We start from the raw sequence: 115,343 nt of genomic DNA, 5'->3' as shown, positions 1-115,343 counted from the left end.
GAGCTCAAATTTCTTTTTGCGCTCCAATTCTTCCATCACGTCTTCCTCGCTATTTTCGGGCTCTTCGCCCTTTGAAGTCAATTGAAGCCATTCGGTAAAGGAGTGTTTTTCCTTTTTGGTGAAGGGCAGAGGCTTGCCCAGCTGCAGGTCGGTTTCTTTACCTTCTTTTTCTGGAACAGCCACTGGCTTTCTAGACTCAAACAGCTCGGGATTCAGGATTTGTTCGGCATCACCCAAGTTTTGTGGCAAAGCTGCTTCTTCGGCTTCGGTAAGCATACTCGCGGCATTGGGATTGGGCTGAATCTCCTCCGAAACGGCCTCTTGGTCTTCCAGTTTGGCGCCTCTACCAGCAATGGTATCGGCAATATTGTTCTGTATGAATTCCTTGGAGGTGATGTAATCAAAAAGTACATCCCTGTCCGCAGTGTGTGCGGCAGTGACCTTTAAGGCGTTGTTATATTTGTAACTGTCCAGATTTTTGAGTCCCTTTAAATGCAGTGCACGCGCGGCCTGAAAATAAGGGTATTCCTCAATAATATCCTCCAGTTCCCTCGTCTGACTTGGAGAGAGTATGGTGTTCGCATTCTGAAGGATATGTATAAAATCTGCAACGTTCATAACTAATTACCAATTGCCCAAGGATGCATTGAAAATATCCTGGGTAAGTCGTTCAAAAATTTCTTCGTGTGCGGCTGCCTGCACGGAAGGTAGTGGGGCGGCGGCATCAAAATCATAAAAGAAAGAAAACCGCTTTTCAAAATCCGCATCTTCCTTGGTCGTATTAAAAAACCGAACATTCACGCTCATGGTGAGGCGGTTCTGTGCAGTCCGCTGGTCGGCTGTGGCCGTCATGGGAACCACTTTGTATTCCACAATTTCGCCTTCATACAACAGGTCGCCATTGCTTCCGGTAAGTGACAAACTGGTAAGGTCGTTGATCAAATCCTGAAGCGCCAGGGTAAAATCGCGGTCCAGTCCGGGTACAATAATGGATCCTGGGGTCTGATCGGCGTAATTTTGAAAAAAGTTCACCTGAAAGCTTTGTGCAGTCCCGATATCAGCCCCGGAAAAATTGTAAGCCCCACAGCTCTGCAGGAAGAAAGCCAATCCGAACAGTACCGATTTTAGTATATTTTTTTTGATTGTATTCATTTGTAATCTTGACTTCAAATTAAAGGTCGTACTGTTTTATTTTTCGATAGAGCGTTCTTTCCGAGATGCCCAGTTCGGCGGCAGCAGCCTTTCGTTTTCCTTTGTTGCGCTCCAACGATTTTTTGATCAATTCGATTTCCTTTTCCTGTAAAGATAGGGTTTCTTCTTCTTCAATTTCTTCGGCAAAATGGTATCTGTCCTCCGGTGGCTGCTGCGTGGAGTGGGTGGGTGCCGCCTCCACAACAGGCTCGGGAAGGTGTAGCAGTTCGGCAGCCGTACTTTCTTCATGATCAATGTCTTCCTCTTCTTGGTTGCCGTAAATTTTTCTGATCAAACCTTCGTTTTCCCGTTGCACCTTGTTGGAATCGTTGTCCTTCAAAAGTTCCAGGGTCAGCTTTTTAAGGTCGTTAAGGTCACTTTTCATATCAAAAAGCACCTTGTACAAAATCTCGCGCTCGTTGCTGAAATCACTTTCTTTTTTGGCATGGCCAATGACTGCCGGTAAATTGGAACCGCTGGAATTGGGCAGATAACTGTTCAGTGTGGCTGCTGTAATGTTACGGTTTTCTTCTAGTACAGAGATTTGCTCGGCAATGTTCCTCAGCTGACGAATGTTACCGGGCCAGCGATATTTAAGTAATAGTTCCACGGCATCATCTTCCAATCGGATGGTGGGCATTTTATACTTTTGACCAAAATCGGAGGCGAATTTTCGGAACAGCAAATGGATATCATCACGACGATCACGTAGCGGCGGTAGATTGATTTCCACTGTGCTCAATCGATAATACAAATCTTCCCGGAACTTTTCTTTTTCAATTGCCTCGAACATATTGATGTTGGTGGCGGCCACAATGCGCACATTGGTTTTTTGAACCTGGGAGGAACCCACTTTCAAAAATTCGCCATTTTCCAATACCCGTAACAATCGCACTTGGGTGGTCAGTGGCAATTCTCCCACCTCGTCCAAAAAGATGGTTCCCCCATCGGCCACTTCAAAATAACCGCTGCGGGTCTGCGTGGCCCCGGTAAACGCACCTTTTTCGTGCCCAAAGAGTTCACTGTCAATGGTTCCCTCGGGAATGGCGCCACAGTTTACCGCAATATACTTGGCATGTTTGCGGTGGCTTAAGGAGTGGATGATCTTGGGAATGGATTCCTTTCCCACACCACTTTCACCCGTTACCAATACCGAGATGTCGGTAGGGGCAACCTGTATGGCCTTTTCAATGGCGCGATTGAGCTTCACATCGTTACCGATGAGCTCGAACCGTTGTTTTATGGATTGTACACTTTCCATATATTTTTGTTCCTACCTGGCAGGAATCTTTTTTAGTTCAGCATTATGATTCGGCCACATACCCGCCCGTATGGCAAGAGTTGGGCATCCGGGCACAATGCAAATGGTTATCAATTGTTTTTTGAATATCCCACCGCTTCACCGATAAGGGTGGCAGAGGTGCAATCGTTGATTTTGACGTTCACAAAGTCCCCAACCTTATAATGTTCCTTTGGAAAAACTGCAACCGTATTTTGGGAGTTACGTCCCATCCAGTGGGCATCCGATTTTTTGGAGGTTCCCTCGATCAGGATTTCCTCTATTTTTCCAACATGCTGCTGGGTGCGATAATGGCTGTGCTTTTGCTGCAGTTCGATGATTTCCGTCAACCTTCTTTTCTTTGTGACTTCAGGTACATCATCCTCCATTTTCCGTTCGGCAAGGGTTCCCGGACGCTCGGAATAGGCAAACATAAATCCAAAATCATATTTCACGTACTCCATCAAACTCAACGTGTCTTGATGGTCCTCCTCTGTTTCGGTGGGGAAGCCGGTAATCATATCCTGACTGATGGCACAATCCGGAATGATTCTTTTGATGTTATCGATTAATTCAAAATACTCTTCACGGGTGTGCAAACGGTTCATCGCCTTTAGGATGCGATTGCTTCCACTTTGCACGGGAAGATGGATGTACTTACAGATATTTTCGTATTTCGCCATGGCCTCGATGACGTCCAAGGTCATGTCTTGAGGATTGGAGGTGGAAAAGCGAATACGCATTTTGGGTTGTGCCTGGGCTACAAGCTCCAAAAGCCCTGCAAAGTTCACCGAAGTGGCCTTTTGTATTTCGGAAGCTTTGTCAAAATCCTTTTTCAACCCGCCCCCATACCAAAGGTAACTGTCCACATTTTGCCCCAAAAGGGTAATTTCCTTGAATCCTTTTTCCCAAAGATCGTTCACCTCCTCCAAAATGGATTGTGGATCTCGGCTACGCTCCCTACCTCGCGTAAAGGGAACAACGCAAAAGGTACACATATTGTCGCATCCACGGGTGATGGACACAAAGGCGGATACCCCATTGGTGTTCAGTCGAACCGGAGCCACATCGCCATAGGTTTCGTCTTTGGAAAGGATGACGTTTACCGCATTTCTACCTTCGTCGATTTCTTGGATCAGGTTGGGTAAGTCTTTATAGGCATCGGGCCCCACGACCATGTCCACAATTTTTTCCTCTTCCAAAAACTTGCTCTTCAAACGCTCGGCCATACAACCCAAGACCCCGACTTTCATATGGGGTTTGGTGCGTTTTACTGCGTTGAACTTCTCCAGACGTTTGCGTACGGTTTGTTCTGCTTTTTCTCGAATGGAACAGGTATTTACCAAAACCAAATCGGCATCGTCCAAGTTTTGGGTGGTATTGAAACCTTCCTTGGCCAAAATGGACGCCACGATTTCGCTATCGGAAAAGTTCATTTGGCAGCCGTAGCTTTCTATGTAGAGCTTTCGGCCGTTACTTTGATTGCTATCCAGCGATAGGGCAGTTCCTTGTTGGCTTTCGTCTATTATTTTTTCCACGTTATTTTCCTCAATCATAAATAGTGCAATGGGGTGCAAAGATAATGGTTATTACAGTTTAGTGACAATTTGGCAGTAATTTTTAAGATTATATTGTAGAATCCGCTGTTAGTCTTACCTTCAGGCGTAAATCATAACCAATACTACAATGAATTTCACCAATCTTTCCGAAAGAATCAAGCAAAGTCCACCGGTGGATTTTGGTGCTGTTTTTAATAATTCCGTTACACTGTTCCAGAAAGTTTGGTTGCAAGGGTTCGTTACCTTAGTGTTGACCTTTGTGAGCATTCTTCCTTTTTATTTGGTCATTTATGCCCCAATGATTGCCTTTGGAATTACCGATCCCGAAACCCTTCGACATAACCAAATGCCTCCAGTATTTTCCCTTTTTATGATTGTTTTTATGCCCGTTTTCATGTTGGCCGTAATGACCATTTCACTGTGTTTGAATGCGGCTTTTTTGCGTATGTGTCGCAAGTACGACCTCAGGGAAATTGGTAAGGACGATTATTTTTTCTATTTCAAAAAGGAGAATTTGAAAAAGGCATTTATGGTATCCTTGGTCATGCTCGGTTTATCCTTTCTAGGTGTCCTTGCCTGTGGTTTGGGCATTATTTATTTAGTGGTTCCCATGTCCCTTTTCCCTGCCTTTTTTGCTTTCGACAAGGAGCTTACTGCCATGGAGGTCGTGAAGGCTTCATTTGCTCTTGGCAATAAAAATTGGCTCATGATATTCTTGTTGGTAATAGTGGCAGGACTAGTTTCCCAGCTCGGAGTCATTTTATGTTTCGTTGGGGTGCTCTTTACAGCTATGTTCAGCAAAATCCCCATTTATTTTATCTATAAGGATGCAGTGGGCATTTCCATGGATGTGTAGTGATATTTAATAAAAGAAAGCGCCCTTGTATTGAGGGCGCTTTCTTTAGGCTATCCAGCATTTCTATTGAGTGGAAATCATCTTAATTTGATTTTCATCTACTTTTTGATTGATCAGAGTAGCTTGTTTTTGCACCAGGGCATTCAGGTCATTGATTTCCTTGTCCAACTCTTTGGTCACCTCCACAAAGAATTCTTGGGCCTGTTTGGTGGGCCGTTGGTCCCCTCTCTGGGAATCGACCATTAAAAAGGCCAATCTGTTGTTGATTCGGATACCATAGTTCAATGGATCTTGCCTACTTTGGTTCTTGGTCATGTGGATGTTGTTTTCGATAACCGAAAGGGCCGTTTCAAAATCCTTGGCCATATTCTGAATCTCAGGATTGTCCTTGGTCTTTTCTTTGAGATACTCCAAATCCTTTTTGATGTTCCTAATATTGATGATGGCCTTGTTGGCTCTACTTACCTGGTCTCGAACCTGCATGACAAAATCAAACTGTTCTTGGAAATCGTTTTGGCTCAAGGCTATTCTTGGGTCTTTGACAATATTGAAGGTCTGCTCCATGGAATTCCCATTTACGGTGAGCCTGGCCTTGTAGTTGCCGGGAACGGCCTTCGGCCCTATATTGGGCGAGGAATAAAACACCATCCCCTTGAACTCTTGGTAGCCGGGATATCTCATGTTCCAAATAAATCTGTTGCCACCCTCGGATACCTCCAGTTTTTGCGTTGAGGTGGGGTCCAATCTATCAGGTTTCGCATGGTTGGAAAAACGTTGGATCACACTGCCATCCATTTCCAAGATTTCTATGGTCACCGTATCGGTTTCTTTTAGGCTCTTTAGGTAATAATTGATGATGGCCCCATCCGGATGGTTTTCGCCCACCAATTTGGTGTCGGGTTCGCCCCAAGCTCTGTCTTGGTGCATTCGGTAGGCCATATCGGGTTTGTACAGATAAAAATCGCTGTTGGCCACCGCATCAGACAGTTGATGGAGTGGTGTGAGGTCATCAATCATCCAAAAACTCCTTCCGTGGGTGGCGGCAATCAAATCATTGTCCCTTACATGGAGATCTCGAATGGAGGTGATGGGCAAATTCAGTTGGAAAGGTGTCCAATTTTTTCCATCATCAAACGAAATATACATGCCCCATTCGGTCCCTGCGTACAACAAGCCTTCGCGAACCTTGTCGGAACGGATGGCCCGGGAGTAATAGTTGTCCTTGATGCCATTGGTGATCAAGGTCCAAGTTTTTCCGTAATCATCCGTTTTGTAGAGGTAAGGGGTGTAATCGCCAAATTTATAAGAAGTGGCTGCCACATAAACGGTACCCGGGTCAAACGGGCTTGCGTCGATGCAGTTGATCATATTCAATTTGGGCGACATGGACTCCGGAGGGGTCACATTTTCCCAAGTTGTACCATTATCGCGGGTCACGTGGATCAAGCCATCGTCACTTCCGGTCCAAATCACTCCTTTCTCCAATACGGATTCTGTAATTACAAAAACGTTGGAATAAAACTCAGCCCCCGTATTGTCTTGGGTGATGGGTCCTCCCGAGGACATGATGGTTTCCGGAATGCCCCTTGCCAATTCTGGGGAAATGGTTTTCCATGATTGTCCGCCGTCCGTAGTGGCGTGCAAATAATTGGAACCTGCGTATAGGACGTTTGGGTCATGACGGCTAAATGTTAGGGGATAGTTCCAATTAAAGCGGTATTTCATGACTTCCGCGCCAGAACCTGCGGGATTGTCGGGCCAAATATTGGTAGATATGGTCTGTCCGGTGGTATGGTCCAAACGGTTCATATACCCTTTGTAGGTGCCGCCGTACACCAATTGATTGTTTTTTGGGTCCGGTGCCAAATGGGCACTCTCACCACCTGCGGTGGGTTCCCAGTCGGCCTCGGTAATTGCCGAACCCGAAGAACGGTGGAAGATACGCAAAGCGGTATTGTCTTGCTGCGCCCCATAAATGCGATAAGGAAAAATGCTGTCCGTGGTCACCCGATAAAACTGCATGGTGGGCTGGTTGAAATAGGTGGTCCAGTTATTTCCGCCGTCGTTGGAGATTTGGGCACCGCCATCATCGGCAATGATCATCCTTTGGTTGTTGTTGGGATCGATCCAAAGATCATGGTGGTCCCCATGGGGAGCATTTTTAAGGGTGAAGGTATTACCGCCATCGGTGGATACGCCATAGCTCACGTTCATTACCCAAACCTTATCCACGTTTTGGGTGTCGGCATAAATACGACTGTAGTACCAAGCGCGCTGCCTGAGGCCTCGGTTTTCGTTTACTTTTTTCCAAGTGACCCCAGCATCATCGGAACGAAAAACCCCGCCGTCCTCAGCTTCAATAATGGCAAAAACCCTATCCGAATCCAAAGGCGAAACGGCAATCCCAACAATTCCCCAAGGAAAACCGGGCAATCCCGAATGTTCGGAAATATCAGTCCAAGTATCACCTCCGTCGGTGCTTTTAAACATCCTGCTATCCGGACCGCCACTGTCCATTCGGTATCCGTTACGTTTCATCTCCCAAGTTGCCGCATACAGGATTCTGCTGTTGTTGGGGTCCATAATGAGGTCGCCTGCACCTGCTTTATCACTGATGTAGAGTATTTTTTCCCAATTCTTGCCTCCATCGGTAGAACGGAAAACACCTCGGGTCTCGTTGGGTTTCCAAAGGTTTCCTATGGCCGCCACGTAAACTAGGTCAGGATTTGTGGGATGGATACGGATTCGGGCGATGTGTTCGGAGTCTTTCAAACCGATAAATTCCCAGGTCTCACCAGCATCCATACTTTTCCAAAGGCCCTTTCCGGATGAAACGTTTCCACGAAGGGTCTGCTCGCCCTCGCCTACATATATAATGTTAGGGTCCGATTCGGAAACGGCTATGGCTCCAATGGAACCGCCAAAATACCCGTCGGAAATACATTCCCACGAATTACCAGCATCGGTGGTTTTCCAAACACCGCCTCCAGCGGTACCCATGTAATACAGATTGGGGTCGTTGATAACCCCGGTTACGGTACCTGCACGTCCACCTCGGTGCGGTCCCACCATCCTCCATTCCATTCCGTCGTAGAGGGTTTCTTTAAACTGTGGGGCGTTGGTTTTGTTCTTTTTTCGTTGTGCGTTTGAGAGGTTAAAACATAGTAATGCAAGTACTATGGTCAAATAACGGTTGGTCATTGTTATGTGGTTATTGAGTTAGTCTTCCTAAAAATAACAATTATTTTAACCGCCCTCATCAAAGCCAGTAGAATTAATATAGTTATGGTAAAAAGTCTCCTTGTTTTTTATCGATTTTAAGGTCAAAAGAAATATGGGAAATGCGGATGTATAAATTTTAATATACTTTTGTTGAGACAAAAACCAGTGCATGCCAAAGAATTTAGTTATTGTAGAGTCCCCCGCCAAAGCAAAGACCATCGAAAGATTTCTAGGAAAGGAATTTCAAGTGGAGTCGAGTTTTGGACATATTGCCGATCTTCCTTCCAAGGAGCTGGGCGTTGATGTAGAGAATGATTTTAAGCCAAAATATACCGTTGATAAGGAGAAAAAGGCACTTGTAAAAAAACTCAAGGACTTGGCCCAAAAAGCGGAAACGATTTGGTTGGCGAGTGATGAGGACCGTGAGGGGGAGGCCATTTCTTGGCATTTGGCCGAAGAACTGGGACTGGACAAGAAGAAGACCAAGCGAATTGTTTTTAATTCCATTACCAAATCGGCGATCCAAAAGGCCATTGAAAATCCGAGGGACATCAATTACAATTTGGTCAATGCCCAGCAGGCCAGAAGGGTGTTGGACCGTTTGGTGGGGTACGAGCTTTCGCCTGTGCTTTGGAAAAAAATAAAACCGGGACTTTCTGCCGGCCGTGTACAATCGGTAGCGGTTAGGTTGATCGTGGAGCGTGAGCGTGAAATCGAAGCATTTACGCCAGAAGCCTCGTTCCGCATCAAGGCCGAGTTCAAAACCGATGGTGGCAGCACCTTTGGGGCTAAGCTGAACACCACGTTCCCAACCAAAGAAGCCGCAGAGCAGTTTTTGAAAGAAAATATCGGAGCGGACTTTTCAGTTTCCGATTTGGCCAAAAAGCCAGCAAAAAAATCTCCGGCAGCGCCATTTACCACTTCCACTTTGCAACAGGAAGCGTCGAGAAAACTTTATTTTTCGGTAAGCCGCACTATGCAGGTAGCGCAGCGTTTGTACGAAGCAGGTTTGATTACTTACATGAGAACGGATAGCGTCAATTTGTCCAATGAGGCTTTGGCAGCGGCAAAAGAGGCCATCTTGGAAAATTATGGCCAAAAATACAGTCAAACCAGAAACTTTACGGGTAAGACCAAGGGGGCACAGGAGGCACACGAAGCCATCCGGCCCACTGATATGAAATTACAGTCCCCTCAATTGGAACGAGATCAGGCCAAATTATATGAATTGATTTGGAAACGGACGCTTGCTTCGCAAATGAGCGATGCCCAATTGGAACGCACCAACGTTAAAATAAAGGCAAGTACCCATAGCGAAGAATTCTCTGCAAATGGTGAGGTAGTCAAATTTGATGGTTTCCTCAAGGTGTATTTGGAAGGGACCGATGATGAAGATAGCGAAGAACAGGATGGAATGCTGCCCGCTATGAAAGTGGGAGAGCCGCTTCAAAATGTATTTATTTCCGCGACCGAGCGATTCACCCGCCCACCCTACCGCTATTCCGAGGCCTCCTTGGTGAAAAAGTTGGAGGAACTGGGTATCGGTCGACCATCCACATACGCGCCTACCATATCCACCATTCAAAATAGGGGATATGTGGAAAAAGGCACCGTAGAAGGTACCGAGCGAAAATATGCGGAACTGGTATTGGAAAGCGAAAAGATAAAAACCAGTACACTTACCGAAATGGTAGGTTCCGAAAAAGGGAAAATTGTACCTACAGATATAGGTATGATCGTGAACGATTTCTTGGTGACCCACTTCACCCAGATTCTCGACTATAATTTCACGGCTCAGGTGGAGGAGGATTTCGATGAAATTGCATCGGGCGAAGAGGATTGGCAGGAGATGATGAAGAATTTCTATAACGATTTTCATCCCAATGTGCTAGAAGTCGAAGAAAATGCAGAACGCGCAAGTGGTGAACGTGTCTTGGGAACCGACCCTAAATCGGGCCGACAGGTATCGGTGAGATTGGGCCGTTTTGGTCCCATGGTTCAAATCGGAACTGTTGATGACGAGGAAAAACCGGAATTTGCCAGTTTGTTGCCCGATCAATCGATAGGCACCATTACGTTTGAAGAGGCCATGACCCTTTTTGATTTGCCACGTAAACTGGGCGTCTACGAAGGTGAGGAAGTGGAGGCCAATGTGGGGCGCTACGGACCCTATGTGCGTTTTGGAAAAAAGTTCATCTCACTGGCGCAGGGAGAAAGTGCTTTTGATGTGGACATGGAACGCGCCATAGAACTGATCAAGGAAAAACAAAAGGCAGATGCGCCCATTGCCAGCTATGAAGGCAAAGAGGTTACCAAAGGTAAAGGTAGGTTCGGACCGTTCATTAAATGGGACGGTATGTTCATTAATGTGAACAAGAAGTATGATTTCGACAATTTGTCCAATGATGACATTGTTGAACTCATTGAAGCCAAAAAAAAGAAAGAAGCTGAAAAGGTCGTTCAGGAATGGCCCGAAGAAAAGATCAGGATTGAAAAAGCCCGCTGGGGGCGTCATAATATTATAAAAGGTAGGGTAAAGGTGGAACTTTCCAAGGATGTGGATGCCACAAAAATAACCTTGGAAGAAGCACAGGCCCTATTGGATAAAAAAGCACCAAAGAAAAAAGCCAAGACAAAAGCGAAGAAATAAGTATGGCGTTCGATTTTCTGGTTCCGGTCAAGGACAAGGTATTGGCACATTGTGAATTGCTGCCAGAACAAGCAGTGGGCAAGAACGTTCACATGCACACCGAAAAGGATGGGCTCCCGGTATTTGCCCATGCCGATGTAGCCATTTTTGGCGTATTGGAGTCCAGAAATGCCTTTGAGAAAAAACCGGAAAAACTGGATCTGGACGAAGTGCGTATCCAATTGTACCGACTAATGATGGGCAATTGGAACTCCACTATCATCGATATTGGCGATGTGGAGGAGGGCGACACCGTAGAGGACACCTATTTTGTGGTCAAGGAAATCGTGGCCGGGTTGTTGGAAGAGAATATCATACCTATAGTATTAGGACTCACCCAGGACATTACTTTCCCAACTTACAGGGCCTTTGACAATATAAAAAAGATGGTCAACCTGGTTTCCATTGATAGCCGTTTTGACTTTGGTGAGGATGATGAGCTCATTTCTTCACATTCCTATATGAGCAAGATCATCACCGATAAGCCCAACAATCTTTTTAATTTTTCCAATATTGGCTATCAGAGCTATTTTAATGCCCAAGAAGAAAAGGATTTGATGGAGCGTCTGTTTTTTGATGCCTATCGTTTGGGTGAAATAGCGGCCAATATCGAATTGGCAGAACCCGTATTGCGCAGTAGTGATATCGTAAGCTTGGACCTACGGGCCATTCGGGCCAGCGAAATGGGTATGACGCGTAACTTTTCCCCCAACGGATTCACGGGGCGGGAGATTTGCGCCATTGCACGTTATGCAGGAATTAGCGATAAGGTTTCCCTATTTGGTATATACGAAGGGGAAAATTCGCATCAGGCATTCCAGATGATCGCCCAAATCATTTGGTATTTTATAGAGGGGCTCAGTTTCCGGATAAAGGAATACCCCAGCTCAAAGAGCGAAGACTTCACAAAGTTTACCGTACCCACGGACACGGAGGAATTGATCTTCTTCAAAAGCCATGTCACAGAAAGATGGTGGGTAGAGGTACCAACAATTTTAGCAGAGCATACTAAAACAAATTCGGTGGCGTTATTACCATGCACCGAAGAGGACTATTTGGATGCTTGCAACCAGAACATCCCCGAAAGGTGGTTCAAAGCCTACAGAAAAGGCTTGAACTAAATAAATTAATTTTTTGATCATTAATTGTTTTTACACAATAATTCATTCAAAAATCAGTTTTGAGAATAATGAATCTGTGTAGCACAGTTATTAAAATCTTGAATCGAACAATTTAACCTAAAGTATGAGAAAGCTATTCTTTTCATCTATAGCACTTGTTTTTTTGCTTACCAGTTGCGGCTCTAAATCAAGGTCCAAAGGTGAACTAGTTGGGGTCAGTGGTAAAAAATGGCACCCGGAAAAACCTTATGGAATGGAATTGATTCCCAGGGGCGCCTTTGTGATGGGTAAAGCCGAGGAGGATCAGGCCAAAGTATTGAATGCTCCTACAAGAACGGTAACCGTTCGTTCCTTTTATATGGACGATACGGAAATCACCAACAGTGAGTACCGTCAGTTTGTGGAGTGGGTCAAGGATTCCATCGTAAGAACAAGATTGGCCATTTTGGCCGATGAGTTGGGCATAGGACCTGAGGACGAAGGCATCGGAGAGTATGCTTTTAAGGATACCGATACCACCGAACTTTCGGTTTACGACAAGTACATGTTGGACAACTACGCCGGTCTTGGGGCAACTGGATACGAAGGCAGGGCGTTGAACAAGGATGTGGACCTAGTTTGGGATACTTCGGAATATCCCGATGAGTACTACGCTGAGGTTATGGATTCCATGTATCTTCCGGAAGAGGAAAGCTACAACGGATTGCGAAGCATCGACGTTACCAAAATCAAATACAAGTATAGCTGGATGGACATCGAGGCTGCGGCCAGGGCACGGTCTGGAAGCCGAAAGGACTTCATCAAGCAAGAAGAGTTGGAAATCTACCCAGATACCACCGTGTGGATCCGTGATTTCGAATACAGTTACAATGAGCCCATGCACAACGATTACTTCTGGCATGATGCTTATAGCGATTATCCTGTAGTAGGGGTAAACTGGATGCAGGCCAAAGCGTTCTGTAACTGGAGGACCAAATTCAAGAACGACGATCAAAAAAGTCGCGGTAAGCAATTTGTCAACCAATTTAGGTTGCCTACCGAAGCTGAGTGGGAGTACGCCGCCAGAGGTGGTATTGAAGGAGGAACTTACCCTTGGGGTGGTCCTTATGTGATCAGCGATACTGGTTGTTTTATGGCCAACTTTAAACCACAACGTGGTGACTATGCCGCCGATGCCGCACTGTATACCGTAGAGGCCAAATCATTTGAACCAAACGATTACAACTTGTACAATATGGCCGGTAACGTTTCCGAATGGACAAACTCCAGCTTTGACCCCGGAGCGTACGAATACCTTTCCACCATGAACCCAAATATAGGTTCACAGGACAACAAACGTAAGGTGATCCGTGGAGGTTCTTGGAAAGATGTTGCTTACTTCCTACAGGTGAGCACAAGGGATTACGAATACCAAGACTCTGCAAGAAGCTACATTGGTTTCCGAACCGTTCAGGATTATATGGGCGAGGAAGATTCCACCAACGGAAGCAGAAGCGGACTTTAATACAATAACAACGAGGAGAACATTATATAAATAACAAGTAACAGTAGTAACCAAATACTTATTTATATAACACTTAATTAAAACTAGAATTATGGCACAGTCAAAATCAACAAAAAAGCTGTTTAACATGGCCTACGGGCTTGGAGCGTCAGTGGTAATCATTGGTGCATTGTTCAAGATCCTTCACTGGGAGTTTGGACCACTTACTGGTGGACTTCTTCTTGCTGTCGGACTTATTACGGAAGCATTGATCTTCGCTATCTCTGCATTTGAACCGGTAGACGACGAATACGATTGGTCTTTGGTATATCCAGAATTGTCCGGAGGTCAAGCGGATGCCAAAAGAAAGCAAGAGGCAAAAGATGCCCAAGAAGCAGAAGGATTGCTTTCCAAGAAATTGGACAACTTGCTTAAAGAAGCTAAAATCGATTCCGAGCTATTTGCCAATTTGGGAGAAAGTATCAAGAGTTTTGAAGGTGCCGCCAAGAATATCACTCCTACTACAGATGCAATTCAGCACACTAAGAAATACTCTGAGGAATTGTCCCACGCTGCAGCCCAAATGGAATCTTTGAACAGCTTGTACAAAGTACAATTGGAAAGTGCCAGCAGACAAGCTTCCATTAACGAGGAAGTAGTACAGAACGCAGGAGCGTTGAAAGAGCAAATGCAATCTTTGGCCACCAACCTTTCTTCATTGAACGGTGTGTACGGTGGTATGCTAACCGCCATGGGAGGCAGAAACTAATTAGAGGTTTTTGATCAACAAAAAACAAACCAAATCAAATTAATTATTAAATCTAATTAGAAAAACATGGCAGGAGGAAAACAAACACCACGTCAGAAGATGATCAACCTTATGTACTTGATCTTCATCGCGATGTTGGCATTGAATATGAGCAAGGAAGTACTTGCGGCTTTCGGACTTATGAACGAAAAGCTGGAAACTTCCAACACCAACATGGACGCCAATAACTCCACTTTCTTTGCAAGCTTGGAAACCAAAGCTTCTGAAAACGCAGAGGAGTATGGCGAACTGTACGAAGATGCTCAGCAGATCAAGCAACTTTCCGATAACTACTACAGTTATTTGGAAGGATTGAAGAAAGAAATGACCGCAGATTTGGAAGATGACAAAGATTATGTGGTTATGGACAAGTCTGACTACTTGGACCAAAAGTTCTTTCAGGGCGACAACTTGGGCCCAGAAGGGAAAAAGTTCATGGAGCAGATTGAAACCTATCGTGAAGGTGTGATCAACGCTTTGCCCGCAGAAGGTTTTGAATCTTTGAAATCAGCTGTAAAAACCCGTTTTGCCACAGGAGGTGAAGACGGTAAGGTTGAGAAAAGAGATGGTACACGCCAAGATTGGATCAACTATCACTTCGAAGGCTTTCCATTGGTAGCTTCTTTGACCAAGATGACCCAATTGCAGGCCGATATCAAAACTACCGAGCAAGAGGTGTTGAAGACCCTTTTGGAAGGTGAGTTGACCGAAGCGGTTTCCTTGACCAATTTTGCCAGTACATTGGCTGCCCCTAAAACGGCATACTACGCTGGTGAAAAATACGATGGTAAAATCATTGTGAGCAAAACGGACAAGACTTCCACTCCCGTAAAAGCAGAATTGACTTTGGACGGAAGACCATTGACCCAAGGTAAGGACTACGAATTGGAAGCTGGTGGTATCAAAATGTTGATCAGCGCCGGTACTCCAGGTGACCACACCATTAAAGGAACGATGTATTACATGCAGGATGGCGAAGAGGTGCCAGTGGAAGTGAACAATACTTTCGCTACAATCTCCATGCCTAATGCAGCGGTAATCTCCGCAGATAAAATGAACGTGGTGTATCGTGGTGTTGCTAACCCAATGACCATTTCCATTCCTGGTATTCCAGATAACAAAGTGAACGCATCAGCCCCTGGTTTGACCAGAAGAAGCGGTAGCCAGTATATCATGAACCCAGGTACAGGAAGGTCTGTGACCATCACTGCCTCTGGTACATTGCCTGATGGTAAGGGAATCAGCACCAAGTCTGAATTCCGTATCAAGGATATTCCAAGGCCAAGTGGTACTGTTCGAGGAGAGTCCGGAAGCATCAAAATGCCAAGGAACAACCTGGAAATCGCCACTGTTAGCGCTATGTTGGAAGACTTCGATTTTGACTTGAACCTTGCCGTAAGCGAGTTTAAGTTCAAAGTGCCAGGTCAACCTACCGTAGTGGTACAAGGCAACAAATTGGACAGCAGAGCCAAATCTGTACTTAGAAGAGCCGATAGAGGCGAGTCTGTCCAGATATTCGATATCCAAGCTTACATCACAAACAACAAGAGCTACAAGTTGAAAAAAGTATCTCCTGTAGTGGTTGAGCTTACAAACTAAGAAGTATAAAAAGTATACAAGTGATCATGAATTGGAAAAACGCATTGTTAATTGGATTGTTGGGCATATTGCCAGTATCAATCATGGCGCAGGCAAACATTTTGAATGCCAAGCTGCCCGAAGATATCGGTAAAAAAACCCAAGCTCAAATAGAGCAAGATGCCGATGAGCCATTGGAATACGGATATGTGGATGATAGGGATATCCTTTGGTCCAAGACCGTATGGGAAATCATCGATCTTGACGAACGAGTCAACTTTCCACTCTATTACCCAACCGATACCATAGGTATTGGGGCGGATAGAAGGTCGCTGTACCATGTGCTGATGAAGAACATCAGAAATGGAAACCTTACAGAGGTTTATGCAGACTCCTACTTTACGGAAAAACGTAAACTGGCAGACCTTGCCGCTACCTTGAGCAAAGTGGATACCACCGACCTTGGTTACGAGCAGGTAAACGCCGGCGAGCAGGTTTCCCCAGAGTTTATCAACAAAAGGGACTTGACCGCTGCCGATATCGAGGAGTACCGTATAAAAGGTATCTGGTATTTCGACAAACGCCAGGGAGAGCTTAAGTATCGCTTATTGGGAATTGCACCCGTTGCTCCGGACGTGAACTTCATCGACGATGAATCCATCGATCCAGGAGAAAACAAAGTGGAATTGTTCTGGGTATGGTATCCAGCGGCACGTAAAATTTTGCACGATGCCAAAGTATACAACCAGCGCAATTCGGCAAGACCCATTTCCTTTGATATGCTGTTGAACGCACGTCGATTCAATGGAGTGATCTACAAAGAGGAAAACGTTCACGAAGACCGTGAAATAAGTGATTACATTTTTGATAATGCATTGTTCCAACTCTTGGAGGCCCAACGAATCAAGGAGGGCATACGAGACAGGGAACAAGATATGTGGGCATATTAATGAAGCTCGGTTTTTTCGACCTTCGGTCGCAGGAAACCAATAGCTGAATTAATCCCGAAGAATTTCGGGATACCACAAACAACATATTTCCAATTCAATACAGCAAAACGCCGCACTCAGTGCGGCGTTTTTTTTGCATTAAACTCAAGACAACGGGCAGAATAAATCAAACAGATGCCTAATTTTGCGGTATGTTGGATTATATCGTAGTAGGTCTGGGTTTGGCAGGAATTTCGTTCTGCGAAGTATTGGAAAGTGAAGGCAAAAGCTTTACCGTAATTGCCGACGATTCCCAAAGGGCCTCCTTGGTCGCTGGAGGCTTGTACAATCCCGTTATTTTAAAAAGATTTACCCTAGCTTGGAAGGCCAAACAACAATTGGAACTGGTCAAACCGTTTTATCAAAATTTAGAGGAGAAACTTGGGGTGAAAGTAGATTATGACCTTCCGGTGTGGCGCAAGTTTGCCTCGGTCGAAGAACAAAACCTTTGGTTTGAGGCCGCCGACCGTCCCGGTCTGGATTACTTTTTGTCCACCAACATACATCCGAACACCAATCCCGCCATTGATGCTTTGCACGGTTTTGGCGAAGTAAAACATACAGGCAGAGTAGATACCCATGCCATGGTAAGTGCCTACAAAAACTACTTGGAGCAAGCAGGGAAATTTATAAAGGAGTCTTTTGATTATGATGCCTTTTCTATTGAAGAAGATAGTGTCACCTATAAAGGAACCGTCGCCAAAAAAATAGTTTTTGCCTGTGGATATGGCCTGAAACAAGACCCTTATTTTGGATACTTGCCCTTGAACGGAACCAAAGGGGAGTTGCTGGTCATCCATGCTACGGATTACCAAGAGCAGCATGTGATCAAATCCTCAGTGTTTACCATTCCCATGGAGAACGACCGCTATTTGGTGGGTGCCACTTACAAATGGAAGGATAAGACCAACGAACCCACCGAAGCCTCCAAGAACGAACTCTTGGAAAAGCTACGAACGTTTTTGCAATGCGATTTTGAGGTTGTAGACCATGTTGCAGGAATTCGTCCTACGGTGGTGGACCGTCGGCCCTTGGTGGGTAGGCATCCAGAGCATCAAAATCTATATGTCCTAAATGGATTTGGTTCCCGAGGAGTGCTTATTGGGCCCTATGCTTCGCGCCAACTTTTCGATTATATTGAAAATGACAGGGAATTAGATCCCGAAATGGACATCCAACGATTCACCAAAAAATACTATGCGGTTTAGCCTTTGGCGACGGCTTCGTGCTTTTTGACGGAAGAAGGGTCGTACTTTACAAAAAAGTTGATCCAAATATTTCGGGAAAGTCGGATAATGACGGGCATAAAAACCACCAACGTACCTACAATGGCAATAAAGGCGGTCGGTAGTGATGCGCCCAAGAACAAAAAGGAAATCACAAAAGCGGCCACTGCAAAGGCAATCCCCACCCCATAGCTCACGTACATGGCGCCGTAGAAAAAAGAAGGCTCTATTTTGTACTTCAAACCGCAATGGGAGCATCTCTCGTTCATCTTAAAAATCTTGGACAACGCATACGGGTTGGAATTTTCATACATGCTCTCCTCATGGCATCTTGGACAGTTTCCTGTTAAAATACTGTACATTTTGGTTCCTTTTTTTAACATTTGCACGGCTTTTGTACAAAAGTATACATTCGCCAATTAAAGTTTTGTAATCAAGGTCACATAAAAATGCTAAATGTTCACAATCTTTCCGTAGCCTTTGGGGGCGAATACCTGTTCGAGGAAATATCCTTCCGTCTCAACGGGGGCGACCGCGTAGGCCTTATCGGGAAGAACGGTGCGGGTAAATCTACCATGCTCAAATTGCTGGCCAAGGAAATGCCCTTGGATGAAGGAGCTATTGCCACCGAAAAGAACATCAGGATTGGCTTTCTGAAGCAGGATATCGATTTTGAAGAGGGCCGGACCGTACTTGAAGAATCCTATCAAGCGTTCTCTGAGATCAAGGAGATGGAACTGAAATTGGACGAGATCAATACCGCCTTGGCAGAGCGCACCGATTATGAAAGTGACGGGTACCATCAACTCATGGTAGACCTGAACGATGTGACCCATCGTTATGAAATTTTAGGTGGCTACAACTATCAAGGTGATACCGAAAAAGTGCTTCTGGGTCTAGGATTCAAAAGGGAGGACTTCAATAAGCTCACCGATACATTTTCGGGAGGATGGCGTATGCGGATAGAGCTGGCCAAACTGCTATTGCAAAACAATGATGTGTTGCTGCTGGATGAGCCTACCAACCACTTGGATATTGAGTCCATCATTTGGTTGGAGCAATTCCTTCGCAATTTTACGGGAGCGGTGGTAATCGTTTCCCACGATAAAATGTTCTTGGACAATGTCACCAACCGTACCATCGAAATTTCATTGGGAAGGATTTACGATTACAATAAACCCTACTCCCAATTTTTGGTGCACCGCCAAGAAATCAAGGAGCAACAATTGAGCGCACAGAAAAACCAAGAGAAACAGATACAGCAGACCGAACGGCTGATTGAAAAGTTCCGGGCCAAATCCAGTAAGGCTTCCATGGCGCAGTCCTTGATCAAAAAACTGGACAAAATGGACCGCATCGAAGTGGATGAGGAGGACAATAGCGTGATGAATGTGCGCTTCCCCGTATCGGTCACTCCAGGTAAGGTGGTTGCGGAACTTAATGGCATCTCCAAAAGTTATGGCCCCAAAAAAGTGCTGGAAGATATCGACCTTATGGTGGATAGAGGCAGCAAAACGGCCTTTGTGGGTCAGAACGGGCAGGGAAAGACCACCTTGGCCAAAATTATGGTGGGCGAACTGGATTATCAGGGCAATCTAAAAATGGGCCATAATGTGCAATTGGGCTATTTTGCCCAGAACCAAGCCGAGTATTTGGATGGCAATAAGACCATTTTGGATACCATGATTGATGCGGCCAACGAGACCAATCGAAGTAGGGTAAGGGATATTCTCGGTTCTTTTCTTTTTAGGGGCGATGAGGTGGATAAGTACGTAAAGGTTCTGTCAGGTGGGGAACGAAACCGCTTGGCACTGGCCAAAATGTTGTTGCAGCCCTTTAATGTGCTCGTAATGGACGAACCTACCAACCATTTGGACATCAAATCCAAAAATGTATTGAAGCAAGCACTCCAAAATTTCGAGGGAACCTTGATTTTGGTCTCCCACGACCGTGATTTTCTCCAAGGATTAACCGATAGGGTATATGAATTTAAGGATGGAGGCATCAAGGAATATTTGGGCGATATTGACTTTTATCTGGAGCAACGGAAAATGGAAGACTTCCGAAGTGTGGAAAAGGGCGATGCAAAAAAAGAGGCAACCAAGTCCGAAGAAAAACCGAAGGAGAACGAGTATCATGTCCAAAAGAAGCAAAAATCCCTTAAGAATAAGTTGAGCGGGGTAGAAAAGAGGATATCCCAGCTCGAAAAACAAATTGCTGATATTGACCATGATTTGCTGATGGATTACGATGCCACCATTGCAAAGCCCAACTTTTTTGATAACTACGAAGGAAAAAAGAAGGAATTGGAATCCCTAATGGAAGATTGGGAGAGCCTATCCCATGAGCTGGAAGCATTGAATTAATCAATGCTCCAACCTTTTCACCACATATTTTATAGGATTCACAACATTAGGGTGTAAGTTCATCGATTAAAGTTGTAGGATGTTTCTCATTTTTATTACTTTGTAAGTAAATTCCTTACAACTAAACAGGAAAGATGAAAAAAGTAACCCCATTTTTCTTTTGCTTGCTGTTTTCCATCGGTATATCTTTTGCCAGTGGACAGGTTTCCCCCGAAGAAAAAGCTGCTTTGGTGGACCTATACAATAGCACCAATGGCCCTGAATGGAATACTTCTTGGGATTTGGAAGCCCCTGCCAATACTTGGAAGGGGATAGAGGTCCAAGATGGCCATGTGACCGGGATAACATTGTTTATGAATAATTTAAGCGGTGTGCTTCCGGAAAGCATCGGAAATTTAAGGCATTTGACCACGCTTAATCTTGCATTCAACCAAATTACGGGCGTACTTCCAAAGGATATTGTCAAATTGGAAAAACTAAAAGTGCTCCGTTTGGAAATGAACAGAATTAAAGGCGCCATTCCTACGGAAGTTGGCAATTGCAAGGAATTGGAAATCTTTTCCATGTTCAATAATTTTTTGAGCGGTCCTATACCAGAAAGCTTTGGAGAGCTCAAAAATCTAAAAGAACTCAACCTTTCCAGCAACAATCTAAAGGGAATTATCCCAAGTTCAATCGGGAACCTATCCAAATTGGAAGCGCTTGGACTTTTTGAAAATATGTTGGAGGGCCAGATACCATCGGAAATTGGAAACTTGGTTCAACTCAAGGAATTGGTATTGTCCAACAATCGTTTGGGTGGTGAGATTCCGGCAGAATTTGGTCAATTGGCAAGCTTGCAAATTTTACAACTTCAAAATAACCGTTTTGATTCGTTCAATGCTCTGCAAGGGATGGATTCGAAGCAATTCCTTGTTTTTGACACCGATGATAAGTCATTGAGCCCTAAATTCAAGGAAATCAATATAGATCGGACTCGAATGGCAGATACCAAATTTGAGGACGAGAACGAAAACGAGTAGTTAGTTATTACTTTAGTTTGTTTGGTTGGGGATGCCGTTTGGGGTCCCCTTTTTGTATTTGACCGGGTTTACAACGTATTTTAGGAAATATTTAACCATTGTAAAAATCGAAGGGAATAGATTTGCACAGATTAAACCAACTTACGCATGCGAAAGCTCATCATATCGGCAGTTGTTGGAGGCATTATCATCTTCGCCTCCCTGTATTTCGCTGGACTTATTGCAGACAGCAAGGATAACAGAAGACCGCCATCACAAAAAATCGTAAAGACCGTTTTTGTAGATACCGTTAAAAATACCACCGTACCCATTCGGGTTCCGGCCAATGGTAATCTGCAGGCCAAAAAAAGGTTGGAACTTTTCTCTGAGGTACAGGGTGTGTTTAGGCCTGGCAGCAAATTGTTCCGTACTGGACAAGCATACAGCGCAGGACAAACGCTTATCCGAATCGATGCCAGCGAATACTACGCAACCGTACAATCCGCCAAAAGCAATCTGTACAATTTGTTGACCTCCATTATGCCCGACTTGAGGTTGGACTACCCGGAAATCTACCCCAAATGGCAACAATACCTCAATAGTTTTGATTTGGACAAGACCACTCCGGAATTACCTTCCATGGATTCGGAAAAGGAGAAATTCTTTATTACGGGGAGGGAAATCATTACGACCTATTACAATGTGAAAAATTTGGAGCAGCGTCTCACCAAATATACCATTACAGCGCCTTTTAGCGGTGTGTTGACCGAAGCATTGGTTACCGAGGGAACATTGATTCGTTCGGGGCAGAAGCTTGGCGAGTTCATCGATACAGGCCTGTACGAACTGGAAGTATCCGTAAGTAAAACCTATGGGGATTTTTTACGCGTAGGGAAAAAGGTAGAGCTGACAAATTTGGAAAAGACCCAAACCTACATGGGAGAGGTTACCCGGGTGAACAGTAGGGTGGACCAGAACTCCCAGACTATTATGGTCTACATCGAAGTTAGTGGTGACGACTTGAAAGAAGGTCAATATTTGGAAGCCAATCTTGAGGCCAAGGAAGAGACCGATGCCATTGAGGTCAACCGATCGCTATTATTGGAAAACAACCAGATTTTTGTGGTTCGGGATTCTATTCTGGACCTTATGGATGTTCAACCAGTTTTCTTCACCGATAAGACTGTAGTGCTCAAGAACGTTCCCGATGGCGAAGTCATCGTGGCAAAACCCATGACAGGTGCATACGCCGGTATGTTGGTGCGCACCTTTGACGAAAGTAAATCCTAATATCGTAAGCTATGAGAAAGCTCATCTCGTATTTTATTAAATACCACATGGCAGTAAATGTCTTTATCTTGGCATTTTTTGTCTTTGGTATTGTTGGGATTCTTTCCTTAAAATCGTCCTTCTTTCCGCTGAACGAGGCCCGTAACATTACCATTTCCATTACCTATCCCGGGGCATCCCCCCAAGAAATCGAAGAAGGTATTGTTCTCAAGATAGAGGACAACCTTAAAGGTTTGGAAGGTGTAGAACGTGTAACCTCTACCTCTAGGGAAAATAGCGGTACCATCAACGTGGAAATCGAAAAGGAGCGAAATGTTGATTTTATGCTGTTGGAGGTCAAAAATGCGGTGGATCGGGTGCCCACCTTCCCAACAGGGATGGAACCTTTGATTGTGGCCAAACAGGAACCGGTAAGGCCAACAATTAGTTTTGCCGTCAGCGGTAAGGACATTCCGTTGGTCACTTTAAAGCAAATAGCCCGTCAAATCGAAAACGACCTTAGGGCTATCGATGGGATTTCCCAGATTCAAATTGATGGGTATCCCGACGAAGAAATTGAAATCGCTGTTGATGAAAACAGTCTTTTGGCTTACAACCTATCCTTTGCCGATGTGGCGCAGGCCGTTTCCAATGCCAATATCTTGGTCACTGGAGGTAATATCAAGACCGTAACCGAGGAATATCTGATCAGGGCCAACAACCGCTCCTATTATGGGGACGAACTTTCCAACATCATCGTTAGGGGAGATGCTGCCGGCCGTGCCGTGCGATTAAAGGATGTTGCCGTCATCAGGGACCGTTTTTCGGAAACTCCCAACGCTTCCTATTTTAATGGGGAGCTTGCGGTGAACATCACCATCACCAGTACCAACACCGAAGACTTAATGGGCTCCGCCGAAAATGTGAGGCAATATATCGAGGAGTTCAACGAAAAATATACCAATGTACGATTGGATGTCATCGACGACCGCTCCACGACATTGACCCAGCGAACCCAATTATTGACGGAGAACGCCATTGTAGGGATGATCTTGGTTTTGGTGTTCCTATCCCTTTTCTTGAATACGAGGTTGGCATTTTGGGTGGCCTTTGGACTTCCGATTGCCTTTTTGGGAATGTTTGTTTTCGCACCCATGTTCAACGTTACCATCAATGTGCTTTCCCTCTTCGGGATGATCATTGTTATCGGTATTTTGGTGGATGATGGTATTGTGATCGCAGAAAATATCTATCAACATTATGAAGATGGGAAATCACCCGTGCAAGCTGCTTTGGATGGCACCATGGAAGTGATACCGCCCATTATTTCCGCTATCATCACCACTATATTGGCCTTTTCCATATTCTTGTTCTTGGATAGCCGTATCGGGGAATTCTTCGGGGAGGTCTCGGTAATCGTGATTCTGACGCTGGTGGTATCGTTGGTAGAAGCATTGATCATACTCCCGGCACACTTGGCGCATTCCAAAGCGCTCCGCCCCCAAACGACTAAACCAAAGACAACCATAGGAAAAGTATTTGCCCAGCTGCGCGTCATCAATAAAATTGGGGACAGGATCATGAACTACATGCGGGACAATTTATACAGTCCTGCCCTGCGGTTTATGTTAAACTACAAATTCCTCACTTTTGCCCTGTTCTTCATGGCATTGGCCCTCACCTTGGGTTCCATAAGCGGAGGGATTATCAGAACGGCCTTTTTCCCACGGATTGCCAGTGATCAGGTATCCATCAACTTAACGATGCCCAACGGTACCAATGAAAAAGTGACCGATTCCATTATCAGTCTCATTCAAGATAAGGCACATATTGTAAATCAAGAACTTACGGACGAATATCTGCAGGGCATGGACAAAATGCTATTTGTCAACATGATCAAAAATTTAGGTCCGGGTGCATCCAATGCCACTCTGGAAATCAATCTATTGCCAGGTGAGGAACGCCCCGATGGCATCCGTGCCGATATGGTGACCACACGACTGCGCGAGCTGGTAGGCCCGGTCATCGGAGTGGAAAGCTTGATCTACGGTTCCGGAGGGAACTTTGGGGGAAGTCCGGTTTCGGTCTCCCTTTTGGGCAACAATATTGCCGAATTGAAGGCGGCCAAAACCGAGCTGAAACAAGCCATGGAAGCCAACGCCAATCTAAAGGATGTTACCGATAACGACCCTGCGGGAATCAAGGAAATACGATTACAGCTCAAAGAGAACGCTTACTTGCTGGGGCTCGACCTCAGAACGGTCATGAACCAAGTTCGGGGTGGATTCTTTGGTGCTCAGGCGCAACGTTTCCAAAGGGGACAGGATGAAATACGGGTTTGGGTGCGCTATAATCGTGAAAATAGATCATCCATTTCCGACTTGGACGAAATGCGGATTTTGGCTCCCAGCGGTGACCGAATTCCTTTAAAGGAAATTGCAACCTACACTATAGAAAGGGGAGATGTAGCCATTAACCACTTGGAAGGAAGAAGGGAAATACAAGTTTCTTCTGATTTGACCGACCCAGAAACCACCAGTGGAACCGATGCCATGTTATGGATACGAAATGAAGTGTTGCCTGATATTTTGGCCAAATACCCATCCATCACCCCTTCGTACGAGGGACAGAACCGGGAAGCCAATAAATTGATAGGATCCCTAGGGTTTGTGGGTCCAATCGTTTTATTCCTGATTTTTATTGTCATATCCTTCACTTTTAGAAGTATCAGTCAACCTTTATTGTTGATTTTTATGGTGCCCTTTAGTTTAACGGCAGTGGCATGGGGACACTATATACACGGATTCCCGATCAATGTACTTTCTATGTTGGGAATCATTGCCTTGATCGGTATTATGGTGAATGATGGATTGGTACTGATCGGTAAATTCAATATCAATCTGCGTAATGGAATGAAGTTTGACGAAGCCATATACGAAGCAGGAAAGTCCCGTTTTAGGGCTATCTTTTTGACATCGGTAACCACTATTGCCGGTTTGGCACCCTTACTATTGGAAAAAAGTCGTCAGGCCCAGTTCCTTAAACCTATGGCCATTTCCATTGCCTATGGGATCGGTTTTGCCACAGTGCTGACCCTGCTCATGCTCCCATTGCTACTTTCCTTTGGAAACAACGTAAAAGTATTGGCAAAACGACTTTGGACCGGAGAAGAGGTTACGCCAGAGGAAGTGGAACGCGCCATTCGGGAACAGCACGAAGAAGAAGAGATGCAATCTGGCATGGTTCACTTAAACGGAACTGAGAGCTCAAATGTGTCAAAAAACAGAGAAGAAACCTCAAAAGTTGTAGAAGAGACCACATAATGAGAAGCTTTTTTTATAGACTACCCTTGATTTTATTGTTTTTTGGTTCATTGGCCTACGCCCAAGAAGAGGTGTTGACCAAGGAGGAGGCCATTGATTTGGTATTGGAAAACAACTTGGACATTCAGGTGGCCCGAAATACCAAAACCATCGATGAGAACAATGCGGGTATCCTAAATTCAGGTTATCTGCCCACAGTTTCCGGCAATGCCAGCGGAAGTATCGACAAGCAGAACTCCGAAGGTATCTTGGCCAACGGTGATGTAAGGAGTGCAGAAGGAGCCGAGACGCGCAGGTACAGCGCAGCGGTGAACGTGAACTACACCTTATTTGATGGCCTTGGAAGGTACTATAACTACAAAAGTTTTCAAGAACGCTCGGAGCAATCCGAGTTGGAGGTTAGGCAAACAATCGAGACCACCATTCTCCAATTGTTTACCGTGTACTACGAGGCGGCACGCCTCACCGAAAACACGAATACCTTGGAACAGGCCTTGGAGATTTCAAAGGATAGGCTCAAAAGGGCCCAATATCAATTTGAGTTTGGACAAAATACCGGGTTGGACGTACTGAATGCCGAAGTGGACATCAATACGGATAGCATCAATCTATTGAATTCCAGACAGCAGCTCCGAAATACGATGCGGGACCTGAATTTGATTCTGAACCGTGACCTTTCCGCCCAATTTGAAGCTGATACTACGGTTACCTTTGTTCCGGGACTTCAAATGGAAAATATGTACAACGAGGCCCAGATGAACAATGTGAGGCTCCAGATTGCCGAAAAGAACATCAATATGGGGCGATATGATATCAGGGTAGCGCGTAGTGGATTTTTACCTACCATCGGCCTGACCGGAACCTATGGTTGGAACGAATCCAACAACAATAGTCCATTGGCATTCGTACTACAGAATACATCAACTGGGGTCACTGGAGCCATAAACCTTACTTGGAACCTGTTTGACGGTGGTACGACCATTACGGGGATAAAAAACGCCAAGATAGCCTACCAAAATCAGGAGATTGCCAAAAAGCAAATCCAATTGGAGGTGGAACGCGATATACGAAACGCATGGGACAGTTATACCAATGCCCTATATGTGTTGGAAGTTCAAGAAAAAAACCTGCAGACCAACCAGAACAACTTTAAACGTACTGACGAGCGTTATAAATTGGGGCAGGTGACCTCCATTGAATTTAGGCAGGCCCAGTTGAACCTTTTGAACGCTGAATTGGCCAAGAGTCAGGCCAAATACAATGCGAAATTGGCCGAGCTTCAAATGCTTCAAGTGAGTGGTCAATTGCTGAATGTAGAATTTTAGATATGTTCGAGCATTTTTTCCAATGTCCGTACTGTTGGGAAGAAATATCTTTTTTGCTCGATACTTCCATTCCCGAACAGACCTACGTAGAAGATTGCGAAGTATGCTGCAATCCCATAGAGGCTACAGCACAATGTAGGCAACAGGAACTGGTTTTCTTCGAGGCGAGGGAATTGGGCCAGTAAAGGACACCACTTTTTACTTAGTCTACCCGAGAGATGATGAATCTATGCCGATTAGTTACTGATAGATTCTCACATAATCGATTTCGAGGGTCCCTTCGGTAAAATCTGCTGGGACTTCCCCACCAAGGTTACCGCCCATGGCAATGTTCAGAATCAAATAGTGCGGATGGTTGAACGGTTTGTCATTGGAATTGGGCAATTCGTATACCAACGTATCGTCCACATAAGTTTTGATGCTCTCACTGCTCCACTCCATGGCATACACATGGAATTCGGAAGAAGCATTCGCTACTTTTGTTTCTCCTCCAATTTCTTTGTAGACCTTTGTGTTCAAGTCGCCCCAATGGAAATGGGAAATAGTACTGTCTTTGTCCCAACCGGTTTGCTCCATAATATCGATTTCTCCAGAAAGTGGCCATCCCACACTGCCATACTGGTCATCGAAGTAATTTCCGGTTTCGTCCACATTGGCGCCCAGCGTCCAAATGGCTGGCCAAGTCCCGGCCGATCTGGGTAATTTGGCCCGTACCTCCACACGTCCATACGTAAAGGCAAATTTTGCGTTCATCCGGGCCGAAGTATATTTCTTTTGACTTCCTTGATATGCATAAGGTTCCTTAAGCGCCCTTATTTTGAGGGTGCCTTTGTTGACAATGGAGTTTTCTTCCCTGTTGGTATAATGTTGTAGTTCATCATTGTGCCAACTTCCATTATTCGGGGGTATCACTTGATGGTGCCATTTGCTAGGGTCGGGCCTTCCATCCCCCTCGAATTCATCAACAAACACCAAGTTATCAAAAGTGTTTTGATGCGTGCTTTTTTTAATGGTTGGAACATCTTGACCAAGAAGGCCAAGGCTTAGTAAAAGAAAAATGAAACTTCTCAAAATAATACAAGTTTGATAGTCGTAAAACTACTAAACAAAAGCGGGATAGCGGTGGTGCATGCTGTCTAAGCTTTTCTTTTTTGTGTGTAGAGTATCGAGATTCCGATACAGGCCCCTATAAACGCCAAACAACCTCCTACCACACTGGAGTAATTCACCCCTAAGCCAAAAACCATGGGCAACCCTCCAAAATAGGCTCCGGAAGCATTGCCCATATTAAAGGCACTTTGGTTCATCGAGGAACCCAGTTTTTCGGCACCTTTGGCCGCCCGGATAATAGCAATTTGAATGGGTGCGGTTATCGAAAAGGTAATCACGCCAACAATAAAGCTCAGCACAAATACAGCAATGGTATATTCCGCGAGAATGGAATTCAGTATCAGTACGGTCGTCATGGAAAGCATACTGATGACCACCGACCTGACCGGATTAAAGATTTCTACCATGCGTGCGCCCAAAAAATTGCCCAAGAACATACCACAGCCCGCTACAATCATGACATACCCTACGTAGGATTCGGGCAATATGGTCACCGAAATAACCAGCGGGGCAATGTAACTGTACCAGGCAAAGAAACCTCCCGACCCTATGGTGGTCAATGCGATAAGTGCCCATAATTTTTTGTTTTTCAACCCGGGAGAGGGATTTGCGCCTTCAGTATCATCAATACTTTCCAGATTCTCTTTGGGCATCCAAAAATAAAGACTGGATAAGGTGGCGATTCCAGCAAATCCTACCAATATAAAGGAGTAGCTCCAATGGATTTCTTGGCCGATATAGGTGCCCAATGGCACACCTAAAATATTGGCAACCGTCAAGCCCGAGAACATTACGGCCATTGCTTGGGCCGCCTTTCCGGGCCTTGCCAAATAGCCCGACACCACGGCACCAATACCAAAAAACGCCCCATGGGGCATGCCCGATAAAAATCGGAACAGCATCATTACCCAATAGTTGCCCGAGAAGGCCGATAAGGTATTGAACACGGTGAACCATAGCATCAAGAACAACAATGTCTTTTTCGGATTTAAATGGGTGGTGATCCGTGCCATGAACGGTCCCCCAATCACCACTCCAAGGGCATAGATAGCGATAAAATGACCTGCTTTGGGGATGGATATGTCCAAGGAATCGGCAATATTGGGTAGAATCCCCATAATAACGAACTCGGTAAGGCCTATGCCAAAGCCACCGATAGCAAGTGATAACAGGGCTTTTTTGTTGGTGGGTTGCGTAGTGTTCTTCAAGCGTGTTTTATTAAGGGGCAAAGGTAATGGCTAGGAATGAAACTGGTTAGGGAAAGTCATTCGAAATCGAAGTGGGAATCGGTTGTGTGCAAAACAAAAAAAGCTCCTTGAAATTTCAAGGAGCTTTGTAGTAGCGGGGACTGGACTCGAACCAGCGACCTTCGGGTTATGAGCTTCATAATTTATACATCAATAAATATTTAAATAATTGAAAATTAATTAATTATATTTTTTTAAATGTTAAATAATACCGAATAATTCCATTTAAAATCAATTTATTCTGTACCTATTCTGTACCCCTTTTTTTGTTTAAAGTTGTACATTTATTAAGGATTAAAGAGGATAGTTATGGCCAGTATTAAGATTGTTCGGCGGAAAAATAAGGAAAGAAAGGACGGTTCAGCACCACTTGCATTGCGAGTAAGCGATAATTACAGAACAAGTTATCGGTTTTTGGGCCAGTATATTCTTGAAAAAGATTGGGATAAAACTGCTTCTACGGTCAAAAGGTCACATCCCAATTATAAAAAGTTGAACAACTTTCTTATGAAAAAGTTGATAGAGGCCAATGATATTTATTTTGATTTGAAGAAAGAAAGCCTAACTCCAAAACAAGCCCTGCAAAAGTTGAAAGGAGTGGAAGGGGAAAAACCTTTTTTTGTGCTAGCTGCTGAACGTATAAAGGATAAATACGATAGGGGAACCATTTCTGTTGCCAAGGCTGAAATGTCAATTCTTTTCAATATCGATGAATTTTTAAACCTTAAACGTTCCTTGAAGAAAGATGAAATCATTGAGGGTATCAAAAGACGGAGAAAAAAACGCATAAGTGATGGACGCAAATCGGAAACCGACTTTTATGATTCGGTACTTTATTTCAAAAACAAACCGTTACTTAGATTTCAAGATATCAATGAACGTTTTCTTGAAAGGTTCAAGAATTTTTGTACTATTTATTTAGGGCATAAAGAACGAACCATAACCAATCAACTTATCTTCATCCGTACTTTGTTCAACGTGGCTATAAGAGACGACATAGTTCCATCTAAATATTACCCCTTTGCTGGTGACAAGGAAAAAATAAGGATTGGCTCAGGTCATAAAATCGGTCTTACGATCAAAGAAGTTGAAAGCATCGAACAATTGGAATTAGAACCAGGAACTTCTATTTGGCACACCCGAAATGTATGGTTAATGTCTTTTTATTTTGCCGGAATACGTATTTCAGATGTTGTGCAGATTAAATGGAGTGATTTCAAAGATAATCGCTTGTTCTATGTAATGAACAAGAACTCTAAACCGGTAAGTTTAAAAATCCCATATAAAGCGCAGGCCATTTTGAATTTATATACGAATGACAAAGAATTGAATAATGGCTATGTGTTTCCCTTTCTAAAGGATGTCAATCCCAAAGACACCAAAGCGGTTTTTGTAAAAACAAGAAATGCTACAAAGCTTTTCAATAAATACCTTCGAAGAATCGCTAGACTTTGCGAAATAGACAAACCCCTTTCAAATCATATTGCACGTCACACTTTTGGGAATATTGCCGGAGACAAGATTCATCCCTTAATGCTTCAAAAACTCTATCGCCACAGCGATTTAAAAACTACTTTGAACTATCAAGCGAATTTTATCCATAAGGAAGCTGATGAGGCATTGGATAGTGTAATAAATTTTTAATTTTCAAATTCAAGTCGAATCACTTTGTAGTTTTAAAAATCATTTGGTCTAAAAGAATTATTCATAACCGTACATCATATATTTTGTTACAAGTCCTTACCTTCAACTTTTGCGCTTGGTTCCTATCGGTTTTTTGCCCTGTTCGGAAAGACAAGTTCAGTTAACTGCTCTAAGGAAACAACAACCACTTAGTTAATTGATACTCTATACACCAAAGAAAGGTATTTGGGTTTTCACGCTCGCGTGAAAAAACGAATAGCAAGAGGGTGATGCGCAAATTGCGCCATCACGGTTGTTTTCGGGTCTTCAACAAGTTGAAAACCAGTCAATTGAACAAATTTTGAAATCCTGCACAAAATCAGGGGCTACAGTAGACTTTTCCGAAATCTACAGTAAATCCTTTGGCAGGCCCAGTAAACACTGGAAATTTTTGACGAAAAAATTGGCGCAAATTCACTAAAAAACAAAATCGCACCTATGGAAAAGCAATCTAAAGCTTAAAATAACGGAATGGAGATTGGAACGATATAAAATTGAGGCAACAGACCATTGGATCACTTCGAATGATGAGAAGAGTATACCGGATTAATAGATAAAATTGCCTCGCTCAGTAAGGTTAGTTTGGCAAGATTTGGGGCTTGCAGCACTCCACTGCGTTGCGTTCGCCATTATATCGATTTCTGATTTATGAGAGGTTTTTTTAACCACCGTTTTATTGAACTTTCAGTGCAAAACGAGTCCGCTGGTTTGTTAAAGTTCATTTCACCGTACTAAATAAATAGTTTACATTCTACCGTTTATTTAAACTTTCAGGTTATGGTTTTTGGATATGCGCGGGTGAGTGCCATGGAACAAAGGTTGGATCTTCAGTTGGATGCACTGCTCAAAGAAGGGATTCCACAAAAGAACATTTACACGGATAAAGTATCGAGTACCAGGGAAGAACGAAAGAGTTTAAGCAAGCTTTTGAGATATGTTAGAGAGGGTGATACAATCGTTGTATGAAAATTGGACAGACTGGCCAGAAGCCTGATTCATTTTACCAAGCTTATTACAAAGTTAAAGGGAAAGGGAGTTCGTTTCAGGAGTATCACAGAACCTTTCATAGATACTACGGAGAAGTCTTCACATTCGGAATTCATCATCAACATATTTGCAGCCTTGGCACAATTGGGAAGGGATATCATCATAGAACGGACCAAAGCTGGCTTGGAATCAGCAAGAAGAAGAGGGAAGATTTTGGGAGCTCCAAAGGGGTTAAGTAAGAAAAATCAACAAAAAGCTGTACTTTGTGAGGAGTATTTCAATGACGGCGTGTTGACCGTCACCGAAATATGTGAACGATTGAGCATTTCCAAGGCCACTTATTACAAGTATTTAAGGCATAGGGGGCTTTCGGGAAAGTTGGGATCATATAGAAGATAATCAAATACATCGATTTAATTCCATTTTTGATGTATATAGATGTATTTTGTGTTTATATAAACAAGTTGTGGCACATTTGAAAAAACATTGAAACAATACGAAGGCATATTAGAAAACATTGGTAAACACGTTACTCTTACCAAAGAGGAAACGGAAAAATTTATTGGCATAATCCGAACTACGAAAGTCAAAAAACGACAGTTTATTGACCAACCGAATTACGTTTGTCAATACCGAAACTACGTTGTGAAAGGAGCATTTCGTTCTTATATTATAGATGACGAAGGCAAAGAACACACCGTTCAAATTGCACTTGAGGATTGGTTTGTAAGTGATTTTTACAGCTACATAACACAGACACCCGCAACCCTTTTTGTAGAAGCTTTAGAAGATTCAACCATACTTCAAATGACCTATGACGATATAGAAGGACTTTGCAAAGAAATCCACGCCTTGAGCGAATATTTTAGAATTACAACGGAGAGAGCATTTGCTTTTTCAAGAAAGCGTGCATTATCCAATTTGAGCTTAACAGCAGAAGAACGCTACTTGGAATTACTCAATCGCTATCCAAATATGATTAAGCGTGTACCGCAAAAAGTGATCGCTTCATATTTAGGCTTTACACCCGAATTTCTTTCTAAGATAAGGAGAGACCTCGCTTCAAAATCTTAATCTACTTCAAGACTATTTCCTAATCCAGTTCATTTTTGAAGCTGGCACATTGCCACACCTTTGTAGTGTCGATTTTGACTTCACAAAAAACAAATTAAAATGAACACAGAAAAAAAATCCTATCAAGAAAACTTAAAAGACTTGCGAGATAATTTAGGAAATATGCTTCCAAAAGAGGCACTCGCAATATTTGACAACGATGCAGAAAGTCTTCAAGTAAACCACAATTCCATTCTGAAATTGCAAGAGGGCGAGAAAGCACCCGATTTTTCTCTTACAAATGCCAAAGACAAAACCGTAAGACTTTCAGAGTTGCTAAAAAAAGAAAAAGTCGTCCTTACCTTCTACAGAGGCTCGTGGTGTCCTTACTGCAATTTGCAATTATCACATTATCAAAAGTCGTTGGACGAGATTCACGATTTAGGAGCAGAATTAGTTGCAATATCGTCACAAACGCCAGATGAATCTCTAAACGTAAAAGAAAAAAATGAACTCAACTTTGAGGTTTTGAGCGACAATGGTAATATGGTGGCAAGACAATATACAACCGTATTCAAAAATGCCGATGCACCAGTAAATACCATGACTGAACTCGGGTTTGATTTTGACGCTCACTATTCGGACGATTCAAGAGAATTGCCAATACCTGCGGTATTCGTCATCGAAAAGGATTCAACCGTTTCTTTCGCAAAATCATTAGGTGGCGATTACAGAAACCGTGTTGAGGCTTCTGAAATAATTAACCATTTAAAAAATGTGTCAAAATGAAAAACTCAATTCAAAACATCTCAAATTGGCTGCTGGCAGTTTTAATGGTCGTTTTTGGACTTAACAAGTTTCTTGGTTTTATTCCTGTAGAACCACCAACTGACCCTACTGCTCAGCAATTTATAGGAACAATGTTTTCAACATACCTATTTGTAGTTGTTGCCATTGCCGAAATTATTGGTGGAATTTTATTAGCTATCCAAAAAACAAAAATTGTGGGTTGGTTAATACTACTTCCTGTAATTTTCAATATAGCTGCTTTTCACGTTGCACATGACTTTGTTGGCAACGGCATTTGGTTGCTACCGACCATACTATTTTTGATAGCAAGCTATTTCCAAAAAGAAAAATTATACTCACTTATAAATTAAGAGTTATGAAAAGCAAGATTTGGTTAATCACAGGTATATCGAGCGGTTTGGGTAAAGCACTTGCCAAATCCGTAATTGAAAAAGGCGACTTCGTCATCGGCACGTTTCGCAAGCAATCCCAAGTTGACGAATTCAACGAGAAATATTCCAATAGAGCGTTTTCAGTACTTTTAGACATTATCGATGAACAAAGTATCGAAAGAAATGTAGAAAAATTAATCTCGAAATTCGAAAGAATTGACGTTTTGGTCAATAATGCTGGTGTTGGATTTGTAGGTGCAATTGAAGAAACGTCAATGGGAGAAGCCCGAAAGGTTTTTGAAGCAAATTTTTTCGGAACGTTGAAATTGACACAGACAATTCTTTCGCATATGCGAAATGAGAAAAACGGACACATAATACAGATTTCGTCACATGGTGGAATTAAGGCGTTTGCAGGTTTCGGAATTTACAACGCGAGTAAATTTGCATTGGAAGGTTTTAGCGAAGCTTTGTCACAAGAAGTGGAGCCCCTTGGAATAAAGGTTTTGATAGTTGAACCAGGACCATTCAGAACAAATTTTGCTGGAAACAGACTTGGAGAAGCCGAAAAAGTAATTGATGATTATTCGAATACGGCAGGAGCGTTTAGAACCAAACTGAAAGGAGTTGATGGAAAACAAGAAGGACATCCTGTAAAAGCGTCAAAAGCAATTATTGACTTGGTTTATTCTGAAAACCCCACACTTAGGTTACCTCTTGGAAAGGTTCCACTTATGACAATCGGAATGAAATTGGACAGCGTTAAATCGGATTTAGAAAATAACCGAGAAATTGCTGAACAAGCTGTGTACGAATAAAAACGTGCCACAACAACGTGTATAAGCAATAGCGTTACTAAAGTTCAACTAAACGATAACAAGATAGTAGATGGAGAATGTGATATTCTCATGCTTGACATTATTTTTAAACTGAATGACTAGAAAGTTTATCAGAATTGTACTTTTTACTCTTGGAATATTATCCATCAGTTATGGGATATAAAACTTCTTTTGACTAAAAAGGATTGAAGAACTATCAAGTGAACCTGGTTTAGGTGGGTTAGCTGTTTGGGCAATTTCTTGGATATTTACAATTCTTGAATTGTAAATATCCAACTCAAAATATTTTCAAAAACGCAATATTGGTTATCTATCAAAACTAACCTGAATATTATCAAATAAATAAAACTATTCTTGAATTTAATGCCCTTGCTTACGTTGATTGTTTTAGTTTTTCTTTATAAAAACTTTTCGGTCAGTATACCAAGAAACAGCAATAAAAAGGAATGCCAGAATTGCCATCAAGTAAGCACCGTCTTTAGCTAAAATATGTGCTGCCATTGCCAAGAGGACGTCATAAAAGAAGCCAGCATATGCCAATTCTTTTAAAAATATAGGTCTACGAATAAGAATAATGGCAACACCCAATACCTTGGCAATAGCTAAAGGATAAATTAGCCAACTTGGAAAGCCCAAATGGTCAAAGAATAGGCTAACTTGCTTAAAGTTTAATAAATACATGCCCGCACTATATAAAAAGATAAGGCACATCAATCCAGTAGAAATCCAATAAACTATTTTTGTTGTATTCATAGATTTAATTTTTGATTTAGTACAAACTAACCTTAAAAGCTTGCGTAGTTAAATTTTAAATAAAACTAGTTAATAGTTCTTCCATTCTTTTTACCCTATTACTGTGTAGAATTTTTCAAATAATCAGTTAGCTAAAATTAGTTCCTAGATTCCTTAAGTAAACATTGATTCAATTTAATGTAGGGACAAGAAATTGGTAATCCTTTTTTGAGTACATCACTTTTATGGAATTAGTATACAAACATCCGTGTTTTGTATACAGTTTACTTATTCATGAGTACGAATTTTGGTTTATTAATTATTCAAATCAAATCGCATGAAAAAAATAATAGCATTAACTATTTCCTTTATGTTTTTACTGTTAAATAATAAAATCCATTCCCAAGATGGAACAGGTGGATTATCCATAGAGTCATCAATTCCTTATTGGTTGAGCGATGGTTACTCAATCGGCGCATCATACTTTAAACCAAATAGCCATTTCAGTTTTGGTTCTAGTGTAGAGGGACTTACCTATACCAATGAAAATTTAAAAGAAACTGTTTTCAAAAATGGAGAAAACTTGGAACAGGTTCGGCTACGTTACTTAATCCGCACAGAGGTACGATATTATTTGAATATGGACAAAGAAGGTTTCTATGGTGGTGTTCGAATTGGATATGAAGAATGGACAATTAAATTCAATGGTTTCGAAGCGTCCGTTGATGATTCATTTATGTCACCAATTGTAGGTTATTGTTGGTATCCATGGGGCAAGAAGGGTTTGATGATTCATCCATACCTAGGGGCAATATTTATACTCGGGGAAGGTGAAGCAATCTTGGCGGATGAAACTTTTAAACTGAATTCGGTACTGCCTAATCCAGGAATAATAATTGGTTGGAGAATCTAAATCTTTTTTAAATGAAAAAAATCACGAAAATAACTATTACAGGCATCTTTATTTCAGTAGCATTTGGTTTTATTTGGCACATAGGATACAGCCAAAATATTATTCAGGACCAAGAAATGCAATCTTCATTTATGGGAAGTATTCTTGCAACATCCGATGCGGATATGTTGGCCACTGCTTATGCGGATGGTATATTGAATAAAGTAAATGGAATTGAAGATTCTTTAAGTTTGGTGAAGGTGGTAAATGGAAAACCGATAATGGTAAGTCAAAAATCAGTATCTAACTCCGTTATTTCTTGGCCATCAATCATTGCTTGGAATTCAAATGTCAAGTTAGCTTATATTGCCGAAACGCGAGGTATTTTTGAAAAACCTGAACAGGTGGTAGATGATGTTTGGAAAGATTTGCCCCAAGGAAGAAAAGTATCAGTTGTAGATTATAACGATCCTAATCATCCTAATTTGGTTCAATCGATTGATGTGGGTGAGAATATTCAAGGAGTGTCCATCAACGCAAGCTCGGATTTATTGGTGTCGGGTACCACGGAACCTGGCAAAGAAATTATGATTGCAACTCTGGTACAAGGTAAAATAACGTCACGTTTTTATTTTTCAAACCCTGATATTTTAAGAAAAAAAGATAACAATTCAGGAATTAGGACTATTGAATTTCATCCAACCAAAAACATTATCGCGGTAAATCTTAACAATACCCATCTAGTTTTCTATCGGATAAATAAAAAAGACTCTTTAATTAATATTGAACAAATCGGTGAGTCCATGGAGGTTGCAAAAAGGTGGAGTGTCGGAAATTGGCATCCATCAGGAAACTTTTTTATATTGACAGACGTGGCCTGGGGCAATGGTACAATGGGTGCAATTTTTAACGGAAAAGGAAAATTGATTTCAATAAACTTCAACTCAAATGGTAATCACAAAATTGTATCAACCACTAAAGTAGGCCTAAGCCCTGAAGGGTTTGACATTAGCCGAGATGGGAAGTACGCTGTGGTTGCAAATATGCGTAGAACTTATGGACCTAAGAAAATGTGGTTTGTACCGGCCCGTAAAAATGCATCTTTGTCCTTGGTGAAAATCGACAAGGATTCAGGGGTTTTGACCACTTTGGGCAAAGAATACCTCTTTGAAGGTGCCTTGCCAGAAGATGCAATTTTTGATTTGGAGAGCAATTCTATTGCTGTTGCTGTTTATCAAAAACAAGATGAGGAGTTCCCTAAGCAAGGTTGGATTGACTTTTGGGAATTGAAAAATGACCAACTAGTGAAAACTGGTTGCCGAATTCATTTGACAAGAGGGGTGCATAATTTATTGCTGATCGAATAAAATAACATGGACAAAGTTGTCAATATAAAAAGCATTTTTGAACTACAACGTATGGGAGGTATGAAACCATTGAACCACCCTTTGATTATGGTTGTTCGTTTGGAAGAAATACCGAAATTACCAGATAAATATCCGACTTCCATGAGTTATGATTTCTATTCCATAGGGTTAAAACGGAATTTGAATGGTTATGTGAAATATGGAAGAGAAAAGTATGATTTTCAAGAGGGGGTTATGGGCTTTTCTGCTCCAGGGCAATTAATTTCCTATGATAGGGATGTTACCTTTGGATCCTCTGGTTGGATTCTTTTTTTCCATCGGGAAATTCTATTTGGACACCCCTTGTCAGAGTTGATTGATAATTACGGCTTTTTTGATTACGATGTCAACGAGGCACTTCATCTTTCCAAAAGTGAAGAAATGCTTCTGGAACAAATTTTTGAAAATATTTACTCGGAATATAATAAGCAGTTCGATACTTACAGTAAGTCGGTTGTATTAAGTAACATAGAACTATTGCTTACCTATGCTAACCGTTTTTATGGTAGACAATTTATAACAAGAAATGACGCAAGCTCTGGTTTAATTTATCGTTTTCAGAGTGAGGTTAAAAATAGGTTTGAAAGGAAATATTTAATAGATTCAGGACTTCCTACCGTAGCTTCTTTGGCTGAAGCTTTACATGTCTCACCCAACTATTTGAGTGATGCACTTAAAACCCTGACCGGTAAAAGTACACAAGAGCATATACACTTTCAGCTTATTCAAAAAGCCAAACAAAACCTTTTGGCCACTAACAAATCTATTTCCGAAATTGCCTTTGAACTTGGATTTGAATACCCCCAATATTTTAGCCGACTATTTAAGGAGAAAACAGGTATAACTCCCACTGATTACAGAAAATAAAAAAACTTAGAAGTAGTTATTTAATTGCTTTAAGTGAAAAGTGCAATCGATTGATTCATTGTTTTCTAGTCCATTTAAATTAAATACTGCTGACCTATGTTATCAGCAATATCATTTAAAACCTGCAATTATTGATAAAGCAATGTAATTAAAACAAATCTTGACGACCTTATTAAGGTAAGAATCAGTTTAACATGTGACTTGTTGGTTTTGACTGTGAATAAAGGGTATGACTCATTTAAAACTTAGTTTTCGCACATTATTCCAATCTTGGAATTTTTGGCCTGCACCTCAATAGGTACCATACCATTGTTTTTGACATCGGCCAAAGAAAAGACATTAAATTTTTGAGTATCAAATAGAAAAATAACATGACGATTAGAAGAGCTAGGAAGGAAGATTCAAAAGTGATTACGAATATTTTATTGCTTGCAATGGATACCATAATTTATAAATTCATTGGGGAGGACTCAATGGACAAGGCAAGTTGTTTTCTGGTAGGTTTGGTTCGAAAAGAGGCAAATCAATATTCATATGAGAATTGTTGGGTTGCAGTTTCCGGTGAGGAGATAGTAGGCGTCGTCAATGTTTATAAAGGCGCCGATTTTCTTAGGTTGAGAACACCTGTGTTATATGAAATAAATAAATGGTCCCAAAATGGTTTTACTCCTGAAATTGAGACGGAAAAAGGTGAACTGTACATTGATAGTTTAGGTGTAATCCCTAAATTTCAAGGAAAGGGCATAGGTTCAAATCTGCTAAAATATTTAATCACTGAATATGCAATTAAAGATAAGAAAACGTTAGGTTTACTGGTGGATTTAGATAATACTGGTGCCAGTAAATTGTATCAGCGATTAGGGTTTGTAAAAGTTGGAGAAAAGCTATTGTGCGGAAAAAAAATGGAGCATCTTCAACTTAAATGTTAGTCAAATCAAAATAGATGTTTTAAATATCAATGAGCTATCAAATTAATTATGGATTTTCCATAGATAAACAAGAATATGAGTTATTATCTAATCAGGTAATTGAATGGTGGTTGGACAACAATTAAAGTTCAAATAAACGATATCCATAAAAGGCTCAACCTATGAAAAGCTTACTATCTCAAATATCGGATACGGCATTAAAGTTAAAGGATATTGAGTTCACAATAAGTCAAGTGGATAATCAATGGCTGGGTAATGAGCCATCTAGTGAGTCGGGAATTTCGGAGGTGGAAAAAAGGCTTAATGTTGAATTTCCGAGTGATTACAAAGATTTCTTATTAATCTCGAATGGGTTTGCAGCGCCAAATGATGTTGAACCAACTTTTCTGCCGATAGAAAGAGTTGATTATTTAAAAAATATCGATAACGAACTAATTGAAATTTGGACTAGGGATGGTATATCAGAAACTGGAGAAGAATTAAAGAGGAGCATCCTGATTGGAGGAATTGATGAAGAACAATATTTTCTAATCATTCCGCCCGATTCTAAGAATCAAAAATGGAGGTATTGGAAGTTTGCAAGTTGGATTCCTGGCGAAGAGGAATATAAAAGTCTGTACAATTATTTTGAAGACGTCTCAGATTTTCTGAATCAACAAATGGTAACGAATTAGTAATTTGATGTATTCAACAATATCAAAGTTTAAATAAACGATTTAAACTAATCTGCTAATGTATCATCAGAGAATTGAAATCAAACTGAATAATATCGTTGGTCCTAGAAAAACTCAGATTTTCAATTGATGTATATTTTAGAGTTTATCATTTTGGAACTTTTAATGGTCTACTGGATTTATAGAACAGTCAAGTATCGAAAACCAACTAAAAATAGCCCATATAGTTATCGGATTTTTGTCGGAAATATCGGTGTAGCAATACTTATGATATTTACTTTAATTTGGTTCGTGTCTAATAAGAAATCCTTTTTTGTGGAACTATGGGATTCGATAACAAAATGAAAACCGAATTGAGCTCAGTGAATAATAACCAAAGTTCAAAAAAACGATGAAAGAGTATAAATTGATACTTCTTGTTTCTTTACTTTCTATTTTCAGGTTAGCCAGTGCAACATTACCTGATTTTGAGACTATTAGTCATAAGTCTTCCGACACATTAATTCTGAAAACGGGCGTTTACACACATGCTTCTTTCAAAAGTGAAAGTAGGGGAAATGTGGATTTCAATGTATATCTACCTCCAACTTGGTCCAAAGATAGTTCAACAGAATATCCATTAATTATATTACTTCATGGTCAAAATGGAAGTGAATATTCCTTTGTTGATGCCCTGCCTGCGGACAGTCTAAACCATTGGGTCAAAACTGGAGCCATACCAGAAATGGTTGTGATTGCTTTAAGAGGAGGAGAAAACACCCGTGATATGCAATGGTACAGCGATGAAAATGTAAATATGATCACAAGCGAAGCAGAAGATGAATTAAGGAAATATTGCAATGAAAAATTCAATAGCACAATGGACAGCTCTAAAATCTCGATAATTGGTCATTCTAGAGGGGTTGCAGGTGCACTTAATTTTGCTGTAAACTATCCCAATAAGTTTTCTTCGATTGTATCCCTTTCCTATGTGAGTGATTATACAATTGAAGGTTTAAAAGAATCGGTTACCAAAAATCGTGAAAGCATTATAAATAGTAGTATCGGGATTCAGATGTACATTGGCAATGAAGATCGATTTGTTCTTGAAGCAGATAGAAGAGGAAGTTGGATAATTAATTCATATTTAAAGGAAAATGGTATTATAAACAAGCTAATAACAATAGAAGACACTTCTCATGATTTATCAGAACTATTCGAGTATCCAAATGGTTTAAATTATTTTGCTTTCTGCTCCAAAATGTGGAAAAAAGTAAAGGAATAAAATATATGAGAAATAATAGCTCCTTAAGGCAGTCTGAATAATTAATAGTTCAAAAAAACGATTCACAAAAAGCTTTTATCTGCTGTGTAGCACGATTTTTGTAACTTTATATCAAAGTGATATTCCAATGAACATGTCAGAATCAAAATCCACAAAAAAAGAACTGGTAGGTTGGATAGAGTCCCTAAAGGATGATACGATTTTAGGGCTTTTGAACTCGGTAAAACTTTCAAGTGAGGGAAAGTCAGGTGACTGGTGGGATGAACTTACAGAAAGTGACAGGGTAAATATTCTTTCAGGAATACGGGACTTTGAGCAGGGTCTGGCGATGAGCTCAAAAGATTTTTGGAACGGCTTGGCCAATGGTTAAACAGTATGAGGTCAAATGGACCGAAAGGTCGTTATCCAACGCATTGGAGATTAAAGCATATCTAAAAAAAGGTTCAGCGGAAAGGAAATAGTAAGATTTGAGGAACTTTTGAGGCAATTTGAGAATACTGTATCCAATTTTCCAACGCTTTATCCGGAATCACAAAAACAGAAATCGTTAAGACGAGCTGTCGTCCATAAAAACACTACCGTCTATTATATTTTCAAAGAAGATAAGGTCACGATCATTGCTATGAAAGATAATAGACAGCTCAAACCGAGTCGCTAAAGTTCAAGTAAACTGTGATTTCCTTTAGATAGAACTGCATTTTTTCCAATTTTACCAAGGTTATTGTCTTTGATTTCTTGTTCCCTAATTCATAATCCACCAAAAAACACCAATTTTTTTGTGCCAAAATAAAAAAGTTTGGATTCTGTACCTATTCTGTACCCATGGTAAAAAAGAAAGGCCCCCGATTTCTCGGAGGCCTTGCCTGCTCTAGTAGCGGGGACTGGACTCGAACCAGCGACCTTCGGGTTATGAGCCCGACGAGCTACCTACTGCTCTACCCCGCGGTTTATATTTTAATGTTGCCTGCGGTTGCAACTGTATTTCAATTTTTCAAAGCGAGGAGCCCGACGAGCGGACCCTGTGCTGAGCGTAGCCGAAGCATACTGCTCTACCCCGCAATATATGTTTTAAGTTTCTCTTGGAAACCTATTCTTTCAATAAAAAACTCAGTCGGTGTAGGTACCTTGCCCTGAGCTACGTCGAAGGGTACTGCTCTACCCCGCGATGTGGACGGCAAATATACAACGCTTTTCCCTTCATTTCCAAACTTAAATTTAATATTCCATTTTCCTTAACATCTATCCCGTCCAAAATCCATAAATTCGACGTTTTTACCTTATGGACGCAATCAACGAGTTTATATCCTCCCTCTTGCCTTATACGGAGTGGCCCATGTTTATCTTGCTAATAGGTGGAGGGCTTTTTTTGGCATTCTATTCCAAATTTGCACCCTTCCGTTATTTTGGACATGCCATTGCCGTGGTTTCCGGTAAGTATGATGACAAAAATGCCAAAGGGGATGTCAGTTCTTTTCAGGCCTTGTCCGCAGCAGTCGCCGCGACGGTCGGATTGGGAAATATCTCTGGGGTGGCCATTGCCATCCACGATGGCGGTCCTGGTGTGGTCTTCTGGATTTGGATGACCGCACTCTTGGGTATGGGAATCAAATTTTACTCGGGCAGTTTGGCCATCATGTACCGCGGTACCGACTCCGAAGGTCGCATGCAGGGAGGCCCTATGTTTTATATCACCCAAGGGATGGGAAAATGGGCAAAGCCCATGGCCATCTTTTTTAGTATCTGCGGACTTTTTGGCTTTTTGGGCGTTTTTACTGCCAATCAATTTACGGAAGCCTTTATGGGCGTGGTGCAACCTCATGAAACACTTTTGGCGACCAGTGAGTTTAACTGGAAGCTCGGCATCGGATTTTTCTTGGCCATCATCACATCGATTGTGATTTTTGGTGGTCTCACCAAAATTGCCAAAGTAGCTTCGGCCATTGTTCCTTTTATGGTAGGAGTATATTTGTTGGCGGTCATATTTGTGATGGCAAGTCACGCAGGGGAGGTTTTCCCCGCTCTCAAAATGATTCTTGTCGAGGCCTGGAACTTCGATACAGCGGTCACTGGCGGATTCTGGGGCTTGGTCATCGTTGGGGTTCGCAGGGCCATGTTCTCCAATGAGGCCGGACTGGGTAGCGCACCCATGTACCACGGGCAATCCCGGAACGACGAACCTGCCAAGGAAGGATTGGTAGCCATGTTGGGTCCATTTATAGATACCATATTGGTATGTACCTTCACCGCGGTGGTGATTATTTTGAGCGGAGCCTATCTGGAAGACGGTAGTGGTATTGTGATGACCATGTCGGCTTTCGAAACTACTCTTTACGGCATGGGAGATGTACTTTTGATGGTGATTGTAGCTGCGTTTGCATTGTCAACCTTGTTTACCTATTCCTACTACGGTGTGAAGAGTTTATCATTTTTGACCAACGCCAAAATCGGAAAATGGTACAATGTGTTCTTTGTAGTGATGATCGTTTTTGCTGCAGTGGCCTCCCTAAAATTGGTCAAAAACTTGATTGATCTCTCTTATGCATTGATGGTAATTCCCAATATGATTGCAGTGTTGTATCTTTCACCCAAGGTGAACGCAGCATCCAAACAATATTTTGAAAAAAGAAGAAACGGTGGCGCATAAATCAGGATTTGTAAATATTATCGGCAACCCCAACGTAGGGAAATCCACGTTGATGAATGCTTTTGTGGGCGAAAAACTGTCCATTATCACCTCCAAGGCGCAGACCACCCGTCACCGCATCTTGGGAATCGTGAATGGGGAAGATTTTCAGGTGATTTTGTCCGATACCCCCGGGATTATAAAACCAGCCTACGAATTACAAACCTCCATGATGGACTTTGTAAAGTCCGCCTTTGAGGATGCTGATGTGCTCCTCTATATGGTAGAAATCGGCGAAAAGGCGCTCAAGGATGAATCCTTTTTCAAAAAAATACAGAACAGCAAGATTCCTGTGTTGTTATTGCTCAACAAGATAGATACATCCGACCAGCAAAAATTGGAGGAACAAATGCAGTATTGGCAGGAACAACTGCCCAATGCCGAAATTCATCCCATCTCCGCTTTGGAAAACTTCAATGTTACCGAAGTCTTCAACCGTATTTTGGAATTATTGCCTGAAGCACCGCCCTATTACCCCAAGGATCAAATAACCGACAAGCCCGAACGCTTTTTTGTGAACGAGACCATCCGTGAAAAAATCCTGCTCCATTACAAAAAGGAAATCCCGTATGCCGTTGAGGTGGAAACCGAGGAGTTTTTGGAAGATGAGGACATCATCCGAATCCGTTCGGTGATCATGGTGGAGCGCGATACCCAGAAAGGAATCATTATTGGCCACAAAGGCAGTGCCCTAAAAAGAGTGGGCGTGGAATCTCGAAAGGATTTGGAGAAGTTCTTCGCCAAGCAGGTACACATCGAACTTTACGTAAAAGTGAACAAAAACTGGCGTAGCAACTCACAGCAGCTCAGACGTTTTGGGTACAATGGCTAGGATTCGTCCCCAACGCGCTCAAAAGGAGCAATAGTCTCCCGAACAAATTGCTTCAGTTGTTCCATTTGTCCCTTTCCCTTCGATTTTCCCAAGCGACCGAACGCATAAAGGGCAAACCACAGCACCACCAAAAGGAACATGCCTACCAAAAAGAGCGTAATATCCTTGCCCAAGGAATAATTGGAATAGGCAAATATGCCCAAAATGATAAAAACCGTACCCACACCAAAATGCAGGAACATAAAAAAGGTCCAAAGGGTAGGATTGGGACCAAAAACCCCTCGGATATTGCTGATATGCTCCTCAAAAGAGGATAGTTCCAAATGAAGTTGAGGCGTCCAAAAGGTGGTTTCCGCCTTTTTGAACTTCACAAAAATATGTTCGTCCAGTCGTTTGATCAAAAACGGATGGGCCGAAGCGGTATCGAAAGTGGCCTCCAAATCCTTTAAATCCGCCTTTACGGACACGCGAAAACGGGGCCTTAAAACTAGCTCATTGGTCAGGTCGCTCATAATCATTTGAAAATGATGAAAAAAGGTATCATTTTTTCTTCATAATAAATGGTATTTTTGCCAAAAATTAAACCTGATGGGAGCTATCGTAGCCATTGTAGGGAGACCCAATGTTGGGAAATCCACTTTTTTTAACCGACTCATTCAACGCCGTGAGGCGATTGTCGATGCTGTAAGCGGTGTCACGCGCGACCGTCATTACGGAAAAAGTGACTGGAATGGCAAGGAGTTTTCGTTGATCGATACTGGAGGTTATGTGTTGGGGAGCGACGATGTTTTCGAAAAAGAAATCGACAAACAGGTAGAATTGGCCATTGATGAGGCCGATGCCATCATTTTTATGGTGGATGTAGAGTCTGGGGTGACCGGGATGGATGAAGATGTGGCCAAATTGCTTCGCCGGGTGGATAAACCGACCTTCTTGGCGGTCAACAAAGTGGATAATACCCAACGGATGGCCGATGCCGTGGAATTTTATGCCTTGGGATTGGGTGATTATTATACCATTTCCAGTATCAACGGGAGCGGAACGGGCGAACTCTTGGACGCCCTTGTGGAAGTCTTGCCCGACGAGAAGGAAGAGGAAAGTGAATTGCCGCGCTTTGCCGTGGTGGGACGCCCCAATGCCGGGAAATCATCCTTTATCAATGCCTTGATAGGTGAGGATAGGTATATTGTGACCGATATTGCGGGGACGACCCGGGATAGTATCGATACCAAATACAACCGTTTTGGGTTCGAATTCAATTTGGTGGACACCGCGGGTATCCGAAGAAAATCCAAGGTAAAGGAAGATTTGGAGTTTTATTCCGTGATGCGTTCCGTAAGGGCCATTGAATATTGTGATGTCTGTATTTTGATGATGGATGCCACCCGAGGTTTTGACGGACAGGTACAGAATATTTTTTGGTTGGCGCAGCGCAACAATAAGGGTATTGTAATATTGGTGAACAAATGGGATTTGGTGGAAAAGGAGACCAACTCCGTAAAGGAATATACCAAGGCGATACACGAGGTGATTTCTCCTTTTGAAGATGTACCGATCTTGTTTATTTCGGTGCTGAACAAACAGCGGATTTACAAAGCCATCGAAACTGCAGTAGAAGTGTATAAAAACCGTTCCAAAAAAATACCGACCCGCAAGTTGAACGATATTATGCTTCCTATTATTGAAAAAACACCACCTCCGGCCACCAAAGGGAAGTATGTGAAAATCAAGTTCTGTACGCAGTTACCGACCCCTTACCCGCAATTTGCGTTTTTCTGTAATTTGCCGCAGTACGTAAAGGATCCCTATAAACGGTTTTTGGAGAACAAAATCAGGCAGCAATTTGATTTTACGGGAGTTCCGATCACCATTTTTATGCGGAAGAAGTAAGGTTGTAGCTGTCGGAATTTTTGAGGATTTTACTCACATCTACTTATTTGCGTTTTTAGATTTAACAGACGATGTCTGCTATATTCCTTTAAAATCCGCAGATAGTGTTTGCGGTTTTGAGTAAACAAGGTAAAATTGCCTCATTTGCTCTAGGTTTCTCTCTGAAAATCCTTTGCCAAATTCTGTTGTTAAAACTTTGGATAAATCACGCAAGAGTCTCTTCCCATATTCTGCCCTGTTTTTACCGTTTTGTTCCTCTTCTACAATCATCCTTCCAATTTCATAGTAAGTCTGTACCATTGTTTGGTTTATAGTACGCACCACATTTTTTCTTGCCGATTGTAGCAAATCGACAATTTGAGAGAAGAATTTTGTGTTTGAAGGTTTGTTTGACATTGTTGCCTAAGATACATTTTTTTGAAGCGCTGACTCAACTGGCTCTTTTCGTTTTTTGCACTATGTTTTTACATCAATAAAACAACCCCCCCTATTTATAAGAAAAACAATTAGTTCCCAGAAGCATACCGCACTTCCACCTCTTGCTGTATCCGGTTTCCTTGGCTGTCCACTGCGGTTAGGGTATAGGTGCCTGGTTCTATTTCCAAAATGAGTTCATGGAAATTTTCTGTTTTGCCCAAAAAGGTCTCATCCAAATACCAATAAATGGTAGTGTTGGATTGCTGGTGGGCCAGTTTTAGAATGATTTCCCTGTTTTTTTTGCCCAAATCCTTTGGGATCAACACAGCTTCGTTGTTCTTGGGATAAATGAATTCCATCAAATTGTTTTCCAAAGCAGAACAACCCTCCAAATAAGGGGGCAAAGGTTGATAGTTGGGGTTGGAAGACGCATAATAATATTCCAAAATAGGAGGGAGTACCAACCAATTTTTGGCCACCATGTCTTCCAAAGGATAGCATTCCGAGTTTACCCTAAACCGTTCCGTGGCATCCAAAAACACCTGCTGATGATAGGGGCAGGGACCACTTCGTGTTCCATGGGTGGGTACCCATTCCTTTTTGACATCATCACAATAAACTGAGGCCCGAAACCCACTCTGCTCACATACATCCAGCTCCACAAGGTCATCAAAAGGCTCTTGGAACCAACCGCTCTGTGGCAATGCATCCAAGACATCAAACAGGAGCGGGGCGGCTGCGGTAATGCCTGTGAGTCCCGGTCTGCCCTCCCCATCGGCATTGCCCGCCCAAACCCCAATGGCGTACTTTGGCGTAACCCCAACGGCCCAGGCATCCTTAAACCCGAAACTGGTCCCGGTTTTCCATGCGATGGGTTGGGAGGAATCAAAAAATTGCCAATTTTCATCGCCTTCGGGTCGGTTGACCTCGTACATCGACTGGAACGTGCTATAAATAGATCCTGCACCAAAAACTACTGGGTCAAATTGCTCCTTTCCAAAATCGATCGTCTCATCTTGAACATAGGTGGCCTCATTAAATTCCTGACTTCTATAGGTGCTTGAATGGGCCGAAAAATAATTGAGGGTCGAAGCCAAGGAAGCGTAGGTGGAGGTCACTTCCCAAAGGGAACTTTCTGCTCCACCGAGAATCAGGGATAGTCCATAATGGGAGGAAGGCTTATCCAGCGATTCCATGTTCATTTTGTGAAGTTTGTTATAGAATTTCTCTAGGCCATATTCCCGCAGCAAACGAACGGCAGGAACGTTCAGCGAACGGGAAAGTGCTTTGCTGGCCGGCACCGCTCCTGTATAAGTCAGGTTGAAGTTTTGGGGATTGTACCCATTGATCACGGTAGGCACATCTTCCACCAAAGTGTGGGGCAATAATTGTCCTTCATCCAACAGGGAAGCGAACAAAAAGGGTTTTAAGGTACTCCCTGTACTTCTTTTTTTGGTAACGATGTCCACATAATTGGCGTGTGTTTCGTCCGAAGGGGAGTTTCCCACATACCCGAGTACTTTTCGGGTCTCCACATCCAGTACCAAAATGGCCAAGTTGTGTATTTCATTGCTTTTGAGTTGTTGGTAATGCCGTTCCGCCAAAAGATTCAGTCGTTGTTGTAAAGGTCGCAACACCGAAGTGGTCACGCGCTCGCCGGGATGTTCATTTCGGATACGCTCGGTGAGATGGGGCGCTACATCGGGCAAGGGCATGGGCTCTTGGGGTAATGGTTCGGCAATGGCCAAATCATAGGTTGTTTCGTCAATGACCTCCTTTTCCCATAATTTTTTTAATAGTCGGTTACGCTTGTCCAGAAAGGACTGTTCGTTTCTTCCCGGAAAAATGAGGGCGGGTGCATTGGGCAAAACCGCCAAGGCTGCCGATTGGCCCCAACTCAATTCGTGGGCTGGAATCCCAAAATAGCGCCAAGCTGCGGTTTCCAATCCCACTACATTACCGCCATAAGGCGTGTGGGAGGCGTACAGTTTTAAAATGTCTTCTTTGGAGTGACGAAGCTCCAAGCGAGTGGCCATAAACACCTCAATGAGTTTTTCCCAGTACGTCCGGCTTTGGTTTTTTCGGCTGAGACGGATCACTTGCTGGGTGATGGTACTGCCACCTCTTCGGGTTTCTTTGGTGAGATTATGGCCAACGGCCTTAAGGATGGAAATAGGGTTGAATCCGGGATGCTGGTAAAAATACTCGTCCTCAAATAAAAGGATGCTCTTTTCGAAGCGTTCCGGAACCGAGTCCATTGGGGGAAACCGCCACTGGCCATCGGCTGCGATTCGCGCTCCAATGAGGGCACCGTCCGAACTGTTCACCACAGTAGATGTTGGGTCTTTGAACAGATTTTTGGGCAGGCAAAACAACCATAAGACCAAAATGATGAAAAATACACCCATTTTGATCTTATGGTCGATGAACAGTTTTTTTACTGGCGATAAAAACTCACTCATTCAACCTTACTGAACTATGTTCACCCATTGCCCTTTGTTACGGGCCTGGTAGTTGTCGTCGTACATGGCTTCTGCCTGTGCACCCGGCAAATAATAGGTGCCCAAGAAGGATGCGTTCAATTGGATAGTAAAGGTTTTTGATTTTTTTGCCTCCAAATCAAAATACAAATGAGTTCGGTCGTCCCGAGTATCCACATAATCGGCCTTTGAAGTATTTTCGTTGTCCCCGCTTACAAAAGAGGTATCTACAATTTCCCATCCGCTGGGCACGATATGGGTCAGGGCCACATTATCGATATAATCATCCGAACTGTTGAAAATAGTCACTTTGGCCTCAAACTCCGTTCCCTGTCGCAACTCATCCACATTTAGGGAATTACCGAGTGGGTCCACGTAATTCACGGATAGCCTCAGGTTTTGCTCTTGCGCCAATTCCTCACCAACGGGAAGCTTTCCTTTCTGGGTCAGGGTGGCATATACCGTATTGCCCTGATTGTTCTTAATCTGGATATCTTCCTTGAACGAGGTGATGGCTATGTTTCGCTGGGCTATGGCTCTATCCGTTTTCACCTTGATTTCCTTGCCGTTGTTGGTAAAACTGAGGTCGATGGATTTTCCACCGTTTTCCATCACCATTTTGGACAGGGCCAATAGCGCAAAGGCTGTTTCTTGGGTGCTGTACCATTGCTGTGATGACAGGTTTTTGGCCAAAGAAACCGCCAAATCCCGTTGTTGCGGGTCGCCCAAAATAACCATGGTTTCCAAGGCCATGGCCCGGTTTCGGAATACGGAACCATAGGTTCTGTAATTGTAATTGTTCGGTTTAAAATCAATGTTGGATTTCTGCGCAATGGCTTGGGCCACTTCTTTTTTACCAACCAAGGCATAGGCTGCGGCCAACCGCCATTTGGCCTCGTTGCTGAGGTTTACGGTTTCCCGTAAACGGTTCATGGCGGCCAACTCGGGCTGTTGTGCCAGAGCCAAGGTATACAATCGGTATGCTTGCGACACATCGTCGTTGTAATAGGTACTTTGGTTGCTCCATTGACGTGCGGCGGATTTTTGGTAACGCAACCAATTGCTCAAAAAGGTCAGAGGGAGCTGGTAGCCCACTTTTTTGGCTTCCAACATAAAATGCCCGGCATAGGAAGTGCCCCAATCATCGGCATTCCCATACCCGGGCCAATAGCTCAATCCGCCATTTGGCATCTGGAAATTGCCCAAACGGTCAATAGCCGCTTTTATGTTTTTCTCCACTTCTTTCTTTTTGTCAAAAGTGATGTCCAATACATCGCCCAAAAACAATTGTGGGAAGGCTGCGGAGGTGGTCTGTTCCACACATCCGTGGGGATAACGGAGCAGATAATCCATCCGTTTGGAAAAATCCATGGGCGGAAGCGTTGAGAATTCGATGAACGCTTCATTGGTGCCCGACGTGCCAAAGGTCTCCATGGAAATCAACTGTGAACCATTGGGCTCCAACGTATACAGTTCACTTTTGGTAGTGACGGGGTTCGGGTTTTCCACATCGATTTCGGTCTCGTTGGTTGCGCGTTCACCGGCTCCCGTAGCGGTAACTTTTATAGTTTGGAAGGATGAAGCGGGTCTGACTTTGAAATCAAAATTGACGATTTGCTCTCCCACCGCATTGAAAGTGATGTTCTTTGAAGTTCCGTTGATGGCTTCCAATGCTTTTCCTGCATCGATACTGACCGTTACGTTTTTGACTTTGGGTTCCATGGCAAAAACGGTGACGGGGATGGTCACGGTTTCGCCCGGGGACAATTTTCTTGGAATGGAGGTCAATACCATCAAAGGTTTACGCACGGGCACGGTTTTTTCCGCATTCCCGTAAGCGCTTTGTGCATTTCCAGCGACTACCATAGTCCGTACCGAACCCACATAGTTCGGCATTTCGATGGTATGCGAGGCTTTTTCTCCAGCTTTTAGGTTGAAGGGGCCTAGATAGGTGACCACAGGCTTAAAACGCTGTGCCTTTCTGTTTTTGGCTCCGGCACCGATACCGCCCCCGCCAATGGCGTAAATGTTGTCCACACTAACGGAGTAGGCTCCCATCACATCATCAAAAATATCGAAGGTTTTTACCCCTAAGGCTTGTCGGGCGTAGAACGAACTGTGAATATCGGGAGTGGTAAAGCGAGTCAGGTCCAAAAGACCTTCATCCACTACGGCCAATGAGTAGGTCATCCCCTTTTTGTTGGCTTCGGAAACCGTGACTTTGTAGGATGACTCAGGTTCCAGAACTTCGGGCATACTGATTTCGGGTTCCAAAATGGTCGCCGGGTTTTCCACCAATAGCGGTACGACCCCGTAGAGGCGTATGGGCAAATCGTTTTTGGCCTGACTGTGCGGCTGCAAAAGGGAAATGTTCACATACGCATTGGGCGCCATTTCTGCCGTGATGGGAATGGACGCCTTGGTTTCTTTGGCCGATGTCTCTATCCATTGCTGGGAAAGGACCTCGGTTCCGTTTTCGATGCTGAGCAAGGCACGCCCTCCCTTATCTGATGGGAAAGTTACTGTAGCTTCCTCTCCCAAGCTGTATTTTTCCTTATCGGTAGCGAATATCAGAATTTTGGAACTCTCGGCATCGGCCGATGCAGGTCTGCTCCACCAATTGCGATAAAAATAGGCGGTGCGTCCCGTTGCATGTCCAGAGGCTTCATCAATGACCCGAATCAAGAAACGACCTCCCTGTTCATCCGGTACATTAATGCTGAAGTTGGCCTTTCCGTTGCTTCCCGTAGTGAGGTCCATTTCCTTAAAGGGACGATGGACGGTCGCATTTTCATATCGGGATAAGTTGTCGTAACCACGGTTCCACCACCAGCGCCATTCAATTTTGAAAACCTGTACTTTCAACCTTCGATTGGCAGCTGGATTTCCTTGGGCATCCACCGAAACCACATCAAAAGTATTGTTGTCGTCGGTTAAAAAGGAGCCGTACTGTTTGGCTTTTGGGGAACGCAGGCCAACAAAATGGGAAAATGGGGCGAGGTTCTTGGAAAATACGTCGATGGAAAAATCACCGCCGCCTTCAAAAACCTTAGTGGTAAAAGTGGCTTGCAGCATTCCGGGCGCATTCCCGTTGATATCGATTTTTTTGTTGATGTCCAATTCACCATTGGCATCCAATGTGGAAGAAATCCATTGCAGTTCCGTTTCGTAAAAGTTCCGGGCAGGGTCTTGGAACTCATAATCCCTAAACTTTGGAAATGCAGTTGTAGTTTGTTTAATGGTAGCGTTGATGTCAATTTTAAGGTTACGGGCAGGTGCACCGTGCAGCCATTTGACGCTTGCTTTTCCACGATTGAAGGCATTGGCCTCCAAAACTTCTTCCGCAAAGGAGAAATCAACCTTTAAACGATTTGGTTTTACGGTGGCCACCTTCAGGGTCTTACTGAATTGCGCACCGCCCACAATCACTTTGGCCGACCAGTTTCCTGTGGGTGCCGTTGCCTCTGTTGCAATGGGGAAGTAGTAGAAATTCTTTTCCTTTTTGGCAAATAAGCCATCATCAACAGCAATACTTCCTTCTTTGAGTACATTGCGCTGCACGAGTTTGCCCCTCGCGTCCGTGACCTCTAAAGTTACTGGATGTCCTTTGGGCAGTGGATTGGCATTATCGTCCAAAACGAAAGTCAAATGGATAACATCGCCTGGCCGATGCACTCCTCGTTCGGTGTACAGATAACCTTGCAAGCCTTTTTGCAGTTGTTCCCCGGCCACGTCAAATTTACTTAGGGATAGGGCATTACCGTCCGAAAGTTTGGCGTAGGCGAAATTGTTGTTCTTTTCGGCCACCGCAAAGGCAATGCTTTTATCGCTATCGTAAACAGAAAGTCCGGAAGCATCCGTGGTGGTTTCACCAACCAATTGTTGTTGGTAATTGTACAGTTTTATGTTGGCATCGGCAACGGGTTGGGTGGTGAGCAAGTTGGTCACCGCAAAATGAAGGGAACGGTTGTTGCCCTTTTTTACAATGAGGCCCAAATCACTTCCCAACAGATTGGTGCCCACTACACGGTCATAATTATAGTAGGCGGAATGGCAGGGATTATCCCTTTCCTCCCAGTTGTAATCGTAGTTCCGGTAGGTGTAGATTTGATTGTTCCAATACAGTTCCTCCAAATCGGCTTCCTCGGCACTTTGTTCCAAGGAATAGTCGGCAACCGATTCTTCCATGTCAGACGATGCTCCACAATCGTAGGTAGTATGTTCCTTTTTAAAACTGAATTCCACCCGGTACAACGACCCTGGGTGAATCTGTATCAATTCGGACAAATCCAATCCGTGGGCCTGCCAGTAGCTTGAATTTTCGGCACCCTCCTCGGTCAATGGAATGACCTTATAGGCGACCCTTCGGCCCACTGGCCTAAAATCGGGATTGTAATTTTCGGTAAGATTATAGGTTTGAAGGTATTGGAGCATATTGTTCTCGTAGACCTGTATCACCCGGACCTCTACGGCAGATAGGTTGACGGTTTCAAAATAAATGGGTGTTGAGGCTGCATTGGGCAAAATGGTTCCTTTGGAAATCAATCGAACGGCTGGTTTCAACTGTTCAAAAGAGACCAACTCGGAAAAATCGCTTTTTAAGGTAAACCCGTATTCGCTCTTGATACCCTGAAAAACATTGACGCGAACTTCGCCCAAAATCCTATTGGATGGGTATACGTTCAATACGTTTCCGTTGATTTCGTAGCGCAAGCTTTCTGCATTTTCCACGGTAACCAAACCGTTGAGGTTCTGGTTCTGTTGTAAGGGCTCTGAAAAATTCAGGGTCAATACCGCATTGGGGGCGGAGGTGGTTTTGGCATCAATGATCACAAATTTGTTCTTTCCCGGAATGGGATAGGTTTCCGAGCCTTCGTTGTCAATATCATAGGTTTTTCCGTTCCAGCTGATGTTGAGTTCGCTATCCTCTGTTTTGCGGGAGATACTGTCAATTTTGAAGCTAAAATATTGGGCGTTTTCCGTGCTGTTGTCCCAATTTACGGGCAAGGTTTTGTCACCTTGTTTTACCGAGAGCACAGTGCTTATTTTGGAAGCATCCAGCATATCCGAAGCGTCCAAGGTTCCGGTAAGGTATTGCCAATCCTTGCTGTAGGATTGTAGATTCCCCAAATTGATTCTAAAGTTCGGGGCAATGGTCTTAAAACTGAAGGTATAGGTTTTAAAGCCACTTTCGATATTTTCAAACAGCTTGTGCAACTTAAGCTCGACCGTGTATTCCGTATTTGGTTTTAGATATTCCGCAGGTTGGAAAATAAGTTCCCGTCCGTTTTCAATCACTAGAATTCCATCCACCTTTGGTGAAATGGCCAGATATTCCTTGGGAAGCTCCTGGGTAAGTTCAAACTGTTCCAAGGGTTGAGCCAGAGCAATCCGGATAGGAGTGGCTATACTTTGATTACCATTGGTGTGGTAGCTGATGTAATCCTTGAATTTGAAGAGATTATCGGTATCTGACGGACCGTTCTTTTTTTTACAGGCTGCTGCAAATAAGAGCAGCACAAGAAGTAGCGATTTAAAGGATTGAGACATGATCAAATGGAATAGTGTTTACTAAAAAAATATAACTGAAAGCAAGATAGTTAAAATTGAGTTTTGGGAGTAGGTGAATTGACGAATGCCCTGTTTGGATTGATCAATGGCTATTTATGGGATATGACTTATGGGTGGAAAACATTTTTTGTGCGGATTTTCTGAAAGTTTCGTTAAAGGGGAGAAGGTTCTATTTTCAAAACAATATTTTGGTCCTGCCTAAACCGAAACTATAAACATTCTTTTTTTGAAAATACGTTACACTAACCTCGTTTTTATCCCCCTATTTTTTTGTGTTACCTCACTTTTTGGCCAAGACTTTTTGGTCAAGGGTAAAATTGTAGACGCTACTTCAGGTGCTCCCATTGAGGCGGCCACCATTTATGCGGAAACAGTAAGGGACAGTAGTTTGATCACATACACCATAACCAATGCCGAAGGTATTTTTGCATTGGAAGGCAGAACCGCTTATAAGAAAGTAAGGGTAGCCTTTTCTTCCAATGGGTATGCTTCACAATCCAAGGAAATTGAACTGAAACCACTTTTGGAAGTGGGTTCCATCAAGCTGGAAGAGCAGGTCCAAGAGTTACAGGGTATTGATGTTATTGGCGAACGGGTGCCGATCACCATCAAAAGGGATACGCTGGAGTTCAATGCGGATTCGTTCAAAACCCGACCCGATGCCACCGTGGAGGATGTCCTAAAAAAGTTGCCGGGCGTGGAAGTGGATAGCGATGGAACCATTACCGTAAATGGCAAAGAGGTCAATCAAGTGTTGGTAAACGGACAGGTATTTTTTAGCACGGACCCCAAAGTGGCCACCAAAACCTTGACCAAGGACATCATCAGTAAAATTCAGATCACCGATACCAAGACCAAGGAGCAAGAGTTTATTGGGGAGGAGGGCGATGGAGAGAACAAGACTATTAATCTTACCCTAAAAGAGGACAAAAACAAGGGGTATATAGGCCGATTGTCCGGAGGATATGGAACCGATGAGCGCTACCAAGCCAATGGTCTGGTCAATTACTTTAACGATACCCAACGTATCAGCGTTTTGGGAAGTAGCAATAACATCAACAATCCAGGTTTTTCTTTTGATGAAGTCTACGAAATGGTAGGGAATAGAGGAGGAGGCGGTATTTCTGTTAATCGAAATGGCGGTTTTCAAATAGGGAATTTATCCTTTGGTTTTGGTGAGGGGATTGTCACCTCCTCAACTTTGGGAGGTAGCTATGCCGATCAAGAAAAAGGAAAGTACCGGATTGATGGCAACTATTTTTTCTCGTATAGCGATTCGTTCAATGATGAGATGATTGCTAGGGAAAATATCTTGCCCGAAGGCAGTTTCTTTACCGATACGGAGACCAGTTTTGTGGGCAATACCAATTCCAACCAAGGTTCTGCCAATTTGGAGTTTGATGTGGACAAAACGATAAGGATTACCATTCAACCCAATTTGAGCATAAACAATACCAATTCCACCAATTCGGAAAGGACTGTTTCCACTGATGAGGACGGCAATCTGATCAATAGTAACAACGCCTTGGAAACCAGTGATGGATTTAGCCGAAACTTCAGCAACCGGGTGGAGCTTATGAAGAAATTGGATACCCTCGGTAGCTATGTAAGGGTGTTTTTTAATAACAACAACCGAGTGGACGATTCTGAATCCTTTATCAACTCCCAACGAAGCATATTCGGTGATAACCCAAGCGAGCAAGAGCTGGATCAACAGACATTGACCAATAATGCTTCTGATAGCTATGAGCTGGGCGCAGGTTACCGACACGCTTTGAACAAAGACTTCTATTTGGATTTTAGGTACAGTTATGAGGACCGAGATCAGAAAAACGAACGATTGGTGTCCAATTTCGATGAAGTGAGTGGCAATTACGTCTTCAATGCCCAATTGAGTTCTGACTTTAATTTCAACGTGAACCGACATTCTCCTGAAATACGATTTGGGTCAAATGGTAAAAAGATCAGGTTTAATGTTAGGGCCCGTTTAGAGCAGATAGGGTTGAACAATGAGGATTTCATTCAGTCTTCCACCTTTTCCAGAGATTATAGTAAAGTATTGCTTGGATCATACTTTAATTACAATATGGGCAACAAACGTATGAGCATAAGCTATAATTCAAGGCTCAATTTACCTTCGGTAACCCAGTTGCAACCTGTTCCCAATATTACCAATCCACTTAATATTATTGAGGGGAACCCTAATTTGAATCCAGAAGTGAACCACAGTGTGTATTTAAACTTCAACGATTACAATTGGAGGGAAAGAACAGGTTTCTTCGCCTACTCCGGGGTCAATTTTGAACAGGACAAGGTAGTTTCCATCACCACCACGGATGAAGACTTTATCCGAAACACCACCTTTGAGAACGTGGACGGCAACTATAACGGTTGGATGGGAGTGAACTATTCCAAACAAATAAAAAAGGACAGCACCTACAGTTTTAAATATACCATAAGGCCCTATATGAATATCAGCAAACAAGTCGGTTTTACCAATGGAAGAAGATTAGAGGCGAAGCGCCTTAACTTCAATCCAAGGGTTGGGTTGTTGTTCAATTACAAAGAGATGTTGGAAATAGAGCCCGAGTATGAATTGGGAATAAATTCCACCCGATACAATTTGGATAATGTGGAGGACATCGATTTTACCACGCACAACCTTTCCGTGAAAGTAACTTCGTATTGGCCCAAAAACGTGGTTTTTGGGAATGATATTACCTACACCTACAATGGCAACTTAGGTGCTGGATTTGACAAGGACGCCTTATTTTGGAATATGAGCTTGGGGGTTCAATTGTTTAAAAAGACGGCTACCTTAAAAGTGCTCGCCTTTGATTTGCTCAATCAAAATATCAATACCCGCAGAACAACGGGGCAGGATTTTATCCAGGATTTTCAAGGGACCGTTCTCAGACGCTACTTTATGGGCAGCTTGACCATCAAGTTTGACTCTTTCGGAGGCAAGGGTGCCCCGAACAAAAGGGGGAGCAGGTTCAGTTTTTAGTCCGAACTCGGAATATAGATGGAGACAAATGCAGGAAGTATAGAAGGTTCCACCAAATCATGTGAGTAAACGTTTGTGGTAAAGCTCTCCATAATGGTATATGGACCACAACATTCACTATCGTCAGAATAGCTGGTTTCAAAATTGATGGTAAAAGAAGTATCATCAGTGAAGGATATGGTAAAGGACTTTTCGCCAAAGGAATCCGTGGATACTGGAATGGCCATAAAAGTATTGGTGCCACTGAATTCTTGAATCGTAAAAGAAACTGTACCGCCTTTTTCGTTGAAAACTTCAATTACATCGGTGTCGATGGTCCCATTGGCCAACAAATCGTCATCATTGCCGGGATTTAAAAACCGCAGATACAAGGTGTCTTCGGGAGCTACGCAATTCACCACGGAGCAATCTATCGAATCATTGTCCGATTTACAGGAAAACACCATCATCGAGATGCACCATAGGAAAAGCAATTTTTTGGACATGGAGTTTTACTTTATAGATGAGGTTCTCGGTATTTAGTTGCGTATTTCGCGGACCTACCAACCCCCAGAGGCACCACCACCTCCGAAGCCCCCACCTCCGAAGCCTCCGCCAAAACCGCCACTTCCAAATCCACCTCCGCTGCCAAAACCACCGGAAGAACCTGAACTGCGGCCCATATTGCTGAGAATGATCATTTCCCAAATATCAAGTCCACCGCCCCTACGACCACCTGGACCTCTGCCACCCTTGTTTTTGCGACTCCAAAAAATAATGATGATGATAATGAAAATGATGAAGGGAAAGAGGGCATCAATCGGGAATTTTTTGCCTCCACCAAAGGTGCGGTCTTCGGTAAACTCCCCGGTAAGCACCTTAAAAATCGCATCGGAGCCTTTGTCGAGCCCCGCATAATAATCCCCTCGTTTGAATTCAGGAATAATAACGGATTCTATGATGCGTCGGGACATCAGGTCGGTAAGGCTACCCTCCACACCATAACCGGTGTTAATGGCAATCCTTCGGTCGTCTTTGGCCAAGAGTACCAGAACGCCATTGTCCTTGTCAGCCTGACCAATGCCCCATTTTTGACCCCATTGCGCTCCCAAAAAGGTGATGTCCTCCCCCTCGGTGGAACTAATGATGGCGACCACGATTTGAGTGGAAGTACTATCGGAATAGCGGACCAGCTTTTGTTCCAAGGCATTGCTCTGCGAAGGTGACAAGAGGTCCACATAATCGTAAACGCTGGTCTGCTTTTGTGGTTTTTCAGGTATGGTAAATTGCCCCCAAGCTAGAGAGGCACATAAAAAAAAGTATAAAAAACTAACCTTTGGATATTGCATCGTTCAGTTCGTTGGTATCATTTTGTTGCCATGGAAAATGCGCCTGCAACTCTTTGCCGGCCATCAGAATGCCTTCAATGATACCTTGTTTAAAATTTCCTTTTGCAAAGTGGGAGGCAATCACATCCTTGGTGGTATCCCAAAAACCTTTGGGGACGGCACGGTCGATGCCTTCACCTCCATAAATAACGAATTTTCGATCGTCCACCGCCACATATAAAAGCACACCGTTCCCTTCTTTGGTGTTGTCCATCTTCAGGAAATGGAACACTTGCTGTGCCCTACTGAAATGGTCTATTTTGGAAGACGCCTCGATATGCACCCGAATTTCACCGGAAGTGTTCTTTTCAGCTTCAACGATGGCGTTTACAATCTCACTTTCCTCCGCTGCGGTCAAAAACTCCTCTACGTGCGACATGGTCTAGTTGAATTCAAAGTTCACATCGGGAGCTTTTTCGGAACCGGCATCGGATGCAAAGAGCGGCATGGATTCAAAATTTGCGATGCTCGCCACGATGTTGGTCGGGATTTGCTGAATACGGATGTTGTACTCCCCGGCCAAATCATTAAAACGGTTACGCTCCACATTGATCCGGTTTTCGGTTCCTTCCAGTTGGGATTGAAGCTCCAAAAAGTTTTGGCTTGCTTTGAGGTCGGGGTAGCGCTCCACAGTGACCAGCAATCTGGATAGGGCGGAAGACAAACCTGTTTGGGCTTGTTGAAATTCGGCCAACTGCTCTTGGGTAAGGTTGTTGGCATCAATATTGGTGGAAGTAGCCTTTGATCTCGCTTCGATCACATCCGATAAGGTTTCGCGTTCGAAATCCGCGGCGCCTTGCACGGTTTTGACCAAGTTCCCGATGAGGTCGCTCCTACGTTGATAGGAACTTTCCACATTGGCCCACTGTTTGGTGGCCTGTCCTTTCATGTCAATAAGGTTATTATTGGTCCGTACGTACCAACCCACAATGATTACGCCCAAAAGTCCGAGGACAATAACGGCAATGATACCTTTTTTCATTTTTTATTGGTTAAAGTGTTTATAGTTGTTCTTTGATTTTCAGTAGTTCTGCCTTTACCTTTTGCAGTTTTTGAATGACCTCAAAATTGGAAAGGGCCTTCTGTTTTTCTTCTTTCAGATGGATTTTGGCTCCCTCCAAAGTAAACCCACGTTCCTTCACCAAATGATAGATCAATTGAAGGTTTTGGATATCCTGTGGGGTGAATTTACGATTGCCCTTGGCATTTTTTTTGGGCTGGAGTACGTCAAACTCCTTTTCCCAAAAGCGGATGAGTGAGGTGTTCACCCCAAATGCCTTGGCCACTTCACCAATGCCATAATAGCGTTTTTCGGGCAGATCTACATGCATTAATCCAGTGATTGGTTCTCTTGGTTGGCCAATCTGAGCATATTCTCGAACTCTTCGGCCGTTAAACTTCCGTAGTAGAAGTTAATCGGGTTGATGCGCTCTCCGTCCTTGAACACTTCGTAGTGAACGTGTGGTGCTTGGGAACGTCCGGTACTCCCCACAAAGCCGATAAGGTCACCTCTTTTGACCTTTTGGCCTACGGTGACATTGTATTTGCTCATGTGGGCATACAGCGAAATATAGCCATATCCGTGGTCGATGCGCACGTGCTTTCCGTAACCCGAAGATCGGTTGTCGGCACGTACTACTTTCCCATCGCCAGTAGCGTAAATTGGACTGCCCCGAGGCGCGGTAAAGTCCATCCCCCAATGCATTTTACGTGCCTTGGTAAAAGGGTCCGATCGCCAGCCGTAACCGGATGCCATTCGAGTCAAATCTTCGTTGCTCACGGGTTGGATGGCTGGTATGGAGGCCAGTAGTTTTTCCTTTTCTTCGGCCAATTTGGCAATCTCGTCCAAGGATTTGGATTGGATCACCATTTCTTTTTGGATGATGTCCAGCCGCTTGGTGGCATCAATAATAATTTCGGAGTTGTTGAAACCTTCTAGGTCCCTGTATCGGTTAACGCCCCCGAAGCCGGCTTTTCGTTGCTCTTCGGGTATGGGGTTGGCCTCAAAATACAATCGGTAGATATTGTTGTCGCGTTCCTCGATGTTGGCCAAAACCTGCTCCATTTGGTCCATCTTTCGGTTCAGGATTTCAAATTGCAGTTCGTAGTTGCGCACTTCTCGCTCCAGTGAAAGTTCTTTGGGCGTATTTACCCATCGGGTGTTCAGCAAAATGATCAATCCAAGGAAACCGAATAGGGCAGATCCCAACAAAAACAGGAAAATATTCCTGTACTTTCTGGATTTTTTCGGCTCGATCTTTCGGTACGAAAGCGTATCCGGGTCGTAATAGTACTTAACTTTAGACATGAATGGATTTTATCCTATTTTTGCTCACTCATTTTAATCAGAACAAACAAATATAAAAATTGTTTTGCTTAAACTGTTAAATTTAAGAAAACCCTAGGAATTCAATGACATCCCAAGAAGTTAGAAACCAGTTTTTAAACTTTTTCAAAGAAAAAAACCACAAGATAGTGCCATCGGCGCCCATGGTGATGAAGGACGACCCCACGCTGATGTTCACCAATGCGGGCATGAACCAATTTAAGGAGTACTTTTTGGGGAATTCCGTTGCCAAGCACAAACGCCTTACCGATACCCAAAAATGCTTGAGGGTGAGCGGTAAACACAATGATCTCGAAGAGGTGGGAAAGGATACCTATCACCACACCATGTTCGAGATGTTGGGGAACTGGAGTATTGGGGATTATTTTAAAAAAGAAGCTATCTCGTGGGCATGGGAATTGCTCACGGAAGTCTATAAAATCGATAAGGACAGCCTCTACGTTTCTGTGTTTGAAGGCAGCGAAGAGGATGGTTTGCCCTTAGATCAAGAGGCCTACGATTTGTGGAAGGCCATTGTGCCCGAAAATCGCATCATCAAAGGCAACAAAAAGGACAACTTTTGGGAAATGGGGGATCAAGGACCTTGCGGGCCCTGCTCCGAAATCCATGTGGATATTCGCTCCAAAGAAGAAAAAGCCAAAGTGGACGGGGCTTCTTTGGTGAACCAGGACCATCCTCAGGTGGTGGAGATTTGGAACTTGGTCTTTATGCAGTTCAACCGGAAGGCAAACGGCAGTTTGGAACCACTTCCTGAAAAGCATATCGATACGGGAATGGGCTTTGAGCGCCTATGTATGGTGCTCCAGGGCAAGCAATCCAATTACGATACCGATGTATTTACACCACTCATTCGAGAAGTGGAGATTATCACAGGGAAAAAATATGGCAAGGATGAGGAAACCGATATTGCCATTCGTGTAATTTCCGATCACGTGCGCGCGGTGGCCTTTTCCATTGCCGACGGACAATTGCCGAGCAATACGGGTGCTGGTTACGTCATCCGAAGGATTCTGCGCCGTGCCATTCGTTATGGTTTCACTTTTTTGGATACCAACAAGCCTTTTATTTATCGTTTGGTGAAAGTGCTGAGCGAACAGATGGGCAAGGCCTTTCCAGAATTGAAGGAACAACATCAATTGATAGAGAACGTCATCAAGGAGGAAGAAAGTTCCTTCTTGAGTACCTTGGAACAAGGTTTGGTATTGTTGGATTCCGTTATCAAATCATCAAAAGATAAAACCATTGCGGGCGACAAGGCCTTCGAACTTTATGATACGTTCGGATTCCCGATAGATCTGACGGCCTTGATTTTAGAGGAAAAAGGATATCAATTGGATGTGGAAGGTTTTGAAAAGGCTCTGAAAGCACAAAAGGACCGTTCCAGAGCCGCATCCGAAGTGTCTAAAGACGATTGGAACGTTTTACTGACCGATACCGAACAGGAATTTATCGGATACGATAGCTTGGAAGCACAGGTAAAGGTGGTGAAATACCGAAAAGTGACCAGTAAAAAAGAAGGGGACCAATATCAACTGGTCTTCAATCTGACCCCGTTTTATGCCGAAGGGGGTGGCCAAGTGGGAGACAAGGGCTATTTGGAAGCACCCAATGGCGATGTCACCTATATTGTGGATACCAAACGCGAAAACAACGAGATCGTGCATTTTGCCAAATCCTTGCCGAAAGAGATTTCGGGAACCTTTAAGGCGGTGGTGGACAAAAAGCAGCGTTATAGAACGGCAAGTAACCATACCGCCACGCATTTGTTGCACCAAGCGCTGCGCGAGGTATTGGGAAGCCATGTGGAACAGAAAGGTTCGGCAGTACATTCCAAATACTTGCGGTTCGATTTCTCCCACTTTTCCAAACTTACGGTGGAAGAACTCCGTGAGGTGGAAAACTTTGTAAATGCCCGTATCGATGGACAACTTCCTTTGGAAGAAAACCGAAATGTACCCATGAAACAGGCGATGGAAGAAGGGGCCATGGCCCTTTTTGGCGAAAAATACGGGGATACTGTTCGTACCATCCGTTTTGGCCAGTCCATTGAGTTATGTGGGGGTACCCATGTTGACAATACGGCGGACATCTGGCATTTTAAGATTGTCTCCGAAGGAGCTGTGGCCGCTGGAATTCGACGGATTGAAGCGATTACATCCGATGCGGTCAAGGAATTCTATTTCAATAATAACCGAATGCTCTTCGAGATCAAGGATATGTTGAAGAATTCCCAAGACCCGGTAAAATCGGTGGCCAGTCTGCAAGAAGAGAATGCTGCCCTTAAAAAGCAAGTGGAGCAATTGTTGAAAGATAAGGCGAAGGGACTTAAAAACGAGTTGATATCTGAGTTGGAAGAGGTCAACGGAATCCAGTTCTTGGCCAAAAAAGTGGACTTGGATGCAGGTGGCATCAAGGACTTGGCTTTCGAAATGGGCGGTCAAGTGGATAAGTTATTCCTATTGCTGGCTTCTGAAAATGATGGAAAAGCGGTGCTGTCTTGCTATATTTCTAAAAATGTGGTGTCCGAAACGGATTTGAATGCTGGAACCATTGTCCGTGAGCTTGGAAAGTGCATCCAAGGGGGAGGTGGAGGACAACCGTTCTTTGCCACTGCAGGAGGTAAAAATCCCGCTGGGATTCCTGAGGCTTTGGATAAGGTGAAGGGATATATTGAATAACTTTTTTGGTTTAAAAGTTGGATATGCCAGAGGCAGTCAATTCGAGTGAAATTCCAAAGGAATTTTGTATCGAGAATTGGTGGTAGACTTGAAATTATGGTTCTCGAACTGACTGCCGCAGGCAGGTAAGATTTTCGATGATTTCGACTCCGCTCAACCACCGAAAAATCGAACACACATTTTTTGAAAATCAAATGGAACTACAAACCCAAATACCTTTACTACCCAGTGATAATCCTATCGATTACCAGAGCAAGGTGGTACTGTTGGGGTCTTGTTTTGTGGAAAACATGGGGAAGAAACTGGATTATTTCAAGTTTCCGTTATTCCTGAATCCCTTTGGGATACTGTTCCACCCCTTGGCCATTGCCAATTTGGTGGAAAGGGCCCTAGAAGAAAAATTTTATCAGCAAAAGGAGATATTTGAACAGGACGGAATTTGGCGTTGCTTTGATGCCCATTCCGATTTGCGAGCAGCATCTTCAGAGGAATTATTAGAATTGCTCAACCAACAGCTAAAAGATACCAAGACATGGTTGGAAACTTCCTCCCATATCATCATCACACTGGGAACGGCTTGGGTATACGAGCATACATCAACGGGTAAAACAGTGGCCAATTGCCATAAGGTGCCGCAGAAGCAATTCACCAAAAAACTATTGAGCGTAGCCGAAATCGGAGCTAGCCTTCAACATATAATCGCATTGGTTCAAGAGGTGAATCCCAAGGCGGAAATCATCTTTACCATTTCCCCGGTCCGTCATCTAAAGGACGGCTTTTTGGAAAACCAACGGAGCAAAGCGCATTTGATTACTGCGGCACATTCCGTTTTGTCGTCTCGAGCGAAGTCGAGAGAACTGTCCTACTTCCCGGCTTATGAAATTATGATGGACGAACTCCGCGATTACCGTTTTTATGGAACCGATATGGTGCACCCCAATGCACTGGCGGTGGATTACATCTGGGAAAAATTTAAATCCGTTTGGATTTCAGACAGTGTATATCCCGTGATGGATGAGGTGGAGGCGATTCAAAAGGGATTGCTGCACCGACCTTTCAACCCGGATTCCGAGGCGCATCAAAAGTTCAAAACATCGCTCCGCACAAAAATTACGTATCTTCAAGAAAGGTATCCATTCATGAAATTTGACTAGATGAAGAAAATATTGATGGGTGCGGTCATCGCGTTGGCTTCGGTTTTGATTTACAAATCGTGCACGGACGACCGTGAACAAAAAAGTATCCTCGAAGAAAACTCCATGCTCATTCAGCAAGAGTTGCGCAATGTGTCCAAATTGGTAGTCACGGAAGGCCATTTTGCGGAGGTGTACAATTACAAAGATTCCAAGGAGTTGTTCGGCCCGTTGATCACTGCCCATAAAAAAGCATTGGTGGTGGTGAATGCTGATGTGTCCATTGCCTACGATATGTCACAAATTGAATATGAGGTAGATGAAGAGCAAAAATTACTTCGTATCGTTCGTATTCCCGACCCAGAAATCAAGATAAGTCCCGATTTTGAGTATTATGACGTCACTGCCGATTACCTAAATCCGTTCAATGCCGGGGATTACAATGCCATCAAACGGAATGTGAATGCTTCCTTGATGAAAAAAATCGAAGTATCTTCGTTGCGATCCAATGCGGAAAACCGATTGGTAAGCGAACTCTCCCGGATTTTGGTGTTGACGCGTACCATGGGTTGGACCTTGATGTGCGACAACAAGCCCGTGGAAGACACGGAGCAATTCAAACTTTTTCTGGATTGATCGCCCAAAATCGACGACCTCTTAACTCACTAGGGCCGTATCCACCAATTGCAGACCATCGTCAATCAAATGGCCCACCTTGGGGTTATCGCGTTTGATGTGCTCCAAGTGCTCCAGAATTTCCTGCTGGAATTCCTGGTTGTTGTCCTGCTTGGCAAGTTCGTAGAGTTCTACAGGCAATAACCAATCCTTGGGGTGGTCTTTTTTAAGGGCCTGAAAGACCTTGTTTCGGGATACCGTGGTGTTCTTTCCTTCCCTAAAATGTCTGATTTGCTCGTAGAATCGCTCCAGTTCCTTTCTTTTCTCATCCTTTTTGGATTTGATGGTGCTTTCGGTAATCTGGTGCGTGATAAGGTCAAAACTGTTTAAATCGGCAGGGCCGTTGTAGGCTGAAACGATATGTTGCCCAACTGCCATGTGGTACAAGCCCCATTCAGGTTGGAACAATACCTTGTCGTTGTGCGTAACGGTACAGTTTTCAAAAGTGATAAGAATGATTTTCCCCATAAGGTTTCGGGTGCCCGTTACAATGGTTCCTTCTACTTTGATGCCGCCCTCAAACTCCAAGGCAATGGCTTCGCCCTCATAAATTTTATAGGCTTTAAGGTCACGTGGCCCCATGTCCTCAATGGCGATGTTGATGCCTTTTAATTTTCCGATAGGAGAACCAAAACCATCTTTGTGGTGAGCGATACTGTGTCCCACCAATTCTTTTTCGCGATAGGCCAAGGCCGTACCACCTGTGGTTTGGATGTAAATGGGTTTTCCGTCGTTCTCGATTACATTTTCAAAAATCCCCGAAATCTGAAGTCCAGTGCTCAGTTCGATGGTGCCCAAAGCCTGGGAGCCTATCAATTTTTTAACACCGGAAAGTCCGCCCGTGCGGACCGCCATGGTATTGGCAAAATCTTCCAAAACCTGACTCAAAAAGGCGAAATCTGGGGTTACGAAGAGTTGCGGCTGCGGTTTGGTGATATCGAATTCGGTGTGGGCCGCCTCAATAGAGTAGGGCAGTTTTTTCACCTTGTCCGTCATGCACCATGTACTTTCACCAATCGAGGAAAGCAATCCGGCACCATATATTTTTGGGTTGTCCACGGTGCCGATAAGTCCGTATTCCACGGTCCACCAATGCAGGTTTCGGATAAGGGCCATTTCGCTGGGTTCGCCCATATTGTTCTGTAGGTGTTCGATATGCTTTTCCGCTTCTTCAATTTCATCGAGGGGCGTACCGTTGGCCTCCTTGATAATGGAAAGATGGCGCACGGCATTGTACAGTTCGTAATCCTTGGCGCTGGAGATGGCCTTGCAGCCAATTTCCCCAAATCGGCGGAGGTATTCCGCATATTCTGGGTTGGCGATAATGGGGGCGTGCCCGGCGCCTTCATGAACAATGTCGGGCGCAGGAGTGTATTCAATATTTTCAAGCTGACGGATATCGGATGCGATTACAAGCACATTGTAAGCCTGGAATTCCATAAAGGCCGAGGGCGGGATAAAACCATCGACGGCTACGGCAGCCCAACCAATTTCCTTCAAAATACGGTTCATCCCGTACATATTGGGGATGTGGTCAATGGAGATTCCCGTCTTTTTCAATCCATCCACATACGATTTATGGGCCACTCTGCTGAGGTAATCCACATTTTTGCGCATCACGTAGCGCCAGACCGCTTGGTCAATGGCGGTGTACTCTTCATAATTCTGCGGTTTTATGAATTGCTTTAGGTGCTTGGGCAATTTGTCCAGAATGGGATTGGATTCGTAGCTCATAAATTAATTTTTTGTGCGTTTTAAAGATATGAAATAGGAAGGGTATTTTTTCTTAAGGAACGTTAAGGGCAATAAAAAAACCGCCCATTGGGCGGTCTGTATGTTAGTTGGAGGCTACCGACATTTGGGGCGGATACTCCTCTAAAATTTGGGCAACAAATTCCTTGATGCGCTGTTCTTTCTTTTCAATGTTTTTGATATTGTTCAAGGTGCCTACGCCTCGGCCTTGCCATACAAGCTCCTTTCTATTGGCATCGATAACATCAATGTAGAGTGAACCTTCGGTGCGGGTGCTGACGTTGTTGCCGCCCCAGCCCCAACCAGGACCCCAGCCCCAACCGGGACCCCAAGCCCAAGCCGGACCCCAGCCCCAACCCCAGCCCCAGCCGGCACCCCAGCCAAAGTTGTTGTTGTAGACGTCTACTTGTTCACGTTCCTTGGTAAAAATGCTGATCAGCACATCTGGATTGTCTGATTTCACAAATCCACGCGAGCCCATTTCGGTCTCAATGGCACGTAAAATCCGTTTCTTGTCCAAATCGGAAATTTGGGCCTTGTCAATGCCTGTTTTGTAAAAAGCATAGCTTTTATAGGTGTCGAAGTCCGCTTTTTGGTCGTAATCAGAAACCACCCTGACGGAAGTACAGGAGGCCAAAAGGCCAAAAGCGAAGGCGATGAATGCAAAATGTTGTAAACTTTTCATAGTATCTTTTTTAAATTCTTGAGGTATACTTAAATAGGGCACAAAAATTATGCCGAATCGCTATTATTGAGTATTTGTTTTGGTGTTGTATCCATACGGGCAGTGGCGGCAACCACTCTCACAACAGTACCCTCGTTTGAGATGGTACTTTTCCGTAAATACCCTATACCCTTGTTCCGACAGATAATAATCACCCTCTTCCAAGGGAATGCGTTCTTTCATGCGTTGTTAACCAATTACTACATGAATTTACGAATTTTGTAGCAAAGGAAAATGGATTTTAAGATTTCTAAAACAGGGTTGTTCACCGAAAATGTTGATGGATTTCTGCCCATCATCAAATTTTGAGCACTTTTTGCAGTTATATTTGTTAGTGAACCATTAGATAGCGAGCAGTTGATACTGGTATTCAAACACTTCTTCTATAAAAACTATGTAGGTCTTTCCCTTTGGCCCTTCATTATCCTAAAGGAAGATTCCTTGATGGCGGACGAGGTGCTCATCAACCACGAGCGTATCCACCTCAAACAACAGCGGGAACTGCTTATTTTGCCATTTTACCTTTGGTATATCTCCGAATGGCTGCTGCGCACGGTGCTCTATTTGGACAGTTATCGCGCTTATCAGAACATTAGTTTTGAGCGGGAGGCGTATGCCAATGAAAAGGATATGGAGTATCTTGCCAAGCGCCGGATCTTCGGCTTTTTGAAGTACCTGACCCGATGATCATTTGGTGGGTTTGATGGTTGAAAACCCTCATTTTAGGAACTTCTCTACCTTTTTTGGGTCTTGAAAATTGCCCCAGAAGTACTCTATTTCGATGGATTCTTCCAAAATCCTGTAAAACATGGTCGTGTGTTTGGTGATAAAGGCTTCCCGGCTTGTGTGGTTGTATTTGGAAATTTTGAAAAGTTCTGGGTGTTCCTTGATTTTTGCAATGGTATCTTCAACCAAATCCACAAAGGCCAAAGCTTCCTTTTGGGACCAGACATTTAGGAGATAATCCAGAATGCCGTCAAAAGATTTTTTCGCCTCGTGCGTCCAAATAACCTTCACTTGGACTCAAGAATTTTTTTTCGGGCTGCGGCGATTACGGATTCGTGTTCCAGAACCCGACCTGCATCACTATCCTTTCTACTTCTTTCCAACGCATTTTTGATTTCCAAAGCCTTGGTATCTTCGGGAAATAGTAAACTGCTCAAAGTGATCATTTCTGGAATACTAAAACTGCGCTTCTTCAGTTTATTGTAAAAGGTGGCTCTGGATATACCAAGTTCATTGATAATATGCTCCTTTTTGTACTTGCTGTCCTCAATGTATTGATGAAGGTTTTCTAGAAGACTTTTATATTCGAGAACAATATCTAACATTTGGGCTTATATTTGTATTGAATAATGAGACTAAATTACAATATATTTTAATACAAATAAGTATTGATATTTTAGAATGTTAATGAATTTAATCCATCGCCTTTAGTTTGACTATCCCCAATCAGCATATTGTATTACCCCTTCTCCGAGAAAAGGGAGTTGAAATGTTCGTAAAGCGGGAGGATACCATTCATCCGTTAATTTCGGGTAACAAGTACCGCAAACTCAAATACAACCTGCTTGAAGCCAAGGCCCAGAGCCAACATACCTTGCTCACCTTTGGTGGGGCCTACTCCAACCATATCGCCGCCACGGCCTATGCGGGCCACAAACACGGTTTTAAGACCATTGGTGTGATTCGGGGTGAGGAACTGGAGACCCAATGGCAGGACAATCCCACCTTGCGATTGGCACACGAACACGGCATGCAGTTCCATTTTGTGTCACGCAGCGATTACCGCCGTAAAAATGAGCCTGCCTTTCTGGAAACATTAAAAAAACAGTTCGGAAATGTCTACCTGTTGCCCGAAGGCGGTACCAACGAGTTGGCCGTGAAGGGGTGTATGGAAATCCTGACCGAAGCGGATGCGAATTTTGATTATGTGTGCAGCGCTGTGGGTACGGGCGGTACGCTGGCAGGACTTATCAATGCCTCCCAATCGCATCAGACCGTTTTGGGCTTCCCTGCACTTAAAGGTGATTTTTTGATCGAGGAGATTCGTACATTTGCCCAAAACAATCGTTGGCGACTGGTAACCGACTATCATTTTGGAGGTTATGCCAAGGTGGACCATCAACTCATTGTTTTCATCAACCGCTTTAAACAAGAGACCGGAATCCCTTTGGATCCCATTTATACGGGAAAGATGCTTTTTGGTATTTTTGACTTGATCAAAAAGGATTTTTTTCCGTCCGGAAGCCAGATTTTGGCCATCCACACAGGAGGGTTACAGGGCATACCGGGGATGAACGCTATACTGAAAAAGAAGAAATTACCGTTATTGGACATATGATCAGGCGAATAGGATATGTATTGATGGTGGCCCTTTTGCTCACTAGTTGTGGGGCCAAAAAGAAGCGCACCACCCACCGAAAAGGGGCGCCCAAAGTGGTCAACTCCGATAGGCAGGCCCGCACGAACACCCCAAAACTCAATGCGGACGATGCAACGGGCTTGTATCCCATGCCCGAAGATACCGGGCGTTTTGAACGATTTTTGATTTCGGATACCCAAGAATATATCGAAACCTTTGCCGAGGTGGCACAGTACGAAATGCGTGCTTTCGGGATTCCGGCCAGTATTAAATTGGCACAGGGCATTTTGGAGAGCGGCTCCGGTAAGGGGGAACTGGCCCTAAAAACCAATAACCATTTTGGCATCAAATGCCATACGGGTTGGGAAGGGGAATTCGATTTTCATGACGACGACGCCAAAGGCGAGTGTTTTAGAAAATACAACCATCCCATGTATTCCTTTCGGGACCATAGCCTTTTCCTGACCACCCGATCGCGTTATGCCTTTTTGTTCAACTACAAACGGGACGATTATAAAAAGTGGGCCCATGGTCTCAGCCAAGCAGGGTATGCCACCGACCGCAAGTACCCCCAAAAGTTGATTGCCCTGATCGAGCGCTACGAGCTCCACAAATATGACGAAGCAGTGGTTGAAAACGGACTTTCTACTGTTCGTGAGCCGAAACAATACGAAGTATTTACCCATGAGGTGAGAAAGGGCGATACGCTGTATGGCATTTCCAAACGCTATGATATTTCGGTGGACGAGCTCCGCCGCTTGAACAATCTAAGGGACAATATCATTTCCATTGGGCAGGTGCTCAATATCCGCAGGGCGCAATAGTTTTTAGGTGGTTGGATGGCTGCACGGTTGACTGTTGCTGACCCCTTAGAAATGACAACACCAATCTTCTGAGCTAAATGATTTTATTTGTTGTCCGTTTGTCATCCCAAGCCGAGACGGGAGGTCTTGTGTTTTGGCATGAAGACACATTGGGCAACCTGTTAGTTCGAGTGGCTTGATGGCAGATCAAGATGTATCGAGAACTGCATGGTGATTGTTGATTCCGCACGAATGCTGAGCTAAGTCGAGGGGTGCAAAAGGGATTAGGCCAAAAGGCGTTCTCGACTGCGCTCGAACTGACAGCTGGGCGCTCGAACTGACAGCAATGTTATCATTCCGCTCAACCCCCAAAAACCACTTGAATAGATAAACGTCAACTTGAAACAAATTCAGCATGACGCGGCTGAAAATCCATTTCCCAAAATGTTTTATCCTCATTACCTTTGTGCTTCGGATGTCATCCCGAGCGGAGTCGAGGGGTCTTGTGTTTTGGCATGAAGACACATTGGGGCAACCTGTCAGTTCGAGTGGCTTGATCGTAGATCAAGATGTATCGAGAACTGCATGGTGGTCGTTGATTCCGCACGGATGCTGAGCGGAGTCGAGGGGTGCAATAAAAAAAGAATGCAAAAGGCGTTCTCGACTGCGCTCGAACTGACACGTGGGCGCTCCAACTGACCGCAATGTTATCATTCCGCTCAACCCCCAAAAACCAGTTGAATAGATAAACGTCAACCTGAAACCAATTCAGCATGACGCGGCTGAAAATCCATTTCCCAAAATGTTTTATCCTCATTACCTTTGTGCTTCTGATGTCATCCCGAGCGGAGTCGAGGGATCTTGTGTTTTGGCATGAAGAGGCATCAGGTAACCTGTCAGTTCGAGTGTCTTGATCGCAGATCAAGATGTATCGAGAACTGCATGGGTCGTTGATTCCGCACGGATGCTGAACGGAGTCGAGGGGTACAATAAAAAGAGAATGCAAAAGGCATTCTCGACTGCGCTCGAACTGACAGCAATATTGTCATTCCGCACGGATGCTGAGCGGAGTCGAAGCACGATGCGGAATCCAAAAGTAATGGATGCCCGTTTTCACGGGCATGACAAGGAAAAGAGAAAGATAATATAGATGTCCGCCTGCGCGGGCATGACATAAAGAGCTTATGATTTACCAACGAAGCAGCGCCCTGTTTGCAGAGGCCAAAAAATACATCCCCGGAGGGGTCAATTCACCCGTACGGGCCTTTAAAGCCGTAGGCGGCGACCCTATTTTTATCAAGGAGGCCAAAGGGGCCTACCTCTACGATGCCGATGGCAACCAACTTATCGACTACATCGCTTCTTGGGGACCACTTATTTTGGGTCATGCGTACCAGCCAGTGATCGACGCTGTGATCGAAAAGGCCAAAAAGGGCACTTCCTTTGGAACGCCTACCGAAATTGAGACCGAACTGGCCCAACTGGCGGTATCCATGGTGCCCAATATCGATAAAATCCGATTTGTGAACAGTGGGACCGAGGCCTGTATGAGTGCGGTGCGCCTCGCGCGCGGATACACGGGCAAGGACAAGATCATCAAGTTTGCGGGCTGCTACCACGGCCATTCGGATTCCTTTTTGATACAGGCCGGCAGTGGTGCGGTTACCTTTGGTAGTCCCAACAGTCCCGGGGTAACGCAGGGCACGGCCAAGGACACGCTATTGGCGGATTACAACGATTTGGAAGGCGTAAAAGCCTTGGTAGAGGCCAACAAGGGCGAAATTGCCGCCATTATTTTGGAACCCGTGGCGGGGAATATGGGCTGTATTATCCCCAAGGAAGAGTTTATACAGGGATTGCGCGACATCTGTACCCAGGAGGGCATTTTGTTGCTGTTTGATGAGGTGATGACGGGCTTTCGTTTGGCCAAGGGTGGTGCGCAGGAAACCTTGGGCATTGATGCCGATATTGTAATGTTCGGGAAAGTGATTGGGGGCGGACTGCCCGTAGGGGCGTTTGCGGCCCGTGCTGAGATTATGGCGCATTTGGCGCCCGAAGGACCGGTGTACCAAGCGGGAACCTTGAGCGGCAACCCGTTGGCGATGAGTGCCGGACTGGCCATGCTCACCGCGCTGAACAACCAACCCGAAGTGTTTGACAGCCTGGCCGGAAAAACGTCCTATTTGCACAAGGGCATTGCCCAAACCCTGACCGAAAAGGGCGTAGCCCACCAGATTAACCGCTATGGCAGTATGATCTCCGTACACTTTACGGAAGAGCCTGTGGTGGATTTTGCCAGCTCGGCCAAGGGAAATAACGATACCTTTAAAAAATACTTCCACGGCATGTTGGAGAACGGGGTGTACTTACCACCCTCTGCTTTTGAAAGCTACTTTTTAAATGATGCCCTGAGCTATGCCGATTTGGATAAAACGATTGAAGCGGTGGGGATGGTGTTTTAACGGTCTCATGTATGAGAGGTAGCGGATTTCTACTCACAACCTTTTGGTTTTGCAGTGGTAATTGTTTTATATGTTTTCTTTGGCTTTAATACATAGACCGCCATTGCATATCCAAAATGTTGGGCACAGTTTTAATTTATTTCTTTGATCATTTTCTTGATTGTCAAGTTTTCTAACTTACCTGAAATAGCATCATCGTTATTCTTGTAATGCATCCCATCATTGTAAATTATACCTAAGAGGTAGTATACTTCAGGTATTTCAACACCTTTATCTTCTGCAAATTCTAACTTCTTGGCTGTCCTATGTGTATTGAGAAATTGCTGCTTGAAACCAGGATCATTAATTCTTTCATAAGCATATTGCTCTACTTTTTTTCTTACGTAACAACAAACAGCGAAAGGATCGTATTCCTGTTCATCGTTATTATACTTTTCAAATTCATCGTTTATGTAATTATCAAAGACTGCAGAGTCACCCCAAGTCGGCTTTAAGTCTAATACTTCAAAATCTGAACGGATATTTATCGGATTTGGTTGAAAGTGAAGATGATATTTTGAGACATCAGCTTCAATAATAGGATTCTCACGATTCTCTAGAAGCTTTTTGAAGTGAGGGTTTATTACAGCATCTTTTTTCTCGATAAAATGAACTTTCTGCTTACTGAAAGTAAAGTTCTTGAAGAAAAGTGGGTTCAAATGAGTAAGAATTATTGGATAAAGCTTTTTCCTTTTTGCTTTTAATTTTTCAATAAGCTGGGTCACATAATATTGGACAGCAATAAGGTTTGCATCATCTAAATAGTCAAAAATCTCATCAATAATGAGAATACAATTATCCTTCGCAAGATTTAGTTCTGCCTTCTTTAAAAGGGCTATAAAGCACATTACATCTCTCTGACCATTGGATATATGTATTGTTTTTGGAACAGCAACAATTAGTTTACCATCTTTTTCAGTTGGTTTAAATTCTTGCCAACTAGAATTAAAGTCTTCAAACACCTTTGTGTATTTAGCCTTTTCAAGCTCATATACTACTCTTTTACAGGCAGCTTTAAAACGTTCTGGGTCTCTATTGTAATCGCTTGAAAGTTGAATTGCTGTCAAAAAGTTGTCGGCAGAAGTATCAAACCCTAAGTCGAATGTAGATATAAATTGGGCTAAAGTCGAAAGATTATTTGTCCCATTTAAGAAGTCAATTTCATTACCATCTATCCAAGTGCGAATCCTTTCAGTAGTTCCTCCTTGCCCATTAACTCTATCTTTGAATTGTGCAATTCTGTTTTGAAATGTCTGTCCATTTATTCTTCTTAAAGTCTCGAAATGCGAACTTAAGCCATGGATAAATTTCTTGTTTTGATAAAGACTTGCAAGGTTACGAAGCACTTTTCCATTTACACCAAATAATCCTTTCTGGGCTGTAATTGAATAATCAAATGAGATATTTTCAGGGATAGAGTTGATAAGAACAACTGGAGGTGTTTCTAAAGAAGCAGAAGCAATTACATTTCCACCAATTCGATTCTTTTTTGCCTTAGCGAATAGTTGATTATTAATCACAAACCAACTAAAGTTTTGCCTTAGTTGATTTGAGTTTTCGTCAGCAGCTACTGTAATCGGGTTATTTCCATTATCTGAATAGACTATTTCGATTTTTGGTTTATTGTTTTCATCATCTTGGAAATAGTCATTTTTTCCCAAAACAATTTTTGTCGGATTTAGTCTTTCAAAAGCTATCGCAAACGAACTTTTGCCAAAACCATTAGGTGCAACAAAAATGTGTGGTCGGTTAGGTCGAATTTCAAACTCATAGGTCGCGTTCTTCGTATTCTTTCCAATCCCTTTGATATTAGTTATTTTAATTCGCTCAATCATTTGTTCTTAATTATACCCAACTTGTTTCTTTAAACATCAAATACACCCATTTACTCCCAAATAGGAATAGTATCGATGCCTATGCAAGCATAACTGGTTCTAGTAAAGTATGGGGAAGGGACTGCGGTATGCAAAATAACAATTACCCATAACATTCCATTGCAGGAAAACCTTAAAAAAACTGGGGGAAAGGTGCAGTTTGCAGTGGACAGTAGGCAATTAGCGATGAACAGTTGGCAGTAAGCAGTAATTAGTTAGCAGGGGGCAGTGGGTAGTAATCAGTTATCAGGCGGGAGATGGAAAACAGGGGACGGGTGGGAAGAGGCCAAGGGTTGAAGGTAAAGGAAAGTGGGTTTAAACATGGGAGCGGTCGAGAAGCTGTATTATTTAAATACCAAATTCAAGTATCAAATTCAAGTTCAAGCTCAAGCTCAAATTCAAAACTTCAAACCAGAAACCACAAACCACAAACAATAAACGCCAAACAACAAATTCCAAACCCAAATTCAAGTATAAAGCCCAAACTCAAATTCATACTCAAAACCAAAACTTCAAACCTGAAACACCAAACACCAAACAACAAACCACAAACTCCAAAGCCCAAATTCAAGTATCAAATTCAAGCTCAAGTTCAAATTCAAAACTTCAAACCAGAAACACCAAACACCAAATTCCAAAATCCAAAGCCCAAATACAAGTATCAAATTCAAGTTCAAACTCAAAACCAAAACCAAAACCAAAACTTCAAACCTGAAACCTGAAACCACAAACAATAAACGCCAAACTCCAAAACCCAAATTCAAGCATCAAGTCCAAGCTCAAGTTCCAAACCTGAAATCCGAAACCCTCAACCCTCAACCCTCAACCCGAAACCCCTAGTCCCTTTTTTTGCCGCGGCCTGTCATGGTGTCCACCAAGCCCTCCTGCAGATTGAGCCATAAATAATTGAAAAACGATTTGTCCTGCTTGCGTTCCACCTCAAAATTGCCATGGCGAAAGCCGTCCTCGTCCGTTTTGTTGCCGTCCTTGGTAAATAGGTTCACCACGGCCGTAAGCACTTTATTGACGCCCAAACGGTTCTTTTTAAGCACGGTAAATTCAAAATTGTCGTATTTCATCTTCATATCGCCCTGCGATTCCAGCTCGTTACCGCTGATGGTAAAGTAGAGTTGTTGCACCGTGCCCTCCACCTCGGCGCCCAAGTTCGATTTTAAAAACGGATTAATGCTTTCCGACTGAAACTGCGATAGTTCGCCCTTCACCAAAAACGTATTGGCCTTGCTCTGCGGCTCAAACGACCAATCCAACCGAAACGGGCCATTATCCATCAATTTGGCTGTGATGTTCGCCCGTACCTCGCCCGTACCTTTGGAGTGTAGGTTGCTGATGGTCGCATCGATTTCGGTAAAGGTCAGGTCTTTGGGGGCTATATCTGGTTTTATCCGTTCCTCGTAAGCAATCATCCCCTCCGAGATGGAAACGGAATCTACCTGCAATTCCAAAGGCAGATCGCGCAACGCCTGATTGTAGAGTTTTTTATGTGAAGTGTCGTCCGGCAGCAATTTATCGCGGTACACATAAAACATGGGTTGCTGCAATTGCAATTCGCCCAAATGGAAATAAGGTTCACCTTTGGTGGTGCCCGCCTCCCAGTCGTTCAGTAGTACCTTGGCAATGCCCAAATCGTAATGGTCGTGCTCTTGGGCCACTTGGCGGGACAGTTCCGTTTTGCTATACCTACTACGCAGCGCAAATTGCTCCAACGCCCCATCATCGGGATTGAGATTCATGCGCCCAAACGTGATGGCTTCCAAATCACTCAGGTCGTAATAGCCATTTTGGGCAGTAATTTGATAGGTTCCGTAGTCCACGGGAAAGGAGGCATTGGACTTTTCGGTGGGGTAGGTAAGGTCGCTAATGTTGATGGCCATATCTTCCAGACGGGCCGAGCGTTGGTTAGTGGTATCTTTCATTAAAAAGGAACCGCTTTCAACAATCAGTTTTTCGATAGTGATGCGTGGGGAGGAAGAATTTGTTTCAGAAGCGGAAGAACTGTCCTGCTTTTTGGGATGATAATTAATCGAGGGCGATTGGATGTGTACTTTGGAAAATATCACATCCTCTTTTTGAAGCAAGACCCAATAGTGAAGACCCCTCACCTGAAAGGTTTCCGCAGCAATCTCCCATTGCCGGTCCGGGGTACGGGCCGAAACTTGGCTAAGTCGGATGTTTCCCAAAAATACATTGGTGTGCAGCCCTTCGTACTGCAACTGATAAGGTTGGATGGCTTCACTTTGGAGCAGCGAAGCCACTTTTTGGTCGAAAAACCACTGTGCCGCTAAGCTTGCCGAGATAATCAGCAGAAGGATTCCAATCCCGAGATAACGGGCTCTTTTCGATTGCGGCATACGGATGAACGGATTTAAGTATGGGATGGGGGCAGTTTAGTCTTCGTCTTCGATAAACTGCATCACTTCGGACGGAGTGTCTATTTGTACGGCTTGGTCACCGTTCACCAAAATGGGTTGGGTCACCACTTTGGGGTTGTTTTCCATTAATTTTAACCAATCTTCATCATCGGGCAACTCCGGGCTTTTGCCGTATTTTTTAATAAAATCGGGATGTTCGGTATTAATGAGGTCTTTGATGGGCTTGCCCAACAGTTTGGCCAGTTCGGTCCATTGCGTGCCCGTAACCTTGGTTTTGGAAAGGTCGATGTCCAACACTTTTTTCTGGGACGATTTCAGGTAGGCCAAGGTCTGCATGCCTTTATTGGTCTCGGCATTGTAAAATAGTTTGATTTCCCGTTTGTTGGTGGCTATTACTCCCATGTCATCCGTCATTTAAATAAACTTTTTTATAAAATACCACATTTTTGACGGTTCGGCTTAACGTTATCCATTTTTTTCGTGTCGTAAAACGGATAAAAAAAACGGGGCAATTGCCCCGCTTTTTCATCAAACTATCCGAATGGTTGCTGCTAGATGGGTTTTATCCACAGCAAATGTTGCCAATGGCGCTTTTCCTTGAGGACCAAGACAATGTTCACTGCGAACAAACCAAAGGTTTGAAACAGTTCTGGCAATTCATCCGATTCCAAAAACAAATGGAACAGGAAAATATGCAGGGTGATGGGCAGCAGGAATAGGGCTCCTACAAAACTGGTGCCTTGCAGGATCAACAACAGTCCGAACAGCAGTTCGCAAATCCCCAGTACTTCCCAAAAGTAACCCGTTTGTTTGGCCCCGCTGATGTACAAAATCTTCTGCAGGGTATTTTCCTTCTCGGGCGAGGTGAACTTTTCGGCTTTTTCCACCACCTCCACAGGGGTAGGTATGGGCTTTTGGAACTTTTGGATGCCGCCATAGATCATAAATCCGCCCAATAGCAGCCGCAATACAATGTAAACAATACTTATGGGTTTCATATTAGTTGGCGTTTAGTGAGGTTTCCCCATCGTTTGGATTGTACACAAAATTGAAGGTGTACACTCTGGATTCATCCGTAAAGGCATCCGGTTCTGCGGGTGCATCACGGTAGTAGCTCAAAATCTCCACTTTGGCATACTTTCCATCGTGGGTGCGGAACACCAAAACCCGTCCCGGAATCGGGGTTACGGTAAAGGTGGCGGAGTTGTAGTTGTACCACCCTTCTTGGCTTCCTGTGGGAATGGCAAAGGCACCGTCGGCATCTACCTCAAAGGTGAGTCCCTCCGCGGTGGTCACATCGGTAAACAAACCGGATTCAATGGCCCCACCGGCATTTCCGTTTCTAGCGGGCTCGTCGTTGGTTCCCGTCACGGTTCCTCCGTTCACGGCAATGGTGGTTCCCCTAAAGGCAATATCCCATTCGGTATCGCTATCGGTCACGTCACCGGTCTCAAAACTGAATTTGGTGAATGGGCCGCCAATCGGTTGTCCTTGACCTCCTGTTTGCGGAGCCTCCAAGTTTTCGACGCTAGCGCTCACCAAATTGGCCAATACGCTAAAAGAAGCCGTCACTTCCCGGGAAGTCCCGTTGGCGGAAAGGGTCACAGCTCCAGAAATGGCCCCGTTGGGAACGGTGGTAACGATTTGGGTGCTGGTTGCCGAGCTGATGGTAGCCGCTACGCCACCAAAAGTCAAGCTGATATCCGAAGCCTCGGGGAAATTGGTTCCGGAGATGGTAATTTCGGTGCCTACGGTTCCCGATTCTGTGCTTATGGCGGTCACGGTAAAATCCGTCATACCACCGTCGTTGTCTTCGCTACAGGCAACAAAGGCAAAGAGTAGGGCTAAAAGGCTGAATAGTTTTAGGGTTGTTTTCATGTAATCTTGGTTTTAAAATTGAATATTAAGTCTTGCAAATAATTGTATTCCGGGATTGATCAATTGTTCATTGTCCTGCGATGCCAAAGGATTGGACCCTTGAAAGTCCAACAGATTATTGGCGCCCAGTTGCAATTGGTAGTGTTTAAAAAATGTTTTTCCGAAGGAAAGGTTCACTAGGGCGTAGCCATCCACAAAAGAGTTGTCCAGTTCGTCGAGCACATCGTTGCCATTACGGTCGGTGAGTCCAAAACTGCTTCGGTACACCACGCGTAGGTTGGCGTTGGCACCCCATTCGGGCACTTCGTAAAAAGCTTTGAAGTTGAGGGTGTGCCTCGAACGGTTTTCGAGCCCAAAGTAATCGCTGCGGTCCAATCGGATGGTTTCCAACGTTTGCTGGTCACGGGCAAAGACCTCTCCATTTTCGATGGCATCCTCCTTATCCTTGTCGAATGCGTACAGCAATTGGTAGCCTGCGGACAGGTCCAAATTTTCAAGAACCTTGTATTGAAGGTCCACCTCAAGACCTTGGGTGTACACGCTTTCGCGGTTGATGTATCCGAACACATTTTGTCCGTTGGTCTTGGCCGCCAAGATGCGGGTATCGATTAGGTTGGTAAAGTCGTTTCGAAAGAAATTTAGATCACTTCGAAATTGTCCTTTTTTAAAGCCCACCCCCAAGTTGATGCCCACTGAACTTTCGGCGTCCAAGCGTTCCCCAAGGTCGTTGGGGTCCACGGCAAGGTTGGCCACTTCATCATTTTCCTGCAGGCGTTGAATGGCTGCGGCTTCCACTTCCTTTCCAAAAACGGAATAGCCACCACCTGCGGCATTGGTAAAGTCGAGGTAGAGCTGACGGAAATCGGGGGCCTTAAAACCACTGCCCACGGAGCCCTTTACGGACCAATATGCGGAAAGGTCGTAGCGGGCGGATAGTTTTGGGCTGAGCTGGGAATTGTACTCACTATGGTTGTCAAAGCGAGCACCTGCGATAATATTTAGCTTTTCCAATGGTTTAAAGTCGTATTGAGCGTAAACATATTGGGAGTTGAAGGTGATGTTTTCCGCAAAAAGCGAACGCTCCAAATTTTCAAGATTGTAACCGGCGCCCACCGTTACCGTGTTATCCGAACTGAAGGCGTGGTTAAAGCGTACTTCGGGACGGAAGAGTTTTTGGTTGAAATCATTATCGAGCAGAATTTCATCGTTAATAGGGTCTACCGTTTGCTCGTTGGTGACATAATTGGTGTAGTACAGCTCGTACTCGAAGCTGGATTTCTTGCTCAATTCATGATCTAATCTTAGGTGTACATTGCCATCACGCTCTTCGCTTGTTCCTGAAGGGATGTCGAAATCCTGAAGAAAGTAACGCCCAGATGCAAAAGCCTTGAGTTGGTCCGACACATTAAAGTATACCCTTCCATTTAAGGTGTAGTTGAAAAACGGATTCACGGTTTGCCCCTCCGAGTTGGGAGTCAGATCAAAACCGTCGGTGCTCAATCGGTCCACAAAGAGTGAGTAGCCAAGGTCCCCTTTTCTTTGATTCAGGTTGATGGTGCTATTTTGATTGTTGAATGTTGCCGCGCGATGTGAGATTTGACCGCTAATGTCATCGGTATTCGGTTTTTCTGTGATGATGTTGATGACCCCGCCCAGGGCTTCTGAACCAAAAAGACTGGAGGAGGGACCCTTTACCACTTCAATCTGTTTGATATTGCCAATGGCAAAACGGCTCAAGTCCAGATTTCCAGAGCTTCGGCCCACTACGGGAACCCCGTCTATCAATATCATGACATAATCGGAAGCGATTCCTTGGATCTGTACCCCTTCGCCACCACCAATGGTTGCATCGGGAGTCATCACAATACCGGTCTGTTCATTCAAGATTTCATTTAATCGGGTAACCCCGGAACGATTGATCTGTTCCTTGGGAATCAAGGTCACAGGAAGTGGGAGGGAGGAAAGTTGGCGCACCGTTCGGGTCGCCGTAACCACCACTTCATCCAGATTTTCGGTGATAATGGAGTCTTTTTGTTGGATGGGAGATTCTTGGGCAGAGACCAAGCTGAGTGTTAAAAGTGTTGAAAATAAGAGGCAAATATTTTTATTTAGACTCATTCCATTTAAATTTGATGACAAATATATATTTAATTTTTATTCAATCTAAATAAGTTTAGTATTTTTGACCCGAACAAATTCTAAAACGATCAAATAGAAACTGATATGAAAAAAACAATCGCTTCATCGTTGCTTTTGGCCTTTGTAACCACCATGGCAACCTCACAGGAAAAAAAAGAATTGGACCGCCAAGCTATTTTGGATATGTGCGGCTGTTACGAGGTAAGCTTTAAGTATACCGAGACCTTTGCCCCAGAAATCGATTATGAAAAGCACCTGGACTACACCTCCAAGGCCTTGGAACTGGCCTTGCCGATTGTGGACGAGGACAACAAAATTTCGTTGCAGCATCTGTTGGTGTTGAACGATACCACGGTAATCAAGCACTGGAGACAGGATTGGTTGTACGAAAACCAGGCGGTGTTTCACTACGACAAGGACAATAATTGGGTCTTTACCCAACTGCCTGCCAATGCGGTAAAGGGCCAGTGGACCCAAAAGGTGTATCAAGTGGATGATAGCCCACGGTATTCCGGATCTTCTACATGGGTACATTTTGATGGAAGACACTACTGGGAAAACAGGAGCGACTCGCCACTGCCCCGAAGGGAATACACCAAAAGGAGTGACTACAATGTTATGAGCCGCGGCAACAGGCAGGAGATTACCGCTAACGGCTGGGTTCATGAACAGGACAACAATAAAATTATCCGCACCGATGGGGAGCAAGATGTGCTTTTGGCCCAAGAGAAAGGATACAACACCTATGTAAAAGTAGCTGACGAAAGATGCCAGGCTGCTAAGGAATGGTGGGCGGAGAACCAGGATTTTTGGGCGACTACCAGGGCCGCTTGGGATGAGGTGTACAATAGGGAAGGTGACCTTACCCTCTTAAAAAAGGTGGATGATAAGCCTTTGTTTGTGCATTTTTATGCTTTGGAGCAAAAAGGTGCTACTAAGGCGGAAGTCTTGGAGACCATTAACAAATTTGTAGCGAACACCTCTGTAAAGAACAATGTTGAGGGCCAATAAAATTCAGCAGATCAGTGCTATGGTGATGCTATCCACCTTGTTTTTATTCGGATTCAAGGTGGATAAGTTATCGCCAAGATTACAGGAGAAAATCAACAGTGCGGTGACGGGCACCTACGAGGTTGCGGATTTCACCATGAACTGGGTGGACATTACGCCCGAACTGAACCAAAAAACCCCATCCGAATTGGGCGGCGATAACTTGTTCGAAGTGGTGTCGCAAGGAAAAAGTTTGGGATATGTGTATGTGGGCGTGGCCCCAAGTCTCAAGAAAACTTTTGATTACGTAGTGCTTTTTGACGCGGATATGAGCATTAAAAAATCCAAAATACTCATTTACCGCGAGGACCATGGACGCCAAGTGGGCAGCCAGCGTTGGCTAAAGCAGTTTATTGGTAGAAAATCCGGTGAAACCTTGGTGTACGGAAAGGATATTGACGGTATTTCCGGTGCAACGGTCTCTGCCAAATCCATGACCTTGGCCGTAAGCCAAGTGTTGGAGAGTATGGAGATCCTAAAGGAAAGCCAAGTTTTTAACTAAGTGTTTTTAAGTTTAGTAATGTTAAGGAGCCATCCAGTTTTGGGTGGCTCTTTTTTTGGTCTAGATGATTTCCATCAAATAACCATAAAACAGGCCAGAAAGAATGGCCAAACCAAAGCTCAATAGGGTTCCGATAAGGACATATTCCGTGAGTTTCCGGTTCTTGCCCTTGTTGAGGTCGCCAAAACGGAACACGGATTTTGCAGCGATCAAAAGTCCAATGGCCGCCCATTGCTGCATCAGGATAAAACCAAATACAAAAAGGCGCTCCAACATGCCGATATAGGTGCCTGCATTTTTGAGGGAACCCCCTTCGCCCGTAGGGTCGTCCTTCGCAACTTCATCAATATAAGGTGCCAACAACATGCGCATCAGGATACCCGACACGTAGGTAACAAACACCAAAAAGGTGATAAGCAATAAGGTCTTTTCATCCCAGAAAAAGCTAAGATCAATTTGAAAAGGGGATAGCCAGTACAAAACGCTGCCCAAGACGAATAAGTGCAACAACTGATCCACCACAAAGAGCCAACGGTAGTTTTTGGGGTTGGTGAGGGATAGCTTTCCCAAATCTATCAAAAAGTGGGTCACCACGATTACCGCAATCGCCCCAATATGTTTGAATTGCAGTAAGAGCAGGAGGGCTAAAAGATGTACCCCGATGTGAGCATACAAATATTTGGACCGTGCCTTTTTCTTCAGCTTATCCTCGACCCAATGCCCGGGTTGAAGAACAAAGTCCCCGATAAAGTGGGCTAGCAGTAGTTTTAGGGCCAAAAGCATCATAATTGGGCGAGTTGTGCTTTGTAAAAATGAATCATTTTTTGGACTTCATCAAATCCTGCCTTATTTAATTCCTCACTTATATTGCCTTGTGATTTGCTGAGGAGCCCCGCCAATTCCTTTTGATTCAGCTTAGGGTTTTCTATGGCACACTTTACGGTTTTGGAAATGGCCGGTGTCCAATCATCCATGGTCAGCAAGGCCAATTCCAAGAGAAGGTTGATATGTCCATCGAACGTTTCATTGCTGGTTTGTAGTCCGAGATTTTGTTTTTTTAGCCTTTCAAAACATTCACCGGAATGGACAAAGACGGGGCCATTGGATTCGGTAATCTTTGGTGCATCGTAGTTTTTTTCGCCCAGTCCAATGCCAATACGAACATCCAATTGTCGAATTTGCTTGATGCTGGCCTTGATATGGATGGCGGCTTCCAATGCTGTTTCTGCGGTGGTCTGTAATTGAAAGCTGTCGCCGCGGTATATTTCCCAATCTTTGGGCTCTTTGCCATATTGCGAAAGTACTTCTTTTAAAAGGGGCAACCATGAACTGGCGTTATGTTCCGAGGAGTTTTTGATGTCTCCGGTGAGAATGGCTATCATGATATTTCTTGATTAAAGTATCTGTTTATGAGCAGATAATTAATTATATATGTAAAAAAGCAGATAATCAAATATATCTGTAAAAAAGCAGATAACCAAGTATATCTGTAAAAAAGCCATAAAAAAAGAAACCGCGACCATGGCAGGCGCGGCTTCTTAAATCAACAAAAAACACTATCCTCTTCTCCCTCTCTCCTGCATTCTTTTACTGCCATGCATTTTTTTGTGATGGGTGAACTTTTTCCAAGTCTCATACTGTTTGTCGTCCAGTATGTCTTTCATTTTTTCCTGTAGGGCGATTTGACGGTCCAAACGTGCGTTGGCCATTTCAAATCGCTCTTTGGAGGATGGTTTTTCCCATTCCCCGTTTTCTTTCGCCGCCTTTATCTCGTCCCATTTCTCTTTTTTGAACTTGGCGTTTTCCAGATTAATGTTGTACACTTTGTCCTGCTGTGTCTTGGTCAGGTCCAATGCCAAGACCATGTGTTTGGTTTGCAGGGTGGCCATTTGCTCTGCGGTCATGTCCATTTGGGGACCTTTGCGCATTTGTTGGCCATCATGTCTTTGTGCGGTCGCGCCGATACTTATCAGCAAGACCAATGTTACTGCTAATCGTTTCATAAACTTAAATTTTAATGATATGATTTGGACAAAGCGGCTATCCAAAGGTTTAACCATCAAAACTGGGTTTGTGATGCTTTTAACAGTTCAAAAAGGGTAAGGGTGTGAACTACTTGATTTCTTCCTCAAGCTTTTTCTCGGAATCATCCACATAGTTGTCGGCGTCCTCAAATTGGGTCTCGACATAGCTTTTTGAATTGAGATGTTCCTGGAAGTTGTCGTGTTGCTCTACTACGTAATAAAGAGCCGAAGCTGCCACGAAGCCGCAAAAGTAGAGTAAGCTTTTAGTTTTGTAGTTCATGATGTGAGATTTGGGATTACTAAAGTAATCAATACGAAGGGAAATCCCACTTATATGTTGTGAAACTACTTTTGGCTGATGTGAAGGGATAAAAAAACAAGGTGTGATCGATGAATGCACCGATCACACCTTGAAGATCTAATTTATTGTTCTTGTCCGGAGGCCTATTTGGGCTCCAATATTAGGTCGATACGCTCCATGGCATCCTGCAAATGGTAGCGGCTCATGGTATCCGAGATTCGGGCCAGGCCATTTCTGATATCCCTTTTCAGATTGTTCAGCTCAGCTCTTGCCACTGAACGGATATCCGATTGGCTCGTGTTGATGGGCGTTGACTTTCGGTACCCACCAAAATCAGGCATTTTGCCCTGGCTGTCCGCGGTCATGAGGTACTCCAAACGGTCGATATGCGCTTTTTGAAGGTTCCTTCGATAGGTATCAATGGTTCTTCCGCTTCTGGTCTCCGACCATATTCCTTTGCGTAGATCGCCCATCATTTCCACAATACCATAGGCTTCTTTGCCATAAAGGGTTTCCGCTTCGATAAGTCGCGCCAGTTTGCCCAAATGCAGCATCGTATTCAAGTAACGTTCTTGGGTGTCACGGATGCGTTCCACCGATCCAGAGTATTCAATTTTATTGAAGATGTTGGGCTCGATCAACCACTCCGGGGTTTCAAAAAGTTGCTCTTGCATAAAATTCATGGCCCGCTTTTGGTGCGCTTTGCTTACGGGCGTATAAACAGCTCCTTCTTGATCCGCAGTTTTATGGTATTCGTATACGCCACCAATGTTGTTGGCCACGTGCCCCATATATCTACGGAACTGAGCCACCACGTGACCGTACATGGTTTCCAAGTCGTCATAGTCCTCGCCTTTTTCTGTGGTCCAGTCCATAAGATTGGGAACTATGCGCTTTAGATTTTCGATTCCATAAAGGCTGGCTTTAATGGCATCGTCCCCTAAGTCTTCGGTTTGGGAGCTCGGATCGTGGATATCGCCCACTTGCTGATGCCCAAATCGGTACATGGGGTCGCCGGCATGTTCCAAAATCCATGCGTTGAGCACTGGTTTTTCCTCTTCCGCTGTCTTGTCCAAAATAGGCCTGTATCCCCATTTAATGGCATACTTGTCATAAACGCCAATATCGGGCATTAGGGCCACGCCTTCGTCACCGGGTTGTGCCACATAGTTAAAACGTGCATAATCCATAATGGAGGGCGCAGTCCCATATTTTTGCGTGAAACTCGCAGAGCGTAGGGAATCAACAGGGTAGGCCACGCTGCTTCCCATGTTGTGCGGAAGCCCTAGTGTGTGCCCTACTTCGTGGGAGGACACAAAGCGTATCAGTCTACCCATAATTCCCTCCTTGAACTGGGTTTTCTGGGCTTCTGGATTGATGGCGGCGGTCTGTACAAAAAACCAACCACGTAGCAAGCTCATTACATTATGGTACCAGTTGATGTCCGACTCCAAGATTTCACCACTTCGTGGATCACTTACGTGCGGACCGTTGGCGTTTGGAATGGGGGAGGCCAAATAGCGTACCACCGAATAGCGCACGTCTTCGGGAGACCACTCCGGGTCTTCTTCGGGTGATGGCGGGTCTTTGGCAATAATGGCATTTTTGAATCCGGCCGCTTCAAAAGCGACCTGCCAATCTTCGATACCTTGCTTAATGTAAGGTACCCATTCTTTTGGGGTGGCCCTATCCACATAATACACAATGGGCTTTTTGGGCTCTACCAATTCGCCTGCCTTGAATTTTTCAATGTCCTCGTCCTTCACCTCAAGTCTCCAACGATCTAAATAGGTCACCGTTTTGCTTTCTTGGGCATCGAGGCCATAATCCACCTGTCCTCGGGCAAACCATCCTATGCGTTCGTCAAAATAACGGCGTTTCATGGGCTCTTTGGGCAGTAGAATCATCGAATTATTGATTTCCAACGAAATGGACCCAAGGCTTTCGTTGCTTGGCGGATCGTTGGAGAGGTATGTTTTTACGTGGCGTGCCTCAATGTTCAAGGGATAACTTTTGATGGACTCGATATAGCTTCTATCCCCATCCAAACGGCTTACTTTGAACCTTTTTCGGTAACCATCGGGGAATCCAAGTGCCTGCACATCCTTGGTAAACAAAGGATCTATTTCGATTACGGTTGCAGGGTTCAGCGAGTCTTTTTTATTGATGGCCTGAATATCGAAGGCAAAAAGTACTGGCTCAAAGTTAGAGTTGACCACGGCTTCGTGAACGGGAAGTGAGTCGGCAGCCACATTCTCGTAAGAAGCGACACGCAAGAGCACCTTTTTGTCTTTTTTCTCCCAGCGCAATACTTGGGTGTTGATTTTTCCGCCACCAAAGCCGATACCGGTAGCGGTTTTGGAAATTCGGCTTACCATGAGCATTTCACGCCCGAACAAGGAATCCGGGATTTCATAAAACTGCTTGTCGTCCACGGTGTGCACGCTAAAGAGTCCTTCATCGGTCTTGGCGTTCTTGGTAATGACTTCATCATAAGCTTTGATATCGCCAGCCTTGGGTTTTTCCTTTTTTTGTTCGGTTTCTTTCTTTTTCTTTTTGAAGAGTTGGGCTTCCGCAGTTTGAAGGGAGCCCAAAATCATAATGACTAAAAGTAGTCGAGGTAGTAAATTTTTGATCATTATAGGGTGGTTTGAATAACTAAAAGATTCAAAGAACCTAAAAATCGGCAGAACTAACTGTTAAATAAATATTAACGGCACTTTTTTTAACGTAAGTGCCCAACCTTTGGGAGTCCTGCCTTTTACTGATGGTTTGGAGTGAAACACCTTGTTTTTCGGGGCCTAACGGACATTTGGTTTTCGTAAAAAAATCCTAAATACTGTAACGTTTTGGTTTTTGAATAGTCTTATAGGCATATCATCAATCACAAAATTCAATCAAAAAATGAACAAGTTATTATTAATTTATGGAAGTGTCCTATTAAGTAGTACCGCCATAGCCAACGACCAACAGAATGCCAAGGTGGCCGAGCTCCAATCGGAGACACTTGGTAGTTTAGAGAACAGTTTAACGACATTGAACATCAATGCCGATGTAAACGATTCAACTTCGGGAATGGGCGAATATGCCTCCTACGAATTGAATTTGGATGAAGTAGTTTATATAGAGGATGAGCCCGAACTGGATTTGGGATTTGATACCTCCGATTATCTACCAGAGGGTTTTGACCCATACAAAAGCTACTTTGATCTGAATTCCATCATATACCTCGAAAACATTGTTGAACCAGAACTAGGTTTTGATACCAAAAGGTACTTGCCGGAGCACTTTAATCCTTACAACGAGGTAGTGGATGTACATTCCATCAACTATATGGAAGAGGAGGATATGGAACTTGGATTCGATACCAAGGACTATTTGCCTGAAGACTTTTCCCCTTATGAGGCGTACGTGAATTTGAAGGCAATCCCTTATATGGAAAGTGATCTGGAGCTTGAATTGGGCATTAACAGCGAATACTTGTTGCCCGAAGGTTTCAATCCGTATACCGATGTCATTGCCGTTACTTCCATCAACTATATGGAAGATGAAGAAATGGATTTGGGTTTTGATACGTCCAAGTATCTCCCAGAAGGTTTTGATCCCTACTCAGGATCAATACAGTAAAATGTTCATCATTTTACAACTTATTTGAGTTAGCTATGAAAAACCCCTCCGACGAGGGGTTTTTTAGTTTTCCGTAACTGCCCATCTGTTAACGAAATCTATATAAGTGTCTGGTTAACATAAATATAACATGGACATCTTTGTGGAATTATTTTCAATGAAAAAGGATTTTATGTGCGAATTATTTCATTATTTGACCTTTTGGCTGCGATAATTTCACACTTTGCAGCATTACAGGCCTTAACGCAGTCAAACGAAGGTCTTGCCCGCTTCGTTAACAAAAGGCTAATTACAATATTCTTCACAAAAAAGGGTTGTAAGTTTGTACCTAACAAAGAGTTACGTGCCACTTGTGGCAAAAGCAAGTAGCGTAAGTTAAGTTAGTTTCTTACATTTTTTTGAGTTAGTTAGTTTGTGAAAATGCCCTTCCGCCCGGAGGGGCATTTTTAGTTTAGAACAATAGCGGAATCACAAATTGGAACACCAAAATAAGCAGCACCACAGCAATTAAATTTAGGATAACGCCCACGCGCGCCATCTGTGGTATTTTCACATAACCACTAGCAAATACAATGGCATTTGGCGGTGTGGCCATGGGCAGCATAAAGGCACAACTGCTCGCAATGGTCACAGGAATCAGTAGGTGGAGCATGGGAATATCCAAACCAATGGCAATACCTGCTACGACAGGTGCTAGTACGGCCACGAGGGCCACGTTGCTCATCAACTCGGTCATGAACAGCATTAAAAAGATCAATAGGGCAGCGGTGAACAAAACACTTACCTCGCTTTGCGCAATGGCGTTGGCTACCATATCCACAATGCCACTGGCAGACATGCCTTGGGCCAAGGCCAAACCTCCACCAAAAAGGATCAAGATGCCCCAGGCCAATTTGGAGGTGTCCTTCCAAATGATGATAAAATCTCCTTTCTTAATATTGTACGGAATGGCGAAAAGGGCAATGGCGGCCAAAATACTGATCATGGTATCCGTAAGTCCCAAACTGGGGAAAATACCATTGATCAAGGTTCTAAAAATCCATAGGAACACCGTCACCCCAAAAATGATGAGCACCATTTTTTCCTTGCCCGATGTGGGCCCCAATTTCTCGAGCTCTGTATGAATTACTTCTTTGGAGGCGCTGAATTTTAAATCCCGGTTGGGAAACATCCATTTGACCAAAACCAAATAACATATGGCAATCATGATGATGGAAAAGGGCAATCCAATCGTCATCCATTTCAAAAAGGAAATTTCGGTGTTGTATTCATTTTCCAAAAGCCCGATCAATACGGAATTGGGCGGTGTGCCGATTACTGTGGCAATTCCCCCAGCATTGGCGGAAAAGGCAATGCCAAGCATTACACTCAGCGCAAAATTTTGGTCGTTTTTGGTAAAACCGTCCTCGTCGTTGATCAATAAATTGATGACGGAAAGGGCTATGGGCAGCATCACCACGGTACTTGCTGTATTGCTGATCCACATGCTCAATGTTGCCGTGGCGATCATAAAGCCCAAAATCACCTTGTTGGGGGTGGTGCCCGTCAGTTTGATGATATTGAGTGCAATCCGTCGGTGCAGATTGACCTTTTCCAGTGCCAAGGCCATGACAAAGCCTCCAAAAAATAGAAATACAATGGGGCTGCCGTAGTTGGCTCCCACCTCTGCAATGGGGAGGACATTTAAAATAGGCATCAAAAGTAACGGAAGCAGTGCGGTAACCGATATGGAAACCGCTTCGGTAATCCACCAAATCAGCATCCAGGCCGCTATGGCAATTACGGGGTCGCCTTTTTCGGATACCATTTCAAAAGGCAACAGGTTCAGTATCAGGAAAGCGATGGGCCCAAGGGCCAATCCAATTTTTTTGCTTAGCTCCATTGGGGTTCTAAGCTAGGATTTTTAATCGAAACTTGAAAAAAATACTATTTCGCATTTGCATCAACCTCAAAGATGCCAAAAACGTTGTGGTCCGCATCCAAAAAATACCCTTGCCAGCATTTACCGGGTACAGCAAATTTTTGCATCGCTACATGTCCGCCATTTTTAATGATGGACTTCTCCGTGGCATCAAAATCGGCAACTTGTATGGAACAGGTAAACGCATTGGTCCCCTGATGCGTCGGGGGCGTGTCCACGGGCCTTTTGAGAATGGCCCCTTCAATGCCTTCCGTTTCCAAACGATAAAGTTCTATGGGCGCGGAGGGGTCCAACGTGGCTTTCCACCCAAAAACGGCTTGGTAAAAATCGACCTCCCGCTTGGGGTGGGTAGACTGGATTTCGAAAAAAGCGATTGTGTTCATTGTTGAAAATTATTGGTTTTCAACAAGATACGAAAATCATCCAGTATACTTTACGAGTAGGGCATCTTCGGTTTTTTCAATTTTGATGAGCCCATGTTTGGTCAAACCTTTGGTGCTTTTGTCCCATTTTTTACCGCTAAGCCCTGCTTTTTCCTTGAGGTCGGACAAGGCCATCTGACCTTGTGGTTTTAGAATGTCCAATATGATTTTCTCCTCTTCGGTAAGCTCCACCTGTTTTTTCTCTGGTCGCATTTGCGGGAAGAACAGCACTTCTTGAATGGAAGAATTGTTGGTGAGCAACATCACCAAACGGTCTATCCCGATACCAATACCAGAAGTTGGGGGCATCCCGTACTCCAAAGCGCGCAAGAAATCTTGATCAATGAACATAGCTTCGTCATCCCCTTTTTCGGAGAGTTTCAATTGCTCTTCAAAACGCTCCCGTTGGTCGATGGGGTCGTTAAGCTCTGAGTAGGCATTGGCCAGCTCCTTGCCGTTCACCATCAACTCAAAACGCTCGGTCAATCTAGGATTGCTGCGGTGCTCTTTGGTCAACGGACTCATTTCCTTTGGGTAATCTATGATAAAGGTGGGCTGAATGTAGTGGTGCTCACATTTCTCCCCGAAGATCTCATCGATCAACTTACCAACGCCCATGGTATCATCCACTTCGATGTCCAATTTTTTGGCCACTTCGCGAAGTTCCTTTTCATCCATTCCGGCTACGTCAAAACCGGTATGGATTTTAATCGCTTCCAAAATGGGAACCCTTGGGTAAGGTGCTTTGAATTCTATTTCGTGCTGGCCCACTTTTACTTTGGAACTGCCCGTGGCATCAATGGCCACTTTCTCCAAGAGTTTTTCCGTGGTGTCCATCATCCAGTTGTAGTCCTTGTAGGCCACATACAGCTCCATTACGGTAAACTCCGGATTGTGGGTGCGGTCCATGCCTTCGTTCCGGAAATCCTTGGCGAATTCATAAACACCATCAAATCCTCCAACGATCAACCTTTTTAAGTACAGTTCGTTGGCTATCCGTAGGTATAACGGGATGTTCAACGCATTGTGATGGGTGAGGAAGGGGCGTGCGGCCGCTCCACCGGGTATGGGCTGCAAAATCGGGGTTTCCACTTCCAAATATCCCTTTTGATTGTAGAACTCCCGTATACTGTTGGTAATTTTTGTCCTTTTGATGAAGGTGTCCTTTACCAGTGGATTTACCACCAAATCCACGTATCGTTGGCGGTACCGAAGTTCTGGGTCGTTAAAGGCGTCGTACACCTTTCCTTCATCGTCTACCTTTGGTAGCGGCAAGGGGCGCAAACTTTTGCTCAACAAGGTGAAGTTTTTCACCATCACGGTTTTTTCGCCTACTTGGGTGGTGAACAGCTCCCCTTCAATTCCGATGATATCCCCAATATCCAACAACTTTTTGTACACATCGTTGTAGAGGGTCTTGTCATCGTCGGGGCAAATTTCATCACGGTTAAAATAGACCTGAATACGCCCTTCACTATCCTGAAGTTCGGCAAAGGAGGCTTTTCCCTGAATTCTGCGCGACATCAATCTACCGGAAATCACTACTTTTTTCCCTTCTTCAAAATCATTCTTGATGCTCTTGGAGGTGGCATCAACAGGATACAATGCTGCGGGGTATGGGTTGATGCCCATTTCCCTGAGTTTGGTCAATTTTTCCCTTCGAACGATCTCTTGTTCCGATAGTTGCATAGTCTGTAAAAATTTAAAGCGCAAAATTACACTTTTGCGCTTTAAATCCTTGCCTTGCCGTCAACTTAATATGCATAATTGGGTGTGTAGCCCTTCTGAAAAATGATTTGGGCCATATCTTCTTCCAAACTTTCCAACGGACTTTCCACGATGCGGTTCACTTCTTTACCATCCTTGAAAAAGATGATGGTGGGTACTTTGATGATATTCAGGCCCTTTTCTTCGCCCGTGGGACTGGTTTTGTAATGGCCTTTTCGGTAATCCAGGGCAATGATTTCCAATTGCTCCATGGGGAAATCTGCGGTCTCCAGTATTTTGATGAATTTGGGAGTTTCCCTTTTGCTATCCCCGCACCAAGTACCCAAAAATAATTTAATCCGGTAGTCGGCCAGTTTTTCTTGCAGTAAAGTTGTCAAGGTTTCGTCTGCTTTGTAGTTGTCGAATCCACTTTGGAACCAACTGGCGTAGGGTTGGGATTGCAATCCTTCTAAATTGATCTGTCCAATTAAAAAGGTGTTCCCCTTTTCCGTGGTGACTTCCTTGTTGAATTCTTGTGCGGAAATTTTGATGAAGCTTAGTAAACATAAAATGGTCAATACTCGTTTCATGATTTTCAGTGATTTATGGTTTGGCGGCCAAATTCACTATAATCAAGGTCTGGGAGAAGAAATGCCAGTTGGAAATGGGGACTAGACCGGGGGTTGAGATTGATTATTTTGAGTTGTTGACTCTGTTTTTGGATGGATATGAAGACTTTTTGATTGATGAAAAATCATTAGAGATATGTATATTTGTATCCAAATGGATACAGTTTTTAATGTTCTTTATCGAAAAGACGGACGAATTTGACAAGTGGCTTAGAAAATTGAAGGATCTAAAAGCAAGGGCCAAGATTTTGTTTCGGATCCAAAAGATTGAAGAAAATGGACATTTTGGCGACTGCAAAAGTGTTGGTGATGGAATCAGGGAAATACGAATCCATTTTGCCAAGGGCTATCAAATCTATTTTAAAGAACGAAAAGGCAAAATAATTGTTTTATTGGCAGGCGGGGATAAGTCTTCTCAAGAAAAGGACATAAAAAAAGCAAAAGAAATCTGGAATAAGTTAAACTATTAAGAATGGGAACCTCAAAATTTGACATCGCAGATTACTTGGATAATCAAGAAATGATTGCCGAATACCTCAATACCGTTTTGGAAGAAGGAGATAGTGGTGATGTGATAACGGCTATTGGACATGTGGCCAAAGCTATTGGAATGACAAAAATTTCTGAAGAAACCGGGCTGAGCAGACCTAGCTTGTACAAAGCTTTATCTGAAGGTTCAAAACCTCAATTTGCCACCATCTTAAAGGTATTAAAAGCCATCGGCGGTCAGATTCAGGTGCGTCCTATTTCAGCCTAGTAATCCATCAGTGCTTTTTCGCAAGTTAGCGCCGCTTGACTTTAACCGCCATCTCCTCACGCGATGTAACCTCCAATTTTTTGTACAGGTTGTTGATGTGTGTTTTGATGGTGCTCACGCTCACAAAAAGCGCCGAGGCGATCTCTTTGTTGGTTTTATTCTCCAGCATTAAATGAAGAATTTTTTGCTCTTGGGGAGTTAGTCTTTCAATTAATTGTGAAGTCTGGTTCTTTTTCCGTTTACCAAGAAAAAACAGGATATTCCCTAAAAGGGAAACCGCCAAAAGAGCAATAATGGTCCGATTCCATTTGGAAGATTTTGGACGATTGAATCCCGCCAGTTCCCTATCCGTGGTGATTTCAGCCTCGTATTGTTGCGTAAATGTGGCCGTGGGATAGGTGCTGACCAATCGTTCGGAGAGGTTTTCGTAGTATTCATTTGTGGTGAGGTCATCCAGATAGAACCGAAAGGTTTCGTTTCGTTTGTCGGACAAAAAATCGTAAATGTAGAGTTCTGCCAACGGCTCGTTGGCTTCTTCTCCAAAGGTGTGAAGGGTCTTGAACCATTTGTCCAAGTTCAGTTTCTTGCTGGCTTCGGAAGGATAATCCGAAAAGTCGAAGGCCATTTGGCCTTTGAGTTCCTCTATTTCCAAAAGCAATTCAGAATTTGGGTTGGTAGAGGCTATCGTGCATAGCGATTGGTCCTCAAAAGAGGTAGGAAACTGCAAGGTGTCTGTGTTATTGGCGATAAATAGCACATTCTGGCTATTGTTGCATCTGCCCAAGAAATGATTGGTCCCAGTATTGTCCGAACAACCGTCCAAATGGATTCGGTAGATACGGTTTTGCACATTGAGGTTGTCCCCTTCAAAAGCAAAATGGCCCAAGGAATCGACCGTTGCTTTTTGCACAATTTGATCTACATATACCCTTGAAGATTTGCGATAGTCTTCCACCAAGGAAAGGTAAATGGGGTTGCCGGCATGTTCTTGAGACACCTGACCCGAGAAATGGAATTGCCCCCATAGCATTGATGAGCTGAAAACAAGTAGGATTTGTATGAAAAACCGCATTTGGTATCCGATTTTGGTTAAAAATAGTGGTTTTCTGTAACAAAGCACCCATTTTCACTACCTATAAGTATCATCAATCAAATCGAATACCTATGAGTTTTTGGAGAGTGCTATTGGCCATTCTATTCCCCCCATTGTCCGTAATCGGCAAGGGCTGCGGTTCTATTCTTATTGTTTTTTTATTGACGCTTTGCGGGTGGGTTCCCGGGGTAATTGCAGCCCTGGTCATTTTGAACAATCCGAATTAATAATTCTTCTGATTTTATGATTGGATGGCTTTTCATCTAAATTTACCTGTGGTGATTGTAGGTGTTGCCCGATTATGATACTTTTATCGTTCAAAATACAATCGAACAAAGCTCAGAAGAGGTATCACTAACCATAAAACAACTACCATGAAAAAAATTCAATATGCCATACTCGCGACTATAATCCTTTTGGCCGCGTCCTGTAATTTTACGGAAGAAATCCATTTGCAAGAGGATGGTTCGGGTCGACTCTCCATTAATTTTGACGGTTCGGAAATGATGGATATGGCAGGCGATGAGTTGACCAAGACCAATGAAAAGCCCATTGACTCTATTATCTCTTTCAAAGACTTTTTAGAGGAAAAAAAGGACAGTATTGCTCAATTGCCGCTTGAAGAGCAAGAGAAATTGAAAAAATTGGAGCCATTTAACATGCGAATGATCATGGACCCGGAACAAAAGGTGATGAAGTTTGACCTATTCAGCGAGTTTAAGGACGTTAGCGATGTAAACGATGCCTTTGCCGCTTTTCAGGATGCAAGTTCCATTGGAAACAATTCCAATCCGCAGCAAGGCCAAATGAAACCCACCGAACAGCCCACGGAGGTTTACTACACCTTTAAAAAGAACAAGTTCACCCGTAAGGCCGAAATTCTGGACCAAGAGCTCTTTCAGCAACAGTTGGACAGTTTGGAAGGAGCCGAAATGTTTCTTTCTGGATCAACGTACACCTTGAAGTATCACTTTCCCAAGAAAATTAAATCCACCACCGCCGAGGCAGCCACTTTTAGTCAAGATGGCAAGACCCTGATCTACGAAGTCAACTTTCTGGATTTGATGAAGGACCCGTCCGTACTCGATTTGGAGGTAGAGCTGGAGAAATAGTTTTCTAGAACAAGCCTTCGTATCTTTGTGGCATGAACAAAAAGGTTGCCCTACAGGATTTAGGATTCAAGGATTACAAGGAGACTTGGGATTACCAAGAAGCATTGTTTAAGCATATTGTGGACACCAAAGTGCGCAATAGGCGGGAGGATGCAGGCCTTGAAACACCGAACCATTTTTTGTTTGTGGAGCACCCGCACGTGTATACCTTGGGCAAGAGTGGTGACATCAATAATTTGTTGGTGGACGAACAGAAACTGGCGGAGAAAGGGGCTACTTTTTACAAGATCAATCGTGGGGGAGATATTACCTACCATGGCCCAGGACAGGTTGTGGGCTACCCCATTTTGGACTTGGACAACTTTTTTACCGATATCCATAAATACCTTCGTTTTTTGGAGGAAATGGTGATTTTGACCTTGGCCGATTACGGTCTTAAAGGCCAACGCTCCAAAGGAGAAACCGGCGTTTGGTTGGATGTGGGCACTCCTTTTGCCCGAAAAATATGTGCCATGGGTGTTCGTGCTAGCCGTTGGGTCACCATGCACGGTTTCGCTCTCAACGTAAATACCGATTTGGGTTATTTTGATTTGATGATTCCCTGCGGCATCAAGGACAAAGCGGTAACATCCCTAAATGTTGAGCTTGGCCAAAAGGTTGTGGATATGGGCGAAGTCAAGGAAAAGTTACTCCATCATTTCACCAACCTTTTTGAGGCGGAGTTGGTTAAGGAAGCGACTGGGGTTTAGAATTTTACGCTGGCTTAAGCATGCGTTTCCCAAATATTCTTTAACTTCCTTCAAACATTCTATTGGCGCTTAAGTTCTTCAAATAACCATCAAGAGTTGCCACTCTTTTTTGGAACGAGGCGGCAATAACAAATCCAACGCACCATGAAAAAATTTATCTTATCTATTGCTCTGGTCGGAAGCTTTATCTCTTGCAAGACCAATACGGAAAAAAATACGGATACGGATAATTCCACTACCTCCGAAACAACCGAAAATAGCACTGCCGAAGAAACGAAAACCAACTACGTTCCCATCGATTCCGATGAGGCCCTGATTGCCGCTTCGCTAATGGCTGCACCAGCGGAAAGTCGTGATGGATGCAAGGTCATTGGCTATAATATGGCCGGGGAGTTTGTGACGCTCAAGGAGGGGGATAACGAATTCATTGTGCTTGCGGATGATCCCAAAAAATCAGGCTTTAATGCGGCATGTTACCACAAAAGCCTGGAGCCGTTTATGGCTAGGGGACGTGAATTGCGGGCCGAGGGCAAAACAGGGCCGGAAATTTTTGATATCCGTGAAGAAGAGGCCAAATCGGGCAAGTTGGATATGGGAATACCCGGAGCTACGTTGCACATCTACTATGGTGAGAGCGACCGCTACGACCCAGAAACCCACGAGGTTGAAGATGCCCAGTACCGCTATGTGGTATATTTGCCCTTTGCCACGGCGGAGTCTACGGGTTTACCGGAACAACCCATAGGGTCCAACCACCCTTGGATCATGAATCCAGGGACGCACCGTGCGCATATCATGATTTCTCCTTTACCCAACAAAAAGGACTAACAAAAAACCGAGGCATTTGCCTCGGTTTTTGATTGTCATAAAATAAGGACTTCCTATTTGCTGAATTGGGTGAGTAAAGAGCTACCCATCAATTTTCCATTTTTATTGTAGGATTCCTGTTTGACCATCCCTACGCCTTCGGCCAACCATATGCGGGAAGGAAAGGTTTGGTTGGTCATCATCATTTTGGTCTTGGTCTCGCTGTAGATCACATAACAGTCAAATGTGCCTGCCGGGGTATTCACGCTTTCCCGCTTTTCCACTTTGCGGTTGATGGTCTCCACATTGGTGTTCATATTGATGGCACCGCCCATTTTCATTTTGACCTGCATATTGGCATCGGGCAGTTCCTGTCCTACGGAAAGATTGTTGGGTAGTTCCACATCCGTTCCGGAAATGTCCATCTCCACATCGCCCATTTGACTGAGCATTTGCTCGTTCATTAGAGACTTGAAGTCAATTTTTACCACATTGCCCTCACAGACCATGTTGTAATCGGAGAGGAAACTGTTCCCTTTTTTGTCAACGAACTCCATTTGCATGGTGGCGCTTACATTTTCCCCATTGCTTTCCACATTGGTGATGGTATAATTGATCTGACCTTCTTCCCTTCCTTTTTTATCGTAGTTGGTGTACTGGAAATTGGCACCATCGACCAAAGGGTAATAGGTGCTGCAGCTGTTTTGTGCATTGGATGTGTGTGCTGCGAATATCGCAAGCAGCACAAGAATTAAATATCGTTTCATGTGTTTGTTCGGTGTTATTTTTTAATGAATTCAACTCTGCGGTTCTGTGCTTTGCCCTGTGCGGAGGTATTATCGGCAACAGGCTCGGTTTCGCCTTTTCCTTCGGAAGTCAATCGGTCCGGAGAAATGCCATAAACAGATACCAATGCCTTTTTAACGGCCTCTGCCCGATTTTTGGAAAGCGTCATGTTGCTTTCATCGGAGCCATCAGAATCGGTATGCCCCACAATATTCAGTTGGATGGAACCATCTTGGTTCAGCACTTGTGAAATCTGCCGGATGATACCCATCGATTGTGGTAGAATGTCTGCCGAACCTGAATTGAAAAGGATTCCGTTGGTGGAAATTTTACCTTCGGACATCAATTTTCTGCGAAGATCCACACCACCTTCGGCAATCTTTAGGTTGCTGATCAACACTTGTTCCTGTCTTTTTTGCTTGTCGATGCCATTAACGTAAAACTTCAGGTAGTTGATCAATTCCGGTTTTACGATAAACTGGGGTAGGTCGGCAATCTTGTTTTCATTGAGCCAAAGCCTGTAGCGGTTTTTGTTTACCGCTATGGATACATGCACTACATCTTGATATAATTGACGTAGATCTTGCTGTAAAGTGTTTTGTATGGGGGCAGGGTCTCCCCTAAAATTATTGTCAACTCTTACCCCGATTGCGATGTATTGGCAAAAATTGAGGTTGGCCAATGCATTGTTTTCGTTTGTCGTCAACCCATCGGTCTCGGAAAGGTAAATGCCCAGAACGGCACCGGAGCCTGTATTTCTACTCAAATTAACGACTTTGAGGTCGAATTCTATGGTAAAGTCCTCTGGGAGTTGAGAGCCCAGATTGGGAATCGTAAGACTTCTATTGGCCACGGAATACCATTTTCCGGGAAGGTCTCCTACTGTTACTACTTCTCCAGAACCATTGGTGTTCCATTTGGATGGGAAATCACCCATAAAATCATCGTTGAAATCATCATAAAAAAGTGGCTTGTCCCCTGGAACGAAGTCAAATTTACTGTAGACTTCCATGGTTTTTGGCCCAGTGGTCATGGGTCCCGTAGTGGAGGGATTGCCATCTGCATTCCCGTTGGTATTTTCATTGCCGGGTGTGTTTCCTGGCGTATTTCCGCCAGAACCGGGTTCCAGGATACTATCGAGGGCCTGGTCTGTTTTTTTGGAGGTTTCTTGTTCTACTCGGCGTTCAACCGTTCGTTCGGCTGCCTTTTCCGCTTTTTTGGCCAATTTTTTAAAGAATTGGGCCTCGGCACTAGTGCCCAGCAATAGGGCAAAGGACAAACAGCAGAATAGTTTGTTGGAGGTTTTCATTTCTAAGTGTTTTAGTTTGTTGATAAAGCAATTCCACCCAAACTACTAAAATGAACCCCTTCCTGAAATTAAATATGTATGTTTCGTAGCATCTATTGTATAAGTCGCATCCAGATGAACGGCTAGTTTATTTTGTACACAATCAGGGAATTGTCCTGATCTTTTGCGACCAATTCCAATTGTTTGTCGTTGTCCATGTCGGTAAGGTCGATCATGGAACTACCGAATACGGGAAAATTGGGGATGGGCTCTGCTTGGCTGTCGAACAAATAGATTTGACGGTTTTGGATATCCGTTACGCCCACATAGATTTTATCGTAGATGTAAAAAATCTCAGGCTTGGAATACACGCCAAGTTCCAGTTCCACTTTTTTGCCCTTAATGCTCAGCACATTATCGTCCATAAACACCAAGGTGTTGCTGGTGGCGTAAAAACCGTGATCTGGATTTAGGTTGAAATTCGTTGCGACCAGTTTTCCGTTGGTATCGATTTGGTGGAGCACTCCTGTTTTGTTGGTCACTGTGAACTTGTCCTTGTACAGAAACACATCGTTATTGGAAAAGTCGATTTTTTCCGGCACCTTGATGCGGTCGCTACCTACACGGTGCAAAATGCGGATGGTGCTGTTGTCCAATCTAAAGACAAGGTAGTCCTTGTTGCCTACCCTAAAATGCTTGGGCGCACCCAAAATATTGCTTGGTGCTTCGGTAAAGGTAAAGCCCCGAACAATTTTTCCTTGATTGTTGTACATGAATACTTTTCGGCCTTGGGTCACTACAAAGCGATAGTTCCGGCTTCCATCATAATCAAAAACGGCCAATGGATTTAGGTTGCCTCCCTCAAAATCAATTTTGAATGGGGCCACCTCGTCGCCGTTGCGGTCAAGTACCATAAATTGATTGTTGGTGGTAAAGGCCATCTGCAATTTTCCATTCTTGTAGATGTCAACTTGTTGGATGTCCCCTTGAATTCGACCGTCCAGTTGTTTGGTCCACAGCACCTTTCCGTCGTTGGAAATAAGGTAAAGCACATTGTTTTGGTCCTGCACCACGATTTCCTGTTCGTTGGTCCTGTGGTTTTTCACGAATTGTGGATCGGTGGCCAAATCGGTGTTGAGTTCCAAGGTGAACAAGGGGGATACCGCATTTTTCTCTTGGCTCTGTTTGATTTTGGAAGTCAGCAAATTGAAATGGCCAAAGCCGTTGTCCATCACCATTTGCGAAGCAAAGACCAAGTCGTTCAGGTCGTCATTTACGATATCTTCTGCCACATCTTCGGAAAGTTCCGCCTCGGTAAAAAAATCGATGCCCGCAGCATTGGAAATAAAAAGCATACTGGACTCGTTGGCCATGTAAGCTTTGGCGGTTAAATAACCCTGGTCCTTATCAAAAGAAGAAGAACTTTTGTGGCTACTGATGATGGTCTGTAACGCTTCTTTATCCTCTGAAAAAATAAAGCTGTTTTCAATGACCGTACAAAAGTTGGCCTCAAAATTTTTAACTAGGGGCGTGAAGTTTTCGGTAATGAGTTTAGGCTCCTGCAGTTCTAAGATCTCGTTGCCCTGATAGTTTTGTGAGGCCACTTTTTTACTGTCCAAATAATCGTAGAGGCCTTCGGTACCATACGATTTTAAGAGCACCGTCTTTTTGTTGTTCAAATAAATAATGCCTACCTCTTCGATGGTGTTGAAGAGGGAATCAGTTTGTTTTACCCTGTCCAAATAGGTGTTCTGGTTGTTGGCAAATACCCGATAGTCGTCAAAGGTATAGGAAATGATGGCCTGTGCATTGAGTGGGGCATAGGCAGCAGTTTTATTGGCAAGGGGGGAAGTGCCTTTAAACAGATTGATAAAGGTTTTGGTGGAGTCAGTGGCCATGGCCACTCCGTTGAGGTTCACTTCATCTGAATTGGCGGTAAAATCCAAGGAAATCCATGAAGAGAATGGTTTGTTGGCATCGTTGTTTTCCTTTAGGGAAAGCAAAGAGATATTTCCTTCAGGGTTAAGGAAGAGCGTTGCCGATTTATCCGTAGCACTCGTTTCGTAAAGCTTTTCCAGATTGGGGTCTGTTTTTTGGTTCCCGCTCATTCGAACCATGTTCTCGATGAGCATTTGGGAGGAGCTCATGACCATATCGTTCTCTTTTTGCATCCCAAAAACTTCCAGTCCATCCAAAGTGTATTTGGTTATTGTGGTCCCTTCGTAGGTGATGGATTCTATAGTTTTATTGGCAATGCTATCGACATTGAACAGGTCCGCGTTGTTTTTTGCGACTAGAATGTAATCATAATGGCCCTTGCCGACTTCGTAAATACCAAGTGCCGTTGTTTTGTCGGTAGAAAGATGTTCAAGACCTTTGACTTTGGATAGGATGTCGTTCAGGTGCGAGAGCTGTTCCACATCCTTCAAAAAGGTATTGTTTTTGAGCTCGCTCCTAAAATTGGTGAGGTTGTTGATTTTTATGACAAGCGATGGGTTGGGCGGTAAATGTTGAAGAAGGGAGTCTTTGGTCTTCACCTCTTTTGTGCACGAAGCAATCAAAACGGGGAGCAAGCAGAAAAGTACCTTTAATCTCATTCTTGAAGTTTCATACAAAGTTAGGGTTTTTAAATATCCAGTGACAACTGTTCGGGGAGTTGCCTAAAGCTTTTTCTGTGATACTTGGTAAGGCCGTATGTTCTAATGGCCTCCCTATGCTCTTTGGTGGGATAGCCTTTGTTTTTTTTCCAATTGTACATTGGGAACTCTTCATGGATACGTGCCATGTATTCATCACGGTAGGTTTTGGCCAAAACGGATGCGGCCGCAATGCTCATATACTTGCTGTCTCCTTTTATAATGCATTGGTGTTCGATTTTAGGATAGGGCTTAAAACGATTGCCGTCCACGATCAAGAATTCAGGTTGGGGGCTTAGCTGAGCAATGGCTCGGTGCATGGCCAAAAAAGAAGCATTTAGAATATTGATTTCATCAATTTCCTCTTGAAAAACATGACTTACAGAAAAACAGACTGCTTCTTCTTCCAAAATTGGTTTCAAAAGGGTCCGTTTGGCCTCTGAAAGCTGTTTGGAATCATTTAAGGTGTTGTGGTTGAATTTTTCGGGCAAAATAATGGCCGCAGCGGTCACTGGACCAGCTAGGCATCCCCTGCCAGCTTCATCGGTTCCTGCTTCAAAAAAGGTTCGGTAACACGATTTTAACATATTTCTTAAAAATTTAACAGTGTGTTGGTTGGAAAAAACATAATTATTAATGAAAAGTTAAAAAAATTCCTACATATCCTATTTATAAGGCTTTAGCTTGCGAATATTCTGTTAAAATTATGAAAAACCCTGATGGATACTGCGCTAATATACGATTGTTGGTGGTGTTAATTTTTTTGAATATTAACTTTTTATATTGACTTTTGGGCTGGACTAATTCAAAAAATGAAATAAATGAAAGCTAAGTTAGCATGGATGCTGACACCTTTTTTGGTGTTATGTATGTCTTTCTCTTTCGGACAAGAGAAAACAGTTTCAGGTAACGTGACGGACGACACAGGTCTGCCTTTACCTGGTGTTTCCATTTTGGTTGTTGGAACGACCAACGGAACACAAACAGATTTTGATGGTAATTATTCTATCTCGGTCAGTGAGGGGCAAGTATTGCGCTTCAGCTACATTGGTCAAAAGACCGTTGATAGGACTGTAGGAGCTTCATCCACCATCGATGTACAAATGGAAGCCGACGCCCAGGCGTTGGAAGAGGTTATTGTAACCGGTCAGGGTTCTGGTATCGCCAGAAGAAAGTTGTCCACAACGGTTGACGTTTTGGATGCCGAGGAAATCGACAAATTGCCTGCCAACCAGATTGACCAGTTATTGCAGTCGACCACTCCAAGTGCACAGATTCGCTTGAGTTCCGGTCAGCCCGGTACTGCAGCTTTGATCAGGACAAGGGGTCCAATTTCTGCTGCTTCATCTGCCACTCCGGTAATCATTATTGATGGTATCCGTGTGGATAACTTGAACTCCAATCCACAATTGGGTATTGGAACAGGTGGTGCGAACGTTTCGGCCCTTGCGGATATTCCAGTGGAGTCCATCGAAAAAATCGAATACATTAAAGGTGGTGCCGCAACTACATTGTACGGTGCGGATGCTGCGAACGGTGTTATCCAAATCATTACCAAAAAAGGTAAGGATGGAAAAAGTTCAGCCTATTTCGAAACCAATCTTGGGGTGATTAAAGCCACTAAGGATTTCTTGAGATACGACAGAACTGCCGAGGCTATTTTTGAGCCCGGACTTTCCCAAGAGATGAAAGTTGGATTGAACGGAGGTTCTGAGAAATTCTCCTATAACTTCGCCGGTAACTTGTATACCGATGATAGCTTCAATGACATCAACGAGCAAACAAGAAGGTCCTTTACTTTCGGATTGACCGCAAAGGTAACCGACAGATTACAGTACCAAGGGTCTTTCTCTTTTGTGAATTTCGAATCCAACTTGGATTACAACGCAAACACAAGCTTTTCGCGTTTCTCCAACATCGAAGGTTCCGCTAGGGGAGCAACCGATGAGTTCACGGATGCAGAATGGCAAGATGAAGTGGCCAGGTACAGAAGAATTGGTGAGTTGGTAGACATTACCAGCACCACCAACCGTATCACCGCTTCCAATAAGTTCATTTACGACATCAACGATAACCTACAGGTGAACGCCACCATCGGTATCGATAACAGGAATACAGTTCAGGAAGAATTGCAAAGCAATGCCCTTTTGGTAGAGCTTGGTGCTATTGCTCCTGGTACTACCGATCAAGGTAGTTTGAGCAGGGTGTTACGTTCTGCATTCACCTTGACAACTGACGTAAACATTACGCACACAGCCGATTTGGAAAACTTCTCTTTTGTAAGTATACTAGGAGGGCAGTTCTTTAGAACTTCTGACAGACAGAACAGGCTTGACGGTTCTGGAGGTGTTGATGGGACCCGTTCCTTGAACAACTTCTCAGAGCAAGCGTTCTCGGATTTCGTTCTTGAAAACGCGAACTACGGTCTGTACTTCTTGGAGAACATCGGTATCTACGATGTGGCCTTCTTGGAATTGGGTGGTAGATTGGATAGGAACACGGCTTCCGGTTCCAATACCGATCCACTTTTCCTTCCTAAAATCGGTCTTACCTATAACTTGAGCGACCACGATTTTTACAGGGATGCAGGTATCAGCAATATACTTTCTACTGTGAAGTTGCGTGCCAACTACGGTGAGGCTACCAACTTTGCACAGCCGTTTTTGCAGGACAGGACCTTTGCCCAGAACCCATTCTTGGGAGGACCTTCCTTTACCTTTGCCAACCCTGGTAATGATGAGTTGGTATCCGAGCGTGTAAAGACCACGGAATTTGGTGTGGAACTTGGTTTCTTCAGCAACAGGTTGTTCTTGAGCGGTACTCGATATGTGGGTATCACTGAAGATGCATTGTTTACACCTCAGTCAGCGCCTTCAACAGGTCAGTTGAACCAAATCCAGAACATTGGTGAGGTAGAGAACAAAGGTTACGAATTTGAGTTGAGAGCGACTCCGATCCAAACGGACAAGCACACTTTGAGTGTTAACCTATCTTATAACACCAACGAAAACTTGGTGACCGATTCAGGAGGTGCACCGGCATTCGTTGTGGGTGGTTTCACCGTATTGGGATCAGTAGTGGAAGAAGGACAGAGCTTGGGTTACCTAAGGGGTACTGCAGCAATCCTTCAGGAAGATGGTACCTACTCCTTTGAGCCAAATACGCCTCTAGGAGATACTTTCGCCCCGAACTTTGGTTCCATGGGACTTAACTACACTTGGGGAGATTTCAACTTCTTCGCGACAGCCGATTATCAATTTGGAGGTCAGATCACCGATTTGAGCTTCTTGTTGAGACACTTAAGAGGAACTGACAACACTGGAATCCCAGAGGATTTGATCGGAACAACATCTCCTTTCAACTACGTGAACTTCTTTGTGTTCGACAACGACTTCTTGAAAGTAAGAAACATCGGTGCTTCGTACAACTTCGGTGATATCGCCAAGCCATTGTTCAGCAACATTCGTTTGGGCGTAACCGTGACCAATCCGTTCAACTGGACGGCAGGTAACTTTGACCCTGAGACCACAGGTTCCGGTATTACAGCACAGAACGGTTTTGCCAGTGGTGGTTTTGCCTACGGTACGGAGTCCGCACCAAGAACTTATGTAGCCTCGCTAAGGTTTCAATTTTAATAAAAAAAGATAACGATGAAAAAACTGATCATATTTTCTCTATCCATACTGGCCATTAGCTGTACAGGCGACTTTGGCGATGTAGTGGACTTTAAAGAGGTTGAAAACCCCAACCTATCGGAGTCTTCCGTAGTGGGGCAGCCCAACTCGGCCTCCATCTGGCTTTCAGGACTTGAAAGACAGTTGGCAATCGCGTTCAACGAAACCTTGGTCCTTTCGGAACTAGGTTCGGACAACTATGTAAACACACAGACGTTCTTCAACCAGTTTATGGACGGTCTGGAAATCCAGATTACGGATCCTGACATGAGGGATACCCAGCGTCAGATTCAGCGTTTGCGAGAACTGGCTGTATTTGGTCTTGCCCAAGTAGGTCCTGGTGACCCTAACTATGACACCGCTACCGAGGCAGAGTTTAACTTTTTCGAGGGAATGTCCTATTTGATGTCGGCAATGTATTTTTCCGCATTGCCAGCAGAACCTACAGGTGTTCCAATTACCGCAAATGAGCATTATCAAAATGCAATTGCTTCTTTTGACGCTGCCATCGCGCTCAACCCTCAACCAGAATATCATCTGGCCAAGGCAAGGGCAAACTACTATTTGGGCAACAAGAACGAAGCAGTAGCTGCTGCCACCGCCGCACTTGGCTTGAGTGGTGATTTTGACCGATTTGTATTGTTCGATCAGGCGAACGGTCCTGTAAACATTTTCGAAAACGCCCTTTACCAAAGAGCAACCTTCGATGATTTACAGCCATTGCCCACCTTGGACTTCTTGGATCCAAAGTATTCTTTCTTGAGTACTTCGCAAGATGCTCCCGTGCATTACCTAAAAGCGGAAGAGGCTTATTTGATTTTGGCTGAAGCTGCATTGGCAGACAATAACATCACTGCGGCCAGAACCAACTTGAACAATCTATTGGATTTGATCGACACAAGGGAAGTTAGAAACATCGATGATTCCATCGAGCAACGTTCCCAGGTTGATGAAGGTTCAAGGCCAGATAGCGATGATATTATCGTAAATGGTAGAGCTGGACTTGTATTGTCCCGTCAGGATGGAAACGTGGATGTTCCTTCAGTTTCTGGAACTTCCTTGACCGCTGCCGACGTTGCTGCCATGCAGGATGACGATGCTGGATTGGCATTATTGTACCGCACTAGACAAGAGGTGTTCATTGCCGAAGGTCTACGATTTGTGGACATGGGTGTTAAATTGGTTATTGACGAGAACGAGATTCTGTTGAACGAGAACATCAATGAAGGTGACTTGGGTACAACTCCGGTAATCCCTTCTTTCATTGCTGCTGTAGTAGGTGACCTTGATGCCATCAACTACGAGCCAGGTTCAACTACTGCGAGTACCGTAATCGATTTGAACCAGATTTTGGTGAACAACAAAACATCGGATGCCGTAGTTCCTTTTGAATAGGAATAGCGCATTAAAAATAAAGGACCCCCGCCAGCAGCGGGGGTTTTTTTATGTCTCAACTTTTCACATTTCTTTAGAAACAAAACTTTTACCTTTGCCCAACCAATATCAAGGAATGAGATTTTTAGCATTGACCCTACTTTTATTGATTGGCCAATCGGTCTTGGCACAGCAAGATTCGATTCCTCCGCAAAAAGAGGGGGACTCTACAAGGCTTCAAATCAAAGATTCCCTCACACTTCCAAAAACTGAAGCTGCTCCAATGGATGCTGATAGGCGCAGGGCAAAGGAAGAACGTAGAACCAAAATGGAATCAAAACAGAAGGATTCCGTCACCATAAACGATTACAAGATCATCTCCTATCAAAGGGACACGACTTATGTCGATACCACTTTGACTATCAGAAAGGATTATATCTACAATTATTTAAGGGAAGATGATTTTGAGTTAATGCCCTTTGCCAATATGGGGCAACCTTATAATGAGTTGGGCAAAAGCTTTGTATCGACACCTTATTACCCAAGAATTGGCGCAACGGCCAAGCACCCTGGTTATTTTGAAAAAGAGGACATCAACTATTATAATGTCCCTACGCCCATGACGGAGCTCATGTTCAAGACGACCATGGAGCAAGGGCAGTATTTGGATGCGTTGCTCACTTTCAATATTTCCGAACGGTTCAATGCATCAGTGGCCTACAATGGTTTTAGGTCCTTGGGAAAATATAGGTACGAAGAAGCAGAGGACGGAAAATTCAGGGTCACCTTCAATTATCTTTCCCAAAATAGCCGATATAGTCTCAGGGGACACATTGCCGCGCAGGATATGCGAACGGAAGAAAGTGGTGGTCTGCGAGATCGAAGCCAATTTGAGGATGACCAACCTGATTTTCAAGATCGGGCCAAGATCGACCCGCTTTATGAAAATGCGAACAACAAAATATTGGGTAAGCGATATTTCTTGGACCAACGGTTCAAATTGGTCAACGCAAAAAGAGATTCTGTTGATACCAATCCAACAACCTTGGCCATGGGTCATGAATTTAGTTACGAGACCAAACTTTATGATTTTGAGCAAACCCAACAAAATGATGCATTGGGTCAAGACCCATTTTTGGTTCCCATCAGGGACAGGGCAAGGCTGAAGACCATGTTCAATAAAGGTACCGTGGAATTTTCAAATAGGACGTTGGGAAAACTGTCGGGCAATATTGGATTGTTCAACTATAATTACTTCTTCAACAGTATTCTGATCACGGAGGAAGAGACCATTCAAAATAAATTGCAGGGAGAAGAGATTTCTGTAGGAGGAAGTTACAGTAATACCATTGGACCTTTGTATCTGGAGGGGGATGTTAATTATACGGTATCGGGCGAGCTTACGGGAAACAATTTGGACGCCTTTGCCAGATATCGATTGAGCGAGAATCATTCGGTAACCGGTTCCATACACCTATCGTCGCGCATGCCCGATTTTAATTATTTGCTATATCAGAGTGACTACCGCAACTTCAACTGGCAAAACACGGATACTTTTGAGAATGTACGGACAAAGAGCATCAAATTTGGTTTGGAATCCAAAATGCTAGGTGATTTAACAGCAGAATACAGTACATTGGACAATTACACTTACTTCGCATCAACGGCCAATGAAGAGCAAATAGGGTTGGGGCAAGAAACGGCCTTCGTAAGACCTTTTCAGGAATCGGGAACGGTAAACCATTTAAAGGTAAAGTATCAAAAGGAAGTAAAGTGGAGAAAATGGGCCTTAATGAATACGGTGATGTATCAGAGCGTGGACCAAAGCGCCCAAGTGCTCAATCTTCCAGAAATTGTGACAAGGAACAGTCTGTATTTTTCCAGCGATGTCTTTAAAAAGGCAATGTTTATCCAAACAGGAGTAACCTTTAAGTATTTTACCGCATATAATATGAATGCCTACAATCCGCTGTTGGGCGAATTCTATATTCAGAACAATGAAGAGTTTGGCGGATATCCATTGTTAGATCTTTTTATAAATGCCAAAGTGAGACAAACAAGGATTTATTTAAAGGCCGAACACTTGAATTCCATTTTTTCAGAGCCCAATTACTACTCGGCGCCCAATTATCCCTATCGTGATTTTGTGATCAGATTTGGGTTAGTCTGGAATTTCTTTTCATAATTTTTTGGAAGATCGTAAAAAGGAATTACTGGAAAACAAGCACTTAGAAATTAATCTAATTTTTTTCAAAAAAAATATCGAAAAACATTTTGTGGTAAGGAAATAAGGTGCGTATATTTGCACCCGCTTAGCTGATAAGGCAATGCGCTTTTGAAAGACCGAAAGAGGTGTTTTGAAAGAAAAAAAGACAAGAAGTTCATATACATATTGTAACGACAGCGTAGAATTAAGAAAGAACCATTTTGATGCGGGGACTCGGGATTTCCGGGTGTCGGACAGACATTCAAGGAAATACAATGAAGAGTTTGATCCTGGCTCAGGATGAACGCTAGCGGCAGGCCTAACACATGCAAGTCGAGGGGCATCACGGAAAAGCTTGCTTTTCTGGTGGCGACCGGCGCACGGGTGCGGAACGCGTATGGAACCTGCCCCTGTCAGGGGAATAGCCCAGGGAAACTTGGATTAATGCCCCATGGTACCGTTATATCGCATGATATTACGGTTAAAGATTTATCGGACAGGGATGGCCATGCGTACCATTAGTTAGTTGGTGAGGTAACGGCTCACCAAGGCAGCGATGGTTAGGGGCCCTGAGAGGGGGATCCCCCACACTGGTACTGAGACACGGACCAGACTCCTACGGGAGGCAGCAGTGAGGAATATTGGACAATGGGCGGGAGCCTGATCCAGCCATGCCGCGTGCAGGATGACGGCCCTATGGGTTGTAAACTGCTTTTATACGGGAAGAAACGCGCCCACGTGTGGGCGTTTGACGGTACCGTAAGAATAAGGACCGGCTAACTCCGTGCCAGCAGCCGCGGTAATACGGAGGGTCCGAGCGTTATCCGGAATCATTGGGTTTAAAGGGTCCGTAGGCGGGCCTGTAAGTCAGGGGTGAAAGTTTGTGGCTCAACCATAAAATTGCCTTTGATACTGCAGGTCTTGAGTCATGGTGGGGTTGCCGGAACATGTGGTGTAGCGGTGAAATGCATAGATATCACATAGAACACCGATCGCGAAGGCAGGTGACCAACCATGTACTGACGCTGATGGACGAAAGCGTGGGTAGCGAACGGGATTAGATACCCCGGTAGTCCACGCCGTAAACGATGGATACTAGCTGTGGGGTTTTCGGACTCCGTGGCCAAGCGAAAGTGATAAGTATCCCACCTGGGGAGTACGTTCGCAAGAATGAAACTCAAAGGAATTGACGGGGGCCCGCACAAGCGGTGGAGCATGTGGTTTAATTCGATGATACGCGAGGAACCTTACCAGGGCTTAAATGCAGGCTGCATGGGGTAGAGATACCCCTTTCTTCGGACCGCCTGCAAGGTGCTGCATGGTTGTCGTCAGCTCGTGCCGTGAGGTGTCAGGTTAAGTCCTATAACGAGCGCAACCCCTACCGTTAGTTGCCAGCATGTCAAGATGGGGACTCTAACGGGACTGCCGGTGCAAACCGTGAGGAAGGTGGGGACGACGTCAAATCATCACGGCCCTTACGTCCTGGGCTACACACGTGCTACAATGGCCGGTACAGAGGGAAGCCACCCCGCAAGGGGGCGCGGATCTACAAAACCGGTCACAGTTCGGATCGGGGTCTGCAACTCGACCCCGTGAAGCTGGAATCGCTAGTAATCGGATATCAGCCATGATCCGGTGAATACGTTCCCGGGCCTTGTACACACCGCCCGTCAAGCCATGGAAGCCGGGAGTGCCTGAAGTCCGTCACCGCAAGGAGCGGCCTAGGGCAAAATCGGTAACTAGGGCTAAGTCGTAACAAGGTAGCCGTACCGGAAGGTGCGGCTGGAACACCTCCTTTCTAGAGAAAGAGACGTCCGGAAAGACCTTGTCCCGCACGAGATGGATTTTATCCCTGCGCTGTCGTTTATGATATGTTACAAATACTGGCAATAGGCCAAGACAGTCTCATAGCTCAGCTGGTTAGAGCGCTACACTGATAATGTAGAGGTCGGCAGTTCGAGTCTGCCTGAGACTACAAGTCGAAAGAAGGACGGGAAGCCTGCGCTGAGCACGGCCGAAGCAAGTCTGCCTGAGACTGCTAAAGAAGTTCATTGAGTATTGAATAAGGAAATTTTAGAAGTTGAGTGATTATCACGTAATGGTGAGCACGTTATCAAAACCGTTAACTGTTAACTGATAACTGCCGACTGAAACGGGGGATTAGCTCAGCTGGCTAGAGCGCCTGCCTTGCACGCAGGAGGTCATCGGTTCGACTCCGATATTCTCCACGAGTCCCTTTTGGGACATAGGTTCATTGACATATTGGGACGGAGCGCGGCGGTATTTTACCGTTGGCGTGAAGTCAAAAAGAAGAAACACGAAGTAGAATAGAACAATTAAGGATTACGAGAGGGCGTCCCATATTTATATGGGATGCGACAAGCAAAAGAAGGGCGTATGGGGGATGCCTAGGCTCTCAGAGGCGACGAAGGACGTGATAAGCTGCGAAAAACCGCGGGGAGCTGCACATGAGCATTGATCCGCGGGTATCCGAATGGGGCAACCCGGCTGGTTGAAGGCCAGTCATGCCGTAAGGCAGGCGAACCCGCCGAACTGAAACATCTAAGTAGGCGGAGGAAGAGAAAACAAGAGTGATTCCGAGAGTAGTGGCGAGCGAAATCGGATCGGCCCAAACCGTTGTTGTTCCGGCAATGACGGGGTTGTAGGACCACAATGTTCTTTGCGCGACGAACCGGAAGCAGTTGGAAAGCTGCACGATATGGGTGACAGTCCCGTACGGGCAAGGAGCGTTAAAGATAGTGGTATCCTGAGTAGCGCGGGGCACGTGAAACCCTGTGTGAATCCGGCGGGACCATCCGCCAAGGCTAAATACTCCTGGGAGACCGATAGTGAACCAGTACCGTGAGGGAAAGGTGAAAAGAACCGTGAACAACGGAGTGAAACAGACCCTGAAACCATACGCCTACAAGCGGTCGGAGTCCCGATTTATCGGGATGACGGCGTGCCTTTTGCATAATGAGCCTACGAGTTACTTTTACCGGCAAGGTTAAGCACTTATGGTG

95 protein-coding genes, 3 tRNA genes, 2 rRNA genes and 1 pseudogene (2 of these 101 running past the window's edge) are annotated in these 115,343 nt (G+C 44.0%); 56 read left to right on the top strand and 45 right to left on the bottom strand.

Annotated elements, in window-relative coordinates; translation table 11 throughout:
* The 4 genes from ABNE31_RS00510 to miaB all read right to left on the bottom strand — a co-directional run.
* Positions 1-618, bottom strand: partial view of a hypothetical protein gene (locus ABNE31_RS00510; RefSeq protein WP_349351966.1) — the 5' portion only. It extends 261 nt beyond the left edge of the window; only the first 618 of its 879 coding nucleotides appear in the window; the start codon lies at positions 616-618; the stop codon falls past the left edge of the window.
* A gap of 6 nt (positions 619-624) precedes the next feature.
* Positions 625-1,152 (bottom strand): LptE family protein, encoded by a 528-nt coding sequence (locus ABNE31_RS00505; protein WP_349351965.1) that lies wholly within the window; start codon positions 1,150-1,152, stop codon positions 625-627.
* 19 nt (positions 1,153-1,171) lie between these two features.
* A complete protein-coding gene (locus ABNE31_RS00500; protein ID WP_349351964.1) occupies positions 1,172-2,452 on the bottom strand; it encodes a sigma-54 dependent transcriptional regulator in 1,281 nt (426 codons plus the stop codon).
* A 110-nt stretch (positions 2,453-2,562) separates the two neighbouring features.
* Positions 2,563-4,008 (bottom strand): tRNA (N6-isopentenyl adenosine(37)-C2)-methylthiotransferase MiaB, encoded by a 1,446-nt coding sequence (gene miaB / locus ABNE31_RS00495; protein WP_349353016.1) that lies wholly within the window; start codon positions 4,006-4,008, stop codon positions 2,563-2,565.
* A 148-nt stretch (positions 4,009-4,156) separates the two neighbouring features.
* Here miaB and ABNE31_RS00490 point away from each other — a divergent pair, with 148 nt between their 5' ends.
* Complete coding sequence (locus ABNE31_RS00490) at positions 4,157-4,885, top strand: hypothetical protein (RefSeq protein ID WP_349351963.1); 729 nt, start codon at positions 4,157-4,159, stop codon at positions 4,883-4,885.
* 63 nt (positions 4,886-4,948) lie between these two features.
* On the opposite strand, the gene ABNE31_RS00485 is transcribed toward ABNE31_RS00490, so the two are convergent.
* Positions 4,949-8,086, bottom strand: coding sequence for a glycosyl hydrolase (locus ABNE31_RS00485; RefSeq protein ID WP_349351962.1), 3,138 nt, complete (start codon positions 8,084-8,086; stop codon positions 4,949-4,951).
* 190 nt (positions 8,087-8,276) lie between these two features.
* Here ABNE31_RS00485 and topA point away from each other — a divergent pair, with 190 nt between their 5' ends.
* The 7 genes from topA to ABNE31_RS00450 all read left to right on the top strand — a co-directional run bounded on the left by topA (position 8,277) and on the right by ABNE31_RS00450 (position 17,983).
* On the top strand, positions 8,277-10,757 hold the full coding sequence (gene topA, locus ABNE31_RS00480) for a type I DNA topoisomerase (RefSeq protein ID WP_293280340.1): 2,481 nt from the start codon (positions 8,277-8,279) through the stop codon (positions 10,755-10,757).
* Positions 10,758-10,759: 2 nt separating this feature from the next.
* Positions 10,760-11,917 carry a formimidoylglutamase gene (locus ABNE31_RS00475; protein ID WP_179385692.1) on the top strand — a complete coding sequence of 386 codons (1,158 nt, stop codon included), beginning with the start codon at positions 10,760-10,762 and terminating at the stop codon, positions 11,915-11,917.
* A 124-nt stretch (positions 11,918-12,041) separates the two neighbouring features.
* The gene (gene gldK / locus ABNE31_RS00470) at positions 12,042-13,421 is read left to right on the top strand and encodes a gliding motility lipoprotein GldK (protein ID WP_179385691.1); all 1,380 of its coding nucleotides are present in this window, start codon (positions 12,042-12,044) and stop codon (positions 13,419-13,421) included.
* A 91-nt stretch (positions 13,422-13,512) separates the two neighbouring features.
* Complete coding sequence (gldL, locus tag ABNE31_RS00465; RefSeq protein ID WP_179385690.1) at positions 13,513-14,169, top strand: gliding motility protein GldL; 657 nt, start codon at positions 13,513-13,515, stop codon at positions 14,167-14,169.
* A 66-nt stretch (positions 14,170-14,235) separates the two neighbouring features.
* Complete coding sequence (gene gldM / locus ABNE31_RS00460; RefSeq protein WP_349351961.1) at positions 14,236-15,807, top strand: gliding motility protein GldM; 1,572 nt, start codon at positions 14,236-14,238, stop codon at positions 15,805-15,807.
* 26 nt (positions 15,808-15,833) lie between these two features.
* The gene (gldN, locus tag ABNE31_RS00455) at positions 15,834-16,736 is read left to right on the top strand and encodes a gliding motility protein GldN (protein ID WP_179385688.1); all 903 of its coding nucleotides are present in this window, start codon (positions 15,834-15,836) and stop codon (positions 16,734-16,736) included.
* Between the two features lie 191 nt (positions 16,737-16,927).
* Positions 16,928-17,983, top strand: coding sequence for an FAD-dependent oxidoreductase (locus ABNE31_RS00450; RefSeq protein ID WP_349351960.1), 1,056 nt, complete (start codon positions 16,928-16,930; stop codon positions 17,981-17,983).
* Here the strand turns inward: ABNE31_RS00450 and ABNE31_RS00445 are convergent.
* Complete coding sequence (locus tag ABNE31_RS00445) at positions 17,980-18,384, bottom strand: DUF983 domain-containing protein (protein WP_293280330.1); 405 nt, start codon at positions 18,382-18,384, stop codon at positions 17,980-17,982. The two genes, ABNE31_RS00450 and ABNE31_RS00445, sit on opposite strands and share 4 nt — an antisense overlap.
* Before the next feature lie 66 nt (positions 18,385-18,450).
* On the opposite strand from ABNE31_RS00445, the gene ABNE31_RS00440 reads away from it, so the two are divergent.
* The 6 genes from ABNE31_RS00440 to ABNE31_RS00415 all read left to right on the top strand — a co-directional run bounded on the left by ABNE31_RS00440 (position 18,451) and on the right by ABNE31_RS00415 (position 27,470).
* Positions 18,451-20,367, top strand: coding sequence for an ABC-F family ATP-binding cassette domain-containing protein (locus ABNE31_RS00440; protein ID WP_349351959.1), 1,917 nt, complete (start codon positions 18,451-18,453; stop codon positions 20,365-20,367).
* Between the two features lie 134 nt (positions 20,368-20,501).
* Positions 20,502-21,389: a leucine-rich repeat domain-containing protein gene (locus ABNE31_RS00435; RefSeq protein WP_306012326.1), complete on the top strand. Its 888-nt coding sequence runs from the start codon at positions 20,502-20,504 to the stop codon at positions 21,387-21,389.
* A gap of 147 nt (positions 21,390-21,536) precedes the next feature.
* Positions 21,537-22,658 carry an HlyD family efflux transporter periplasmic adaptor subunit gene (locus tag ABNE31_RS00430; RefSeq protein WP_349351958.1) on the top strand — a complete coding sequence of 374 codons (1,122 nt, stop codon included), beginning with the start codon at positions 21,537-21,539 and terminating at the stop codon, positions 22,656-22,658.
* Between the two features lie 11 nt (positions 22,659-22,669).
* Entirely contained in the window at positions 22,670-25,960 is a 3,291-nt protein-coding gene (locus ABNE31_RS00425; protein WP_349351957.1) for an efflux RND transporter permease subunit, read from the top strand.
* Positions 25,960-27,285, top strand: coding sequence for a TolC family protein (locus tag ABNE31_RS00420; protein ID WP_293286996.1), 1,326 nt, complete (start codon positions 25,960-25,962; stop codon positions 27,283-27,285). The genes ABNE31_RS00425 and ABNE31_RS00420 overlap by 1 nt, the downstream gene beginning before the upstream one ends.
* A gap of 2 nt (positions 27,286-27,287) precedes the next feature.
* Entirely contained in the window at positions 27,288-27,470 is a 183-nt protein-coding gene (locus tag ABNE31_RS00415; RefSeq protein WP_179385680.1) for a CPXCG motif-containing cysteine-rich protein, read from the top strand.
* Between the two features lie 55 nt (positions 27,471-27,525).
* Here the strand turns inward: ABNE31_RS00415 and ABNE31_RS00410 are convergent, their stop codons facing one another.
* Together ABNE31_RS00410 and ABNE31_RS00405 are read right to left on the bottom strand one after the other, a co-directional pair.
* A complete protein-coding gene (locus tag ABNE31_RS00410) occupies positions 27,526-28,356 on the bottom strand; it encodes a glycoside hydrolase family 16 protein (protein ID WP_349351956.1) in 831 nt (276 codons plus the stop codon).
* 65 nt (positions 28,357-28,421) lie between these two features.
* Entirely contained in the window at positions 28,422-29,603 is a 1,182-nt protein-coding gene (locus tag ABNE31_RS00405; protein ID WP_349351955.1) for an MFS transporter, read from the bottom strand.
* A gap of 348 nt (positions 29,604-29,951) precedes the next feature.
* Here ABNE31_RS00405 and ABNE31_RS00400 point away from each other — a divergent pair, with 348 nt between their 5' ends.
* The 6 genes and pseudogenes from ABNE31_RS00400 to ABNE31_RS00375 all read left to right on the top strand — a co-directional run bounded on the left by ABNE31_RS00400 (position 29,952) and on the right by ABNE31_RS00375 (position 35,364).
* Positions 29,952-31,286, top strand: coding sequence for a tyrosine-type recombinase/integrase (locus ABNE31_RS00400; protein WP_252080641.1), 1,335 nt, complete (start codon positions 29,952-29,954; stop codon positions 31,284-31,286).
* Between the two features lie 816 nt (positions 31,287-32,102).
* Positions 32,103-32,711 (top strand): annotated as a pseudogene (locus ABNE31_RS00395) (recombinase family protein).
* 87 nt (positions 32,712-32,798) lie between these two features.
* On the top strand, positions 32,799-33,386 hold the full coding sequence (locus tag ABNE31_RS00390) for a Crp/Fnr family transcriptional regulator (RefSeq protein ID WP_252080640.1): 588 nt from the start codon (positions 32,799-32,801) through the stop codon (positions 33,384-33,386).
* Between the two features lie 99 nt (positions 33,387-33,485).
* Complete coding sequence (locus ABNE31_RS00385) at positions 33,486-34,154, top strand: peroxiredoxin-like family protein (RefSeq protein ID WP_252080639.1); 669 nt, start codon at positions 33,486-33,488, stop codon at positions 34,152-34,154.
* The gene (locus ABNE31_RS00380; RefSeq protein WP_252080638.1) at positions 34,151-34,525 is read left to right on the top strand and encodes a hypothetical protein; all 375 of its coding nucleotides are present in this window, start codon (positions 34,151-34,153) and stop codon (positions 34,523-34,525) included. Before ABNE31_RS00385 ends, ABNE31_RS00380 begins: the two co-directional genes overlap by 4 nt.
* A 5-nt stretch (positions 34,526-34,530) precedes the next feature.
* Positions 34,531-35,364 carry an oxidoreductase gene (locus tag ABNE31_RS00375; RefSeq protein ID WP_252080637.1) on the top strand — a complete coding sequence of 278 codons (834 nt, stop codon included), beginning with the start codon at positions 34,531-34,533 and terminating at the stop codon, positions 35,362-35,364.
* Positions 35,365-35,772: 408 nt separating this feature from the next.
* Here ABNE31_RS00375 and ABNE31_RS00370 read toward each other — a convergent pair whose 3' ends face one another.
* Positions 35,773-36,138 (bottom strand): DoxX family protein, encoded by a 366-nt coding sequence (locus ABNE31_RS00370; RefSeq protein WP_252080636.1) that lies wholly within the window; start codon positions 36,136-36,138, stop codon positions 35,773-35,775.
* A 316-nt stretch (positions 36,139-36,454) separates the two neighbouring features.
* Here ABNE31_RS00370 and ABNE31_RS00365 point away from each other — a divergent pair, with 316 nt between their 5' ends.
* The 7 genes from ABNE31_RS00365 (at position 36,455) to ABNE31_RS00335 (ending at position 42,519) form a co-directional block, all read left to right on the top strand.
* Positions 36,455-37,030, top strand: coding sequence for a hypothetical protein (locus tag ABNE31_RS00365; RefSeq protein ID WP_252080635.1), 576 nt, complete (start codon positions 36,455-36,457; stop codon positions 37,028-37,030).
* An 11-nt stretch (positions 37,031-37,041) separates the two neighbouring features.
* Positions 37,042-38,376 (top strand): hypothetical protein, encoded by a 1,335-nt coding sequence (locus ABNE31_RS00360; RefSeq protein WP_252080634.1) that lies wholly within the window; start codon positions 37,042-37,044, stop codon positions 38,374-38,376.
* 6 nt (positions 38,377-38,382) lie between these two features.
* Positions 38,383-39,282, top strand: coding sequence for a helix-turn-helix transcriptional regulator (locus ABNE31_RS00355; RefSeq protein WP_252080633.1), 900 nt, complete (start codon positions 38,383-38,385; stop codon positions 39,280-39,282).
* Between the two features lie 371 nt (positions 39,283-39,653).
* On the top strand, positions 39,654-40,211 hold the full coding sequence (locus ABNE31_RS00350; protein WP_252080632.1) for an N-acetyltransferase: 558 nt from the start codon (positions 39,654-39,656) through the stop codon (positions 40,209-40,211).
* A gap of 161 nt (positions 40,212-40,372) precedes the next feature.
* Positions 40,373-40,885 (top strand): SMI1/KNR4 family protein, encoded by a 513-nt coding sequence (locus ABNE31_RS00345; RefSeq protein WP_252080631.1) that lies wholly within the window; start codon positions 40,373-40,375, stop codon positions 40,883-40,885.
* Positions 40,886-41,276: 391 nt separating this feature from the next.
* Entirely contained in the window at positions 41,277-42,149 is an 873-nt protein-coding gene (locus tag ABNE31_RS00340) for an alpha/beta hydrolase-fold protein (RefSeq protein ID WP_252080630.1), read from the top strand.
* Positions 42,150-42,282: 133 nt separating this feature from the next.
* Positions 42,283-42,519 (top strand): hypothetical protein, encoded by a 237-nt coding sequence (locus tag ABNE31_RS00335; RefSeq protein ID WP_252080629.1) that lies wholly within the window; start codon positions 42,283-42,285, stop codon positions 42,517-42,519.
* Between the two features lie 502 nt (positions 42,520-43,021).
* On the opposite strand, the gene ABNE31_RS00330 is transcribed toward ABNE31_RS00335, so the two are convergent.
* Positions 43,022-43,094 (bottom strand) — tRNA-Met (locus tag ABNE31_RS00330).
* 334 nt (positions 43,095-43,428) lie between these two features.
* On the opposite strand from ABNE31_RS00330, the gene ABNE31_RS00325 reads away from it, so the two are divergent.
* Positions 43,429-44,793, top strand: a complete 1,365-nt coding sequence (locus ABNE31_RS00325; RefSeq protein ID WP_293287004.1) for an amino acid carrier protein — start codon at positions 43,429-43,431, stop codon at positions 44,791-44,793.
* Positions 44,783-45,664 (top strand): GTPase Era, encoded by an 882-nt coding sequence (gene era / locus ABNE31_RS00320; RefSeq protein ID WP_293287097.1) that lies wholly within the window; start codon positions 44,783-44,785, stop codon positions 45,662-45,664. Before ABNE31_RS00325 ends, era begins: the two co-directional genes overlap by 11 nt.
* Here era and ABNE31_RS00315 read toward each other — a convergent pair.
* On the bottom strand, positions 45,661-46,176 hold the full coding sequence (locus tag ABNE31_RS00315) for a GTP-binding protein (RefSeq protein WP_293280300.1): 516 nt from the start codon (positions 46,174-46,176) through the stop codon (positions 45,661-45,663). The genes era and ABNE31_RS00315 overlap by 4 nt on opposite strands.
* A gap of 76 nt (positions 46,177-46,252) precedes the next feature.
* Between ABNE31_RS00315 and der the strand changes: the two genes are divergently transcribed.
* On the top strand, positions 46,253-47,554 hold the full coding sequence (gene der, locus ABNE31_RS00310; RefSeq protein WP_179385676.1) for a ribosome biogenesis GTPase Der: 1,302 nt from the start codon (positions 46,253-46,255) through the stop codon (positions 47,552-47,554).
* A gap of 78 nt (positions 47,555-47,632) precedes the next feature.
* Here the strand turns inward: der and ABNE31_RS00305 are convergent, their stop codons facing one another.
* The 3 genes from ABNE31_RS00305 to ABNE31_RS00295 all read right to left on the bottom strand — a co-directional run bounded on the left by ABNE31_RS00305 (position 47,633) and on the right by ABNE31_RS00295 (position 56,001).
* Positions 47,633-47,950, bottom strand: coding sequence for a DUF1016 N-terminal domain-containing protein (locus ABNE31_RS00305; RefSeq protein ID WP_349351954.1), 318 nt, complete (start codon positions 47,948-47,950; stop codon positions 47,633-47,635).
* A 110-nt stretch (positions 47,951-48,060) separates the two neighbouring features.
* On the bottom strand, positions 48,061-50,433 hold the full coding sequence (gene pbpC / locus ABNE31_RS00300; RefSeq protein WP_349351953.1) for a penicillin-binding protein 1C: 2,373 nt from the start codon (positions 50,431-50,433) through the stop codon (positions 48,061-48,063).
* Between the two features lie 6 nt (positions 50,434-50,439).
* The gene (locus ABNE31_RS00295) at positions 50,440-56,001 is read right to left on the bottom strand and encodes an MG2 domain-containing protein (RefSeq protein WP_349351952.1); all 5,562 of its coding nucleotides are present in this window, start codon (positions 55,999-56,001) and stop codon (positions 50,440-50,442) included.
* A 247-nt stretch (positions 56,002-56,248) separates the two neighbouring features.
* Between ABNE31_RS00295 and ABNE31_RS00290 the strand changes: the two genes are divergently transcribed.
* Positions 56,249-59,029, top strand: a complete 2,781-nt coding sequence (locus tag ABNE31_RS00290) for an outer membrane beta-barrel protein (protein WP_349351951.1) — start codon at positions 56,249-56,251, stop codon at positions 59,027-59,029.
* Here ABNE31_RS00290 and ABNE31_RS00285 read toward each other — a convergent pair.
* From ABNE31_RS00285 to ABNE31_RS00260, 6 genes are read right to left on the bottom strand one after another with little or no spacing between them, the layout of a single operon-like run.
* Positions 59,026-59,514: a hypothetical protein gene (locus tag ABNE31_RS00285; protein ID WP_349351950.1), complete on the bottom strand. Its 489-nt coding sequence runs from the start codon at positions 59,512-59,514 to the stop codon at positions 59,026-59,028. The two genes, ABNE31_RS00290 and ABNE31_RS00285, sit on opposite strands and share 4 nt — an antisense overlap.
* 54 nt (positions 59,515-59,568) lie before the next feature.
* On the bottom strand, positions 59,569-60,357 hold the full coding sequence (locus ABNE31_RS00280; protein ID WP_349351949.1) for a TPM domain-containing protein: 789 nt from the start codon (positions 60,355-60,357) through the stop codon (positions 59,569-59,571).
* Positions 60,338-60,775 carry a TPM domain-containing protein gene (locus ABNE31_RS00275; RefSeq protein WP_293287016.1) on the bottom strand — a complete coding sequence of 146 codons (438 nt, stop codon included), beginning with the start codon at positions 60,773-60,775 and terminating at the stop codon, positions 60,338-60,340. Before ABNE31_RS00275 ends, ABNE31_RS00280 begins: the two co-directional genes overlap by 20 nt.
* Before the next feature lie 3 nt (positions 60,776-60,778).
* Positions 60,779-61,378 (bottom strand): LemA family protein, encoded by a 600-nt coding sequence (locus ABNE31_RS00270; protein ID WP_293280284.1) that lies wholly within the window; start codon positions 61,376-61,378, stop codon positions 60,779-60,781.
* A gap of 19 nt (positions 61,379-61,397) precedes the next feature.
* Positions 61,398-61,727 (bottom strand): MerR family transcriptional regulator, encoded by a 330-nt coding sequence (locus ABNE31_RS00265; RefSeq protein WP_127137505.1) that lies wholly within the window; start codon positions 61,725-61,727, stop codon positions 61,398-61,400.
* Positions 61,727-62,704, bottom strand: a complete 978-nt coding sequence (locus ABNE31_RS00260; protein ID WP_179385669.1) for a M23 family metallopeptidase — start codon at positions 62,702-62,704, stop codon at positions 61,727-61,729. Before ABNE31_RS00260 ends, ABNE31_RS00265 begins: the two co-directional genes overlap by 1 nt.
* A 104-nt stretch (positions 62,705-62,808) precedes the next feature.
* On the opposite strand from ABNE31_RS00260, the gene alaS reads away from it, so the two are divergent.
* From alaS to ABNE31_RS00245, 3 genes are all read left to right on the top strand, one after another.
* Positions 62,809-65,421 carry an alanine--tRNA ligase gene (gene alaS, locus ABNE31_RS00255; protein WP_349351948.1) on the top strand — a complete coding sequence of 871 codons (2,613 nt, stop codon included), beginning with the start codon at positions 62,809-62,811 and terminating at the stop codon, positions 65,419-65,421.
* 194 nt (positions 65,422-65,615) lie between these two features.
* Entirely contained in the window at positions 65,616-66,575 is a 960-nt protein-coding gene (locus tag ABNE31_RS00250; protein WP_349351947.1) for a GSCFA domain-containing protein, read from the top strand.
* On the top strand, positions 66,576-67,190 hold the full coding sequence (locus ABNE31_RS00245) for a DUF4230 domain-containing protein (RefSeq protein ID WP_349351946.1): 615 nt from the start codon (positions 66,576-66,578) through the stop codon (positions 67,188-67,190). It abuts the gene before it with no gap.
* 21 nt (positions 67,191-67,211) lie between these two features.
* Here ABNE31_RS00245 and ABNE31_RS00240 read toward each other — a convergent pair whose 3' ends face one another.
* The 3 genes from ABNE31_RS00240 to ABNE31_RS00230 all read right to left on the bottom strand — a co-directional run bounded on the left by ABNE31_RS00240 (position 67,212) and on the right by ABNE31_RS00230 (position 69,888).
* The gene (locus tag ABNE31_RS00240; RefSeq protein ID WP_349351945.1) at positions 67,212-68,963 is read right to left on the bottom strand and encodes an aromatic amino acid hydroxylase; all 1,752 of its coding nucleotides are present in this window, start codon (positions 68,961-68,963) and stop codon (positions 67,212-67,214) included.
* A gap of 103 nt (positions 68,964-69,066) precedes the next feature.
* Entirely contained in the window at positions 69,067-69,666 is a 600-nt protein-coding gene (locus ABNE31_RS00235; protein ID WP_349351944.1) for a DUF4136 domain-containing protein, read from the bottom strand.
* A gap of 63 nt (positions 69,667-69,729) precedes the next feature.
* Positions 69,730-69,888: a DUF5522 domain-containing protein gene (locus ABNE31_RS00230; RefSeq protein ID WP_164732849.1), complete on the bottom strand. Its 159-nt coding sequence runs from the start codon at positions 69,886-69,888 to the stop codon at positions 69,730-69,732.
* Positions 69,889-70,062: 174 nt separating this feature from the next.
* Between ABNE31_RS00230 and ABNE31_RS00225 the strand changes: the two genes are divergently transcribed.
* A complete protein-coding gene (locus ABNE31_RS00225; protein WP_349351943.1) occupies positions 70,063-70,392 on the top strand; it encodes a hypothetical protein in 330 nt (109 codons plus the stop codon).
* Positions 70,393-70,422: 30 nt separating this feature from the next.
* On the opposite strand, the gene ABNE31_RS00220 is transcribed toward ABNE31_RS00225, so the two are convergent.
* Both ABNE31_RS00220 and ABNE31_RS00215 read right to left on the bottom strand, forming a co-directional pair.
* Entirely contained in the window at positions 70,423-70,722 is a 300-nt protein-coding gene (locus ABNE31_RS00220; RefSeq protein WP_349351942.1) for a type II toxin-antitoxin system RelE/ParE family toxin, read from the bottom strand.
* Positions 70,719-71,036, bottom strand: a complete 318-nt coding sequence (locus tag ABNE31_RS00215; RefSeq protein ID WP_293287029.1) for a hypothetical protein — start codon at positions 71,034-71,036, stop codon at positions 70,719-70,721. The genes ABNE31_RS00220 and ABNE31_RS00215 overlap by 4 nt, the downstream gene beginning before the upstream one ends.
* Positions 71,037-71,149: 113 nt before the next feature.
* On the opposite strand from ABNE31_RS00215, the gene ABNE31_RS00210 reads away from it, so the two are divergent.
* From ABNE31_RS00210 to hemL, 4 genes are all read left to right on the top strand, one after another.
* Entirely contained in the window at positions 71,150-72,049 is a 900-nt protein-coding gene (locus ABNE31_RS00210; protein ID WP_349353015.1) for a pyridoxal-phosphate dependent enzyme, read from the top strand.
* Positions 72,046-72,894 carry a glucosaminidase domain-containing protein gene (locus ABNE31_RS00205; protein WP_293280258.1) on the top strand — a complete coding sequence of 283 codons (849 nt, stop codon included), beginning with the start codon at positions 72,046-72,048 and terminating at the stop codon, positions 72,892-72,894. Before ABNE31_RS00210 ends, ABNE31_RS00205 begins: the two co-directional genes overlap by 4 nt.
* Positions 72,895-73,783: 889 nt before the next feature.
* The gene (locus tag ABNE31_RS00200; RefSeq protein ID WP_349351941.1) at positions 73,784-74,023 is read left to right on the top strand and encodes a hypothetical protein; all 240 of its coding nucleotides are present in this window, start codon (positions 73,784-73,786) and stop codon (positions 74,021-74,023) included.
* 34 nt (positions 74,024-74,057) lie between these two features.
* The gene (hemL, locus tag ABNE31_RS00195) at positions 74,058-75,335 is read left to right on the top strand and encodes a glutamate-1-semialdehyde 2,1-aminomutase (RefSeq protein ID WP_349351940.1); all 1,278 of its coding nucleotides are present in this window, start codon (positions 74,058-74,060) and stop codon (positions 75,333-75,335) included.
* 131 nt (positions 75,336-75,466) lie between these two features.
* On the opposite strand, the gene ABNE31_RS00190 is transcribed toward hemL, so the two are convergent.
* Positions 75,467-77,209 carry a hypothetical protein gene (locus ABNE31_RS00190; protein ID WP_349351939.1) on the bottom strand — a complete coding sequence of 581 codons (1,743 nt, stop codon included), beginning with the start codon at positions 77,207-77,209 and terminating at the stop codon, positions 75,467-75,469.
* 296 nt (positions 77,210-77,505) lie between these two features.
* Here ABNE31_RS00190 and ABNE31_RS00185 point away from each other — a divergent pair, with 296 nt between their 5' ends.
* A complete protein-coding gene (locus tag ABNE31_RS00185) occupies positions 77,506-77,970 on the top strand; it encodes a hypothetical protein (protein ID WP_349351938.1) in 465 nt (154 codons plus the stop codon).
* A gap of 114 nt (positions 77,971-78,084) precedes the next feature.
* On the opposite strand, the gene ABNE31_RS00180 is transcribed toward ABNE31_RS00185, so the two are convergent.
* From ABNE31_RS00180 to ABNE31_RS00160, 5 genes are all read right to left on the bottom strand, one after another.
* On the bottom strand, positions 78,085-79,617 hold the full coding sequence (locus tag ABNE31_RS00180) for a DUF748 domain-containing protein (protein ID WP_349351937.1): 1,533 nt from the start codon (positions 79,615-79,617) through the stop codon (positions 78,085-78,087).
* A 36-nt stretch (positions 79,618-79,653) separates the two neighbouring features.
* Complete coding sequence (locus ABNE31_RS00175; RefSeq protein ID WP_349351936.1) at positions 79,654-80,040, bottom strand: ArsC/Spx/MgsR family protein; 387 nt, start codon at positions 80,038-80,040, stop codon at positions 79,654-79,656.
* A 149-nt stretch (positions 80,041-80,189) separates the two neighbouring features.
* Positions 80,190-80,636 (bottom strand): DoxX family membrane protein, encoded by a 447-nt coding sequence (locus ABNE31_RS00170; RefSeq protein WP_349351935.1) that lies wholly within the window; start codon positions 80,634-80,636, stop codon positions 80,190-80,192.
* Between the two features lies 1 nt (position 80,637).
* Positions 80,638-81,516, bottom strand: coding sequence for an IPT/TIG domain-containing protein (locus ABNE31_RS00165; protein WP_349351934.1), 879 nt, complete (start codon positions 81,514-81,516; stop codon positions 80,638-80,640).
* A gap of 12 nt (positions 81,517-81,528) precedes the next feature.
* Complete coding sequence (locus ABNE31_RS00160; RefSeq protein WP_349351933.1) at positions 81,529-83,634, bottom strand: TonB-dependent receptor; 2,106 nt, start codon at positions 83,632-83,634, stop codon at positions 81,529-81,531.
* Between the two features lie 105 nt (positions 83,635-83,739).
* On the opposite strand from ABNE31_RS00160, the gene ABNE31_RS00155 reads away from it, so the two are divergent.
* Entirely contained in the window at positions 83,740-84,666 is a 927-nt protein-coding gene (locus tag ABNE31_RS00155; protein WP_349351932.1) for a DUF6607 family protein, read from the top strand.
* Complete coding sequence (locus ABNE31_RS00150) at positions 84,650-85,207, top strand: FMN-binding protein (RefSeq protein WP_349351931.1); 558 nt, start codon at positions 84,650-84,652, stop codon at positions 85,205-85,207. The genes ABNE31_RS00155 and ABNE31_RS00150 overlap by 17 nt, the downstream gene beginning before the upstream one ends.
* Before the next feature lie 60 nt (positions 85,208-85,267).
* Here ABNE31_RS00150 and ABNE31_RS00145 read toward each other — a convergent pair whose 3' ends face one another.
* From ABNE31_RS00145 to ABNE31_RS00125, 5 genes are all read right to left on the bottom strand, one after another.
* Positions 85,268-85,993, bottom strand: coding sequence for a DUF3307 domain-containing protein (locus tag ABNE31_RS00145; RefSeq protein WP_349351930.1), 726 nt, complete (start codon positions 85,991-85,993; stop codon positions 85,268-85,270).
* Positions 85,990-86,589, bottom strand: coding sequence for a transcriptional regulator (locus tag ABNE31_RS00140; RefSeq protein ID WP_349351929.1), 600 nt, complete (start codon positions 86,587-86,589; stop codon positions 85,990-85,992). The genes ABNE31_RS00145 and ABNE31_RS00140 overlap by 4 nt, the downstream gene beginning before the upstream one ends.
* A 174-nt stretch (positions 86,590-86,763) precedes the next feature.
* Positions 86,764-87,210, bottom strand: a complete 447-nt coding sequence (locus ABNE31_RS00135) for a hypothetical protein (RefSeq protein ID WP_349351928.1) — start codon at positions 87,208-87,210, stop codon at positions 86,764-86,766.
* Positions 87,211-87,319: 109 nt separating this feature from the next.
* Entirely contained in the window at positions 87,320-87,511 is a 192-nt protein-coding gene (locus ABNE31_RS00130) for a hypothetical protein (protein WP_349351927.1), read from the bottom strand.
* Positions 87,512-87,675: 164 nt separating this feature from the next.
* Positions 87,676-90,171 (bottom strand): zinc-dependent metalloprotease, encoded by a 2,496-nt coding sequence (locus ABNE31_RS00125; protein ID WP_349351926.1) that lies wholly within the window; start codon positions 90,169-90,171, stop codon positions 87,676-87,678.
* Between the two features lie 265 nt (positions 90,172-90,436).
* Here ABNE31_RS00125 and ABNE31_RS00120 point away from each other — a divergent pair, with 265 nt between their 5' ends.
* On the top strand, positions 90,437-91,159 hold the full coding sequence (locus ABNE31_RS00120) for a hypothetical protein (RefSeq protein ID WP_349351925.1): 723 nt from the start codon (positions 90,437-90,439) through the stop codon (positions 91,157-91,159).
* Between the two features lie 451 nt (positions 91,160-91,610).
* On the opposite strand, the gene ABNE31_RS00115 is transcribed toward ABNE31_RS00120, so the two are convergent.
* The 4 genes from ABNE31_RS00115 to ABNE31_RS00100 all read right to left on the bottom strand — a co-directional run bounded on the left by ABNE31_RS00115 (position 91,611) and on the right by ABNE31_RS00100 (position 95,799).
* Positions 91,611-93,041: a DASS family sodium-coupled anion symporter gene (locus ABNE31_RS00115; protein ID WP_293280221.1), complete on the bottom strand. Its 1,431-nt coding sequence runs from the start codon at positions 93,039-93,041 to the stop codon at positions 91,611-91,613.
* Positions 93,042-93,085: 44 nt separating this feature from the next.
* Positions 93,086-93,463 carry a VOC family protein gene (locus tag ABNE31_RS00110; RefSeq protein ID WP_349351924.1) on the bottom strand — a complete coding sequence of 126 codons (378 nt, stop codon included), beginning with the start codon at positions 93,461-93,463 and terminating at the stop codon, positions 93,086-93,088.
* 36 nt (positions 93,464-93,499) lie between these two features.
* On the bottom strand, positions 93,500-95,191 hold the full coding sequence (gene lysS / locus ABNE31_RS00105; RefSeq protein WP_349351923.1) for a lysine--tRNA ligase: 1,692 nt from the start codon (positions 95,189-95,191) through the stop codon (positions 93,500-93,502).
* 65 nt (positions 95,192-95,256) lie between these two features.
* Entirely contained in the window at positions 95,257-95,799 is a 543-nt protein-coding gene (locus tag ABNE31_RS00100) for a thioredoxin family protein (protein ID WP_349351922.1), read from the bottom strand.
* 74 nt (positions 95,800-95,873) lie between these two features.
* Here ABNE31_RS00100 and ABNE31_RS00095 point away from each other — a divergent pair, with 74 nt between their 5' ends.
* Together ABNE31_RS00095 and ABNE31_RS00090 are read left to right on the top strand one after the other, a co-directional pair.
* Positions 95,874-96,308 (top strand): type II toxin-antitoxin system RelE/ParE family toxin, encoded by a 435-nt coding sequence (locus tag ABNE31_RS00095; protein WP_349351921.1) that lies wholly within the window; start codon positions 95,874-95,876, stop codon positions 96,306-96,308.
* 2 nt (positions 96,309-96,310) lie between these two features.
* Entirely contained in the window at positions 96,311-96,595 is a 285-nt protein-coding gene (locus ABNE31_RS00090; RefSeq protein WP_293280211.1) for an addiction module antidote protein, read from the top strand.
* Between the two features lie 25 nt (positions 96,596-96,620).
* Here ABNE31_RS00090 and ABNE31_RS00085 read toward each other — a convergent pair whose 3' ends face one another.
* A complete protein-coding gene (locus ABNE31_RS00085) occupies positions 96,621-97,667 on the bottom strand; it encodes a LuxR C-terminal-related transcriptional regulator (RefSeq protein ID WP_349351920.1) in 1,047 nt (348 codons plus the stop codon).
* 92 nt (positions 97,668-97,759) lie between these two features.
* On the opposite strand from ABNE31_RS00085, the gene ABNE31_RS00080 reads away from it, so the two are divergent.
* The 4 genes from ABNE31_RS00080 (at position 97,760) to ABNE31_RS00065 (ending at position 100,377) form a co-directional block, all read left to right on the top strand.
* Positions 97,760-97,915, top strand: coding sequence for a YqaE/Pmp3 family membrane protein (locus ABNE31_RS00080; RefSeq protein ID WP_090291467.1), 156 nt, complete (start codon positions 97,760-97,762; stop codon positions 97,913-97,915).
* A 147-nt stretch (positions 97,916-98,062) separates the two neighbouring features.
* Positions 98,063-98,800, top strand: a complete 738-nt coding sequence (locus ABNE31_RS00075) for a hypothetical protein (protein ID WP_349351919.1) — start codon at positions 98,063-98,065, stop codon at positions 98,798-98,800.
* Positions 98,801-98,832: 32 nt separating this feature from the next.
* Complete coding sequence (gene lipB, locus ABNE31_RS00070; RefSeq protein WP_349351918.1) at positions 98,833-99,549, top strand: lipoyl(octanoyl) transferase LipB; 717 nt, start codon at positions 98,833-98,835, stop codon at positions 99,547-99,549.
* Positions 99,550-99,693: 144 nt separating this feature from the next.
* Positions 99,694-100,377 carry a hypothetical protein gene (locus tag ABNE31_RS00065; protein WP_349351917.1) on the top strand — a complete coding sequence of 228 codons (684 nt, stop codon included), beginning with the start codon at positions 99,694-99,696 and terminating at the stop codon, positions 100,375-100,377.
* A gap of 53 nt (positions 100,378-100,430) precedes the next feature.
* Here the strand turns inward: ABNE31_RS00065 and ABNE31_RS00060 are convergent, their stop codons facing one another.
* From ABNE31_RS00060 to ABNE31_RS00045, 4 genes are all read right to left on the bottom strand, one after another.
* Positions 100,431-101,123 (bottom strand): hypothetical protein, encoded by a 693-nt coding sequence (locus tag ABNE31_RS00060; RefSeq protein WP_349351916.1) that lies wholly within the window; start codon positions 101,121-101,123, stop codon positions 100,431-100,433.
* A 14-nt stretch (positions 101,124-101,137) separates the two neighbouring features.
* Positions 101,138-102,451 carry an OmpA family protein gene (locus ABNE31_RS00055; protein ID WP_349351915.1) on the bottom strand — a complete coding sequence of 438 codons (1,314 nt, stop codon included), beginning with the start codon at positions 102,449-102,451 and terminating at the stop codon, positions 101,138-101,140.
* Positions 102,452-102,573: 122 nt separating this feature from the next.
* Positions 102,574-105,027 carry a ribonuclease HII gene (locus ABNE31_RS00050; RefSeq protein WP_349351914.1) on the bottom strand — a complete coding sequence of 818 codons (2,454 nt, stop codon included), beginning with the start codon at positions 105,025-105,027 and terminating at the stop codon, positions 102,574-102,576.
* 29 nt (positions 105,028-105,056) lie between these two features.
* Positions 105,057-105,653 carry a ribonuclease HII gene (locus ABNE31_RS00045; protein WP_179385857.1) on the bottom strand — a complete coding sequence of 199 codons (597 nt, stop codon included), beginning with the start codon at positions 105,651-105,653 and terminating at the stop codon, positions 105,057-105,059.
* Between the two features lie 234 nt (positions 105,654-105,887).
* On the opposite strand from ABNE31_RS00045, the gene ABNE31_RS00040 reads away from it, so the two are divergent.
* From ABNE31_RS00040 to ABNE31_RS00010, 7 genes are all read left to right on the top strand, one after another.
* On the top strand, positions 105,888-108,701 hold the full coding sequence (locus ABNE31_RS00040; RefSeq protein ID WP_293287089.1) for a TonB-dependent receptor: 2,814 nt from the start codon (positions 105,888-105,890) through the stop codon (positions 108,699-108,701).
* Positions 108,702-108,716: 15 nt separating this feature from the next.
* A complete protein-coding gene (locus ABNE31_RS00035) occupies positions 108,717-110,135 on the top strand; it encodes a hypothetical protein (RefSeq protein ID WP_179385859.1) in 1,419 nt (472 codons plus the stop codon).
* A gap of 115 nt (positions 110,136-110,250) precedes the next feature.
* The gene (locus tag ABNE31_RS00030) at positions 110,251-112,299 is read left to right on the top strand and encodes a putative porin (protein ID WP_349351913.1); all 2,049 of its coding nucleotides are present in this window, start codon (positions 110,251-110,253) and stop codon (positions 112,297-112,299) included.
* Positions 112,300-112,592: 293 nt separating this feature from the next.
* Positions 112,593-114,118: ribosomal RNA gene (locus ABNE31_RS00025) — 16S ribosomal RNA — on the top strand.
* A 103-nt stretch (positions 114,119-114,221) separates the two neighbouring features.
* Positions 114,222-114,295: transfer RNA gene (locus tag ABNE31_RS00020), tRNA-Ile, on the top strand.
* 179 nt (positions 114,296-114,474) lie between these two features.
* Positions 114,475-114,548, top strand: a tRNA-Ala gene (locus ABNE31_RS00015).
* Positions 114,549-114,695: 147 nt separating this feature from the next.
* Positions 114,696-115,343: ribosomal RNA gene (locus ABNE31_RS00010) — 23S ribosomal RNA — on the top strand (it continues 2,173 nt past the right edge of the window).
* The 16S and 23S rRNA genes sit together here with 2 tRNA genes alongside, the layout of an rRNA operon.

This window comes from Flagellimonas sp. MMG031 (assembly GCF_040112705.1).
In the GTDB taxonomy this organism is placed as follows: domain Bacteria; phylum Bacteroidota; class Bacteroidia; order Flavobacteriales; family Flavobacteriaceae; genus Flagellimonas.
Note: the sequence above shows the minus strand (reverse complement) of the source record. Positions and strands in the feature narration are given on the sequence as shown.

Excerpts from the sequence above, each read along its gene's own strand:
- ABNE31_RS00505 (WP_349351965.1), bottom strand. The coding sequence starts at position 1,152 with ATGAATACAATCAAAAAAAATATACTAAAATCGGTACTGTTCGGATTG.
- ABNE31_RS00500 (WP_349351964.1), bottom strand. The coding sequence starts at position 2,452 with ATGGAAAGTGTACAATCCATAAAACAACGGTTCGAGCTCATCGGTAAC.
- ABNE31_RS00490 (WP_349351963.1), top strand. The coding sequence starts at position 4,157 with ATGAATTTCACCAATCTTTCCGAAAGAATCAAGCAAAGTCCACCGGTG.
- ABNE31_RS00485 (WP_349351962.1), bottom strand. The coding sequence starts at position 8,086 with ATGACCAACCGTTATTTGACCATAGTACTTGCATTACTATGTTTTAAC.
- topA (WP_293280340.1), top strand. The coding sequence starts at position 8,277 with ATGCCAAAGAATTTAGTTATTGTAGAGTCCCCCGCCAAAGCAAAGACC.
- ABNE31_RS00475 (WP_179385692.1), top strand. The coding sequence starts at position 10,760 with ATGGCGTTCGATTTTCTGGTTCCGGTCAAGGACAAGGTATTGGCACAT.
- gldK (WP_179385691.1), top strand. The coding sequence starts at position 12,042 with ATGAGAAAGCTATTCTTTTCATCTATAGCACTTGTTTTTTTGCTTACC.
- gldL (WP_179385690.1), top strand. The coding sequence starts at position 13,513 with ATGGCACAGTCAAAATCAACAAAAAAGCTGTTTAACATGGCCTACGGG.
- gldM (WP_349351961.1), top strand. The coding sequence starts at position 14,236 with ATGGCAGGAGGAAAACAAACACCACGTCAGAAGATGATCAACCTTATG.
- gldN (WP_179385688.1), top strand. The coding sequence starts at position 15,834 with ATGAATTGGAAAAACGCATTGTTAATTGGATTGTTGGGCATATTGCCA.
- ABNE31_RS00450 (WP_349351960.1), top strand. The coding sequence starts at position 16,928 with ATGTTGGATTATATCGTAGTAGGTCTGGGTTTGGCAGGAATTTCGTTC.
- ABNE31_RS00445 (WP_293280330.1), bottom strand. The coding sequence starts at position 18,384 with ATGTTAAAAAAAGGAACCAAAATGTACAGTATTTTAACAGGAAACTGT.
- ABNE31_RS00440 (WP_349351959.1), top strand. The coding sequence starts at position 18,451 with ATGCTAAATGTTCACAATCTTTCCGTAGCCTTTGGGGGCGAATACCTG.
- ABNE31_RS00435 (WP_306012326.1), top strand. The coding sequence starts at position 20,502 with ATGAAAAAAGTAACCCCATTTTTCTTTTGCTTGCTGTTTTCCATCGGT.
- ABNE31_RS00430 (WP_349351958.1), top strand. The coding sequence starts at position 21,537 with ATGCGAAAGCTCATCATATCGGCAGTTGTTGGAGGCATTATCATCTTC.
- ABNE31_RS00425 (WP_349351957.1), top strand. The coding sequence starts at position 22,670 with ATGAGAAAGCTCATCTCGTATTTTATTAAATACCACATGGCAGTAAAT.
- ABNE31_RS00420 (WP_293286996.1), top strand. The coding sequence starts at position 25,960 with ATGAGAAGCTTTTTTTATAGACTACCCTTGATTTTATTGTTTTTTGGT.
- ABNE31_RS00415 (WP_179385680.1), top strand. The coding sequence starts at position 27,288 with ATGTTCGAGCATTTTTTCCAATGTCCGTACTGTTGGGAAGAAATATCT.
- ABNE31_RS00400 (WP_252080641.1), top strand. The coding sequence starts at position 29,952 with ATGGCCAGTATTAAGATTGTTCGGCGGAAAAATAAGGAAAGAAAGGAC.
- ABNE31_RS00385 (WP_252080639.1), top strand. The coding sequence starts at position 33,486 with ATGAACACAGAAAAAAAATCCTATCAAGAAAACTTAAAAGACTTGCGA.
- ABNE31_RS00380 (WP_252080638.1), top strand. The coding sequence starts at position 34,151 with ATGAAAAACTCAATTCAAAACATCTCAAATTGGCTGCTGGCAGTTTTA.
- ABNE31_RS00375 (WP_252080637.1), top strand. The coding sequence starts at position 34,531 with ATGAAAAGCAAGATTTGGTTAATCACAGGTATATCGAGCGGTTTGGGT.
- ABNE31_RS00370 (WP_252080636.1), bottom strand. The coding sequence starts at position 36,138 with ATGAATACAACAAAAATAGTTTATTGGATTTCTACTGGATTGATGTGC.
- ABNE31_RS00365 (WP_252080635.1), top strand. The coding sequence starts at position 36,455 with ATGAAAAAAATAATAGCATTAACTATTTCCTTTATGTTTTTACTGTTA.
- ABNE31_RS00360 (WP_252080634.1), top strand. The coding sequence starts at position 37,042 with ATGAAAAAAATCACGAAAATAACTATTACAGGCATCTTTATTTCAGTA.
- ABNE31_RS00355 (WP_252080633.1), top strand. The coding sequence starts at position 38,383 with ATGGACAAAGTTGTCAATATAAAAAGCATTTTTGAACTACAACGTATG.
- ABNE31_RS00350 (WP_252080632.1), top strand. The coding sequence starts at position 39,654 with ATGACGATTAGAAGAGCTAGGAAGGAAGATTCAAAAGTGATTACGAAT.
- ABNE31_RS00345 (WP_252080631.1), top strand. The coding sequence starts at position 40,373 with ATGAAAAGCTTACTATCTCAAATATCGGATACGGCATTAAAGTTAAAG.
- ABNE31_RS00340 (WP_252080630.1), top strand. The coding sequence starts at position 41,277 with ATGAAAGAGTATAAATTGATACTTCTTGTTTCTTTACTTTCTATTTTC.
- ABNE31_RS00335 (WP_252080629.1), top strand. The coding sequence starts at position 42,283 with ATGTCAGAATCAAAATCCACAAAAAAAGAACTGGTAGGTTGGATAGAG.
- ABNE31_RS00325 (WP_293287004.1), top strand. The coding sequence starts at position 43,429 with ATGGACGCAATCAACGAGTTTATATCCTCCCTCTTGCCTTATACGGAG.
- ABNE31_RS00315 (WP_293280300.1), bottom strand. The coding sequence starts at position 46,176 with ATGAGCGACCTGACCAATGAGCTAGTTTTAAGGCCCCGTTTTCGCGTG.
- der (WP_179385676.1), top strand. The coding sequence starts at position 46,253 with ATGGGAGCTATCGTAGCCATTGTAGGGAGACCCAATGTTGGGAAATCC.
- ABNE31_RS00305 (WP_349351954.1), bottom strand. The coding sequence starts at position 47,950 with ATGTCAAACAAACCTTCAAACACAAAATTCTTCTCTCAAATTGTCGAT.
- pbpC (WP_349351953.1), bottom strand. The coding sequence starts at position 50,433 with ATGAGTGAGTTTTTATCGCCAGTAAAAAAACTGTTCATCGACCATAAG.
- ABNE31_RS00295 (WP_349351952.1), bottom strand. The coding sequence starts at position 56,001 with ATGTCTCAATCCTTTAAATCGCTACTTCTTGTGCTGCTCTTATTTGCA.
- ABNE31_RS00285 (WP_349351950.1), bottom strand. The coding sequence starts at position 59,514 with ATGTCCAAAAAATTGCTTTTCCTATGGTGCATCTCGATGATGGTGTTT.
- ABNE31_RS00280 (WP_349351949.1), bottom strand. The coding sequence starts at position 60,357 with ATGCAATATCCAAAGGTTAGTTTTTTATACTTTTTTTTATGTGCCTCT.
- ABNE31_RS00275 (WP_293287016.1), bottom strand. The coding sequence starts at position 60,775 with ATGTCGCACGTAGAGGAGTTTTTGACCGCAGCGGAGGAAAGTGAGATT.
- ABNE31_RS00270 (WP_293280284.1), bottom strand. The coding sequence starts at position 61,378 with ATGAAAAAAGGTATCATTGCCGTTATTGTCCTCGGACTTTTGGGCGTA.
- ABNE31_RS00265 (WP_127137505.1), bottom strand. The coding sequence starts at position 61,727 with ATGCATGTAGATCTGCCCGAAAAACGCTATTATGGCATTGGTGAAGTG.
- ABNE31_RS00260 (WP_179385669.1), bottom strand. The coding sequence starts at position 62,704 with ATGTCTAAAGTTAAGTACTATTACGACCCGGATACGCTTTCGTACCGA.
- alaS (WP_349351948.1), top strand. The coding sequence starts at position 62,809 with ATGACATCCCAAGAAGTTAGAAACCAGTTTTTAAACTTTTTCAAAGAA.
- ABNE31_RS00250 (WP_349351947.1), top strand. The coding sequence starts at position 65,616 with ATGGAACTACAAACCCAAATACCTTTACTACCCAGTGATAATCCTATC.
- ABNE31_RS00245 (WP_349351946.1), top strand. The coding sequence starts at position 66,576 with ATGAAGAAAATATTGATGGGTGCGGTCATCGCGTTGGCTTCGGTTTTG.
- ABNE31_RS00240 (WP_349351945.1), bottom strand. The coding sequence starts at position 68,963 with ATGAGCTACGAATCCAATCCCATTCTGGACAAATTGCCCAAGCACCTA.
- ABNE31_RS00235 (WP_349351944.1), bottom strand. The coding sequence starts at position 69,666 with ATGAAAAGTTTACAACATTTTGCATTCATCGCCTTCGCTTTTGGCCTT.
- ABNE31_RS00230 (WP_164732849.1), bottom strand. The coding sequence starts at position 69,888 with ATGAAAGAACGCATTCCCTTGGAAGAGGGTGATTATTATCTGTCGGAA.
- ABNE31_RS00215 (WP_293287029.1), bottom strand. The coding sequence starts at position 71,036 with ATGTTAGATATTGTTCTCGAATATAAAAGTCTTCTAGAAAACCTTCAT.
- ABNE31_RS00205 (WP_293280258.1), top strand. The coding sequence starts at position 72,046 with ATGATCAGGCGAATAGGATATGTATTGATGGTGGCCCTTTTGCTCACT.
- hemL (WP_349351940.1), top strand. The coding sequence starts at position 74,058 with ATGATTTACCAACGAAGCAGCGCCCTGTTTGCAGAGGCCAAAAAATAC.
- ABNE31_RS00190 (WP_349351939.1), bottom strand. The coding sequence starts at position 77,209 with ATGATTGAGCGAATTAAAATAACTAATATCAAAGGGATTGGAAAGAAT.
- ABNE31_RS00185 (WP_349351938.1), top strand. The coding sequence starts at position 77,506 with ATGGAAAACAGGGGACGGGTGGGAAGAGGCCAAGGGTTGAAGGTAAAG.
- ABNE31_RS00180 (WP_349351937.1), bottom strand. The coding sequence starts at position 79,617 with ATGCCGCAATCGAAAAGAGCCCGTTATCTCGGGATTGGAATCCTTCTG.
- ABNE31_RS00175 (WP_349351936.1), bottom strand. The coding sequence starts at position 80,040 with ATGGGAGTAATAGCCACCAACAAACGGGAAATCAAACTATTTTACAAT.
- ABNE31_RS00170 (WP_349351935.1), bottom strand. The coding sequence starts at position 80,636 with ATGAAACCCATAAGTATTGTTTACATTGTATTGCGGCTGCTATTGGGC.
- ABNE31_RS00165 (WP_349351934.1), bottom strand. The coding sequence starts at position 81,516 with ATGAAAACAACCCTAAAACTATTCAGCCTTTTAGCCCTACTCTTTGCC.
- ABNE31_RS00160 (WP_349351933.1), bottom strand. The coding sequence starts at position 83,634 with ATGAGTCTAAATAAAAATATTTGCCTCTTATTTTCAACACTTTTAACA.
- ABNE31_RS00155 (WP_349351932.1), top strand. The coding sequence starts at position 83,740 with ATGAAAAAAACAATCGCTTCATCGTTGCTTTTGGCCTTTGTAACCACC.
- ABNE31_RS00150 (WP_349351931.1), top strand. The coding sequence starts at position 84,650 with ATGTTGAGGGCCAATAAAATTCAGCAGATCAGTGCTATGGTGATGCTA.
- ABNE31_RS00145 (WP_349351930.1), bottom strand. The coding sequence starts at position 85,993 with ATGATGCTTTTGGCCCTAAAACTACTGCTAGCCCACTTTATCGGGGAC.
- ABNE31_RS00140 (WP_349351929.1), bottom strand. The coding sequence starts at position 86,589 with ATGATAGCCATTCTCACCGGAGACATCAAAAACTCCTCGGAACATAAC.
- ABNE31_RS00135 (WP_349351928.1), bottom strand. The coding sequence starts at position 87,210 with ATGAAACGATTAGCAGTAACATTGGTCTTGCTGATAAGTATCGGCGCG.
- ABNE31_RS00130 (WP_349351927.1), bottom strand. The coding sequence starts at position 87,511 with ATGAACTACAAAACTAAAAGCTTACTCTACTTTTGCGGCTTCGTGGCA.
- ABNE31_RS00125 (WP_349351926.1), bottom strand. The coding sequence starts at position 90,171 with ATGATCAAAAATTTACTACCTCGACTACTTTTAGTCATTATGATTTTG.
- ABNE31_RS00120 (WP_349351925.1), top strand. The coding sequence starts at position 90,437 with ATGAACAAGTTATTATTAATTTATGGAAGTGTCCTATTAAGTAGTACC.
- ABNE31_RS00115 (WP_293280221.1), bottom strand. The coding sequence starts at position 93,041 with ATGGAGCTAAGCAAAAAAATTGGATTGGCCCTTGGGCCCATCGCTTTC.
- ABNE31_RS00110 (WP_349351924.1), bottom strand. The coding sequence starts at position 93,463 with ATGAACACAATCGCTTTTTTCGAAATCCAGTCTACCCACCCCAAGCGG.
- lysS (WP_349351923.1), bottom strand. The coding sequence starts at position 95,191 with ATGCAACTATCGGAACAAGAGATCGTTCGAAGGGAAAAATTGACCAAA.
- ABNE31_RS00100 (WP_349351922.1), bottom strand. The coding sequence starts at position 95,799 with ATGAAACGAGTATTGACCATTTTATGTTTACTAAGCTTCATCAAAATT.
- ABNE31_RS00095 (WP_349351921.1), top strand. The coding sequence starts at position 95,874 with ATGGGGACTAGACCGGGGGTTGAGATTGATTATTTTGAGTTGTTGACT.
- ABNE31_RS00090 (WP_293280211.1), top strand. The coding sequence starts at position 96,311 with ATGGGAACCTCAAAATTTGACATCGCAGATTACTTGGATAATCAAGAA.
- ABNE31_RS00085 (WP_349351920.1), bottom strand. The coding sequence starts at position 97,667 with ATGCGGTTTTTCATACAAATCCTACTTGTTTTCAGCTCATCAATGCTA.
- ABNE31_RS00080 (WP_090291467.1), top strand. The coding sequence starts at position 97,760 with ATGAGTTTTTGGAGAGTGCTATTGGCCATTCTATTCCCCCCATTGTCC.
- ABNE31_RS00075 (WP_349351919.1), top strand. The coding sequence starts at position 98,063 with ATGAAAAAAATTCAATATGCCATACTCGCGACTATAATCCTTTTGGCC.
- lipB (WP_349351918.1), top strand. The coding sequence starts at position 98,833 with ATGAACAAAAAGGTTGCCCTACAGGATTTAGGATTCAAGGATTACAAG.
- ABNE31_RS00065 (WP_349351917.1), top strand. The coding sequence starts at position 99,694 with ATGAAAAAATTTATCTTATCTATTGCTCTGGTCGGAAGCTTTATCTCT.
- ABNE31_RS00060 (WP_349351916.1), bottom strand. The coding sequence starts at position 101,123 with ATGAAACGATATTTAATTCTTGTGCTGCTTGCGATATTCGCAGCACAC.
- ABNE31_RS00055 (WP_349351915.1), bottom strand. The coding sequence starts at position 102,451 with ATGAAAACCTCCAACAAACTATTCTGCTGTTTGTCCTTTGCCCTATTG.
- ABNE31_RS00050 (WP_349351914.1), bottom strand. The coding sequence starts at position 105,027 with ATGAGATTAAAGGTACTTTTCTGCTTGCTCCCCGTTTTGATTGCTTCG.
- ABNE31_RS00045 (WP_179385857.1), bottom strand. The coding sequence starts at position 105,653 with ATGTTAAAATCGTGTTACCGAACCTTTTTTGAAGCAGGAACCGATGAA.
- ABNE31_RS00040 (WP_293287089.1), top strand. The coding sequence starts at position 105,888 with ATGAAAGCTAAGTTAGCATGGATGCTGACACCTTTTTTGGTGTTATGT.
- ABNE31_RS00035 (WP_179385859.1), top strand. The coding sequence starts at position 108,717 with ATGAAAAAACTGATCATATTTTCTCTATCCATACTGGCCATTAGCTGT.
- ABNE31_RS00030 (WP_349351913.1), top strand. The coding sequence starts at position 110,251 with ATGAGATTTTTAGCATTGACCCTACTTTTATTGATTGGCCAATCGGTC.